Here is a 111,800-nt window from a genome sequence, read left to right as displayed (position 1 = left end):
CCCGCCGGCGGGGATCATCTGGTGCGGTCCGCCGTCCATCGAGGCGGGCAGGTGCATGCCGTGCCAGTGCAGGGTGGTCGCCTCGGGCAGCCCGTTGCGCACGTCCATCGCCATGAGGTCGCCGCGGCGGGCGCGCAGGGTGGGGGCGAGGTACGTTCCGTTCGCGCCCCACGTGGCGGTCTTCTTGCCGGGGAGCAGCTCGGTGCTGCCGGGGGCGAGTTCGAGCCGGTAGGTGCGGCGGCCGCCGGCGGGCTCGGGGTGGAGCAGCTCGGGGATCCGCAGCGGGGCCGAGAAGTCGAGGTCTCCGACGTTGCTGCGCCGGTGGTCCTGGTAGACCCACAGGAAGTTGCCGCCGTAGCCGGCCCCCGCGACCAGGGCCGCGCCTCCCAGGGTGAGGAAGAGCCGGCGGCGGACGGGTCGATGGGAAGGCTTCATGGTGCATCCTCGCAATTTGCCACTCGGTCTTCCCATGGTTCCGCCCCGCCCCTCGGGCGCGGCTCGTGGGCCGCTGGAGCGGGGCGGTCACCCCTGGTACGGGACGGGGCCGGCGGGCTGTCCGCCGACGGCGGGTCACCGGCCCGCCGGTCACCGGCCGGTGGGCTCCAGCCGGAACACCACCTCGGTCACGTCCATCGCGCCGGTGCGCCGGTAGGGCTTGAGCTTCTGGCGGTGCAGGGTGTGGCGCGCGCTGACCTCGAAGTCGCGGAACTCCTTCTCGGTCCTCCAGTCGGTGAAGACGAAGTAGAGGCCGATCGCCTCGTTCGACTTCACCAGCGTCTGGCCGACGTTGGCGGGCTCGGCGGCGATGGCCTCGCCGATGGTCAGCCAGACCTTCTCGAAGTCGGCGGCCATCTCCGGGAAGATCTCCATGCGGAGGATCACCCGGATCGGGGCCGCCTCCCGCCCCGGGTCGACCGGGGTCCTACTGACGGCGGCGGTTGCGGCGGCGGTGGCGGTGGCGGTGGCGGTGGTCATGAGCTCCCCTTGTCCGCGGGCGGCTGGTCCAGCCGGAGAACCCGCTTGATCATGCTGCGCAGCACGTTCCGGGTGAAGATCGGGGCTTCGGCGCAGCGCCAGGCGACGACCCCGTCGGGGCGCACCAGTACGGCTCCCTGGGCGGTGACCCCGTACAGCTCGGGCCAGCGGTCGTCGAGGTCGTCCAGGTCGACGCCCATGCCGTACAGCGCGAGCGGTGTTCCCAGTTCCGCCGCCACCGAGCGGCCGGCTTCCCGCCAGGGCCGGTTGTCCGGACCGGTGAGCAGCACCATCGACCGGCCGAAGAGGTCCAGGACGGAGATCTCCGAGCCGCCGTAGCGCAGCCGCAGGTGGGGGGCGCGGCAGCCGGGGCGGCCGTCGTTCTCCGCGGCCCACACCCCGAACCCCGGCAGGGTGCCCTCGTCCCAGGGCATCACCGCGGCGGAGCGGTAGCGGGCGGCGCGCCAGACCAGCGGGTCCTCGGCCAGTTCGGGCGAGACCGGCTCGGGTGACTGCTTGATGAGGCGGGCGCGGTCGCGGGAGCGCAGGACGGCCTGTTCGACCGTGGCGGCGCAGACCGGGCGGCGCTCCTCGTCGTACGTCTCCAGCAGGCCGGGCTCGGCCCAGCCGTTGAGTACGGCCGCGATCTTCCAGGCCAGGTTGTGCCCGTCCAGTACACCGGTGCCGGCGTCGAAGCCGCCGCTGGGCGGCATGACGTGGGCGGAGTCGCCCACGAGGAAGACCCGGCCGTCGGAGAACCGGCCCGCGGTCCTGGCCTCTCCCGGCCAGGGGCTGACCTGGAGGATGTCCGGGTCGAGGTGGCGCACTCCGGTCGCGGCCCGGATCAGCTCCGTGCAGCGCTCGGGGGTGAAGGACTCCAGCAGTTCCTTCTCCGGGTCGTACTTGACGTGCAGCAGCCAGTCCTCGGCGTTGTCGAGCGGCATGAGGGAGCCGTGCAGGAGCGGGTTGACCGTGTAACACATGATGAACTTGCGGCCGCGGGTCCCCTCGCTCAGGTCGGCGCCGAAGCGGATCGTGACGAAGTGGCCCATGGTGTGGCCCTCGAAGGGGATGCCGAGCCGGCTGCGCACCTGGCCGCCGGTTCCGCCCGCGTCGATCAGGTAGCAGGCCTTGACCTGCCGCTGCTCGCCGGTCTCCTGGTCGCGTACGAGTGCGGTGACCTCGTCGACGCCCGGGCCGCCCTGGTCGAAGGAGACGAGCTCGCTGCGCGTGCCCACGAGGAGGCCGAGGTGCTCCGCGCGGTCACGCAGGACGGACTCCAGCTCCCGCTCGTCGGCCAGGCACCAGCTGGTCGGCGACAGGGTGCCCGGCTCGGCGTGCACGTCGAGGAGGTACTTCTCGTCGATCGTGGTGAGGTCCCACCCGGTGAGGGTGTCCGAGAGGGCGATGCCGTTGTTCTCCTCGAGCGCCTTCACGGACGGCAGCTGCCGGATCCTCTGCTCCAGGCCCAGGGAGCGCAGCAGCTCCATGGCCCGCGGGTGGACGCCGAGGATGCGCGGCGGCCGAAGGCGCTCGCGCAGCCCTTCCAGCAGGAGGCAGTCCACCCCCTGCTCGGCGAGGAACAGGGCCGTCGCCAACCCTGCCAGCCCTCCGCCGGCCACCAGTACATCCGTGTTGCGGAGCGCACTTCGGCCAGTACTGCGCACTGCCCTCACATCCTTCCGATTGCTAAGACTGGTGCTCCACCAGCACGGCGGCGTCCTTGTCCCCGTCGCCCGCCGCCACGATCGAGGCGAACTGCTCGCGTACGAGGTCCAGTACGGGCATCCGGGTGCCGTACTCGGCGGCCGCCTCCAGGGCGATGCGGATGTCCTTCTCCATCAGCTCCGACCGGAAGAAGGCCGGCTCGTAGCTGCGCTTGAGCATCAGGTCGGCGCGGAAGCGCATGACCATGGAGCTGAATCCGCTCTGCGACACGACTCCGATGAGCTGGTCGCGGTCGAGTCCCGCAGAGGTGCCGTAGGCGACGGCCTCGGCGAGCGAGGCGACCTGGGCTCCCAGCAGCAGGTTGAGGATCAGCTTCATGGCGGCCGCGTTGCCGGGGGCGCCGACGTGGGTGACCTCGCTGCCGATCGCCTCCAGGACCGGGCGGGCGTCGTAGAGGTCCGCCGGGTCGCCGGAGACGTACACGCGCAGCTGGCCCTTGCGGGCCTGGAGCGGATTGCCGACGACACAGGCCTCGACGCGGCGCAGGCCCTTGGCCGCGAGGCGTGCGGCGGCTTCGCGGGCGTAGGCCGGCGAGACGGTCGAGGTGTCGACGACGACGGTGCCGGGGGCCAGTACGGGCACCACCCGGCCGAACAGGATCTCCTCGACCGCCTTCTCGTCGCTGAGGCTCAGCATGACGATGTCGTGGCCGGCGGCGGCGCGCTCGGGGGCGTCGGCGAGCTTGGCCCCCGCCTCGACGAGTCCGGCCGCCTTGGCGGCGGTCCGGTTGTAGACGGTCAGGGCGTACCCGGACTCCACCAGGCGCCCGGCCATGCCGCCGCCCATGTTGCCCAGGCCGATGAAAGCCAACTGTCGGTTGGTCATGGGAAGTTCTCTTTCGTTTCCGGGCCGGCTGCCGGTTCGGGAGTCCGGGGGGAGCGGCATCGAGGGGGGACCCAGGGGGTGCCTGGCCGTCAGTACGCCGCGTCGACCTCGTAGAGGGCGAAGGGCGCGCTCGTGCGGGTGTCGCGGAACGGTCGCAGCGGGGCGGTGTCCTCGCGGTGCTCCGCCCCCTCCTCCCAGACCTGGAAGGCCGCCATGGACTCCCAGCGGCTGACCACGACGAGCGCGGTCGGGTCGCCGGGGGACCTCAGCAGCTCGTTGCCGAGCATGCCGGGGACCCCCGAGAGCCGCTTGCTGACCAGGTGGTAGGCGTCCCGAACGGCGGCCAGCTGCTCCTCGTCGTAGGCCGCCTGGTAGACCAGGACCCGCACCTCACCGGGCATCGGCCGCCGCCTTGCCCTCGATGGTGGTGAGCACCTCCATGACGTGGAAGGAGCCGCCCTTGCGGAAGGGGTGCAGCGTCGCGCGGTGTTCGAGGTGCGCGGGGCTCTCCTCGAACTCGCGGAAGCGCGGCTCGTCCGTCCAGTCACTGATGATCACGAAGATCGTCTTGTCGCCGGCCGTGCGGGCGTCCTCGCGGGCGAGGGACTGGCCGAGGTTCGCCGGGTGGCCGGTGACGGCCTCGGTCCCCTCGTGCCAGGCCTTCTCGAAGTCGGCTTCCTTGCCCGGCTCGATCTCCATGCGGAGCATCACGCGGAAGGCCATCAGGAGATACCTCCGTCGACACCGATCGTGTTGCCGGTGACGTAGCGGGACAGGTCGCTGGCGAGCCACAGGATGGCGCCGGCCACCTCGTCGGGGGTGCCGAGCCGGCCCAGCGCGGTCTTCGCGCCGTACCGCTCCGACATCAGCTTCTGCTGCTCGGGCGGCATCGCGAAGAAGTTCTCGGTCTCGATGACGCCGAGCGCGACCACGTTGAAGCGGATGCCCTGCGGGCCGAACTCCTTGGCCAGCGAGCGGTTCAGGCCCACGAGCGCGGCCTTCGTGGTGGTGTAGTGCGCGCGCAGCGGGATGCCGGCGTCGACGGCCCGGGAGCCGATCGAGACGACCGAGGAGCCCTCGCCCAGCAGCGGCAGCGCGTGCTGGATGACCAGGTGGGCGCCGGTGATGTTGGTGGCGAGGATCCGGTTCCACTCGTCGAGCGGGAGGTCCTTGTACGGGATGTGGCTGATCGCGCCGGCGTTGTTGACCAGGAGGTCGAGGCGGCCGCCGGTCAGCTCGCCGACCTGCTGGAGCAGGCCCGCGATCTCCTCGGGTACGGAGAGGTCGGCGCGCAGGACGTGGTGGTTGCCGCCGATCTCCTTCAGCTCGCTCTCCAGGGAGGTGACGAACTCGCTTTCGCGCTGGTAGCAGGTGATGACGTCGACACCGGCCTGGGCGAGCGCCAGTACGACGCCGCGACCGACACCGCGGGTGCCGCCGGTGACCAGGGCCTTTTTGCCCCGGAGTTCGAGGTCCATGGGTGTTCCTCCGTGAAGTTGCGTATCGAGGGAAAGCGGTGGCGGCCGGGCGGCCGCTCAGAGCAGGAAGCCGAGTGCCGTGCAGTTGACGACGAGCGCCGCGATGGTCAGCCAGCTGCGCCGGCGGTTCCACGCGCCCCACACCTTGCGGGGGTCGCGCTCGGCGAAGTCGCTCGGGAGGTTGTCCGGGTCGAGGGTGCGCATCCACCGGTTGACCGGGACGTTCTTGATGACGGAGATGGCGGCCGTGACCAGGGCGAGCACCGCGGCCACGGCGAACAGGGTGCGGGCCCCGGCCACCGGCGCGCCGATCGCGAGCACCACGTCACACGCGATCGTGCCCAGCAGGCAGATGGGCATCGCCGGGTCGTAGCGCGTCCCGAAGAACGCGTGCGCGTTGACGTAGCGGTCGGCGGGCAGCGAGGCCAGGTACGGGAAGCCGCCGAGCTGCGTGCCGAAGAGGACTCCAGCGGCCAGCCCGTTGACCAGCAGGACCAGCGGAGCGATGAAGGTCAGCACCGCCGGCTCCTCAGCGGACGAGGGTGCGGGCCCGCGCCTCGACCCGTTCCTTGATGAGTTCCATCTGGATCTTGGTGTTGCGGTTCAGGTGCTCCGTCATGGCGTCGTCCGTGGCCGGGGCCCCGGGCTTCATGTGGAAGTCCTGGATCCAGCGCATCCGCACGCCGCCGGCGGGCTCCTGCGTGTACTCCCACTTGATGTTCATGTACTCGAACGGACCGGTCTCCACGCGCTGGGCCGAGACCGTGCGGGCGACAGGGTCACCGGTGCGGCGCGAGACCCAGCTCCAGACGTTGCCGTCCTCGTCGGGGTGCATGGTGAGGCGGAAGACGACGGTGTCGCCGTCCCTCTCGGTCACCTCGGCGCTGGCGTACTCGCTGAACAGGTCCGGCCAGTTCGGGACGTCGTTGGTGATGTCCCAGACGACGTCCATGGGGGCGTCGATGACGATGTGGTTGTCGGTGTGTCCAGCCACGGTTCCGTGCTCCTCTACGGTGTCGGCTCGGTTCGTGTCTTCAGCCGTGTCGTCGGCCTGTGGGGGGGGGAGGTGCGGCGGGGTCAGCGACCGAGGACGAGAGCGGAGGTGAAACCTCCGTGACCACGGGCGAGGACCAGCGCGTGGCGCAGGGCCTGCTCCCGGGGGGCTCCGGTGACCAGGTCGATGTCGTAGCCGGGTGCGAGCGCGCGGATGTGGGGGGTGTGGGGGATCACGCCCTCGCGCAGCGACAGCAGGGCGGTGGCGACGTCGAGCGGCGCGCCTCCGCCGTACAGCCGGCCGGTGAGCGTCTTCGGCGCGGTGACCGGGACGCCCCGGGGACCGAAGATCTCGGTGATGGTCCGCGCCTCGTCGAGGTCGTCCGCGGGGACGCCCGCGGCATCGGCGAAGACGACGTCGATGTCGGCCGGGGTGAGGCCGGCGTCGGCGATGGCGGCCCGTGCCGTACGGCGCAGCGCGCGCGGCCGTTCGGACTCGGGCGCCGGGTCGAAGCCCGAGGCGTAGCCGAGGACGCGTCCGTAGTTGCTCGCGCCGCGCTCCTCGGCGGCCTCGGCACTCTCCAGGACGAGGATCGCGCCGCCCTCTCCGGGCAGGTAGCCGCTGGCGTCGGTATCGAACGGCACGTAGGCGCGCTCGGGGTCGGCGACCCTGGAGAGCTTGCCGTTGGTCAGCTGCGCGGTCAGGGCGTACGGGCACAGCGAGGCGTCCGTACCGCCGGTGACGACGAGCCGGGAGCCCTTGCGGGTGAGGCGGCGTGCCTGGCCGATGGCGTCGAGTCCGCCGGCCTGCTCGCCGGCGAGCACTCCGCACGGTCCGCGCATCTTGTGCTTGATGGACACCTGGCCGGTGGTCGCCGCGTAGAACCAGGCGATCGACTGGTAGGCGCCGACCCAGCTCGGGTCGTTCTGGTAGAGCGCGGTCATCTCCTTCTGGCCGAACTCCGTTCCGCCGGAGGACGAGGAGGTGACGACGGCCATCTCGTACTCGGGGATGGCGCCGAGGTCGGCGCCCGAGTCCTCGAGCGCCGCCTCGCTGGCGGCCAGTGCGAGATGGGTCCAGTGGTCGGTCTGCGAGATGAGCCGGTTCGGCTTGACGGACTCCTGGGCACTGAAGCCCGGTACCTGTCCGGCGTACTGGACGGGGTAGCTGGAGGGGTCGAACCGGCCTATGCGTCCGATCCCCGATTTGCCGGCGAGCACCGAGGTCCAGTGGGCCTCGACGCCGACGCCGGTGGGGGCGAAGATGCCGAGTCCGGTGATCACCGGGGGGCGGTGGTCGGAGGAGGGGGCCATCATCAGCTCCTTCCGGCCGCGGCCGCGGCGGAACCGGGGCGCGCGAGCAGCATGGCCGTCTGGAAGCCGCCGAAGCCGCTGCCGACGCTGAGGACGACGTCCATGGAGTGGTCGCGGGCCGTGATCGGGACGTAGTCCAGATCGCAGAGCGGGTCCTTGGTCGTCAGGTTGGCGGTCGGCGGGACGACCTGCCGGTCGAGCGCCAGGGCGCTGGCGGCCACCTCGATCGAACCGATGGCGCCCAGCGAGTGGCCGACCATGGACTTGATGGAGCTGACCGGGATGTCGTAGGCGTGGTTGCCCAGGCTCCGCTTGAACGCGGCCGTCTCGTGGCGGTCGTTCTGCAGGGTGCCGGAGCCGTGCGCGTTGATGTAGCCCACGGCGGTCGGGTCGATCTTGGCTTGGTCCAGGGCGACGCCGATGGCCTCGGCCATCTCGCGCCCGTCGGGCTTGAGACCGGTCATGTGGTACGCGTTGCTGCGCCCGGCGAAGCCGACGATCTCGGCGTAGATGCGGGCGCCGCGGGCGATGGCCGCCTCGCGCTCCTCGATGACCATGACCGCGGAGCCCTCGGCGAGGACGAAGCCGTCGCGCGTCCCGTCGAAGGGGCGCGAGGCGTGCGCCGGGTCGTCGTTGTTGGCCGTGGTCGCCTTGATCGCGTCGAAACAGGCCGAGGTGATCGGCGAGATCGGCGCGTCGGTGGCGCCGGCGATGGCGACGTCCGCGGAGCCCTCCTCGATGAGCTGGACGGCGTGCCCGATGGAGTCCAGGCCCGAGGTGCAGCCGGTGGAGACCAGCGCGACCGGGCCCTCGGCCCCGACCTCCCAGGCGACCTCGGCCGCCAGGGTGGAGGGGATCATGTAGCCGTACAGGTGCGGGACGCCGTACTCGTGGTCGACGAGCCACTTGCGGCCGCTGTCGGAGAGGGTGACGTACTCCTCCTCCAGGCCCATCGTGCAGCCGACGGCCGAGCCGATGGAGACGGTGAGCCGCTCGGGGGGCAGCGCCGACAGCTCGATCCCGCTGTCCGCCACCGCCTCCCGGGCGGAGACGACGGCGAACTGCGCGGCGCGGTCCATCCGGCGGATCTGGCGCGGGGTCAGTCCCGCGAGGGCCGGGTCGAAGTCGACCTCGGCCGCGACCTGCGAGCGGAACGCGCCCGCGTCGAACAGGGAGATCCGCCGCGTCGCGGTACGCCCTTCGGACAGCGTCCCCCAGAACGCCTCACGGCCCACCCCGCCCGGCACGACCGTGCCGATGCCGGTGATGACGGCCCGTCGGGTCACTTCGCACCGCCGACATCGGGGTTGGCCTGCTCGGGGCGCTGTGCGACCTCGGTGTCGACGTGTCCGTACTCGGGGCTCGGCGCGAGCGGCGAGAGGTGGAAGGCGCAGCGGGCGGTGGCGTCGCCCACGTTGACCAGGCGGTGGCGCACGCCGATGGGGACCAGCAGCGAGTCGCCGGCGCCGAGGGTGACCTTCTGGCCGTCCAGCGTCATCTCGAGGGTGCCGTCGATGACGTGCAGGAACTCCTCGGAGTACGGGTGGTAGTGCTCGGTGATCCAGTCGGCCGGGTCGAGGGTCATGACCCCGCCGAATCCGGAGGTGCAGCCGACGGTCTTGGGGCTGAGGGTGACACGGATGTCACCGCCGCGCTTGGTGTTGGCCTCGACCTCGTCCGAGGTCACCTTCACAGTGCGAGAAATGGCGGTGGTCACTTGATCCGCCCTCCGTCCTTGGTCCAGATGTAGAAGGGCTCGGCCATCGCGTCCTTGGGCTCTTTCCAGTCCGGGTCGTAGGGTTCTACGCACTGGGCGAGCTTGGTGTTGATGTCGTCGTAGAGCGGGTGGCTCCGAGCGCGGTAGAGGTTTGCGTTGATGTCCTCGTCGGCCTCCACCAGGTGGAAGTACAGGCCGTGGAACTTGAAGAGCGTGCGGCGGCTGACGCCGATCAGGTGCGGCAGGTCGGACTCGTCCGACTCGCCGAAGATCTTCGCGATGTCATCGGTCTTGTCCGGCCGCAGCTTGGCGACGATCAGAGTGCGATGCACGGTGGTCCCTCCCGAGAAGTCGGTGCCTGCGGGACGGAAGGTCTCACCGCGATCTGGAGGAAGGCTTGATACCGCCTCCAGAACGGCTGCAGCGGCCCGCGGCGAGCACGGCGCGAGCGGGCCGCGAGCGCCGGCGGTTCCCCTGCATGCGGACCGACCACCACAGCGGAGGACTTCGCATGCCGTTCGCAGCGATCACGTACGACGTCAAGCCGGGCTTCGAGGCCGAGCTCACCGAGATCTTCGGCAGCTTCAAGCGGGTCAAGGGCAACCGGGTCACGGACGCGTCGGGGGCGGAGGCCGGCACGCTGCTCGCCACCGCCGTCTTCCTGCGCGACGACACCCTGGTGCGGGTCATCGAGTACACGGGCGACCTGGACGCCGTCGCGCGCCACATGGCCGTGCAGCCGGGCGTGCGCGACTTCGAGGAATCGATCAAGCCCTACCTCAGCAAGCCGCGCGAGACCGACACCCCGGAGGGTTTCGTGGCGACCTTCAAGCGCAGCCTGCTGACCACGGTCGTGCAGTTCTCCAGCCGGGACCTGCCGGCCGGCGTCTGAGCCCCGCACGCACGTCCCGCGCCTCGGTCGCTCTCAGATCGCCGCGACTCCCACCGCGGTGAACACCAGCGCCACCAGCGACAGGGCGGTGCGCAGGTGGTGGTACTTGCGCCAGAGCGGGCGGGGATCCTCCCAGTCGGCGGGGATGACCGCGGGATCGGTGATGGCCTTCACCCGGCGGTTGATCGGCACGTTGCACAGATGGGACACCCCGGAGACGCCCAGCAGCAGCACCGCAGAGGCCGCGAAGAGCGGCCGCCCGGTACCGCTGACGGTCACCGCCAGCACCGCGTTGACCAGCGTGCTGCTCAGTACGATGACGGGCATCGTGGGGTCCCAGTTCCGGCCCAGCAGCTTGTGCGCGTACACGTAGGTGCCCGTCTCCATCGCGAAGAGCGCCGGGAGGACGCTCAGCGCGACGGCGAACAGGACTCCCGCGGTGACGCCGCTGCCGAGCAGGGCCACGACACCCAGGATCTCGTTCATGACGACGGGGCCCCCACGGGGTGGGTGTCCACGCTCAGCTGCTGGACGCTGCGCATGATGGCGTTCCTGAAGTACTCCGCGAACCCCTCCGGCGTGGTGGTGTCGCGCTGCTCCGCGAGGTACGGGGCCAGCTTGTCCTCGAGGATGTGGACGCCCTTCTGCGCGGCCATGTGCCTGCCGACGGCGGCGAAGTCCCCTTCGTAGTGGATGACGCGCACGATGGCGTCGTCCTTGACGAAGACGCCGGTGCCGAGGAGCCGGCCCGCCGAGTCCCCGTTCTCCTTCGCGAACTCGGGGGTGTCGACCCGCTCGAAGGCGGCGAAGATCTCGGCGATCTCGTCCTCGAAGCCGGGCTTCACCTTGTACGTGATGGCTGCGTAGGGCATCAGATTCCTCCGTCTACTTCGATCGTGGTGCCGGTGACGTACGCGGCGGTGTCCCCGGCGAGGTAGAGCACCGCCCCGGCGACGTCCTCGGGTGTGCCGAGCCGCCCCAGGGCGGTCAGCGCGGTCAGTTTGGCCGCCAGCTGTGGCGGCAGGCCGGCGCCCGGTTCGGTCTCGGTGACCCCGGGCGCGACCAGGTTGACCCTGATCCCGCGCGGGCCGAGCTCCTTGGCGAGCGCGCGGGTGAAACCGACCAGCGCCGCCTTGGAGGTGCTGTAGTGCACTCCCATCGGGCGGCCCCGCAGGGCCACCGAGGCGCCGATGTTCACCACCGAGGCGCCGGGGGCCAGGGAGTCGAGGACCGACTGGGTGACCAGGTAGGCGGAGGTGGCGTTGTGGTCCAGGACCCGGTGCCACTCCTCTTCGGAGAGCTTGCCGAAGGGCACGTGCCCGTCGACCCCGAGGTTGTTGACCAGGACGTCGACGCCTCCGAGCCGCTCGGTCGCGGCCCCGGCCAGCAGCCGTGCGCCCTCCCGGGTGGTCAGATCCGCCTGGACCAGCTCGAACTCGGCTCCCAAGGCCTCCAGTTCGGCGCCCAGGGCCTTGGCCTGCTCGCCGTCGCTGCGGTAGCTGGCGACGATCCGGGCACCGGCCCGGGCGAAGGCGAGAGCCGTCGCCCGGCCGATGCCGCGGGTGGCGCCGGTGATGACGACCCGGCGGCCGGCGAACGCCTCCGTCACCGGACGGCCCCGGCGCGGGGAGCGGTGGCGATCAGCGCGAGCAGCAGGCGGGGGGTCTCCGCCTCCGCCACCGCGTCGTCGTTCAGCACGATCCCGTACGTGCGGTTGATCACGCTGGTGACCTGGAGCAGGGCCAGGGAGTCGTAGCCGAATTCGAGGAACGGCGTGTCCAGGGCTTGGTCGCCCTCGAAGGCCATGCCCTCCTCCGGCGCTCCGACGCACTCGAGCAGCAGCTCACCGAGCTCGGAAAGGGTTATGTCGCTCACGATGCTTCCTCTCAGGAGAATCAGTTGGCCCTTGCCAGCAGCGGGATTCCCGAGACGCCGGACAGCGCCGGGGTTCCCTCCAGGTCGAGCTGTGGCGAGGAGTCGAGAACCGCGCGGTGCAGGAACTCGATGCTGGGTGAGGGGTCGAGCCCCAGAGTCTGGTTGAGAGAGGCGCGCAGCTGCCGGTAGACCATCAGTGCGTCGCTGCGCCGCCCGGCCCGGTAGAGCGCGAGCATCAGCTGCTCGTGCAGGGCCTCGTGCATGGGGTGCCGGGCCACGAGCCCGGACAGTTCGCCGATGAGCTCATGGTGGCGGCCGAGCCTCAGGTCTGCCTCGATTCGGCGGTGAAGCACGCTCATGCGCGACTCGTCGAGCCGGGTGGCCTCGACCTCGAGCAGCACACCGCACTGGACGTCGGCCAGCGCGCGGCCGTGCCACAGGGACAGGGCCTGGCCGAAGTACGCGGAGGATCCGACCCAGTCGCCCTGGTCCAGGGCGCGGTGGCCGGCCGAGGACAGGGCGTCGAACTCCTGGGCGTCGATGAGGCCGCCCTGGGTGTCCAGCCGGTATCCGCCCGGTTCCGTGACGAGGACGCTCTTGGCGCCGCGGGGCAGTCCGGCGCCGGCGGGCTCGTCGGCCAGCGCCGCGCCTATGAGGTGGCGGATCTGGAGGATGTACGTCTGCAGGGTGGTCTGCACGCTGCGCGGGGGGCTCTCGCCCCAGACCTCCTCCACGAGCGAGGCGACCGAGACGACCTGGTCGGCCTGGAGGGCGAGCAGCGCGAACACCTTGCGCGGCTTGACGGCCGTCAGGTGAAGGGGAACACCGGACTGGGTGGCTCGAAAGGGCCCGAGCACGCTGATGTCCATGCCTAGAACAACTCCTTGTGGTTGGGGTGTCCGCCTCGCCGCCGCGGCGGCTCAGCTCGCCACCGGCGGGAGCGGCGAAACCGGACCGGACACCGGTACGGCGTTCAGCGTTTCCCCGACGAGCCGGGGCAGTTCGGCTCCGCGTACGAAGAAGTGGGCCCCGGGCAGGGTCCACAGCCGGAACCCCGCCGTCGTGCAGTGCCGCCAGGCGGCGACCTCGGCCTCGGCGACCATCCGGTCGTCGGCACCGGCGAAGGCCGTCAGGGGGCAGGGCAGCGGGAGGACCGGTGCGGACCGCAGACTGCGGGCGAGGCGCAGGTCGGACCGCAGGGTGTCCAAGGTCATGGCGAGCCAGCCGGGCCGTGCGAGCAGTTCGCGCGGCAGGCTGTCCTCGTCCCCGAGCGCCTTGAGGAGTTCCTCGTCCGGGGCGTCCGGGAGCAGGGCCCGGGCGCCGTCGAGCACGCCGGACGGCAGCTGGGGTGCGGGGCTGGCACCGGCCATCACCATCAGGGGCGGACGGCGCCCGGTGCGCACCAGGTGTTCCGCGAAGCGGTAGGCGACCATCGCTCCGAGGCTGTGGCCGTAGAAGGCGTACGGTGCGGGGCCGTCGAGGAGGTCCCCGAGGTCTTCGGTCAGTTCCCGGACCAGCTGGTCCCCGTCGGTGATCCGCGGTTCCCGCAGCCGCGATTCGCGGCCGGGCAGCCGTACGGGCAGGACGCTGACGCCCGGTCCGACGGAGCGCCGCCACCCGGCGAAGGTCATGGCGCCGGCGCCCGCGTGGTGGAAGCAGAACAGCCGGATTCCGGCCGGACCGGCCGGCGGACGTACCGCGAGATATCGATGCATCCGTGACTCCCCTTCCCCTCGATGACCGCTTGGTCGGCTGCGGGATCAGAGGGTCACCGCCCCACCTCGCCCGTGGCTCAATTCCAACTGGAGCGGGGGTCGTCGAGCACCGGCAGCAGGGGTAGCACGCCGCTGGATCCGTCCCTGGCGTCGAAGCCGGGATCGTAGAGCGCGGCACTGACCGTGTAGGACTCCACGGTCTGCCAGCTGTGGAAGGACCACTCCCATCCGGTGCCCGGCGTGCCGTCGGGCCGGAGCATCTGCACGCCCTGGTCCCTGGGTCCGAATCCGAACTCGGTGAACCGGAAGCGCAGTCCCTGGCCGATGGCCTTGCTGTACGCCTCCTTGAGCGTCCACAGCCGCACCAGTTCGCGGTTGCGCTGGTCTTCCGGGACCTGCTCCAGCGCTTCGAGCTCGTACGGGGTGCACACCTGGCGTTCGGTGCCGAGTCCGAGCATGCGGCGGTCCTCGGACTCGGTGTCCACGCCGATCCGGCCGTACCGGCTCAGGCCCACCACCAGCAGCCCCTCGGTATGGCTGAGGCTGATGTCCAGCTGGTCGATGCCGCGCAGGTGCGGGCGTCCGCCGATCTTGTAGGCCAGTTCGAGTTCGCTGGGCAGGGCGCCGAGCACCGCGCCGGCGGCGGACTTCAGCAGCAGTCGCGACGCGACGAACCGGGAGCGGTTCTGTGCGTGGGTCATCTGCTGCATCCGCCGGTGGTCGGGGCCGAGGTCGGCGGCGAGGGCCGGCGAGGCGAGGTCCGCCGGCAGCCAGTCGTCGACGGCCGCGTACACCACGCAGGTGCCGCGACGGGCCATCTCCCGGCGTACCGGATCCCAGGAGTGCGCCGGACCGCGGTGGCGCATCGGGCTCATGACCGAGGCTTCCGGTTCGCCCATCACGACACCGGGAGCCCTGCGAGGCGCTCCACGCGTTCGGCCAGCCGGCCGAAGGTCGCGGCGCCGGACAGTACGTCGGACAGGGGCAGCTCCCGCAGGGCGGGGTAGCGCGCTTCCAGTCGGCACTTGAGCTCGATCACCATCACCGAGTCAAGGCCCAGGTCGTCCTGGAGGTGGAGGTCGAGGACGGCCGGCCGCGGGGACGGCGGCCGGCCCAGGACCCGTTGGATGTCGTCCCACACCGCTGTGACCACTGCGGGATTGCTCATGTCGTCTCTCCGGAAGGTCGGGAGCGGGGCTGCTCAGCCGATGGCGGTCGAGTAGAGGTCGTAGCTGCGGGCGTCGTCGAAGCGGTGCAGCAGCTCGGCGAGCAGGTGCTCCTCGCCGAGCGGGAGGATCTTGGCCGCGGACTTGTCCAGCCGGCCCGCGATCCGGGTCACCGCCATCGCCGCCCAGGCGGGGTCGGCGAGGAAGCCGGAGCCGTCCTGCTGGTGGCGCCACACCCCCAGGCAGGCGGCGCCCGCGACGATCAGCGCGTACCGGTCGGCCATGGCGTACGCGCGCGGGCTCACGGGGTGTCCCCTGGGCTGTCCGGCCAGCTCCGCGCAGGAGGCCAGGAGCACGCGCAGCTGGTCGGTGAGCACGGCGGTCGACTCCGCGAGGGCCGCGCCGAGCTCGCCGCCCGCGTCGGCCGCGTACCGTGCGGAGCGCAGGAGCGAGGCGAGCAGCGAGTCGCCGGGGGCGGGGGGCAGGGGGCCCTCGTGCCGGTAGTCGGGCAGGTCCGCGTCGAACGGCCTGAAGAGCCGGGCGGGCGCCTCGTCGTCCGCGGACACGGCCACCTCCCCGAGCCGCAGCAGGTGGGCGACGATGACCGCCCGGCTGGAGGCGGTGCCCGCGCTGCCGAGGCCGATCATCGGCAGGTCGCGGGCCGTCTTCTGGAAGGTGCCGTAACTGCCGCTCCTGGCGTAGGACTCGGCTCCGAGCACGATGGAGAGGTCGTACACGGCCTCGTTGAGCACGGTCGGCAGCAGGTACTTGGCGACCGCGCCCAGCAGTCGGCTCTCGGCGGGCAACAGGTGCACCGAGCGGGTGGTGACGAGCGAGACGCAGTCGCTGACGAGCAGGTCGGTGAAGGCGTCCACGAGGGCGGTTCGCGTACGGGCGGTGTGCAGCGAGGCGCGGCTTCGGGAGCGGTGTGCGCGCGCGAAGGCCGTCGTCGTGCGCAGCGCGGTGTCCGCGCATCCCAGGGCCATGGACAGGCCGGTGCTGCGGGTCAGGGGGAAGGCCCGCTCGGCGAGCTGCGCGCCCGCGCCGGGCGCGCCGAGCAGCAGTTCGCGGTCCAGGCGGTGCCCGTCGAACTCCAGCCCTTGGACCACGCAGCCCCGGATGCCGACGGTCCTGCGGCGGGGCAGCAGGCCCAGGTTCGCGCCGCCGGGGCTGTCGGGGCCCGGCATGAGGAAGGCGCTGAGTCCGCCCCGGGCGGCGCCCGGGGTGTGGGCGAAGAGTACGAGCGACTGCGCCGACGCCGCGCTGTTGAGGGCCTCCTTGCGGCCGGACAGCAGGAATCCCCCGCCGTCCGGCCGCACGGTGAGCTGGTTGGCCAGGAAATCGTTGCCCTGCGGCGGCTCGGGGTACGCGCAGGCCATCCGGCCGCCGCCCAGCAGCAGTTCCGCCGTGTCGCGGCGCTGGTCCTGCGTCCCGTCGGCCCAGACGACCACGGAGGCCATGTACGACGTCAGCCCGTACCCCAGGCCGAGGGCCGCGTCGCGCCGGAACACGGCGCGCAGCACCCGGGACAGCGCGTCCAGCCGGTCGAGCCTGCCCCCGAGTTCCCGCGGTACGAACTCCGCGTTGAGTCCGAACCGGTCGAGCAGCCGTTCCGCGGCCGGCAGCAGCCGGCCGCGGTCGTCGGCGGCGAGGAACTGCTCGGCGCCCAGGGGGTTGCCGGGGTCTTCGATGTCCCCGAATTCGTGCTCGAGCCGCGCGATGCGTTCCTGGACGGCGGCCTCCGAGGAGTCCGCCCTGTTCGTCACCGTCGTCATGACTCTCTCCGTCCTCAACATGCGGCCCACAGGACTCTGCTTAACCGGCCCGGCTCAAGAGGCCCTCAAGGTCTCCAGGTCAGGGTGGATCCCGTCACCGCCACCGACCGGCGCCGGCTCCTGCCAGGGGGGTGGGGGAAGCGCCCCGCCCCGGATGTACTGGAGGCGGTACTGGTCGGCCGGGAGCCAGAGGGATCCGTAGGCCACCAGTGCGTTCCACACCGGCAGCAGCAGCCGCCGGACCACGATGTGGACGAAGGGGGGAGCGGGCGCTCTCGAAGCGGACATCGTCGCGTCCTTCCTCTTTTTTGAAGGGAGGGACCACGGTCGTCCGCGCGCCTCGGCGGGTCCTCAAGCAATCCTCGTGCGCACCCGCGCTCGAGCGGTACTCAAGCGGCCCGTGCTGACATGCACAGAGGTTCCGCACGTGGGGAACAGGAGGGGGTCCGGCCGATGTCCCAGGCAGAGCGCGGCCGACAGGTGACGCTCGTCGAGCGGCTGACCACGACCGGGGATCCCTCGTCTTTCGAACGTGCGCTCGTCGCCTACGCGCGCCACCGGGAGTCCGCCAAGGGATTCGAGGAACTCGTGACGGCCGCCTGTGCCGACCGCCCCGGCAGCTACCTCCACCTGGACCGGTGGAGTTCGCTGGACCGGCTGCTGCAGGTCGGTCACGAGGCCGGGGAATCGCTGAGCCGGCTGCGCGGCCTCGGCTCGGGAACGGACACCTCCTCGGAACTGATGGTCACCGTCGGCCGGATGACCGTCCGGAGCAAGGTCTCCGACGCCTCCCACATCGTGCTGGTCCACGCCCTCCTCGACGGCGATCCGAAGCGGTTCGAACTCGACTTCGGCGCCCTGGTCGGTCAGTGCGTGTCGGACAGCGGTTTCGGCGGGAGCGATCTGCTGCGCTCGGCCACCGATCCCCGTACGTACACGGGGCTGCTGTGGTGGCTGGATGCCGAGGCCTGCGCGCGCGTGCGGCGCGGCGTCGGCTATCCGGACCGGCTGGCGAAGCTGGGGGCGTCGGCGCAGATCCGGGAAGAGACGGCGCGGCTCCTGCCGATGGCGTGAGAGCGGGATCGACGCCCGCGCCCCGCACCTCGCGCACCCCGGCTCGAGCGGAAGTCGCCCGGCACTCGTTCCACACTCCCCCGGAGCTCCTGTAGGACTCCGTCCGCGCTCTCCCGGCGCTCATGCGGGCCTCCCCCGGGACGGGCGCCGCCGTACGAGCGCCGTGCGAGCGGGCCGGAGCAGCATCGGAGCATGGATGAGCCGACCGATGCGCAGCCTCGTTTCACCGTCCTTCGCGGGCAGCCCGACGCCGAGGAACTCGCGGCCCTGACGGCTGTTCTGTGCGCCTGCCTGCGGGCACCGGCGCCGGACGCGGACGGTGCGCGGGAGGACGCGGCGGCAGCCGCGCCCTGGGGCGGCCGGCGCCGCCACCGGCCGCGGGTCGGCTGGACGAGCCACACCTGACCTCGGACCCCACCGGGCGACCGGAGATACGGCCAGCGGGTCCCGGCGACGGTCGAGCGTCCTCAGCGAGGGTCGAGTGACCTTCGAGAGGGCGCACCTACGTTCCTGCTCCGGGCGGGAGCGCGGCACCGACGGCAAGAGTGTGCCCGCTGTGCCCACAAGACATTGCCAGGGGGACCCGGAAATGACCGACGACTACCGCAGTTTCACCGAACTGATGCTCGAAAGAGCCGGGCAGGCACCCGAGCGCGAGGCGCTCGTCCTGCCGCCGGACAGCGACGAGACCGGCCGTGCCGTATCGGTGTCCTACCGCTCGCTCGACGCCTCCGCGCGCGGGCTCGCCGGCTGGCTCCAGGAGCGCGGCGCCGCCGGTGAGCGGGTGATGCTGCTGCATGCCTCCCGCCACCAGTTCGCCGTGTCCTTCCTCGCCTGCCTGTACGCGGGCGCGATCGCCGTCCCCGTCCCGCCGACCGGTGGCCGCAGCCACCACGAGGAGCGGGTCGCCGGCATCCTGAAGGAGTCGGCTCCCTGTGCCGTCCTGACCGATGCCGCCCTCGCCCCCGGGATCTCCCGGATGCTGGCCGACGGGGGGCAGGGCCAGATCCCCTGCCTGGCCGCCGACGCCGTGCCGCGGCACGCCGAGTGGCAGCTTCCGGAGCTGGATCGCGACAGCGTGGCCTACCTCCAGTACACCTCCGGTTCCACCGGCAACCCGCGCGGCGTCGTCGTCACGCACGGCAATCTGCTCGCCAACCAGGAGGCGCTGGCACGGATGCTCGGCACCGGGCCGGGCGCCCGGGTCGGCGGCTGGCTGCCGCTCCACCACGACATGGGCCTCGTCGGCCAGTTGCTGCACCCGCTGTGGCTGGGCGGCACCTCGGTGATGATCACGCCCGAGGCCTTCGTCAAACGCCCCGTCCGCTGGCTGGAGGTCATCAGCCGGTACGGGATCGAAGTCAGCGGCGCGCCGGACTTCGCGTACGGCCTGTGCGCGCGGCGGGTCACCGACGAGCAGCTGGAGGGCGTCGACCTGTCCGGCTGGCGGATCGCCGTCTCGGGCGGGGAGCCCGTGAGCGCCGAGACCCGCCGGGCCTTCCTCGGCCGGTTCGCCTCCGCGGGGATGCGGCCCGGGGCGATGCGGGCCGCCTACGGCCTGGCCGAGGCGACCTTGCTCGTGGCGGGCGGACCCGCCGACGGCGAGCCCGTCACGGTGGACGCCGAGGGGCTGGAGCAGCGCCGGATGCGCGCTCCGCGCCCCGGCAAGCCCGTGCGCACGCTGACGTCCAGCGGTACGCCCGACAGCGCGACCGAGGTCCTGATCGTGGACCCGGACACGCTGGAGGTGCTCCCCGAGGGCCGGATCGGCGAGATATGGGTGTCGGGGCCGGGCGTCGCACAGGGCTACTGGCGCGACCGGGCGGCCACCGCCGAACGCTTCGACGTCTGCGCGGACGGCCTGCCCGGCCGGCTGCGGACGGGGGACTTCGGGGTCCTGCACGAGGGGAACCTCCACGTCACCGGTCGGCTGCGGGACATGATCGTGGTCGCCGGCCGCAACCTTTACCCCCAGGACCTCGAGCACACCGTGCAGCGGATCAGTGCCCTGTTCGGCACCGGCACGGCCTTCGCCGTACCCGGTGAGCGCGAACGGATCGTGCTGGTACAGGAGTTGCGCACGAACAAGCGCTACGCGCTCGACCTGGAAGCGATCGCCAAAGGCGTCCAGAACTGCCTCGCCGAAGAGTTCGACGTATCGGTGAGCGGGGTCCTGCTGGTACGGCCCGGCACGGTGCGGCGCACCACCAGCGGAAAGGTGGAGCGGACGGCGATGCGCCAGCTGTTCCTCAGCGGCCGGCTCCGGCCGCTGTACCAGCACCTCGACAACGAACTGACCGTACCGGCCGAGCCGTCGCGCTAGCGGCGGGCAGTGCGGCCATCGAGTTGGAAGGGAGCTGGACGTGAACGCGGATGCACCGGGCGGTCCGGACGAGCGGGTCTTCGCGGCCTGGCTGGCGGAGACTATCGGCGGATACGTAGGGCGGGAGGTGCCCGAGGACGAACCGATGTCCGAGTGGGGCCTCGACTCGATCGGCCTCCTCGGTCTGTACGGCGACATCGAGGCGCGGTTCGGCCCGCTCCTGGACCCGGCCGACATCTGGGCGTACCCGACGATCCGCGATCTGGCGCGCTTCCTGGCCATGCAGGAGGGCATGAGCCGGCGCTCCGGGGAGGTGCGTGCCGCGTTCGTCTTCACCGGGCAGGGCTCGCAGCATCCGCGGATGACCGCCAAGCTGTACGAGCACCTGTCGGGCTACCGCCACCACCTCGCGGCCGCCGACGCGGCGATCGCTCCGTACCTCGGCATGTCCGTGACCGAGCTGATCCTCTCCGGGGACCCGCGGGTGCACCAGACCGCGCTGACCCAGCCGGCGCTGTTCGCCGTCGAGTACGCGCTGGCGATGACCCTCCTGGAGGAGCTGGAGGTGCGCCCGGTCGCCGTGCTCGGGCACGGCATCGGGGAGGTCGCGGCCGCCGTGGTCTGCGGGGCGCTGACCCTGGAGGACGCCTCGCGGCTGATCTGCTTCCGCGGCATGTACATGCAGTACCTGCCCACGGGCGGCGGGATGATGGCGACCTGCGCGGACCTCTTCGAGGCGGCGGAGGCCACGGCCGACGAACCGGGCGTGACGATCGGGGCGTTCAACGCGGCCCGGGCCACGGTGCTCTCGGGTGAGATCGAGGGGCTGGAGCGGGTCCGGGACCGTCTCGCGTCGATCGGCATCTCCAGCGCCTTCCTCCAGGTGACGCACGCCTTCCACTCCCCGCTGATGGAGCCGGTCACCCCGCGCTTCGAGGAGGCCGCCCGCCACCTGGCCGGGGCGGCGCCCAAGGTGCCGTTCTACTCGACGGTGTACGGGCGGCGGATCGAGGAGCCGCTGGACGCCGCGTACTGGACTGCGCAGATCACCTCGCCGGTGCGCTTCGCCGACGCGGCGCGGCAGCTGCTCGCGCAGCAGGCCCCGAGCCATGTGGTGGAGATCGGGCCGAAGGCGGTGCTGATGCCCTTCGTCCGCCGGATGGCCGGCTCGCGGGGACCCGTCTGCCTGGCGGTGTGCCGCGGCCCCGAGACCAATGCGGTGGACCTGGCCGGTGTCCTGTCCGCGCTCAACGCGGGACCCCTGGCGCTGGGGTGAGTGCCCGGCCCTCAGGGGATCCAGCCGGCCTCCTCGGCGATCCGGATGGCGTCGATGCGGTTGCGCGCGTTGAGCTTGTCCACGATGGCCGTCAGGTAGTTGCGTACCGTGCCCTCGGTCAGGAAGAGCTGCTCGGCGATCTCACCGGCGTCGGCGCCGCGGGCCGCCAGCCGGAGCACCTGCGTCTCGCGGGGCGAGATCGGATTGTCCAGGGCCTCCCAGGCACTGAGTGCGAGATCGGGGTCGATCACCCGCTGCCCGTTGGCCACGGCCCGCACGGCCTGGGCGAGCCGGGCCGGCGGGGAGTCCTTGAGCAGGAATCCCGAGACGCGGGCGGCCATCGCGCGGCGCAGGGTGCCGGGCCTGCCCAGGCTGGTGAGGATCAGCGTGCGGCAGGCCGGGAGGCGTTCGCGCAGTTCGGCGGCGGCCGTCAGCCCGTCCGTCCCCGGCAGGTCTATGTCGATGATCGCCACGTCGGGGTTGGTATCGAGCGCCGACGGCACGATGAGGTCACCCCGGTCGACGGAGGCGACCACCTGAAAATCGGGCTCCAGTTCGAGCAGTGCGATGAGTGCGCCGCGGACCATGTGCACGTCCTCGGCGAGAAGCAGCGACAGCATTGGTTGTTCCCCCTTTCCCCACTTGCCGGTTCAGACGGCTCGTCTTCCCAGGACCCGGATGGCCGCGGTGCTCCCGCCCTCGTCGTTCGGGCACCCCGGCGGCTCGGCGGCGTCCGCCGGATCGGGTGCGACCGGTCTGAGCGGCGCCCGCGCCGTCAGACGGAAACGCCCCTGCGACTCGACGCCGGCGGTCAGCAGTCCGCCGATCGCCGTGAGCCGGGTGTCGAGGTTTCCCAGTCCGCTGCCGCGGTCGCCGGAGTCCGAGTGGCCGATGGCCTCCACGCCGTCGTTCTCCATCACCAGCTCCACCGTCTCCCCCTCGACCGTCGCCTTGATGGTGCAGGACTGCACCCTGCTGTGCCGGAGGATGTTGGTGACGCCCTCGCGCAGAGCGGTCGCCAGCACGGTGTCCACCAGCGGGTGCAGCCGTCCGCAGTCGATGTCCACGTCCGCCCGGACGTCGGCCGCGGCCATGACGTTGACCACCGACACCGCTTCGGCCGCCAGCGACATGTCGCGGTATCCGCTGGCCACCAGCCGTACGTCGGCGAGGGCCTGGCGCGACACCCCGAGAACGGAGGCTATTTCGTCGCGTGCCCGTTCGGGGTTGCTGACGATGATCCGCTGTATCAGCTCGCACTTCAGGGAAATGGCCGAAAGGCTGTAGCCGAGGAGGTCGTGGAGGTCCCGGGCGAATCTCAGCCGCTCTTGGGTGACGGCCATTCTGGCCATCTCGGCGCGGGCCTCGTGGACTTCGTGGACCAGATCGGTCAGCCGGGTGAGCCCGTAGACCACCAGTCCGGTCAGGCCGGTGGAGATGGCCAGGTAGGCGAGGTCCAGTACGGTTCCGCCGCCGTGGTGCACACCCCATCCCAGGACCAGGACCGAGATCAGCGCGAAGCTGGGCCAGGCGATGCGGGGCGGCGCGAGCAGCAGGACCGAGGCGCTCAGCGGTCCCGCCACGCTGCCCCAGGCCGTGTCCAGCCAGACCAGCGGGAAGAAGGTGAGGACGAACTGCACGGCCAGGGCGGCGCATTTGCGACCGGTGGACCAGCGGCGGGCTTGGGCCGAGGTGAGGACGAGCTGCACCGCGTACAGGACCAGGACGGCCCCTCCGCACACGAGGAGATCACGTGTCCGGCCCCGCAGCGCGTATTCGACATTGAGCAGGGTGACGATTCCGTACCCGGACAGGACGGTGACCACGATGCCCTGCGCGAGACGTGGTGCCAGGACGTCGGAAAGCCGCCCGCGTTTGTCCGGACTTAAACTTTCCGCTTGTTCCGTCCCCTGAGCTAGGTCGTTGTCCGCAGTCCGGAAACGGCCCGTCATATGCTCTCTCCTCAGTACGGAAATCGGGAGGGTCTGAGATCGCACTATATGCCGAGCGCGCCAGGCAGAGGGCGGGTAACGGACAGTCCTGATCTACAACGGCAGCGGGACCGAGTTGAGTTCGCGAAAGGCGAGAGCGACCTCCCGCTGACCGAGACTCGGCGGTACGTCGAAGAGGCGCCCGGGAGCGAACCTGGCGTAAAAGGGACGTAGTCCGGGCACCAGCGCCTTGACCACCGGAATGCCCACGTCCGGCCGCGTCTGGTCGAGGACGAGGAGCTCCATGCCGTGCGACTCCAGGAGCGTCCGAAGGTGGTGGACGTCGTCGAGGAGGTCCGCGCGCCGCCCGGCGTACGACCAGGACCCCGGCGTCCGCGCGGACTGCGCCGGATCGGGCAGCAGCTGCGGCTGGCCGGGCAGGAGCGAACCGGATCCTCCGCGTCCCGGCAGCATCTGCACCATCTCGGTGAGCGCCCTGCGCAGGGCCAGGCGCGGGTCGAAATGGGCTCCGAACCCGTAGACGAACTCCTCGGCCGGCCCCTCGCGGTGCCGGGAGACGACCGCCACGACCGGGATTCCGAGGTCGGAGGTGAGGTCCAGGGCCCAGACGCTGTGGCCGGCCCGCTCCAGCGCGGATCGCGTGGACGCCAGCCAGGGCTCGTCGAAGGAGTCGAGGTCGAGGCCGGGCAGGCGCAGCCGGTTGTACCACCACAGCGCCACGGCGTCCCGCTCGACGAGTTCGAGGACGCCCTGGACCACGGCGTCCTCGAGGCTGCCGCCCGCGGCGTTGCCGTTCGAGTCGGACCACAGGCCGTCCCGGGGGCCGCCGCCCGCGCCTGTGTCGAAGTACAGGGTGGAGGTGGGCAGCAGCCGGTGGGTGCCCGCGGTGAGTGACCACACCGGTGTCCAGTCGGTCTCGGCCGCGGGGTCGAAGGGGGCGCTCACCCGGTGGAAGGGCGACTGCCGGGCGTTCCAGCGCTCCCGGTCGGCGTACTGCCGCTCGTCGAACAGCTGGTAGGCGTTGGGGTGGAGGGCCTCGGCGCCCAGCCCCGTCAGCGAATCGCGGATGACCAGCTCGTCGCCCTGGCGGGCGGCGCTGTAACGTTCCGCCGCCTCGCACAGCGCGCTCGCCCGCGCCTCGGTGGCGGTCGCCCCCTTGCCTCCGCTGCGGGACCGCAGGACCTGGTGGACCCCGGCCAGCGAGTGCCCGCGCAGGGCGAGGTTGTGGCCGGAGTCGTAGGCGTGCAGTCCGTCGGGCAGTCCCGGCACCTGGCGGACGTTCGTCACGATGCCGGTGACCGGGCTGATCAGTTGGCGGTTCTCGATGAGGATCCCCTCGGCGGAGATCGCCCGGTCGTTGCTGCCGGAACCCTCCGCCTTCGGCCGGGACACCAGGGCCACCGGCTGCCGTGTCCGCTCGGCGACCAGCGAGGGGTCCCCGCAGTCGGGGCACTGCGGACGGCGCAGCACGGTGTGGTGGGTGGTGCTCAGGTTGAGGCTGTCCAGGACGCAGACCGCCCGCTGCTCCGGGTAGCGCAGTCCCGCGAGCCACTTCGACATCTCCAGCACCGCGCTGTGGAGCCCCAGGGACCGCACGGCGGAGAGGCTGGGAGCCGGCCGCGGCGCCGGTCCGTCCAGGCCCAGGGCGCGCTGTACGGGCAGTTCGCTGAAGCGGTGCTCGGAGAGCCGGTGGGCCAGGCAGGACCAGCAGGGCCCGTCGGTGCCGGGGGCGAAGAAGGGCCCGGTCCAGGGATCGGCGCCGAAGGGTCTGGCCAGCAGCCAGGATCTGCCCTGGCCGCGCAGGCGCGCGGCCACGGACCGCAGCTCGGGGTCCAGGTAGTCCGAGCAGACGACCAGGGCCAGCGGTACGCCGGTGCCCTCGTCCACCGCGTTGAGCCCGGAGGAGTTGCAGGCGGCGCGGGCCGCGGCGGCGTCGACCCCGCCGACCGCGATGACCGCGACCGGCGCCCTGCGGACCTCGGCCGTCGCCTCGTACCCGTCGAGGCCGGCCCGGTCCCAGTAGGCCTGGGCCAGGGCGGTGTCCTCGCCCGTCAGATCGGCGGAGTGGCGGTAGCCCACCAGGTTGGCCTGCGCGAGGCTCCGCAGTGCCCGCCCCACCTCGGCGACCGGCATGGTGCGCGAGGCGTCACGCAGTAACTCGGCCAGTGTGCGGCTGCCGTCGAGCAGCGGGACGAGGCTCTCTATCCCGCCGCCGCGCAGGACGGTCACACCCTGGTCGGACAGGACGAACGCGGCCTCGCCCGGGACCGCCTCGGCTCTGACGTGGCGCTTGAAGGCGACGAAGGGCTCCGCCGGGGGCCGCTGCATCGAGTTCACGCGGCCACCTGCGCGTCGAACAGGGCGCTGCTGCCGCACGTGGTGCAGCGCGTGCAGAAGTCCACCGCGCCGTCGACGTCGGCGCTCAGGTCGTCGATGGAGAGGGTCGCACCGCCCGCCCAGTCCACTGCGTGGGCTTCGAGTCCGAATTCCAGCAGGACCCCGGACGGGTCCCTGTCGAAACGCTGTCCGAGCTTCGGCTCGAGTCCGGTCCTGGCGGCGAGTTCCGCGAAACGGAAAAGGTCCTGGGCCACGTTCATGACTTCCCCCTGTGACGAACGAGATGCGCTGGCGTCTGTCTGGGTCGAGAGTCTGGGGCGGGACCTCATGGAACCGGCAGTGCACCGGTCACCGGCCACCTATGACATTTTCATGATTCGCCTCATGCGTGCCTCACTGGGCCGGGACGGCCCCCGGCTGCGAGTCTGCTGTACCTGACTCCAAGGGGTCGTCGCAGGGTTTGGCCGGCGGCCGTGGCCCGACAAGGGGGAGCACGCAAATGGAGATCAAAGTACTCGGGTCGCTCGCCGTCCACGAGCGCGGCGTCTCGGTGGTTCCGAGCGCCGCGAAACCCAGGCAGCTGCTCGCGCTGCTCGCCCTCCACGCCGAGCGGGTCGTCACCGTACCCACGCTGATGGAGGAGATCTGGGGCGAGGACATCCCCCGCAGCGCGGCCACCACACTGCAGACGTACATCCTCCAGCTGCGCCGGAAGATCAGCGCCGCGCTGGACGGGGACCCTCTGCTCGACGCCAAGGACGTCCTCGTGACGCAGTTCGGCGGCTACCTGCTCCAGGTGGCGCCGGGCCAGGTCGACGCCCACGAGTTCGAGAGACTCGCCGGCCACGGCCGGGCCGGCTACGACGTCGGCGACTACCGCGCCGCGTCCGATCTGCTCGGCCGCGCGCTCGCGCTGTGGCAGGGCCCCGCGCTCGTCGACGTACGGGCGGGGTCCGTGCTCGAACTCGAGGTGCTGCGGCTGAACGAGGAGCGCACCGCCGCCCTCGAGCGGCGCATCGAGGCCGACATCCGGCTCGGCCGCCATGCCGAGGTGATCCCGGAACTGCGGGTGCTCGCGGCCCGCCATCCGCTCCACGAGGGCTTCTGCGGACAGCTGATGCGCGCCCTGCACCGGGCGGGCGGCGGCTGGCGTGCTCTCGAGGCGTACCAGAGGCTGCGGGGGTCTTTGGTGCGCGAACTGGGGCTCGAACCGTCCGCGCCGCTCCAGCAGCTCCACCAGGCCGTGCTCTCGGGCGACCTGGACCGGCTCGACCCGGTCGTCGCCGCCATACCCCGGGTGCTCCAGCCCGCCGCGGCGGTCGACTAGGCCGTCTCTTCCGGCGGCCGGTCGAGCGAGGCTCCAGGGGGCGTGGCCACGGCTTTTGAGGGGTCGTTCCTAGCTTGGGCCGATGACGACCTTCGACGAACTGCTGACCACGCTCGCTCCCTCGCCGAGCCTGCACCGGTCCACCGCAGAACTCAACCGGCTGAAGGACGAGGTGAGCCGCGGTCCGGATCCCGAGGCGACGAAGCGGCAGCACGCCAAGGGCAAACTGACCCCCTACGAACGGCTCGACCTCCTCTTCGACGAGGGCACCTTCACGGAGCTCGAGCCGCTCCGCCGGCACCGGGCGACCGGATTCGGCCTCGAACACCGCAGGCCGCACGGCGACGGCGTCGTCATCGGCTGGGGCCTGGTGCACGGCAGCACGGTCTTCGCGTACGCCCATGACTTCCGGGTCTTCGGCGGCGCGCTCGGCGAGGCCCATGCCGCGAAGATCCACAAGGTGATGGACCTCGCCGAGCAGGCCGGTGCCCCGCTCGTCTCCCTGAACGACGGTGCGGGCGCCCGTATCCAGGAGGGCGTCTCGGCCCTGGCCGGATACGGCGGCATCTTCCGCCGCAACACCCGCGCCTCGGGCGTGATCCCGCAGATCAGCGTCATGCTCGGCCCGTGCGCGGGCGGCGCCGCGTACTCCCCGGCGCTCACGGACTTCGTGTTCATGGTCCGCGAGACCTCGCAGATGTTCATCACCGGCCCGGACGTGGTCCGCGCGGTGACCGGCGAGCAGATCACCCAGAACGGCCTCGGCGGAGCCGACGTGCACGCCTCCGTCTCCGGCGTCGCCGGATTCGCGTACGACACCGAGGAGGAGTGCCTGGAGGACGTCCGCTACCTGCTCTCGCTGCTCCCGCAGAACAACCGCGAACTCCCCCCGGTGGTCCGCGGCGACGACCCCGCCGACCGCCGTACCGACGCCCTCGCCGGTATCGTCCCGGCCGACCCGGGGCAGGCGTACGACATGCGCAAGGTGATCGAGGAGATCGTCGACGACGGCGAGTTCTTCGAGGTGCAGGAGGCCTGGGCGCAGAACGTCGTGTGCGCCTTCGCCCGGCTCGACGGACACGTGGTGGGCATCGTCGCCAACCAGCCGGCGGCCCTGGCCGGCGTCCTGGACATCCACGGCTCCGAGAAGGCCGCGCGGTTCGTCCAGACCTGCGACGCCTTCAACGTCCCGCTGCTCACGCTCGTGGACGTGCCCGGCTTCCTGCCGGGCGTCGACCAGGAGCACAACGGCATCATCCGGCACGGCGCCAAGCTGCTGTACGCGTACTGCAACGCGACCGTCCCGCGGATCTCCCTGGTCGTCCGCAAGGCCTACGGGGGCGCGTACATCGTCATGGACTCGCGGTCCATCGGCGCCGACCTGGCCTTCGCCTGGCCCATCAACGAGATCGCGGTCATGGGCGCGGAGGGCGCGGCGAACGTGGTCTTCCGCAAGGAGATCGCCTCCTCCAACGATCCCGAGGCGACTCGGGAACGTCTGGTCAAGCAGTACAAGGCCGAACTCATGCATCCGTACTACGCCGCCGAGCGCGGGCTCGTGGACGACGTCATCGATCCGGGTGAGACCCGGCAGGTCCTGATCCGCTCCCTGGCGATGCTGCGGGCCAAGCACGCATCGCTGCCGGAGCGCAAGCACGGCAACCAGCCGGTGTGAGCGCGCGGGCGCGGCGCGCGGGGTCGCGGTTCCGTCCGGGAGGGGGGACCGCGGCCCGCCGGACTTCGGATCTCGAATGACGTCGAAATGCCCGGGAAAAGGAATTCGGGTGTCGCGCCGGGGTGCCGGACCAAGGAAAGCCCATAAAGCCGGGCGTAGCGTTCCGGCGGCCCGGACCGGCAATTGCCAAAGGCCTTTGCGTGGCACGGGAGCGAGTTCCGGGTGCTCCCGTCCCGTGCGCGCGCAGGCCGCTCTGCCCGTTACTTCGGGTCGCGGTCGAACAACGACTTGGACCAGAAGTAGCCGAGCAGCGCCAGGCCCAGGCACCAGAGGACCGCGATCCACCCGTTGTTGCCGATCTCGGTGCCGAGCAGCAGCCCGCGCAAGGTCTCGATGGCCGGGGTGAACGGCTGGTACTCGGCGATCGGCTGGAACCAGCCGGGCATGGCGTCGATCGGGACGAAGGCACTGGAGATGAGCGGCAGGAAGATCAGCGGCAGCGCGTTGTTGCTCGCCGCTTCGGCGTTCGGGCTGACCATGCCCATCCCGACCGCGATCCAGGTGAGCGCCAGGGCGAACAGCACGAGCAGTCCGAACGCCGCCAGCCACTCCAGGGCGGTCGCGTTCGTGGAGCGGAAGCCGATGGCCACGCCGACGGCGCCGACGAGGCTCACGCTGATGACCGCCTGCAGCACACTGCCGACGACGTGTCCGATGAGCACCGAGCCGCGGTGGATCGCCATCGTGCGGAAGCGGGCGATGATGCCCTCGGTCATGTCGTTCGAGACGGATACGGCGGTGCCGATCGTGGTGCTGCCGATGGTCATCAGCAGGAGGCCCGGCACGAGGTAGGCGATGTACTCGGAGCGGTCGGCGCCGCCTCCGCCGATGCCGGCGCTCATCGTGTCGCCGAAGACGTAGACGAACAGCAGCAGCAGGACGATCGGCGTGAGCAGCAGGTTCAGGGTGAGGGACGGGTAGCGCCGCGCGTGCAGGAGGTTGCGGCGCAGCATCGTGCCGGAGTCACGCACGGCGAGGGAGAGCGAGCTCATCGGACAGCCTCCTCGGGCTGGTCGGTGCCGCCGGTCAGGGCGAAGAACACGTCGTCGAGGTCGGGGGTGTGCACGGTCAGCTCGTCGGCCTCGATGCGGGCCGAGTCCAGCCGGTCGAGGATGGAGCGCAGCTCGCGCTGGCTGCCGTCGCTGGGGATCTGCAGTGCCAGCCCCTCGTCGTCCCGGGCGGCCTCGCGCAGGGTGGCGGCGGCGTACCGGTAGGCGGACGGGTCGGAGAAGCGGAGCCGGACGTGGCCGCCGGGGATCAGCCGCTTCAGCTCCTCGGCGGTGCCCTCGGCTGCGATCCTGCCGTCGTTGAGCACGGCGATGCGGTCGGCGAGCTGGTCGGCCTCCTCCAGGTACTGCGTGGTCAGGAAGACGGTGACGCCGTCGGAGACGAGCCCGCGGATGATCTGCCACATGGTGTGGCGGGCCCGGGGGTCGAGGCCGGTGGTCGGTTCGTCGAGGAAGATGATCCGCGGGCCGCCGACCAGGGTCATGGCGATGTCGAGGCGGCGCTTCATACCGGCGGAGTAGGTGGAGGCGGGCTTCTTCGCGGCCTCCACCAGATCGAAGCGGTCGAGGAGTTCGGCGGCGACCCGCCGCCCCTCGCGCTTGGAGAGGTGGTGCAGGTCCGCCATGAGGAGCATGTTCTCCTCACCGGTGATCAGCCCGTCGACGGCGGAGAACTGCCCGGTGACGCCGATCGCGGCACGCACCCCGTCCGGTGACGCGGCGACGTCGTGTCCCGCGACCTGGGCCTGCCCGCCGTCGGCGGTGACGAGTGTGGAGAGGATCTTCACGACGGTGGTCTTGCCCGCGCCGTTCGGCCCGAGCAGCGCGAAGACCGAGCCGGCCGGGATGCGCAGGTCGATCCCGTCGAGGACGGTCTTGTCGCCGTACGACTTGCGCAGACCGATGGTGGAGACGGCGGCGGGCGAGGGGTGACCGTCACCGCGCCTGGATGTGGGCATGACAGAAGAAGGCATGGAACCCTCCGTTCGAAGGCTGGAGCGGCTGGTGGGGCGGGCGGATCGGCGGAGCCGGTACTCAGGGCTTGGCGCGGCGGACGTCGATGTTCCCGTACTTCGTGCGGGCGCGGATCTTGACGGAGTCCTCGGCCTCCTCCGGGCTCCCGGAGGCGGTGAGCGAGTTGCGCACCTGGCCGGAGACCGAGCTGACGTCGAGCCAGGCGGCCGTGCCCTCGCGGACGCCGACCTCGATGGCGCCGTAGGAGGTCTCCAGCTGTACGGTGCCGCGGGCCACCTCGCCCACCCGCAGGGTGCCGTGGGCCGTGGTGGCGGTGACCGAGTGCTCGGCGCGCCGGATCTCGATGTCACCGTTGGCGCCGTTCACCCGCAGCTCGCCGGTCGCGGCGCCGACGGTCGTGGTGCCGTGCGAGTTCTTCAGGACGGCGGGGCCGTCGACGAGGCCGACGCGCAGGCTGCCGGAGCTGGTGGTGATCTCGGCCGCTCCCTCGACCCGGTCCACGGTGATCGAGCCGTGCGAGGCGGTCAGCTTCAGCGGGCCGGTCGCATCGAGGCGGACGTCGCCGGACGAGGTCTTCACGCGGACCTCGCCCAGCCGGCCCTCGCCGAGCACCTGGGTCCAGGCGCCGGTCGTGTCGACGCGCGAGCCCGTGGGCAGGTCGACCGTCACGTCGACGATGCCGGGGCGGCCGAACGGATGGGACTTGGGGGTCCTGACGGTCAGTACGCCGCTCGCGTACGTGACCTCGGTCTGGTCGGCCGCCCGTACGTCCTTGTCGCGCTTCGGATCGCGGGGCCGCACCTCGACGACGGTGTCGAGGCGGTCGCCCGCGGTGAACTGGAGGGAACCGGCCTCCACGTGCGCGGTGACCGAGATGGGTTCGGAGGTGTCGAAAGAAGGCATGGCTGTCCCGTCCTCTTGGCTCTTCAGGGCGTCCCCGCTGGTGGGACGTGGTGGGGGTGAAGCGGTGGCGTTGCCGGTGGCGGCAGCGGAGTGCGGCTAGCGCACCCAGCCCGTGAAGCTCTGCCCGACGCTCTGGGCCTTCTCCGCCGTACGCGGCCGGGCGCCGCCGTCGACCGCGGCCGACACGGCGCGCACCAGCCACGCGTTGACCGACAGCCCCTCGCGGTTCGCGGCCTCCTCGGCCCGCGCCTTGAGGGGGGCCGGCAGCCGCAGGTTCACGCGGGCGGTGCCGCCCTCGTCGCCCTCGGCGGGCACGTGTGCCTGGAGCGATTCGGCGGGCGCGGGCGGCTCCGCGGGGGCGCCGCTGTCGGTGGAGGGCCGGGCCACCACGAACTCGGGGTCGAGCCCGCGCAACCGTACGTCGACCGAGCCCGGCGCGAGTTCGCGGGTGACCTCGTCCATCGCGGCGGAGAGCACGTTGAGCATGGTCAGGCGGGTCGCCGACTCCAGGGGAGCGGTGAGCCTCGCGGCCAGCTCGCGCGCTTCGTCTCCGCCGGCTGCGGCGGCCACCGCCAGTTCGCGGCGGAGGGTGTCGATGTAGGGGGTGAGGTCCATAGCGCCATCATGGCACCACAATGGCACCACGCGCAAGCATCAAAAGGGCAGCACGGCGTCGCGACTGCACAGGACTTCGCTGACCAGCGAAAACGTGGCGGCGACCGGCGGGGCGGAGGTGAGTTCATCCGCAGACGGGGGCTGAAGGGCGCCTTCCCGTACCGCTCTGGCGCCACGTGGTGCCATCCGGTGCCACGTGGCTCTACGCAGGGCCACGGCACCGGCCGGAGCAGGCGTGCATCAGGAAACGCGGGCGGTCCGACGGGCGTAGTGGCGGGCCGCCTTCGCGCGGTTGCCGCAGCCCGTGCTCGAACACCAGCGGCGGGTGCCGTTGCGGCTGGCGTCGTGGAAGCGCAGGCCGCAGGTGGGGTTGGCGCAGCTCTTGAGGCGTTCGGGGGCGGTGGTGAGCAGGCGGAGGTAGTCGGCGGCCGCGAGGTAGCCGAGCAGGCGGGCCGGGTCGGCGGCCTCCAGGCGCTCGACCGGGCCGGCCGGGGTGAGCAGGCGCCGGATCCGGCCCCCGTCGAGGAGCCGGTTGAAGGCGTCGAAGGCGAGCGTCTCGGGTCCGCGCCCGGCCGCGGACACGCCTCCGGCCGGGCCGGCACGTCCGGCCGGGACGCCTGCGCCGGTCCCGGCGACGCCCCCGGCCCGGGCGGCCGTAAGACCGCCCCCGCCGGCCACGCCGGCCAGGGCCGCGCGGGCCTCCCGGGCCGCCCCGAGGGTGGCCGGGTCGGCCCGTAGCTCGCCCCTGGCGTAGAGCGCGGCGGCCCGCGAGCCGCCCAGCCAGAGCGCGAGACCGGCCAGGGAGTCCAGCAGGTCGTAGCGCCCGTGGCGGTCGTGCCACAGGGTGTTGAGCAGGTCCAGGCTGAGCGGCTCGCCGGTCAGCGGGCGCGGATCGTGCATGCTCACCTCCGTCGTCCGGGTATCGCGGCCTCGGGTACGGACACGAAGGCGCAGGACGGGTACGAGCCCTCCGCCTGGTACAGCTCCACGGCCTGCGGGCCGGCGACGATTCCCGGCAGGATCAGCCGCCACAGCCGGGTCACGTGCCGGCGCAGCGGACCGCAGGAGCGGCGGCCGGGGCGCGACCCCTCCGCCCGAAGGGCCACGTCCATCCCGATCAGGGAGAAGACGACCTGGGCGGCGATCTCCCGGGGGTCGGCCGCGCCGTGCAGCGCGGCGGCCAGCTCGGCGCGCACGGGCTCGGTCCAGGAGCCGCCCGCGTCGGGGTAGTGCGGGAACTCCCGGGTCAGCCGGGCTCCCGCGCGGGCGACGGGGTCGTGGCCGAGCCGTCCGGCGACGACGTGCGTCATGTCGACGGCGGCCTGCAGCGGCCGGACACCGGCGCGCGGTACGGAGTCCAGTGCCGCGGCGGTGGTCTGCCGGGCCTCGCTGCGCACGGCCCGGACCAGGTCGTCCTTGGCCGGGAAGTGGTACATCAAGGCACCCTTGGTCACGCCTGCCGCGGTGCAGATGACGGCGAGCGAGGCCCCTTCGTAGCCGTACAGGTCGATGGCTTTGGCGGCGCCGTTGATCAGAGCCCGGCGCGTCCGCTCGGCTCTCTCCTGCTGCGCCATGGGCGCTCCTCGTGCGTAGGGGGTGGAGACACTGGCCGTCTCTTCGGGACCGGGCGGGCCCGCGGCACCGGACGCCGTGCACCTCCCGTGGAACGTGGGGGGAGAGGTGCGGCGTTCAGGGGGGACCCTCCCGGCGGAAGCCGGGAGGAGCCGCGGGCCGGCCCGGCCCGAAAGAGACGACCTCCTGCCGTCGACGTGGCAAGGCGCCACTTCGACGGCAGGACGTGCGGGTGGTGCGGCCGTCGACGGGCCCGCCGGCGGGCGCACCGTCCCGACGGTCAGGCCGCGCTGCCGGCGGGGACGGCGACCAGGCTGTCCTCGAAGCTCTTGCGGAGCTGGGCCCGGCGGAGCTTGCCGATGCCGGTCTTGGGGATCTCGGACCGGTCGACGGGCAGCAGGTGGCGGACGTCGACGCCGAGGCGCTCGCTGACGCGGCCGCGGATCTGCTCGCCCTGGTCCGCGGTGATGGTGCCGGTGCGCGGGCTGAAGAAGACCGCCAGCTCCTCGGCGCCGCCGGGCTCGGAGGTGACGAGGGAGGCGACGGTGTACGAGGGCTCGATGAAGTCGAGTTCCTCGACGGCTGCCTCGATCTCGTGGCCGTGGTAGGCGATGTCGCCGAGCTGGATGACGTCGTCGGTGCGGCCGGTGACGGTGAGGATGCCGTTCTCGACGTACGCCAGGTCGCCGGTCTTGAACCAGCCGTCCTCGGTGAAGGACTGCCTGTTCTGCACGGGGTTGTCGTAGTACCCGGAGGTGATCGTCGAACCGGTGACCTGGAGGCGGCCGGTGATGCCCCACGGCACGAGGTCGCCGTGCTCGTCGACGACGCGGATGCGCGTGCCGGGCTGGGGGCGGCCTACGGGCACGTAGCGGTCGTCGCCGGCGGCGGCCTCGGTGAACTGGCAGTCGGCCACGCCGGCGGTGGTCTCGGACATGCCCCAGCCGGGGAACATGGCCGTGGCGGGCAGCCCGTAGGGGGCCAGCAGGTCCAGGAAGCGGCGTACGACGCCGGAGCGGACGGCCTCGCCGCCGTTCATGATGTAGCGCAGCGGGCTGAGGTCCCAGCCCCGGCCCTCGAAGCGGTCGGCCTGGTCGTTGACGAGCACGAAGGCGAAGTTGGGCGCCCAGGTGGTGTCGGCCCGGTGGGTGGAGACGGTGTCGAGCCAGCGCAGCGGGTCTTCGAGCACCCACTGGATCTTGGCGTGGACCTGGGCGCAGCCGAGGAAGACGTCGCGGGCGTGGAACATGATCAGCCCGCCGATGTGGTCCAGCGGCATCCAGTTGAAGGTGCGGGTGTCCGCGTCGAGCTTGTTCACGCGGGCGGTGGCCGCGCTGCGCGTCAGGACGTTGCGGTGGGTGAGGGTGACGGCCTTGGGCACGCCGGTGCTGCCGGAGGTGAGCAGCAGGACGACGGGGTCGACGGCGGCGGGCTCGTGCCAGTCGAGGTCCGGCTCGTGGGCGGTGCGCAGGGCCGCTACGTCGCCCAGGTGGGCGGCGGACCAGCCGGCGTCGGCGGCGACGGCGGGCGCGATCTCCTGGCCGGTGCCGGTCAGGACGCGCGGGCGGCCGTAGCCGCTCCACACGCGCTCCAGCAGGCCGGGGCCGTTGACGGCGTCGGCGCTGACGGGCAGCGGCAGGTAGCCGCCGAGGACGCAGGCCCAGAAGGCGCCGAGGAGGTCGGTGTCGTTGTCCGACTGGAGGATGATCTTCTCGCCGACGGCGGCACCGGAGGCGCGCAGGCCGGCCAGGATCCGCGAGGCGTCGGCGAGCAGGTCGGCGTAGCTCTGGCGGACCTCGGTGCCGTCCGGGCGGATGTAGGTCACCCCGCGGCCGTCTTGCGCGCCGGCGGCGCGGACGAGGGCGGCGCCGAGGTGCGCGACGCCGGTTTCGGGGGCGGGCCCGCCGTCGAGCAGCGATATGCCGGTGCCGGTCATGCCTGGTTCTCCTCTTGCTGAGCGGTGTCGGTGGCGGTGTCGGTCGCGGTGGCCACGATGACGAGCGGGCCCCGGCCGTGGAAGGGTGCGGGCTCCTTGCGGAAACCGCCGTACTCGGCCGTGATGGTCAGTCCCGCCGCGGCCAGCAGTTCGCGCACCTCGGGCCCGGTCAGGACGGCCTGGTCGAAGAAGTTGTCGTACATGGCGACCGTGCCGTCCGCGGTGCGGACCAGCAGGGTCTCCTCGTTGCGCCAGTTCGCCGCGTGCGCGTTGATGGCCTGGCGGGCGAGGCGGGTGATGAGGACTCCGTCGGGGCCGCGGTGGTGGGCGACGGTGTGGGGCTGGAAGGAGTCGACGAAGTTCAGCATGTGGCCGAACTCCAGGACGACCTGTCCGCCGGGGTTGAGCAGTCCGCGCAGCGAGCGCAGGACGGCCGGGAGCTCGGCGCGCTCCAGGTAGTTGAGCGTCATGAAGAGGCTGTAGACGAGGTCGTAGCGCTCTTCGGTGCGGTACGTCTCGGCGCGGGCCTCCACGTAGGAGATGCCTTCGTCTCCGGCCTCGCGGGCGTACCGCAGGAACGCGGAGCTCTGGTCGACGCCGGTGCCGCGGTGGCCGCGCTCGCGCAGGGCGCGCAGGTTGGAGCCCGTGCCGCAGCCCACGTCGAGTACGGTGCCCGTCTCGGGGAGCAGGGACGCGAGGAACTCCGTCTCGGCGGCGAGGTTGCGGAAGTCCTTCCGCATGATCTCGTAGTACTCACCGGGGAATTCGAAGCTCGTGCCGGTCAAATCCGTCATCCTCCTCGGATGTCAGTGCTCGTCGGTCGTCGGGGGCCGTCGGGGCGACGGGCCCGTCGGTGCTCGTCAGGTGGCGACGGGCTCGCGCATGGTGCGGTAGCCGCGCGGCGTGAGGCCGTAGCGGTCGCGGAAGAGCCGGCTGAAGTGGGAGGCCTGGTAGAGGCCGGACCGTTCACCGATCACGCCGACGGGCAGGTGGTCGAGCCGTGGGTCGCGCAGCTCGTACCGGCAGCGGGCGAGGCGCTCGTCGCGGATCCAGCGGGCGGGGCTGGTCCCGTGGTCCTGGAAGATCCGCTGGAGGTAGCGCAGCGAGATGTTGTGGTGCTCGGCGACCGCCTGCGGGGTGAGGCCGGGGTCGGAGAGCCGTTCGCGGATGTACGACTGGATGCCCAGCATGAGGTCGTGGCGGGCGACCTCGTCCTCGGCGGCGACATGGCGCAGCCGGTCCGCGAGGACCGCGGCGGTCAGGCCGGCCACGGTGGCGCCGACCCGGTCGACGGCCGAGTGGATCTCCGTTCCGTGGTCGTGGAGTCCGGCCAGGAGCTGGGAGAGCAGGGCGCCGGCGCCCATCCGCCCGCACCAGCCGGTGGCGGTGAGCTTCGCGGTGTCGTCGGCCGACATCCCGAGGTGGCGGTGCGGCAGCAGGACCTCCACCAGGTGGAAGGGCCGGGGCAGCACCAGGCGGTAGGGGCGGCTGCTGTCGCAGCAGATGATCTGCGGGCCGCTCGCCTGGCCCCGGCGGCCGTCCTGGTGGACGTGGATCTCGCCGGCCAGCGCCCTGAACACCCGCAGGTTCTCGGAGGCGCCGGGGCGGATGTGGCGACCGGGGCGCAGGACCTCGTGGGGCTCCCCGGTGACGAGGGTGATGGTGACGTCGCCGAAGTCGCGGCGCACGACGGTGCCGTGGACCGACTCGTCGGGTCCGCGAAGGACCCGCGCCGCGCCGGGGCCGGGGCCGGACACGGCAACCGGTGGACTGCGGTCCGGCACGAATGCGCTCGGCCCGCGGAGGGGCAGCATGTCCATCGTTCTCCTCGCTCCGGGAAGCGTCATGCCATCGTGACAGGCAGGCCCATAAAAACATACCGGCATGCAGGTACTCGTACGCCATCAGAAGTTCGAATGCCCCTGGCCTCACCTCGGCTTTCGTGCGCAAACAGGCGATCTACAGGCGCATTTAGGCAACCACGTCCACCGGTCACGCAGTACAGTCGTCGATTAGGACTGGCCGGACAACGCGGCTTTACGTGCGGTCATGGATGTAGTTTCCGAAGAGGGGTATCACGTGACGATCAAGGTCGGCATCAACGGATTCGGCCGTATCGGCCGGAGCTTCTTCCGCGCCGCCCTTCAGCGGGGCACCGGCCTGGAGGTGGTCGCCGTCAACGACCTCACCGACGCCGCGACGCTGGCCCATCTGCTCAAGTACGACAGCACCCTCGGGCGTCTCGGCCACGACGTCCGCGCCGTGGAGGGCAACCTGGTCATCGACGGCCGCACCATACGCGTGACCGCCGAACGCGACCCGGCCAAGCTGCCGTGGGGCGAGCTGGAGGTGGACGTCGTCATCGAGTCCACCGGCGTCTTCACCGACGCCCACAAGGCCCGTGCCCACCTGGAGGCCGGCGCCCGCAAGGTCATCATCAGCGCGCCCTCGAAGAACGAGGACCTGACGATCGCCTTCGGCATCAACGACGACCTCTACGACCCGGCCGTGCACGACATCGTCTCCAACGCCTCGTGCACGACCAACTGCCTGGCCCCGCTGGCCAAGGTCCTCGACGACGCGCTCGGCATCGAGCACGGCCTCATGACCACGGTCCACGCCTACACCGCGGACCAGAACCTCCAGGACGGTCCGCACAGCGACCTTCGCCGCGCCCGCTCGGCGGCGACGAACACCGTGCCGACCACGACCGGCGCCGCCAAGGCGATCGGCCTGGTCCTGCCCCAGCTCAAGGGCAAGCTCGACGGGTACGCGCTGCGCGTGCCGATCCCGACGGGCTCCGCCACCGACCTCACCGTCCGCGTCGCGCGCGAGACGACCGTCGAAGAGGTCAACGAGATCTTCGCGAAGGCCGCCGAAGGCGCCCTCGCGGGCATCCTCACCTACACCGACGAGCCGATCGTCTCCAGCGACATCGTCACCGACCCCGCGTCCTGCATCTTCGACTCGGGCCTGACCAAGGTCATCGGCGGCGGCCGCCAGGTCAAGATCGTCGGCTGGTACGACAACGAGTGGGGCTTCTCCAACCGTGTCGTGGACACCGCCCTGCTGATCGGTGCCCGTGCCTGAACCGGTACCCGCGCCCGATTCGGTACTCGTGCCCGACCGGAGGTTTCCGTGGTGATCAAGACCCCTTATCACGAGGGTGAGCAGGCCGTTCAGAAGCAGGCCGGCGAAGGCGGTCCGGGCTGGGGCTCGCCCATGTTCGACGACGTGATCCAGCCCGGCTTCGACCAGTACCTGATGCGCCAGCGGATGCTCTTCCTGGGCGGCGCCGACGCGACGGGGGCCATGTGGTCCTCGCTGGTCACGGGCGACGCCGGATTCGCCCTGCCCACGGGCCGGCACACGATCACGCTGTCGTCCCTGCCCGTACCCGGCGACCCGCTCGCGGGGGCCTTCGACGAGACGGCCGACATCGGCCTGCTCGCGCTCGAACCGCACACGACGAGCCGGATCAGGATCAACGGCGTGGCCCGGCGCGAAGGGGAGCAACTGCACATCCGCACCGAGCAGGTGCTGGGCAACTGCCCCAAGTACCTGCAGGTGCGGGTGCCGGTCGCGGACGGGCCCGCCGGTACGCCCAAGGAGATCCGCAGCGGCGAGGCGCTCACCGCGGAGCAGGAGCAGTGGATCCGCGGCGCGGACACCTTCTTCATCGCCAGCCAGGCGGACGGTTACGGCGCGGACTCCTCGCACCGGGGCGGCGACCCCGGTTTCGTCTCCGTGGCGGGACCGCGCAAGCTCGTCTGGCCGGACTACTTCGGCAACTCCTTCTACATGACCCTGGGCAACCTGCAGCTCAACGAGAACTGCGGGCTGCTCTTCCTGGACTGGGAGTCCGGCAACACCCTCCAGCTGACGGGGAAGGCCCGGATCAACTGGGCCGAGGGGGACCGGGCCGCCGTGCCCGGCGCCCTGCGGATGTGCGAGTTCGACATCGAGCGTGTGGTGCAGATCGACGGGGCGACCCGGCTGCGCTGGGCGTTCGGCGGCCCCTCGCCCTACAACCCGCCGGCGGCGGCGCGGGGCTGACCCCCCAGCTCTCCGCGCCCGCCCCCGCCCTGTCCCCCGTTCCACCCCTCCCCGTTCCACCCCTCCCCCCGGGCACCGTCCGGTCGTGCCGCCACCCCCGTCGGCACGGCCGGACGGTGTTTTACACCGCCCAGGCCCCCGCCCTCGCCAAAGGAATCCCCGCGATGTCCGAACCGACATTCCCGCGCCTGCGCGCCGACGTCTCCACGCTCCCCAGCTACGTGCCGGGCCGGGCCGCGGCCGACGAGTTCGTCGACAAGCTCTCCTCCAACGAGAACCCGTACCCGCCGCTGCCGTCGGTCATCGGCGCGGTCGAGACCTGGCTGGGCCGGCTCAACCGCTACCCCGACCCCTCGTCGGCCGAGCTGACCGCCGAGCTGTCGGCCCGCCTGGGGGTGCCCGCCGGGCACCTGGTGCTGGGCACCGGATCCGTGGGCATCACCCAGCACCTGGTCGCCGCCGCCGCGGGCCCGGGCGACGAGGTCGTCTTCGCCTGGCGCTCCTTCGAGGCGTACCCGCTGCTGGTCTGGGCCGCCGGGGCGACCTCCGTACAGGTGCCGCTGCGCGACGAGACGCACGACCTGGACGCTCTCGCGGACGCCATCACCGACCGCACCCGCCTCGTCTTCGTCTGCAATCCGAACAACCCGACCGGCACCGCCGTGCGCCGCGCCGAGCTGGAGCGGTTCCTGGATCGGGTGCCGCCCGAGGTGCTGGTCGTCATCGACGAGGCGTACAGGGAGTTCGTCGAGGAGGAGGAGATCCCCGACGGGATCGAGCTCTACCGGGACCGGCCCAACGTGGCGGTGCTGCGCACCTTCTCCAAGGCCTACGGCCTGGCCGCGCTGCGCGTCGGCTACGCGGTGGCACACCCCAGGGTGACGGCCGCGCTGCGCGCCTGCTCCGTACCCCTCGGCGTGAGCGGCCCCGCCCAGGCGGCCGCACTGGCCTCGCTGCGCGCCACGGAAGAGCTGCGCGAACGCGTCGCCGACCTGGTGGCCGAGCGCGAGCGGGTCAGCGCCGCCCTGCGCGCGGAGGGCTACGAGGTCCCCGAGAGCCACGCCAACTTCGTCTGGCTGCGCCTGGGTTCCCGTACGTCCTACTTCGCGGACGCCTGCGAGGCGGCCGGCCTGATGGTCCGCCCCTTCGGCGACGAGGGCGTGCGCATCACGATCGGCTCCCCGGACGCGAACGACCGCCTCCTCAAAACGGCCGCCCACTGGGACCAGTGACCCGCTGGGGCGGCGCCCCGCCATGAGCCGTGGCGTTGCCGGCCGGCATGCGGGCGGCGGTACACACTGGTCCGGTGAGCAGCGCTGCTGAGGCGTCGGATCGACAGGGCCGCAGGCGTTTCGACGCGGTGCACCTGTGGAGCACTACGGTCACCGGTGCGGCCGCGCTGGGCATCGCCCTGTTCAACTTGGTGACCTTGCAGGCCGACCCGCAGACCGACGTGACGCTGCCCCATGTGCTGCGGGTCGCCCAGGGGGGCGAGGTGTGGCTCTACCTGCAGCCGACGTTGTCCACGCGGTACCGCACGGAGACCGTGGAGGTCATCGACGGCGCCCGTCTGGAGCTCCGCCGCACCGGGGCTCCCCCGGCAGAGCCCGTTCCGGCCTTCTACTGGGACGAGATCGGCTCGTTCGACTACAACTTCGACTCCAACGACCTCAACTACCGGCGCGTCGCCGACCCGGCCCCGCTGCTCGTCACCCAGGACAAGCCCCAACAGCCGCTGATGCTGTTCGTCGCCGAACGCTGGGCCTTCCGGCCCGGCCGGTACGAAGGGGAGCTCACCCTCCAACGGTCCGGTGACCGCGGCGACATCACACACCGCCTCTGCGTCCTCGTCACCGCCGAAGCGATGGACAAGTTCAAGGCCGGCGGTCAGCGGAAGCACTTCGACTTCCGCAACGACCGCCCCCGCCCGCCCGGCACGCCGCCCGACCCTTCCTGCTACGAGCACTGAGGGCGGCGCGGCGGGGGGCTGGTCACCTGGTACGTCGGCCGGCTTGGATGCCGAAACCCGTGCCCGGCTCAGCCACCGAAGGTGTGTCCAGTGCGGCCGGCACCCCGCATCCGGCGTAGGAGCGTTACTCCGCACCACAGACGGCATCAGCCACTGTGCTGCTTGCCTCCGGGCGCAACCCCACTCGGCCTGCCACCGCACAGCCCACCTGTACCGACGAAGCGAGCACCGGAGCGCAGCGCAGGGCGCAGCCGACCCGTGGAGTCCGCAGGTGCCCACCGGCATCAGTTGCTCTTATGGAAAAGAGGGCGGTTCCGAAATACCCACTCTGACCTGCGAGTTCGCCAATGCCGATGTGTCAGCGCTGACACATCGGCGAGTGAAAATGTGTCAGCGGACACCACCAACGGCACCATTTTCTCCCACCGAAGTGGGAGAAAATGCGAATGCCCTGGTCAGCCAGGTGCGAGCCTCCAGCGCGCCTGAGGCGCTGACCGAGAGGCTCGGAGACCCTCATCGCTGGTCAGGGAGCGGCCGGCGCGGGCCGGACCGGACCGGGATCTCAGCTGTTGACGACCCTCAGGCGTGCGGACGGCTGCTCCCGCTCCGCTTCCACCGTCGGTGTCAGCCGGAAGACCCTCACGGGGCCGACGCTGTCCACCTCTTCGAGCCAGCCGAGGGCCTCGAGTTCCTTGCGCGTCCGCGAGAAGACCGGGGCGCTCATGCCCGCCGTCTCGGCGAGGTCGGTGGCCTTGATCCAGACCGACCCGTCCGGCCGCTGGTCGGCGGCCGCGTACAGCATGACGACGATCCGCTGGTTCGGGTTCAGGACGCGTCCCGTGCGCTTGAGGACGTACAGCACGTCCTCGCTGCCGTGGACCTTCATGTCGCGTCTCCCTTCGTCGTCGTGCGTTGGCGGTCTCTCGGCTTCGGAATCCTCATCTCCGGGGGGTTCCAGTCGGAAACCGCCTCACGGTGTTCGAAGCCCGTTCCGATGAACGCGAGGTACGGGGTCGTTCGGTAGAACTTCGTACGGCCGATCCCACCGGACTCGACCAGCAGGCGAGCTCCCTTGAGGACCTTGATGGTCTTCGACAGGGCGTCCGGACTCATATTGAGTTCGGCCGCGACGGCCACACCAGTCATCTGGACGGGGCCCTGGCGCTCCTCCGTCGCGAACCAGTACCAGACCAGTACCCGGAACTCGCGGTCGCTCAGACCTGAGTCGGCTGAGGCGAGTTGGCGGCCTCGGCGAATCCCGACGTTGATGTGGGGTCCGTCGAAGGCGTACGGCGCACGGGGAACCTCTTCGATGTCGCCCGTGTCCGGATCGACGAGGGCGAGGACCTTGCTCCGTGCCGACTCCGCCATCTGCGAACCGCCCCCGTCCCTCAGCCACGAGCCCCGCGGCCCGCTCTCCGGGCCAGCGTACTTAGCAGAATGCACATTACCGCATAGCTAACTGAAGCCCTCCCCGAACTGGACATTCTTTGCTCATCGCTAATCAATCGAACCTGGGGCCCGGGGTGCTCAACGCGACGCAGATGTGCACATAGCTAACTGACCCGTTCCTAGGATCTACTCAACCCGATCCCAGGAACGGGTTACCCGTTCCCAGGAACGGGTTGCCCTCGGCGTTTCCGCAGGTCAAAAGCGTGCGGGGGCTGCGCCCTCTTAATACATGGAAAGGCCCTGCCCACCTGCCGGCCCCGACGGGCGGCTGCTCGCCCTGTCGCTCCGCTCCAGCGCTCCCAGGTGGGTCCACCGCTCTGACCTCGAGTCACGTTCACGGTGGTTGAGGCCCAGGCAAGCAGCAGCGTGGCTGATACCGGCCGGGGCTGAGCGAATTCGTGGGCGCCGGTGACCTCGGTGACGGGTTTCGTCTGGGCGCACCTTCTGTGGCCGGGGTCGTAACGGCTTCAAGGCGAGGTAATCCCTGTTCCCCACGCCTACCAACACAACTGCAGCAAGGGCGGACACCTTGCTCTCATGGGCGACTTGCACGACGTGCGGGCACCCGGGCGAGATCCGCGCGGGCCCCGAGTAGCGCAGGTCACGTGCCGTACGACGAAGACCGGCGCGGGCCGGCGGAAGGCGGAGCCGGCCGGATTCGAACCGGCGTCCTCGCGATTTTGGAGACCGCGCGCGTCGACCTCTGCGCTACGGCTCCGCCCCCTCCGCCATCATAGGGACGCGCGCCTAGACGACCGGTGGGCGGCCCAGGCGGGTCATGCGGGCCGCGGTCCGCCACCGCATCGGGCTGCGGGGGCCTGCGCTGGTGCGCACTCCCTCGGCGAAGCCGGCGAACCAGGCCCGCAACCCCGTCGCCGAGCGGGTGCGCGCGAGGGTCAGCAGCGTCCACACGCCGAGGTAGACGGGAACGAGGGGTGCGGGCAGGTGGCGCTTGGCCAGCCATACGCGGTTGCGGGCGGTCATCCGGAAGTAGACCGCGTGGCGGGCCGGGGACGTCTTGGGGTGCTGGAGCACGAGCGCCGGTTCGTAGAGGACGTCCCAGCCGGCGTCCAGGGCCCGCCACGCCAGGTCGGTCTCCTCGTGGGTGAAGAAGAACGCGTCCGGCCAGGCCCCGGTCTGTTCCAGCATCCGCATGGACAGGGCGTGGCCGCCGCCGAGGAACGTCGTCACAAGGCCCCGCTTCATCGGGTCCTTGGCCCCCAGCCGGGGAACGTGGCGGCGCTGGGTCTCCCCGTTCTCGTCGGCGATCCGGAAGCTGACGATGCCGAGCCGATCGGCGCCCGCGTACAGGTCGGCGATCCGGCGGATCACATCGGGGGCGACCAGGAGGCCGTCGTCGTCGAGGTCCAGGAGGACGTCGACGTCGCCGCACTCCCGCAGCTCGCGCCAGGCGACGTTGCGGCCCCCGGACACGCCCAGGTTCTCCTCCAGCTCGACCGCGGTCACGCCGTCCGGCAGGCCGGCGAGCGCGCAGCCGTTGCCGACCACCACGACGTGGGCCGCGGGCTCGTCCTGCCCGGCCACCGAATCCAGCAGGGCCCGCAGCTCGGGCATCCGGTCGCCCCTCGTCAGCACTGCCACGCCCACTCGCGGTCGTCCCACTGCCCCACCACTTCTTCCGGCGTCGGGTGAACGGCGAGCCTACCGCCGTCCACCCGCCTCGACTCAGCCGAACAGGCGGCCCAGTTCCTCGTGGAAGCCCGGGAAGGTCTTCGCCACGCATGCCGGGTCGTCGAGGGTGATGCCGGCCGCGCGCAGGCCCAGTACCGCGAAGGACATCGCGATGCGGTGGTCGCGGTGGCAGTCGACCGTTGCCGGCGCGGGGGCGCCCGGGTGGACGGTGATGCGGTCCGGGCCCTCCTCCACGCGGATGCCGAGCGCGCGCAGGTTGCCGGCGACGGCGGCGATGCGGTCGGACTCCTTCAGCCGGGCGTGCGCGATGCCGGTGATGGTGACGGGGGCGTCGGCGAGCGGGGCGATCGCGGCCATCGTCATGAAGGTGTCGGAGATGTCGCCCATGTCGACGGTGAAGCCGCCGCGCAGGACTCCGGTGCCCGTGACCTCGGTCCACTGCGCGGTCCGCGTCACCTGCGCTCCGGCGAGCCGCAGCACGTCCACGAACGCCGTGTCGCCCTGCAGGCTGTCGGTGGTGAGGCCGTGGACCCGTACGGTGCGGCCGGTGACGGCCGCCGCCGCGAAGAAGTACGAGGCGGTCGAGGCGTCCGGTTCGATGTCGAGGTCGGCGGGCGCGTACCCGCCGGGGTGGACGGTGACCGCGCCGTCCTCCTCCTCCACGCGCGCGCCGAAGTGCCGCATCAGGGCCAGGGTCATGTCCACGTACGGGCGGCTGACCAGGCGCGGCACGTCCACGGTGAGCGGCCCGCCCATGAGCGGGGCGGCCATCAGCAGACCGGAGAGGTACTGGCTGCTGAGCCCGGAATCCAGCTCGACGCGGCCGCCGGCGAGGCCGTTCGAGGTGAGGGTGAAGGGCAGTCCCGTACCGCTCGTCTTCGCCCCGAGGCGGGTGAGCGCCTCCAGCAGCGGCCCGAGCGGGCGGGCCCTGAGCTGCTCGGAGCCGTCGAAGTCGATGTCGCCGAACCCCGTGGCCGCGAAGGGCGGCAGGAAGCGGGCGGCGGTGCCGGCGTCCGCGCACCACACCCGGCCGGGGCCGGCCGGGCCGGTCCCGCGCCCGGTGACCTGCCAGACCTCGCCGGAGCCGTCGCCGTATCCGGAGCCGTCGCCGTATCCGTAGCCGGCGTCCCCGACGTCGCTCACGCTGGTGCCCAGGTCGGTCAGCGCGGCCCGGAAGGCCAGGGTGTCGTCGCTGACCAGCGGCGCGCTCAGCCGGCTGCGGCCGGGGGCGGCGGCCGCGAGCAGCAGCGCCCGGTTGGTGATGCTCTTGGAGCCCGGGATGCGGGCGTCGAGCACGGTGGCGGTCATCGGGCCGTGGACTTGCGGCGGGTGGCGCGCTCGAAGCTCGCGCGGGCGGCGGCGGCGACCTTGGGCGCGGTCAGGCCGTGCAGCTCGTACAGGGACTGGTACGGGGCGGAGGCGCCGAAGGAGTCGATGCCCAGGGAGGTGCCGGCCGCGCCGACGAGGGCGTACCAGCCGAGGCTGGAGCCTGCCTCGACGGAGACCCGGGCGTCGACCTCGTGGGGCAGCACCTCCTCGCGGTAGGACTCCTCCTGCGCCTGGAACCATTCCAGGCAGGGCATGGAGACCACGCGGGTGGCGAGGCCCTCGGCCTGCAGGATGCGGCGGGCGTCGAGTGCGATGGGCACTTCGCTGCCGGTGGCGATGAGGATGGCCTCGGGGCGGCCGCCGTCGGCCTCGGCCAGGACGTAGCCGCCGCGCGCGGCGCCCTCGGCGGGGGACAGCCCGCTCTCCTCGGTGCGTTCCAGTACGGGCAGGTTCTGCCGGGACAGGCACAGGCCCGCCGGGCGGTCGTCGTTCTCCAGGATGGTGCGCCAGGCGACGACGGTCTCGTTCGCGTCGGCGGGCCGGACCACGTCCAGGCCGGGGATGGCGCGCAGCGACCAGAGGTGCTCGATGGGCTGGTGGGTGGGGCCGTCCTCGCCGAGCCCGATGGAGTCGTGGGTCCAGACGTAGGTGACGGGCAGCTTCATCATGGCCGCGAGGCGGACGGCGGGTCGCATGTAGTCGGAGAAGACGAGGAAGGTGCCGCCGTAGGGGCGGGTCCCGCCGTGCAGGGCGATGCCGTTGAGGATGGCGCCCATGGCGTGCTCGCGGATGCCGAAGTGCAGGGTCCGGCCGTACTGGTGGCCGGAGTAGGCCTCGGTCGCCAGTTCCTCGGGGATGAAGGACGGTTCGCCCTTCATGGTGGTGAGGTTGGACTCGGCGAGGTCGGCGGAGCCGCCCCACAGTTCGGGCAGTACGGAGGCCAGCGCGTTCAGCACCTCGCCGGACGCCTTGCGGGTGGCCATCTGGCCGCCTGCGGGGAAGACCGGCAGGCTCTCCTGCCAGCCCTCGGGCAGCCGGCGCTCGCCGAGGCGGTCGAAGAGTTCCGCGCGCTCGGGGTTGAGGGCGCGCCAGTCGGCGAGGGTCTTGTCCCACTGGCGGTGCGCCTCGGCGCCCCGGTCGGCGACCCGGCGGGCGTGGCCCAGGACTTCGGCGGGGACCTGGAAGGACAGGGAGGGGTCGAGGCCCATCGCGGCCTTGGCGCCGGCGGCCTCCTCGGCGCCGAGGGCGGATCCGTGGATGCCTCCGGTGTTGCGCTTGCGGGGCGCGGGCCAGCCGATGATCGTGCGCAGCGATACGAGGGAGGGCCGGTCGGTGGTGTCGCGGGCGGTGGTGAGCGCCCGGTGCAGGGCCTCGATGTCCTCGTGGTATCCCCGGTCCCCGCCGCCGGCGGTCCAGTCGACTTCCTGGACGTGCCAGCCGTAGGCGCGGTAGCGGGCGAGGGTGTCCTCGGAGTGGGCGATCTGCCGGTCGTCCTCGATGGAGATGCGGTTCTCGTCGTAGAGGACGACGAGGTTGCCCAGGCGCTGGTGGCCGGCCAGGGAGCTGGCCTCGTGCGCGACGCCCTCCTCCAGGTCGCCCTCGGAGGCGACGGCCCAGACGGTGTGGTCGAAGGGGGAGGTGCCGGGGGCGGCCTCCGGGTCGAACAGGCCGCGCTCGCGGCGGGCGGCCATCGCCATGCCCACCGCGTTGGCGAGGCCCTGGCCGAGGGGGCCGGTGGTGGTCTCGACGCCCGGGGTGTGCCCGTACTCGGGGTGGGCGGGGGTCAGACTGCCCTCGGTGCGCAGGCCCTTGAGGTCGTCGAGGGTGAGCCCGTAGCCCGACAGGTAGAGCTGTGTGTACAGGGTCAGGCTGGCGTGGCCGCAGGACAGGACGAAGCGGTCGCGGCCGGCCCAGCGCGGGTCCTGGGGGTCGTGGCGCAGCAGCTGCTGGAAGAGCAGGTAGGCGGCGGGCGCGAGGCTCATGGCGGTGCCGGGGTGGCCGTGGCCGGCTGCTTCCACGGCGTCCACGGTCAGCGCGCGGGCGACCTCGACGGCCCGGCGGTCGGCGTCCTCCCAGAGCAGGGCGGGCGCCTGCGGGGCGGTGGCGACGGTCATGACGGGCCTTCCTGTTCGGCGGATTCGGCGAGTACGACGGGTCTTTCGGGCACGGGTCCGGCGTGTACGGCGCCTGCGTGTACGGCGCCTGCGTGTACGGCGCCTGCGTGTACGGCGCCTGCGTGTACGGGTCCCGCGGTGCGCGCGGTTGCCGCGCCCTCGCCGGCGTCGCGGCGGCCGGGGACGGCGTGGGCGTGGCCGACCGCGCGGGCGCGCCGCAGTGCGCGGGCGCGGGCGTACCGGACGGGTGCCCGCCTCACCGGCCGAGCCTCTCGTAGGCGGCCCGCAGGAGGGCCTCGTCCGGGGCGGTGAGCAGGGCGGGGCGGGCGATGGCGTCGAGGACGACCAGGCGCAGCCGGTTGCCGCGGGTCTTCTTGTCGATGCCCATCGCATCGCGCAGCGGCGCCCAGTCCCCGGTGTGGGCGGTGGGCAGGCCGGCTGCGCCGAGGAGGGCGCGGTGGCGCTGTACGTCGTCGGCGGACAGCCGGCCGTCGAGGCGGGCGAGTTCGGCGGCGAAGACCATGCCGGCGGCCACCGCGTGGCCGTGGCGGACGCGGTAGCCGGCGACCCGCTCGATGGCGTGGCCGAGGGTGTGGCCGTAGTTGAGGTGTTCGCGACGGCCGTCTTCCCTGAAGTCCTCGGTGACGACCTCCGCCTTGACGCGGATGGCGCGTTCCACGAGCTCGCGGGTGTGGAGGGCGCCGGCCGGGTCCTCCTCGACGAGCCGCAGGATCTCCGGGTCGGCGATGAAGCCGGCCTTGACGACCTCGGCGAGGCCGCTGACGTAGTCGGCGCGCGGCAGGGTGTCCAGCAGGTCCAGGTCGCACAGGACTCCGGCGGGCGGGTGGAAGGCGCCGACGAGGTTCTTGCCCTGGGGCAGGTTCACGGCGGTCTTCCCGCCGATGGCGGCGTCGACCATGCCGAGCAGGGTGGTCGGCACGAGGACCAGCCGTACGCCGCGCAGCCAGCCGGCGGCGGCGAATCCGGCGAGGTCGGTGGTGGCGCCGCCGCCGACGGCCACGACGGCGTCGGAGCGGGTGAACCCGGCGTCCGCCAGCGCCCGCCACAGGTTGACCACGACGGTGACGTCCTTGGCGGCCTCGCCCTCGGGTACTTCGAGGGAGACCACGATGCGTCCCTCGTCGGTGAGTTCCCGGGCGATCTTGCGGGCCGTCGGCAGCAGGGTGCGCGAGTGCACGACGGCCACCCGCAGCGGTTCGGCGCCCAGTACGCGGCCGGTCTCGCCGGTCAGGCCGCGGCCCACGACGGCTTCGTACGGCCGCTCGCCGCCGACCGGGATGCGGGTGCTGCCCGTCAGGGTCGGCGTATTCAGGGTCGGGGCGCTCACCGGACGGCCAGGTGCTCGAGGTAGCTGCGGTGGTTGCGGGAGGTCTCGGCCAGGGAGTCCCCGCCGAACTTCTCCAGCGCGGCGTGGGCGAGGACCAGTGCGGTCATGGCCTCGGCGACGACTGCCGCGGCGGGCACCGCGCAGACGTCGGAGCGCTGGTGGTGGGCGGCGGCCGGCTCGCCGGTGGCGACGTCGATGGTGGCCAGGGCGCGCGGCACGGTGGCGATGGGCTTCATGGCGGCGCGCACCCGCAGCGGCTCGCCGGTGGTCATGCCTCCCTCGACGCCGCCGGATCGGGCGGTGCGGCGGCGGATGCCGCCCTCCTCACCACGCTCGATCTCGTCGTGGGCGAGGGAGCCGGGGACGCGGGCGAGCCCGAAGCCGTCGCCGAATTCGACGCCCTTGATGGCCTGGATGCCCATGAGGGCGGCGGCCAGGCGGGAGTCGACGCGCCGGTCGCCGTGGACGTAGCTGCCCAGGCCCGGGGGCAGTCCGTAGGCGAGGACCTCGACGACCCCGCCGAGGGTGTCCCCGTCCTGGTGGGCCCGGTCGACCTCGGCGACCATCGCGGTGGAGGCCTCCGGGTCGAGGCAGCGCACCGGGTCGGCGTCGACGCGTTCGGTGTCGCCGGGGCCGGGCACCACGCCCTCGGGGGCGGCGGCCGCGCCCAGGGCGACGACGTGGCTGACGATGGTGATCCCGTACGCCTGCTGCAGGAAGGCGCGGGCGACCTCGCCGAGGGCGACGCGGGCGGCGGTCTCGCGGGCGCTGGCCCGTTCCAGCACCGGCCGGGCGTCGTCGAATCCGTACTTCTGCATGCCGGCGAGGTCGGCGTGGCCGGGCCGGGGGCGCGAGAGCGGGGCGTTGCGCGCCTGGCCGGCCAGGACTTCCGCGTCGACGCCGTCGGCGGCCATCACCGTCTGCCACTTGGGCCATTCGGTGTTGCCGATCTGGACGGAGACCGGGCCGCCCTGGGTGAGGCCGTGGCGGACGCCCCCGAGGAAGGTCACCTCGTCCCGCTCGAAGGCCATCCGGGCGCCCCGGCCGTGGCCGAGGCGGCGACGGGCCAGGGAGTCGGCGACCGCCTTGGTGGAGACCTCCACTCCGGCGGGCAGGCCTTCGAGGACGGCGGTGAGTGCGGGGCCGTGCGATTCGCCCGCGGTGAGCCATCGCAAAGTGCTCAAGGGTGATCCTCTGTCGTGGCGGCGCGGAACGCCGGCGTGGTGTGCGGTGGGCGGTGCCCGGCGCGTCCGGGCGCGGGTGGCGTCAGGCGTACCGGGCTGCGGACGCCCGGCCATGGCGGCCTGCGCGCTCAGACCCCGACGGCGACCGGAGGGGCCTCGATGGGACCCATGCGCTGGACCCGCCAGCCGGCGCTCATCAGGCGCTGGGCCATGCTCACGGCGGTGCCGCGGGAGACCATCAGCTCGACCAGGCCGCTCTCGCCTCCGGGCGAGTGGTCGATGGTCATGTCCTCGATGTTGACGTCGAGTTCGGCGGCGCTCGCGAGGAGCCGGGCCAGTTCGCCGGGCTGGTCCCCGATGAGTACCCGGACGGGGGCGCAGGTGGGCACCGGGTGTCCGTGCTTCCCCGGGATGCGGTCGCGGCCGCTGATGCCGCGGCCGAGGAGGTCGGCCAGGAGCGTCGTGCCCTGGGCGCGTTCGTCGGCGTCGTCGGTGGCGAGGCCCCGCAGGGCGGCCACGGTGACTTGGAGGTCCTCGGCGAGTTCGGTCAGCACGTCGGCGACCGCGGTCGCGTTGGACTCCAGGATGTCGCTCCACAGCCGGGGGTCTCCCCCGGCGATCCGGGTCACGTCGCGCAGCCCCTGGCCGGCGAGGCGGCAGGCGTCCTCCTGGACGTGCTGCAGGCGTGCGGCCATCAGCGAGGCCACGACGTGCGGAGTGTGCGAGACGCGGGCCACGGCCCGGTCGTGCGCGTCGCTGTCCATCACGACGGGCACCGCCCCGCACAGGGAGACCATCATCAGTGCCATGTTGAGCGCTTCTCGGCCGGTGTCGGCCGTGGGGGTCAGGACCCAGGAGCGGCCCTCGAAGAGGGTGGCGCAGGCGGCGAGCGGGCCGGAGCGCTCCCGGCCGGCCATGGGGTGTCCGCCGATGAAGGTGGCGGGGTCGGCGCCGGCGGCGATGACGCCGATCTCCGGTTCGGTCTTGACGCTGGCGACATCGGTGTAGGAGCGGGCGAGGCCCAGCTTCTGCTGGGCGGCGAGCACCGCGCCGACGTGGGCCGGCGGTACGGCCAGGATCGCCAGGTCGACGGTGTTCTTCGGGGGGCCGACGGTGCCGGCGCCGAGCGAGGCGGCGGTGCGGGCGGCCGAGTCGTTCTCGTCGATGAGGTGGACGGGGACCCCGCGAGCGGACAGGGCCAGCGCGATGGAGGTTCCGATGAGTCCCGTTCCCACCACTGCGGCGGAGCGGATCATCTCGGCTCCCCGGCCACGACGAGGTCTCTGCGCAGGGCCGCCGCGCCGCCCAGGTAGATGTGCTTGATGTCGGGCTTGGCCAGGTCCGTCTCGGCGTACGCGAGGATCCGGACGACGCGGGGCAGGGACCCGGCGATGTCCAGTTCCTGCGCACACATCAGCGGCACGTCGGTGACGCCCAGTTCGCGGGCGGCCACCGCCGGGAACTCGCTGACCAGGTCCGGGGTCGCCGTGAAGAGCACACTGACCAGGTCGTCCTGGTCGAGCCCGTTGGCGGCGAGCATCTCCTGGAACAGCGTCCGGACCCCGTCCAGCAGGTGGACCCGCTCGTCGACTTCCAGCTGGATGGCACCGCGCAGGGCACGCACGGACATGGTCTTCTCCCTTTGCTGAGGACGGTACGTCGATCGGTCGCGCGGGATCAGGCGGCGGCGGGTACGGCTTCGCGGCGGGCCGCGCCCGACGCCTCGCGGTCCCGGTACAGCTCGGCGACCTGGAAGGCCAGGTCGAGGGACTGCTTGCGGTTCAGGCGCGGGTCGCACGAGGACTCGTAGCGCTGCCCGAGGTCGGCGAGACGGACCTCGGCGCCGCCGCCGACGCACTCGGTGACGTCGTCGCCGGTCAGCTCGATGTGGATGCCGCCGGGGTGGGTGCCGAGCGCGCGGTGGACCTCGAAGAAGCCGGTGACCTCGTCGAGCACGTCGTCGAAGTGGCGGGTCTTGTGGCCGCTGGGCGCCTCGAAGGTGTTGCCGTGCATCGGGTCGCAGATCCACGCGGGGCGGGCGCCCTCGGCGGTGACCTTCGCGACCAGCTCGGGCAGGATCTCGCGGATGTTGCGGGCGCCCATGCGGGTGATGAAGGTGAGGCGGCCGGGCTCGCGGTGGGGGTCGAGCTTGTCGATGAGGGCGAGCGCCTCGTCGGCGGAAGTGGTGGGGCCGAGCTTGACGCCGATGGGGTTGCGCACCGTGGAGGCGAACTCGACGTGGGCGCCGTCCAGCTGGCGGGTGCGCTCACCGATCCAGATCATGTGGCCGGAGACGTCGTACAGCTCGCCGGTGCGGGCGTCGGTGCGGGTGAGCGCGGCCTCGTAGTCCAGGAGCAGCGCCTCGTGGCTGGCGAAGATCTCGGAGGAGTGGACCGCGGCCGGGTCGGCGCCGCAGGCGGCGAGGAAGGTGAGGGCGTCGTCGATGTCGCCGGCGAGGCGCTCGTAGCGCTCTCCGACCGGGGAGGCGGCGACGAAGTCGCGGTTCCACTCGTGGACCTGGCGCAGGTCGGCGTAACCGCCGGTGGTGAAGGCCCGGACGAGGTTCAAGGTGGCGGCGGAGGAGTGGTACATCCGCTTGAGCCGCTCGGGGTCGGGGGTGCGGGACTCGGCGGTGAAGGCGAGGCCGTTGACCGAGTCGCCCCGGTAGACGGGCAGTTCGATCCCGTCGCGGATCTCGGTGGGCTTGGAGCGCGGCTTGGAGTACTGCCCGGCGATCCGGCCGATCTTCACGACGGGCACGGAGCTCGCGTAGGTGAGGACGGCGGCCATCTGGAGCAGTGTGCGGACCTTGTCGCGGACCTGGTCGGAGCTGACGGCGTCGAAGGTCTCGGCGCAGTCGCCGCCCTGGAGGATGAAGGCCTCGCCCCGGGCGACGTCGGCGATCCGGTCGCGCAGGCGGTCGCACTCCCCGGCGAAGACCAGGGGCGGGTAGGAGGAGAGGTCGTCGAGCGCGGAGCGCAGGGCGACGGGGTCGGGGTAGGCCGGCTGCTGGGCGGCGGGCAGCAGCCGCCAGGAGTCGATGGCCGTGGCGTGCGTGGCGAGGGTCATGGTGGCTGTGCCTCGATCGGTTTCGGTGGAAAGGGAGGAGGTTGGGCCTGTCGCCGCCCGGGTGGTGGCCCGGGGTGCCGGGGGACCGCACGGCGTTTTCGGCCGTACGGTCCCCGGGCGGGCAATCCGTTTGCTCGAGCCTGTCTCGCCGGAGGCTTAGACCGGCTCGCGCACCTCGGCGGCCACGGGCGCCTGGACCTCGGTCTCCTGGCCGGCGGCCTGGTGACCCTTGGTGAGGCTGAAGAAGATGAGCCCGCCGACGCCGAGCACGGCGATGACGATGCCCATCGGGACGGCGCTGTCCTCGCCGGCGAGGCCGACGAGCGGGACGACAGCGGCGCCGATCAGGTGCTGGGACAGGCCCAGCAGGGCGGCGGCCGAGCCGGCCACGTCACCGTGGTCCTGCAGGGCCAGTGCGAAGGAGTTCGGCAGGACGAGCCCGACGCTGGAGACGACCAGGAAGAGCGCGACGAGCATCGGGGCCAGACCGGCGTCGGTGACGACGACGGCGAGCAGGGCGAGGCCGCCGACCGCGGAGACGGTCAGGCCGGTCGCGAGCAGGGCGCGCGGGCCGGTCTTGTGCACGATGCGGCCGCTGACCTGCGCGGCGATGACCAGGCCGAGGGCGTTGACCGCGAAGACGGCGCTGAAGCCCTGCGGGGACATCCCGTGGATGGACTGGAGCACGAAGGTCGAGCCCGAGATGTAGGCGAACATCGCGGCGAAGGCGAAGCCGCAGGCCAGGTTGTAGCCGACGAACACCCGGTCGGTGAGGAGCCGGCGGAAGATCGGGCCGGTGGCCTTGAGGCCGCCGCGCACGCGCCGTTCGGCGGGGTGCGTCTCCGGCAGGCCGCCCGCGACGCCGAAGAGCATCACGGCGCCGACGATGGCGAGGGCGATGAAGATGCCCTTCCAGGAGGTGAGCAGCATCAGCTGGCCGCCGAGGACGGGGGCCAGGATCGGCGCGATGCCGGTGATGAGCATCAGCATGGCGAAGAACCGGGCCGCGGCGGGCCCGGTGTGCCGGTCGCGCACGACGGCGGAGGCGATGACGATGCCGGTGGCACCGCCGAGGCCCTGGAGCGCGCGCAGCCCAACGAGGGTCCAGATGTTCGGGGCGAAGGCGCAGAGCAGCGCGGTGACGGCGAACAGCGCGAGTCCGGCGATGAGCGGGCGGCGGCGGCCGAGGGCGTCACTGACCGGGCCGGCGATGAGCTGGCCGATGCCGAGGCCCAGCAGGCAGGCCGTGAGGCTGAGCTGGGCCGCGGAGGCGCTCGTCGACAGGTCTTCGGCGATCTGCGGAAGGCCCGGCAGGTAGGCGTCGTTGGACAGCGGTCCGAGGGCGGTGAGCGCACCGAGGATGATGGCGAAGCGGGCGAGCCCGGCGCCCTTCGGTGTGGCGGGTGAAGTCATGGTCGGATCCCCTCCGGGGAACGCGGATCAGTAGGCGACGGTGATGCGGGACTGGATCGCGTCGCCGCGCTCCAGTACGTCCGCGAAGGCGACCGCGTAGTCCGCGATGCTGATGCGGCTCTGGCCTTCGGCGTCCACCACGAGCTGGTCACCGCCGACGCGGTAGCTGCCGGTGCGCTCGCCGGGCTCGATCTGGGCGGCCGGCGAGATGAACGTCCAGTCCAGGGCGTCGGCCTTGCGGTAGAGGCCCAGGGCCTCGCTCTGGGCGAGCGCGTTCTGCTTCCAGACGGCCGGGAAGTTCGGGTTGTCGATGACCTTGACGCCCGGGGCCACCTCGAGGCTGCCGGCGCCGCCGAGGACCACGACGCGGCGTACGCCGCTGCGGGTGAGGCCCTCGATGAGCGCGTTGGCCGCACCGACGATGATCTTGTGGTCGTCGTCGACGCCGAGCTTGGGACCGACGGCCGAGGCCACCGCGTCGTAGCCCCGCGCGGACAGTTCGGCCACGGTGTCGGCGCTGGTGGCGTCGCCGGCGACGACGTTCAGGCCGTCGTGGCTGTTGCCCGCGATCTCGCCGGTGCGGGTGACGCCGGTGACGGAGTGCCCACGGGAGAGCAGCTCACCGGCGATGGCGCTGCCGATGTGTCCGCTCGCTCCGAAAAGCAGGATGTTCATGGTGTGCCTCTTCTTCTTGGGTGTATCTCGCGGGGTGTTGTCGGGCTCGGGACGTCCGCGGGCTAGTCCTCTTCCAGGAAGTCGGGCTGCTCGCGGATGATCTCGTCCCAGAGCAGCTGGAAGCTGAACCAGCCCAGCTGCTCGTTGCCGAAGCCGTCCCCCGCGGCCACGGCCTGCTCATGGGTGAAGCTCTTGGGCGTGCCCGCCGCCCGGGCGAGCAGCTGCACCTGGGCGCAGCTGTCGTAGGTGAAGAACCAGTGCACGGCCTCGTCCAGCGATCCGCCGACGGTTATGAGGCCGTGGTGGCGCAGCAGGATCGCGCGGTTGTCGCCGAGCTTCTCCGCGATGTCCCGGCCGAGTTCGGCGGAGACCGAGGGGCCCTCGTACTCTTCGTAGAGGACCTGGCGGTTGTAGAAGGCGGCGGACTCCTGGTCGATGGGGTCCAGCAGGCGGCCCAGGGCGCCCAGCGCGCGGGAGTGCGCGGTGTGGCCGTGGGCGGCGGCCGTGGCACCCGGCTGCATCTCGTGGATCGCCGAGTGGATGACGAAGGCGCTCGGGTTGACCCGGTGCTTGCCCTCCACGACGTTGCCGGCGGAGTCGACGCAGATCAGGTCGGCTACGCGGACCAGGTTGAAGGAGACGCCGAAGGGGTTCACCCAGAACCGGTCGTCGTGCTCCGGGTCGCGGACCGAGATGTGGCCCGAGATGCCTTCACCGAAGCCGTACTTTCCGAACAGCCGCAGCGCGGCGGCGAGCCGCTGCTTGCGGTGGCGCCGGGTCTCCTCGTGGGTGGCGAAGACCGGCTCGCTGGGAATGGGCAGGCCGGTGTGGGTGTCTGCCAGGTAGGCGGGCCGGTCGGTCTCGGTGACGCTCATGCTCGGGGGTCCTCATCTCCGGATCGTTTTCCGGTAGCGGTACGGGTACGGGTGCGGGCGGTGGCCAGACCCTGAAGGGGCTAGACCGTGAGCAGGACCTCCTCGGATTCCCGGCTCGCTGCGGTGACCGTCTCGGCGTGCTGCAGGATCGCGCCGACGATGTCCTGGCTGCGGTCGACCAGCGAGGGGATGCCGAAGGTGAAGAAGAGCGAACCGGCGGCTATGTTGCCGAGCCCGTACAGGCGCGGGTCGGGCCTGCCGTTGGTCGTGAGCTGGCTGGTCGGCCGGGCTATGTGCAGGCCGCCGTGGGGGTGCCGGCTGGCGACCCGGCTGCGCATGAGCGAGGTGACCAGGGGCGCGGCGCTCGTGGGGATGCGCCCCTCGGAGGCGTTGACGGCGCTGACGACGCGGTCGGCCGTGAAGTTGTGGCCCTCGGCGGTGACGACGTCGAAGCCCGCCTCGGGGTTCGGGGTGATGTTCTGCAGTCCGGCGACGATGTCGAGCTTGCCCGCCTCGACGAGTTCGAGGAGGACTCCCGCGCTGCCCGGCGGCATGGGGCAGCACAGGCTCATGATCGTGCGGTAGTGGGCGCGCAGCAGCTGGACCTTGTCCTGCTCGCGCAGCATCGGCCAGACGTCGGGTCCGGTCTCGGGGACGGCGCGCTGCAGGATCCGCAGGCCCATGTGCGGGGAGTCGACCTCTTCGATCTGCCGGCGCAGCCGGTCGACCGGGTCCTCCAGGTCGACCCGGATGATCTCCGAGACCACCGCGTCGAGGTCGGCGCCGACGTCGCGGAACTCGGCCCGCATGATGGTGGCGATGTCCTCGAGGGTGATCTCGGGGTGGGTCGTGGCCAGCGCTTCCATCCGGTGCGGGGTGAAGTGCCGCAGCTCGAAGGGGACCGCCTTCTGCCGGACGCCGGGCAGGACGCCCCGGCGCGACATGAGGCTGATGCGGCCCTGGTGGCCCTGGGCGGCGAGGGACAGGATGATGTCGATGGCGGTCAGCCCGCTGCCGATGACGGCGACGTGGTCGTTCTCGCCGACGTCCGCGAGCTTGTTGACGATCGGGTACGGGTCGCCGACGAAGCCCTCGGTGCCGGCCAGTCCGTAGACGTCCTTGGGGCTGTCGCCGCCGACGCACAGGATGGCGTAGTCGAAGGCGCGGGCGCGGCCGTTGCCGGTGCGCAGCAGCACCCGGTTGGCGGCGCGGCTGGCGGAGGTGACTCCCTCGCCGACGAGGTCGACCCGCCATCCCTGGCGGCGCAGTTCACCGAGCGCGGCGTAGGCCGTCTGCTCCAGGTACTCGCCGTAGACGGTGCGGGGCGCGAAGCGGCTTCCGGACCACCGGTCGACTCCGGTGCGGACCCCTATGACCTTGTCCCGCGTCTCCAGCCAGTTCTCGAAGTGCTGGAGGTCGCCGGCGCGCACGGACATGTCGTCGGGTGTCGCATTGACCTTGAGGGTCTCGGTGTCCACCTGGTAGGCGCGGCCGCGCCACAAGTGCGGTGACGGTTCGAAGACCGTGAGGCTGCCTGGTTCGCTCTGTGTTCGGGACAACGCGTCGATCAAGCAGACTGCAGCCGCGCCTCCTCCGACGATACCGATCGAGAATCCACGGGACATGTGTCAGTCACCAATCAATTCGTGGAAGGCGCTGGGTCGTCGTGCGCCGGCCTTGCTGTCCGCGATCACGGGGCCCTTCCTCGCCTACTCCGGGGATTCAGTGGAGGCCGCCGGCCACCCCCGGTGCGGCGGGGGTGAAGCCGGTCAGCCGATGGGACTCGCTGCCACTCAGGCGGCGGAGTTCTTGAAGTTCTTCATCGAGACGGTGAAGTCACCGCGGTTGGCGCGGTAGTCGATGCAGTACTCCTGCGGGTACCAGCCACCGATCTGCCACTGCTGCGGCTGCTTGATGGGCCAGCAGCGGCTCGGGTTCACCCCGGCCTCGATGCCCTCGAACCAGGCCTTCGTGATCATCGGCTCGAGGAAGCTGATCTTGGCGTCGTAGGCGCCGTAGATGAAGGTCTGCGTGAAGGCGATGGAGCTCCACTCGGGCGAGTTCAGGTCGATCAGGTGGTTGCCCATGGCCGCCTCGGCCACGCCGTTGTCCTTGTAGTCCTGCGGCATGAACTGCGGGGCGAGCGGCTTGGTGGCCGTCGCGAAGTCGTCGCAGTTGATGGCCAGGCCGCACGGACCGCTGCGGATGGCGTCGCGCTCCGCCTTCGACTGCGTGTAGAAGTGGAAGTCGAAGTGCGGGGTGTCGTAGATGTGCTCGGGGCCGTGACCCATGGGGTTGAAGTTCACCAGGGCCCACTTGAGCGGCATGCCGGGCAGCGCGGTCAGCTGCGAGGGCAGGTCCAGCGGACGCTCGTGGCCGCCGACGCACTCGGTGTGCTGGTCGACCGTGCCGTCGGCGTTCATGTCGAAGCAGTGGTGGCCGTCCGTCATGGTGGTCGGCAGGCCGGTCAGCATGGACTTGGGGAAGACGATGCCGACGGTCTGCGGCTTGTTGCCCGTGACCTGCGCGTAGGTGCGCACCGTGCCGTTGCCCAGCGCGCTCGGGGTGCCGTACGACACGCACGGGCCCCGGTAGGAGGGCGTCTCGTCGAGCAGGACCTGCGACGCCCACTGCGCGACCTTGACGTTGCGCTCGCGGGTCGGGGCGTCCGCCGTCACCAGACAGACGCTCACCGAGCCCGTGGTGGCGGCAGCCGCCTCCGGGCCCGACCCCGAGGCCTGGGCCGGGATGGTCGGCCAGATCAGCAGGGTCAGACCGGATATCGCCAGCGCCGCTCCGAGGAGCGCCCGCCAGCTCAGGAACTTCTTCGCTCGCACGTCACACCTGTTCCAGTTCGAATCTGTGGAATCCGCCCTGAAGGAAGATCAGGGGGGTCTGGGTCTCACGGGCACCCATGGCGAGGACCTCACCGATGACCATCACGTGGTCACCCGCGACGACGTGGTCGCGCAGGGTGCACTCCATCCAGGCGGCCGCCTCGAACAGGAGCGTCCCGGTGGCCTCGCCCGGGGCGCCGGGCACCTCGGTCAGCGCCTGGTCGCGCTCGGGCCGCCGGCGCGCGAACGCGCGGGCGGTGGACTCGCCCTCGGCTCCGAGGATCGAGATTCCGACGACGCCGGTGCGCATCAGCTCGGCGAAGAACTCCGAGTCGTGGCGGAAGCTCAGGGACACCAGCGGCGGTTCCAGTGAGACGGAGGTGAGCGAGTTGACGGTGATCGCGTTGTGGGTGCGCACGCCGTCCTTGTCGGTGTACGTACTGACGACGCAGACCCCCGTGGCGAAGGAACGCATCACATCGCGCAGGTCGTGGTTCATGGCCGGGCCTCTCTGCTGGGCGCGGACGGGTGCGCGCGGAGCTTTCGCCGCGGCACCCGTCCGTACGCGCTCTGACGGGTCAGTTCTCCTGGGCCCAGCGGCCGCGGGTCCAGCCGTCGAGGTCGTAGTCGTCCATGGCCTTCTGGACGAGGGCGCCGTAGTTGTCGAGCAGACCGGCGCCGCGGGACCAGTTCAGGGTGTCGAGACGCACCTGGTCGGGGCCGCCGGCGTAGTTGAGCTCGTACAGCTCGTGACGGGCGCCGAACTCGGTGCCGATCGCGTCCCAGGCCAGCTTGAAGAGCTTGGTGCGCTCCTCGGCCGTGGCACCGGTGCCGCGGTAGTAGCGGTCGAGCAGCGGACGCAGTTCCGGGTTCTGCAGGTCCTTGCCGCTGGAGGGCGTCATCAGCAGCGCGCCCGCGAGGTGCTCCTCGAAGAAGCGGTGCGTGCGCTCCCAGCTGAGCGGGGCGAGCGCCCGGTAGCCGGCCGAGTAGTCCATGCGCGGCAGGACGGTACCGGCCGGGCCGGCCTCCGGGTCCAGGGCCATGGCGGTGGTGACGGCCCAGGTCTGGTGGCGCCAGGCCAGCAGCTCGCCGAGGCCGGCCTGGACGCCTCGGAAGCCGTCCGTGCCGTTGATGCGGGTGCCCTTGTCGAGGATGCCCGCCATGAACTCGAGCTTGACCGACATGCGGATCGCGCCCTGGAAGAAGCCGCGGGAGAGCAGGCCGGAGCGCGGGAAGTACTGGTGGATCTTCTCGGTGTCCCGGTAGATCAGGACGTTCTCCCACGGGATGAAGGCCTTGTCGAAGACCAGCACCGCGTCGTTCTCGTCGAACCGGCTGGAGAGCGGGTTGTCGAACGGGCTGGTGGCCTTGCCCTCGTAGGAGGTGCGGCAGACGACCTTCATGCCGGGGGTGTTCAGCGGGGCCATGAAGGCCAGCGCCATGTCCTCGGCCTTGCCGGCTTCCAGGTTGGCCAGGTGGATCTGGCCGACGAAGGCGACGTTGCTCAGCGCCGAGGCGGTGGCCATGAGCTTGGCGCCCTCGACGACGATGCCGTCCTCGCGCTCCTCGACGACCTTGAGGTAGACGTCGCGGATCTCGTGCGCCGGCTTGTTGCGGTCGACCGGCGGGTTGACGATCGCGTGGCTGATCGAGAGGCCCTGGCGGGCGTACTTCTCGTACCAGGCGCGGGCGTTGTCGCCGAAGGGCTCGTAGAAGTCGTGGGTGACGGCCAGGCCGGCCATGAACGACGCCTTGTAGTCGGGCGTGCGGTTCATGAAGCCGTAGCTCAGGCGGGCCCAGTGCTCGATGGCGTCGCGGGCCTTGATGAGGTCCTCGCCCGAGTGCGCCGGGGTGAAGAAGCGGTGGACGCGGTAACCCGTGTACCGGTCGACCGTCGTCATCAGGTCCTTGGTGTCCGGGTGGTGGAGCGCGTCGTAGAGGTGCGCGGTCGACCTCGCGGCGTTGGCGAACGCCGGGTGCGTCGTCACGTCCTTGACGAGCTCGCCGTCCACGAAGACCTGGCGACCGTCGCGCAGGCTCTCCAGGTAGGAGTCGCCCGTCATGAGGTCGTTCGGAGCCTCGTCGGCCGACTGATCCACTATCGGGACCTGACCCATTTTGGTGTCCTCTCCAGGGGTAATACACGCGACCGCTGCCGGACGCACAGTTCGATTGGTCCGAGCGTAAGCTCGGCTTCCCATCTGCTCTTGCGGGGCCGCGCACGAACAATTGCCCATCTACGCCAACTCTGGCGGCTTGAGGTGCTTGACTGCCCGTCAACGGGTAGGCGTGGGACGCGGGTTGTCATTTGCAAGAAGGCTTTGACAACTGTCGGAATATTGCGGAACAATGAATTCCGAATACCCGGAAAAAACTCTGGCCCGGCGTGCATCCAGGAAATTCGGATACACGGCCGGGCCCTACGAAAAAGAATGGCTAAACGTGTCCGGAGGCCGTCAGGCGGCCGGACGGGTGTGGCCGGCCGAGGCAGCGTCTATGCAGGCGGCTTCGGCGATCAGGATGATCTTCTCGGCGTGCGGAAGCAGTCGTATGCCCGCCTCGGTGAGCTGGACACGGCCGCCGGCGCGGTGGAACAGCGGCGCCCCGATGTAGTCCTCGAGGTTCTTGATGTGGGCGGTGACGCTGGGCTGCGAGTAGTGGAGGTTCCTAGCGGCGCGAGTGAAGCTCATCTCGGCGGCCACTTCGCGGAACGAGCGTAGCTGCTGGAACTGCACGGCAGAGGCTCCCTTCTGCGAGGCTCAAGCCCCGGAGCATGAAACATACCACGGTGCAGGTATAACTGCAGCACGCGGAGCCGCGGTTCCATCCTTTGGACACCTGCGGACATACCTGTGGCCATGCCCTCTGGGAGGACATGGCCACAGGTCAGCCGCCGCTTAGTGGTTGACAGCGGGTCTTGCGGAGTGGACTAGTCGGACATCTCCATCGGGGAGAGGAGGTCCCTTGCGATCTGCGGGAGCAGACGGTCGATCAGGACGCCCGTGCGCGCGGATCCGTCGGCCGCGCGCGGGATCACGTCCACGGCCACCGCGTGCGAGAGCACCCAGGGCATGCGCCGCTCGCAGGCGGCCAGCGCGGCCTGACGGCCGCCGGCCTCCTGGTCCTCTTCGAGGAGCGGCACGAAGGCCACGACCAGCGTCTCGCCCACCTCGGGCAGCTGCGTGCGCATGACGGCGATGTCCTGGACGCACGGCAGGTCGAGGAGTTCGAGTTCGAGTGCGAAGAAGGCCGTCTCGAAGTCCTCCACCAGCACCTCGTCGTACGGCTGGTCGTCGAAGGAGGGCAGGTTCACGCGGACATCTCCTGTTGCATCGACTGCTCAAGCTGCAGGTTCAAGGTGATGATGGGCAGCACCGCGTCGAGCAGGTCCCCGGTGCGGATGCGGCCCGTCGGGCTGTAGGGGATGGTGTCGACCGCGATGACGTGCGCGGGCAGCGACGGGACCCGGCGGGCGCAGGCCGCGCTGAGCGCCTCGTAGCCGGTGGCCTCGCGGCCGACCGCGACCGCGATGAACGCCACCACGATCGCGTCCCCCAGCACCGCGTCGCTGACCCTCATGACGGCGGTGTCGCGCAGGCAGGGCAGGTTGAGGAGGTCCGACTCCAGGCGGAACAGCTCGGTGTCGACCGCCGAGTCGCGGACCACCACGGGCACTTCGGTGACGCGCCCGGTGACCAGCAGCCGGCCGGTCTCGTCGAGGTGGCCGGCCTCGTCGGTGACCAGGAAGCGCTCCTCGCCCCAGCCGAGGTCCAGGCTCGCCGTGTGCGTCTCGCCGTCCAGGTAGCCGTCCATCACCTGGTGGCCGGCGAAGGCGAGCCGCCCGGTCTCGCCCTGCTCCACCGGCTGCCCGTCCTCGCCGAGTACGGCGACGGTGGTGCCGAGCGTGGCGTGGCCCGACCGCGGCGGCGAGACCAGCAGTTCCTCGGGGCCCATGACGGCGGTCAGCCCGGTCTCCGGACTGCCGAGCGCGGTGTGGAGCACCGGGCCGAGCCGCTCCCAGGCCGTGTTGACGGTCCATCGGCCCAGGTGGGCGCCCGGGGTGAGCAGGAAGCGCAGGTGGCGGGTGCGCGGCGAGGGCTCGGCGTCCTCCGGCAGCCCGAGCACGCCGTGCAGGGCCGACGGGGTGATCACACCGGTGCTCACGCGCTCGGCGACGAGCAGCGTGCTCAGCGTCTCGGGGCCGGCGCCGTCCGCGAGGACGACGGTGGCGCCGATGCCGAGCATCGTGCGGGTCAGCGCGAGGGCGGTGGACTCGGTCGGCGGGGCGGAGGCCAGGTGGACGTCGTCCCGGTTGAGGCCGAACTCGTCGACGAGGTCGACGAGGTGGCGGCCCTCGGAGGGGGTCCGGCGTACGGCGATCCGGGACGGGCCGTCGCTGCGCGCACTGACCGCGAAGGACTCGTACGGCCGGGGCGCGGGCAGGGAGCGCAGCGCTTCGGCCGAGGTCAGGAGGTCGAAGTTGAGCGCCTGGTGCCGGCCCGGGGCGGCCGGCGCGCCGGGGGCGGAGACTCCGTCCAGCAGGACGTGCACGGCCTGCGGGCCGCTCGGCCAGACCAGCTGGTCGAGGGTGGCGCGGTGTTCCGACGTCACGAAGACGACGGCGGGCTCCAGCCAGGTGAGCACCTGGCCCAGGTCCTCCGCGCCGCTCTGCGGGTCGAGCCCGGTGCAGGAGACTCCGAGCGTCGCGCAGGCGCTCATCGCGACGGTGAGCTGCCAGCTGTTGCCGGCGAGGAAGACCGCCCGGACCGCGCCCTCGGCGGGCAGGTGCTCGGTGAGTCCGGCCGCGGTGCGCTCCACGGTCTCCGCGAACTGGCCCCAGGTCAGCCGCACCTGGCCGTCGACCAAGGCATCCCGCGTCACGCCGCCCGCCGCGTGCCGGCGGATGTCATCGAGCTTGATCATGTGGGTCTCCGTGGTCGGTCAAGAGCCTCGTGTGTGGCTCGGGGCCTCGCTCATGGAAACAAACCTGCATGAAGGTACGCAACCATCATCGGAAGTTCTGATGCGGATGCCCCGAACGCCGCATCAGGTGCGAAAACACCTCCGCCGGGCGTCGAAGACGCCCGGCGGAGGGAAGCGCGTTTCCGCAGGAGGTACTAGGCCTGGACCCCGGCAGGCTCCGCGAGTTCGGCCTCGGCCCGCTCCCGCAGGCATTTCTCCAGGTCGGCGACGACCCGGTCGGCCCGGCCGGGGGCCATGTCCAGCTCGGCCAGCACGGTCGGCAGCGCGATGATCGGCATGATGTGCTTGAGCAGGACGGACACCCGTACCTCCAGGTCCTCCCAGTCGGACATCACTTCCGAGAGCACCTGGCATCCGGTGAAGGCGCCGACGAAGAGGTTGGCGACCGCGTCCAGGTCGACGTGCGCGTGGAGTTCACCGCACTCCCGGGCCCGGCCCAACGCGAAACGGTTGTGGTCGATCCAGTCCTGGTAGGGCCGCAGGCGGTCCGCGTGATGACTGCCCCTCTCCAGGGAGAGCCGCAGACTGCCCTGCACGATCGGGTCACTGCGGATCTGGACCGCGAAGAGCATGCCCTTGTCGATCAGCTCCTGGAGCCGGGTGCTCCGCGGCACGAGCGGGAAGCCGAGCGTGTCGATCTGGCTGGCCAGCACGGCCTGGGCGAGCTCTTCCTTGCCCTTGAAGTAGTAGTAGAAGGCGCCCTTGGTGAGCCCGAGCCGCTGGTAGACGTCCGCGATCGTGGCCCCGTTGAAGCCCTTTTCCGCGAACACGGCGCCGGCGGCCTCGACGATGAGTTGCCGGGTTCGCCGGGAATGCTCCTTCTGGGACACCCTCGCTCCTTCCATGTTCCTGGCGGCCAAGTTTCCACCTCCTCGGAGGTACCGAGCATGTCACCGAAAACAGCCGTTGCAAATTATACCAGGCAGCACGTATCTTGCGGCGACCGGGACATACCATCGCTGGCTCGAATCTGCCTTGAGCCCGGAGGGGGAGTTCATGTTAATCACGTCATATCTGGACACAGACACCCAAAGACAGCCAGCCGGGGTCGCAGAAACAAGGCCTTCAGCCGTACCGAACTGGCTTGTGCACCGTCCCGCAACCTCAGAAGTGTTCTTGTCGAGCTGGGAACGCACCGGAACCGACCGTTTCAAGGTGACCCTGCGCTGGCCGGAAAACCATCCGTTCCATACCGCGCTGCACGGTTTCCGCTCTCCCACCCTGATAGCGGAGGCCATCCGCCAGGCGGGAATCCTGATATCGCACGCCGAGTTCGGCGTCCCGCTCGGCCATCACTTCCTGATGTCCGACCTCAACTACACGATCGAGCCCGAGCTCCTGGACGCGGCCGACGAGTCACCGGTGTACATCGACGTCACGTGCTCGGCCATCCGGCGCCGCGGGACCCGCTTCGCCGGCATGACCTGCCACATGGCGCTGGTCCGGGACGGCCGGGTCATCGCGACCGGCGACGGCAGCCTGACGTGCACTTCCCCCGCGGCGTACCGCCGGATGCGGGGCGCCTACGCGGACGCCCGCCCCCTGCTGCCCGTGCCGGAACCGGTGCACCCCGCCCTCGTCCGGCGGACCGAGCCGAGTGACGTCCTGCTGGCGCCCACCCGGGATCCCCGGTGCTGGACCCTGCGGGCACACACCACCAACACGACGCTGTTCTCGCGACCCAACGACCACATACCGGGGATGGTCCTGATGGAGGCCACCCACCAGGCCGCCTTCGCCGTCGCGGGCAGTACCCGGCTCTACCCCACCTCGCTCCGCCTGGCCTTCGACCGCTACGCGGAGTTCAACTCGCCCTGTCTGATCCAGGCGCAGCCGGTGACCCGGGCGAAGGACAACACCCTCTCCCTGAGCGTCACCGGCCACCAGAGCGGGCGGCGGGTCTTCCTCGCCCTGCTCGAAGGCATTCCCGTTTCCGCCTGATCTCCGCCCTTTCCAGCAATGAGGAAGGGGTGTCCGACGATCCACGAGGCGAGACGTCCGAGAGTGAAGTGGCGGGAAGGCCATCACCGTGCCAGCCTGTGACGTCGCTCGATTCCACACCAGAAGAAGCTGTAGGGGGGGATACTCCTGTGAGCAGGCAGTGCCCGTTCGTCATCGATCCGCTCGGCCAGGACATTCACGGAGAAATCAAGGAAATACGCTCCCGTGGCCGCGCCGTGAGGATCGTGCTCCCCGGTGGAGTGGAGGCGTGGTCGGTCACTGACTACGCGCTCGTGAAACGCCTGCTCACCGATCCCCGGGTGTCGAAGGACGCCTACCGGCACTGGCCGGCGTGGATCAACGGAGAAGTGACCGAGGAGTGGCCGCTGGCCATTTGGGTCTCGGTGCAGAACATGGTCACCGCGTACGGCGAGGAGCACGCCCGCCTGCGCAAGCCCGTGGCAGGGGAGTTCACCATGCGTCGCGTGGCGGCCCTGCGTCCGCGGGTCGAGGAGATGGCGGCCGGCCTGTTGGACCGCCTGGAACAGGCTCCGGCGGGCCGGCCAGTGGACCTGCGCAAGGAATTCGCCCACGTACTGCCGCACGCCGTCGTATGCGAGCTTTTCGGAATTCCGCATTCCACACGCGATCCGCTCCAGCGGATCATCGACGGTTTCTTCGCCACCTCGATCACCGCCGAGGACGCGGTGGCGAACGGCATCGCCATGTACGAAACCATGAACGAGGTCGTGGCGTACAAGAGGGAGAACCCCGCCGACGACCTGACCTCGGGACTCGTCGCCGCCCGCGACTCGGGCTCGGCGGAAATGAGCGAGAAGGAACTGCTCGACAATCTCATCCTCCTCTTCACCGCCGGATACGAGACGACGGTGAACCTCATCGACAACGCGGTCGCCTCGCTCCTCACGCACCCCGAACAGCTCGCGCTCGTGCGGGCCGGGAAGGCTTCGTGGGAGGACGTGATCGACGAGTCCCTCCGCGTGGACCCGCCCGGTGCGCACAGCATCCTGCGCTACGCCGTCGAGACCATCGAGATCGACGACGACGTGCGGATCCCGCAGGGCGACCCGATCGTCATCTGCTTCGCCGGCTCGGGCCGCGACCCCCTCCACCACGGCGACGACGCGGACCTCTTCGACATCGGCCGCGCCACCCGCGCCGATCACGTGTCGTTCGGGTACGGGGCCCACCACTGCCTCGGTGTGAACCTGGCGCGCATGGAGGTCGCCATCGCGCTGTCGGCCCTCTTCGACCGGTTCCCCGATCTCGCCCTGGCCGTACCGGCCGGGGAACTGCGACCCAAGTTCTCGTTCGTCTCGAACGGCCACCGCACGCTTCCCGTGCTCCTGGGCCTGCCCAGGGCATCGGTTTCCGGCCAATAATGCCCGGGCGACCGCTTCGGGCAGACGACACCGGACCGCACCACACGAAAGACTCCGTCATGAAGGAACAGACCGGCCTCCTCGTAGGCAAGCGCGCCCTGATCACCGGTGCGAGCAGCGGCATCGGGGCCGCCGCCGCCCGGGTGTTCTGCGAGAACGGGGCGTCGGTGCTCATCACCGCCCGGCGCGAGGAGGAACTGGCCGCGCTCGCCCGCGAACTGACGGACCAGGGCTTCACCGCGGCCTACGCCGTCGCCGACGTGTCCGACGCCGAGGAGGTCGAGCGGGCGGTGGCCCGGACGGTGGAGCTCTTCGGCGGTCTGGACATCGCTTTCAACAACGCCGGGCTGGGTACCGTGCCGGAGCCGCTGCACCTCACGCCGGACGCGGACTTCGAAGCCGTCATGGCCACCAATGTGCGCGGCACGTGGAACTGCATGAAGCACGAGATCGCCGCGATGCTTCCGGGCGGCGGGGCGATCGTGAACAACAGCAGCGTCGCGGGGCTGGTCGGCACCCCGGCGGGCGCACCGTACATCGCGTCGAAGCACGCGGTCATCGGCCTGACGAAGGCCGCCGCCGCGTATTGCGCCCAGGGCATCCGGGTCAACGCCATCGCCCCCGGCACCACGCGCAGCGAGATGATGGGCCAGTGGTTCGACCTGAACCCGGGCCTGGAGGAGCACTTGCACACCATGGCCCCGCTGCCGCGCACGGCGGACCCGCGGGAGATCGCGTACGCGGCCGCGTGGCTCCTCAGCGACCAGGCGTCCTTCGTCGTCGGCGCGACCGTCCCGGTGGACGGAGGCTGGACCGCCCGCTGAACTGCCGCGCTCAGCGGGCCGAACCGAACTCGACACCGACCCTGCAGGGCACGAGCGCCGGCCGGTCGGGCCCGCCCGAGAAGAGCGCGCGGGCGTGCTCCGGATCGAGGGTGAACTCGATCCGGTCGCACTCGCGCGGTCGGTCGGGCGGACCGACGACGAGGTGGAAGGCGACCGCCCCGGCGCCGTCGCGCGAGGTGGTCACCACCGCGTCGACGACGCCGGATATGTCGTGGGAGAGCAGGGCCTCGATCTGCCGGACGTGTGCGGTGGTCATGACGGTCATGGCGGGGATCCTCCTGGTGGGTCAGCCGAGTGACGGGGCCTGGTCGAGCAGCGGGCCCGCGATGAGCGTGCGGACCTTCTGGGCGGAGCCGTGGTACGCGGTGCGATCAGGTCGTAGGCGGCCATCGCGAGGTCGAAGGACGGGCACTCCAGGTCCACGATCTCGGCGCCCGGTTCCTCCAGCGGTTCCACGGGCTCCTCGAACCTCAAGATCACGCCATTTTGGTCGACCTCGCCGGCGAACTGCTTGACGACACCCACCCGCGTGCCCTCGACCGACCCGGACCGTTCCCGCCTCGACGACCAGCGGCACGGGGACGTCGGCCGAGGTGGCGTCGAGCGGGTCGTGGCCGGCGACCGCCTCGTGCTCACGAGGCCTCCGCCGCCTCCGCGCAGGCCAGTTCGTCGGCCAGCAGCCGCCACAGACCCGCGTAGCCCTGGACGAGCTGGGCCATCGGTTCCTTGCAGTGCGTCGGCAGGCTCGCCGCGATCTTCTCCCGGTCCTGGGCGACCAGCGCGCAGGCGCCGAGCATCCGCAGCACGTCGCGCCCGGACTCGCTCAGCCGCAGGGACGGGTCCCGGCGCAGCGATTCGAAGATGCGCAGCAGCCGGTCGGGGGCGGGCTGGGGTTCGGCGACGGGCCGGCGCGGGGCGGAGCCGCGCCGGGCGGCGAGCGAGATCGGGTCGGCCGCCGATGCGGAAGCCGATGGAGGAGTCGTGGAGGAAGAAGGGGAGGAAGGGCCTCGGCGGTCGACGGGCGCGGTGTCGCCGCGCCGCGCCGGTGCGGGATCCTCCCCGCGCCGGATCCGGTCGCGTACGTCGGCCACGGTCGCGGGGGACAGTCCGGCCTCGGCGGCGATCCGGCGCAGCGAGGCACCGGGGTTGCTGCGCAGGAGTTCGCCGGCCAGTTCGCGGGCGCCGGAGGGATCGAGGGGGCGGGCCCGGCCGTCGCGGCCGACGCGGTGGCCGGTCTCGGCCGCGGCGGTGCCCTTGCGCAGCTGGGAGACCTTCCGGGCGGAGAGTCCGGTGACGGCCGCGACCGCGCGGTCCGACCAGCGGGGGCGGGAGGCGAAGACGCGTCCCGCGGCGGCGGTCCGGTCGGCGGTGGTCAGAGGCCGCCCGTGGGTGACGTTCGCCGCGACCGCCAGGAGCTCGGCTTCGCCCCGGTCGCCGTCGAAGTACCGTACGCGGATGCGGGTTTCGCCGCGGAGCGCTGCGGCGCGGAGCCGGTGGGCGCCGTCGATCACGGACATGGTCGGCCGGTGGACCAGGATGGGCGGCAGTTCGCCGTCGGCTTCCGCGAGGGTCTTCGCGTACTCCCCGTCCTCGCCGCCCGTGCGGGGCGAGAATCCAGCCGTGATCCGGTCCGTTTCCACGCTTTCCACGGGCTGGTCGAGATATCCCCGGTCGCGGAATCTGATCAGGTGGTCGGCGCTTTCTGCGTCCATCGTCTTCCCCTCGGTGAGCGGGCGCGGATGAGGGGGTGTGGTCACTGCCAGCCGAGGTCGTCCAGCCCGGTCTGACCGGGTGCGTTCTGTGCGGTGGCGGCGGGCGGGCTGCTGACGGCGGTGGTGTCGGCGTGAGCGGCGGCCGCTCCGAAGGCGGTGCAGGCGGCGAGTATTCCGGCGAGGAGCGTGCCCCGGACGATTCTGCGGGAGTTTTCGAAAGACATGTGGTTTCCGCCTTTGCAGCCGTCCTGTGTTTCGCTGACAGGCAGGAGTCTGCTGCCGGCGCGAGCGGCGGGGATAGGGGGGCCGGGACGGGCAATCCGGCCTTGGCCTACACAGTCCAGCCCCACTCGAGGACGTGCCTGTATGTCAGACCGTGCTCCACGGGTCGCTTCCGGGCAGCAGCGGCACCTCGGCCCGCTCCAGCTGCCACTCCCCCAGCACGGAGTGGGCCGAAGCGGCGTACAGCCACAGCCGCCGGGCGGCCGCCTCCGCCGCGGCCAGCGACGGAGCCCGTACGTACAGCCCGACCACGGGGGCCGCTTCGGGGTCCGGGTGGACGCTGACGTGGATCAGCCCGTCGCGCCCCTGCGCGCAGCGGGAGATGGCCGCCGCCGTCGGCGCGGGCAGCCGGGCGCCGGAGCGCGGGGGCCGCAAGTGGACGTGAACGAGATACATGGGAGGGGGTCCGGCTCCGTCGTGGAAGGGGTTTTCCGAAATCGGGGGTCAGGAAAATGCCGTAGGAAACGCGGTCCGGGAGATTGCGGATGCTGTCTTGCCGAGGGTGCGTTCGACCCGTACCGTCAGGGCAATTACGCAGCCCAGTGCCCCCAACAGCGCCTGGAACCCCCATGGGATCCGGGCTCTGAACCGGAGTTGCCATCGATGCTTGATCTCCTCGGCCTCGACGCAGTCGCCGAATCCGTCTACCGCGGAATTCTCGCCAAACCCCGGGACATCGCGGATCTGAGCCGTCAGCTCGACCTGTCGCCCGACGCCGTCCGCTCCGCTCTGGACCGGCTCAGCGAGATGGCGCTCGTGCGCGCCTCCACCGAGGACGGCGCGCAGCTGCACGCGGTCAGCCCGCACGTCGGCATGGAGATCCTGCTCGCCCGCCAGCAGGCGGACCTCGCCAGCCGCCAGCAGCGGCTGGAGGCGAGCCGCGCGGCGGCCGCGCAGCTCATCCTGGAGTACGACGGCCGCGGCGCCGGCAGCGCCGTCGACCCGGGGGTGCGCTACCTCGACGGCCTCGACTCCATCCGCGACCACCTCGCCAACCTGCGCGGCCAAGTCACCCAGGAGCTCCTGACCTTCGCGCCGGGCGGCCCCCAGACCGCGGAGAACATGCACGCCTCCAGACCGCTCAACCAGCAGTTGCTGGAGCGCGGCGTGCAGATGCGCACGGTCTACCTCGACTCCATCCGGGGCTGTCCGCACACGATGGAGTACGCGCGGTGGCTCGTCGAGCAGGGCTCTCAGGTCCGTACCGTCCCCTCGCTGCCCAACCGGATGATCATCTACGACCGCACGTCGGCGATCATCGCGGCGGACACGGGCAACACCGCGGCCGGCGCGGTCGAGGTGACTTCCCAGGGCATGGTGGCCACCTTGTACACGCTCTTCGAGAGCGTCTGGCAGGCCGGAGAGTGCCTCGACACCCAGGCCAGGCCGGACCCCGGCGAGCTCACCCGCCAGCAGGCCGAGGCGCTGAAGCTGCTCGCGCAGGGCTGCACGGACGAGACCATCGCCCACCGCCTGGGCGTGTCGTCGCGGACCGCCCGGCGCATCGCCTCCGGGCTGATGGCCTACCTCGGCGCCCAGAGCCGCTTCCAGGCGGGGGTCCACGCGGTGCAGCGCGGTTACCTGCCGACCGATCCCGAATAGCCCGGGGGCGCCGCGGCCGGCCCGGTGGCTCACGCCGCGGCCAGCACCCGGGGTGCGCCCAGCAGGTCCAGCGCCTCTTCGGCGGTGTCGGCGCTCCGGATCAGACGGCGCTCCGCGGCGGTCAGGAACCCCTCGGACACCAGGTGGTCGAGCATCGCGAGCATCGGGTCGTAAAAGCCGGCGTGGTTGACCACCACGATCGGCTTCTCCATCAGGGAGAGCTGGTTCCACGTGGCCACCTCCATCAGCTCGTCCAGCGTCCCGATGCCGCCCGGCAGTACGGCGAAGCCGTTGGACAGCCGGTACATGAGCGCCTTGCGCTCGTGCATGGACCGTACGACGAAGATCGCGCCGCGCGCACGGTCGGCCCGCTCCCGCTCGTGCAGGGCGCGCGGCACGACGCCGGTCACCGCCCCTCCCCCGCTCAGCACCCCGTCCGCGACGGCGCCCATGACACCGACCCCGCCGGCGCCGTAGACCAGGTCCAGGCCGCGCCCGGCGAGCGCCCGGCCGAAGCCGTGCGCGAAGTCCACGTGGTCCTGACGGACCCCGGGCCTGGCACCGCAGAACACCGCGATGCGTTCGCTCTTCCTGACCAGCGTTTCCATGACTCCTCAACTCCCGGTGGTATTGAGCTCGTTGGAAGGCCTCGACTGCGTCCGCTCCTGCGCCCGCGTCCGTGCCTGCGGGCTGATGCCGATGGTGCGCAGCGCCGTACGGAAGAGCACGCGGGCCCCGGCGACGAGGTCCTCGGGGGCGGTGTCCTCCTCGGGCACGTGGCTGATGCCGCCCAGGCTCGGCACGAAGATCATGCCGATGGGCGCGATGTCCGCGACCATCTGCGCGTCGTGTCCGGCGCCGCTGGGCAGCACCTCGTGCGCCAGGCCCAGTTCGTCCGCGCTCCGCTCGATCGCGGCGCGCAGCACCTCGCTCGTGGAGACCGGGTCGGAGCGGGTCTCGGCGACCACCTCGATCTCGGTGCCCGTGCTCGCCGCGATCGCCTCCAGCATCCGTCGCAGGCTCTCCTCGGCGGCCGCGGCCTTCCACACGTCCGTGTCCCGCAGGTCCACGGTCATCCGTACCGATCCGGCGATCGTGTTGGGGGTGTTCGGGTGGGGGTCGATCCGGCCCACCGTCGCCACCCGGCACAGCCCGCGCTCGCCGGCGATGTGCTCGGCGGCCAGCACCACCCGGGCCGCCGCGGCCATGGCGTCGCGCCTGCCCTTCATCGGGCTGGTCCCGGAGTGGCCGGCGGCGCCGCGCACCTCCAGGGTCAGCACCGTGCGGCCGGTGATCGCGTCGACGACGCCGATCCGGCGCCCGCTGCGCTCCAGCACCGGCCCCTGCTCCACGTGCAGTTCGAGGTAGGCCGCGACCGATCCGTGCGGCCAGCAGGCGCTGCCCAGCGCGTCGAGGTCGCCACCGGCCAGCCGCAGCTCCTCGCGCAGTCGGCGCCCCTGGTGGTCGCGGGGCTCGCGCGGCAGCCCGGCGAGGCGTCCGGCGATCGCCATGGAACCCCAGAAGGGCTGCGGGAAGAGCGCGCCCTCCTCGTTGGCGAAGGCCACGGCGACGGGCTCGTAGGGGGATTCGATCCCGCACTCCTCGAAGGTCTGCAGGACCTCCAGGGCGGCGAGGACCCCGTACGCGCCGTCGAGGCGGCCCGCGTTGACGACGGTGTCGAGGTGCGAGCCCATCATCAGGGCCTGGCGCCCCTCGCCGTAGGGGGTGTGGCGCGGTCGGATGACGATGTTGCCCGCCGCGTCCACGGACGGTACGAGGCCCGCGTCGCGCGCCTCGTCCATCAGGTACGCGCGCGCCTCGCGGTCGGCCGCGCCGAAGCCCTCGCGGGTGATCCCGCCCGTCTCCGGGTCGAGGCCGATGCGTCCGAGCCGGGCGATGCGCCGCAGCAGCCGGTCCCCGTCGATGTCGGCGCGCAGGCCGCCGGCCCGCTGGGCGAGCGTGCTGGTCATGACAGTGTCCTTCCGGTCCGTTCGGAGGTCTTCGAGTACGGCCAGGTCGACGACGCCGCTCACAGGTGCCGCCCCCACCACTCCAGTACCGCCGCGAAGCGGGCGAGGCGGTGGCTGGGGAGCCCGGAGCGGGACATGTCGTGCCCCTCGCCGGGGAAGAGGAGCATCTCGGCGGGGACTCCGCGCATGCGCAGCTCGGTGAACAGTCGCTGTGCCTGCTCCGGCGGGCAGTGCCGGTCCTCCTCGGACTGGATGATCAGCATCGGGGTGGTCATCCGGTCCACGTACGTCAGCGGGGACTGGCGCGCCCAGCCGTCGCGGTCCGCCCCGTACAGCGCGACCGCGAGGTCGACGCCGTCGTCGCTGGTGGCCGCGTAGCTGTCGATGGCGTACAGGCCGCGCTCGCCGATCATGGCCTTGAAGCGGTCGCCGTGGTGGGCGTTGAACCAGGCCGCCATGTAGCCGCCGAAGGAGCCGCCCATCACCCCGACGCGCCCGGCGTCCAGTTCGGGCAGGGTCAGCGCCGCGTCCAGCAGGGCGAGGAGGTCGACGGCCGACTTGCCCGGCAGGTCGCCCTGTACGTGGGTCCCGTGCTCGGCGCCGTATCCGGAGGTGCCGCGCGGGTTGCCGAGGACGACCGCGTAGCCGGCGCTCGCGTAGACCTGCGCCTCGTCGAAGGCGGCCGGCCCGTTGAGGGTGTAGCCCCACTGGGTGAAGGGGCCGCCCTTCACCTGGAAGACCACCGGGTGCGGTCCGGGGCCCTCGGGGCGCACCACCCAGCCCTGCAGTTCGTACCCGTCGGGCGCCGTCGCGGTGAACTCCCGCATCGGGAGCAGGTCGGCGCGCTCGGTCAGTTCGCGTCCGTAGGAGGTCAGCGTCCGCTCCGTGCCGCCGCTGAGCACCAGCAGGTCTCCGGCGCTCGTGGCACTGGTCACCACGGCGGCGATGACGGGACCCGCCGGGGTCTCGGCGACCGCGTAGCCGTTGACCTGGCGCGGGCCGGTGATGACGGGTACGGGCTCGGAGCCGTCGTAGGGGACGAGGACCAGGTTGACCTCGCCGCGCCGGTCGCCCGCGAAGTACACGCCGTCGGCGGCCGGGCGGATCATCTGGCTGGCGAAGCTGAGGTGGTGGGCGCCGCCGGTGAGGCGGCGCGGGGCGCCGGAGCCGTCGGCGGCCGGCGTCAGGACGCCGGGGGCGCTGACCGGAACCGTCCACAGGCCGTAGGTGGAGGTCGCGCAGGAGTGGTTGAACTTGTCCAGCTCGGAGCCTACGAAGACCACGGACGCGCCGTCGGCGGCGAAGCGCGGGGTGAACAGGTACATCCCGCCGTGCGTCAGGGGACGCAGGCCGCTGCCGTCGGGGGCCGCCGCCCAGATGTCGTTGCGGGAGTCGTCGCCCGCCTCCTCGTGCCGGGCACAGACGAAGACCAGTTGGTCGCCCGCCGGGCTCCACGCCAGGTCCATGTGGTCGTACGGGCCTTCCGTGACCTGGACCGCGGGCGCAACCGGGTCGAACGGGTCCGTGACGAAGACCTGGCGGGGCCGGTCGGCGGTGTAGCCGAAACCGTCCATCTGGTAGAGCAGCGTGGTGATCCGGCGCGGCGCCTCCGCCTCGGCCGGGCCCTGGTAGCGGCCCGCTTCGGGGATCCGGCTGGTGTAGGCGATCCGCGTGGAGTCGGGGCTCCAGACGGGCTGGCCCGCGCCCATCGGGTGGTCGGTGACCGGGAAGGCCTCGCCGGCGCCGTCCATCGGGAGGAGGTGGATCTGCGCCCGGCCGTGCGCTCCCGGGCGCTGGAAGGCGAGGAAGCGGCCGTCGGGCGAGAAGGCCGGGCAGCCGTCGTAGGGGCCCTGGGTGAGCCGGCGCGGCGCGCTCGCCCCGCTGGTGTCGGCGATCAGCAGCTCGGTGCTGTAGTCGTCCGCCTCCAGGACGGGGCGGGTGACCTCGAAGACGACGTGGCGGCCGTCGGGCGAGAGGGCGGGCGGCCCGAGCACGGGCAGCAGCTCGATGTCAGCAGGAAGCATGGCGTGGCCTCACAGAGTCACAGGAGGAAGAAGCGGGAAGCGGGGTCGAGGAAGAGCGCGTCGCCGGGCCGCACGTCGAACGCCTCGTAGAAGGCGTCCAGGTGGCCGAGGACCCCGTTGCACCGGAACTCGGCGGGCGGGTGCGGGTGCCGGGGCGAGGCGAGCCGCTCGGCGAGGCGGGCGGGCGTGGTCTTGGCCCGCCACATCGTGGCCCAGTGCAGGAGGAACGACCTGGTTCGGGCCGCGTCGAGCGGGCTCCCGTGCGCGTCGGCGCGGCCCGCGGGTGCCCGGCCCTCGCGCGCGGCCCTCGCATAGGCGTCGAGCGCGACCGTGACCCCGGCGATGTCGGCCATGTTCTCGCCGACCGTGCGCGTGCCGCTGACCCGCCGTCCGGGCAGGGCGGCCGGTTCGTAGCCGTCGTACTGCGCGATGAGCAGCGCGGTCCGCCGGGTGAATTCGGCGCGGTCCGCCGGCGCCCACCAGTCGCGCAGCCGCCCCTGTCCGTCGTAGCGCGAGCCCCGGCTGTCGAAGGCGTGCGACATCTCGTGGCCGATGATCGAGCCGAGCACGGCGAAGTTGCGGGCCGGATCGCCCGCCGGGTCGAAGACCGGCGGCTGGAGCAGCCCGGCGGGGACGACGACCTGGTTGAGCCCGTGCCGGTAGTACGCGGTCACCTGGTGCGGGTGGATCTTCCACTCGGAGCGGTCGACGGGGCCGCCGAGACGGGCGAGTTCCCCGGCGATGTGCCGGGCCCGCCCGCGCTTGACGTTGCCGGCCAGGTCGGCCGGGTCGAAGGGTTCGCGGTCCGAACCGGCGCCGCTCGCGCTCCCGCGCGGGGAGCCGATCTCGAACACCATCGCGTCGAGTTTGGCCAGGGCCGCCGCCCGGGTCGGCTCCGACATCCAGTCGGCCCGCTCCAGGCGCCGCCGGTAGGCGTCCGTCAGCTCCGCGGCCAGCTCGCGTACGGCCGCCACGGTGCCCGGGGCCAGGTGCTCGGCGACGTACCGCTCGCCCACCGCGTCGCCGGCGAAGGTCTCGACGAAGGAGACGGCCCGGATGCGGCGCGGCCTCGGCTCGGTGAACCCGTTGAGCAGTTGCCCGTAGAACGCGAAGTTGTCGGCGAAGACCTGGCGCGGCCCGAAGGGCACCATCTCGTGCACGTACCGCCAGCACACCCACCGCTTGAGCTCGTCCAGCGAGTGGCCGCTCCACCACGCGTCCAGCGCGTCGGGGAAACCGGCCTGGCGCATCCGCACGGTCGCCCCGCGCGGTACGTCGCCCAGCGCGGCCAGCCACGCCCCCCACGGGAACCCGTCCGCCCGGTCGGCCAGTGCGGCCGCGGTCAGCGACAGCGGACGCAGCGGCGCGCCCGGCCGGGCCGGGGTGTGCCGGGCGGCGAGCGCCGTCTCCACGGCCAGGACGGAGGCGGCCGAGCGGGCGGGTTCCGGGAGTCCCGCGTGCGCCCACATCACCGCGAGGTGGCCGAGGTAGCGCCCGCGCAGTTCCCCGTCGTCCCCGTCGTCCGCGTAGGCCGCGGCCGGCAGGCCGAGCCCGGCCTGGGAGAGGACCAGGACGTACCCGTCGGCGTCGGCGGTGTCCACGGCGACCGTGAAGTCCACCGGGCCGCCGATGCCCTGGGCCTGCAACCGGCCCAGGACGGCGGCCAGTTCGGCCGGGGTGGCCGCTGCGCGGACCGTGTCGAGGTCGGCGGCGAAGGCGCCGGCCGCGCCGAGCTCCTCGATGCGGTCCTCGTCCATGAAGCTCGCGTACAGGTCGGCGATACGGCGGCCGGCCGGGTCGGCGCCGGCCCCGGCACCGGCGGCGGCGCGGAGGATCACGGCCTCCGCGTCGGCTTCCGCCCGGTCGGAAAGGAGGGTCAGGGTGGTGGCCTCGGCCCGGTGGGCGGGCAGGACGTGGCGGTCCGTCCAGTGCCCGTTCACGAACCGGTAGAAGTCGTCCTGGGGCCTTGCGGAGAGGTCGAGTTCCACGTCGTCCGGGAGGGCGGGGGCGCCCGCGGCCGGTTCCGAGACCACCGTCATCAGACGGCCTCCGCCTTGACGTCCGCCTCGGCGGCCCGGTCGGCGTCCAGCCGCTCGGCGTCGGCCCGGTCGGCGTCGGCCCGGTCGGCGTCGGCCCGGTCGGCGTCGGCCGACTTCAGGACCCGGCCGCTGAAGAGCGCCAGCGCGATCAGGCAGAACACCCCGGCGGCGAGGAACCCGTAGCGCGGTGCCATCAGGCTCATCACCGCGCCGCCGGCCACGTAGCCGATGGCGGGTCCGGTGTTGGAGACGGCGCCCAGCGCGGCAAAGGCGCGGCCGCGGTGGGTGTCGGGGACCCGGACGTTGAGCAGGATGTGCGTCACGGTGGCCTGGGCGCCGTTGCCGATGCCGCCGAGGACGTAGAAGGGGACGATCCACCAGACGCCCGGGGCGAGGCCGGTGCCGAGGATGGCCACGGCGATGCACAGGAACGTGCCGATCAGGACGGTCTCGTACCGCAGGTTCTTCGCGCGGCGCACGAGCATCCCGCCGGGGATCAGCCCGAGCATCCAGGCCGACATGATCAGGCCGAAGGTCTCCTCGGAGGCGCCGAAGTCCTCGCGGACGTAGAAGACGATGAGGACGTTGATGATGCTCGCGGCCGCCATCACGGCGCCGCTGAGGATGAGCACCGCCGTCAGGAAGCGGTCGGACGTCACCTTGTACGGGGCCTTCGCCGGCTCGCCGCCGTCCCCGGTGGCCGCCTTCGCGGCCCCGCGGTCCGCGTGCAGCCGGGTCTTGATGAGCAGGCCGCCGACGACGACCGCCGCGAAGCTCAGCGCGTCGATCAGCAGCGGAACGGAGATCCCGAAGCGTCCGATGAGGATGCCGGCGACGCCGGGGGCGGCGACCATGCCCGCCATGGCGGTGGTCTGCGAGATCGACGAGGCGCGCGGCACGTTGTCCTTGCCGACGATCGCGCTGGGCAGCGCGCCGAACACCGGGTGGGTGAAGGCGAGTCCGGAGGACAGCAGCGCGGAGAGCCCGATGAGGACGGCCGGGGAGGTCCAGATGGTCATGGCCACGCAGATCAGGGCCTGCAGGGCGCCGACGACCACGATGAGGTTGCGGCTGTCGAAGCGGTCGGCGAACCGGCCGGTCAGCGGCGACAGCAGGACGGGCGGGACGGTCGCGGACAGCAGCAGCGCCATGACGGCGTAGGAGCCGGCGCCCTGTGCCTGGAGCTGGAGGGCGATGGCCGTCTCGGCGGCGATGTCGCCCGCGAAGGACAGGCCGCGCATCCCGGCGAGGATGTACACCTCGCGCCAGGCCCGCCGGGAGGGGGGCGGGGAGGCCTCGGTGGTGGCCGGAGTTCGGGTGTCGATGGCCATCTCGTGGCTCACTTCCCCTGGTCGTCGGTGTGGTGGGCGGGGTGCGGGGTGCTGTGCGGTGTGCTCGTCGGGATGCTCTGCGGGCCGCCGTTCACGTCCGCTACGGGGAACACGGCGTGCTCGGCGGCTTCGAGGACGCCGATCCGGGCCAGCCCGCGGGCCGCGCTCAGCGAGCGGGCCGGGTCCACCCCGGGGAAGAACTCGGATGTGGCGACCGGGCGCCCTCCGTCGAGCTCGCGCAGCGACCGGGCGACGGCGTCGGGAACGGCGAGGCGGTGCCCGCCCACCCGGATCCCGGTCTTCGTCCCGTCGCTGTCCCCGATCTCCACGGGGGCGGCGCTGCGCCGCACCAGCGAGTCGGTGGTCAGCGCGTCGACGGCGTGCAGCCGCGCGAACTCCCGGGTGCGGCCGGCGCCGGACCGCTCGCGGCCCACCCGCGCGAGGCGCTTGGCCTCCGAGACGGGCTCCAGGTGGGCGAGCCGGTCCCGGAGGAGTTCGATCTGCCGGCTCAGCCCGGCGACGGCCGCGGCTTGCGCGCCCGCGCCCCCTCCCTCACCGTCCGCGAGGTACGGGAACGCGTGGAACTCCTCGTCCTCGACCACCGCGGCGACGGCGTCCTTCAGCAGGTCGCGCCAGCGCCTCGGTTCGATCCCGACGGACAGGTGCAGCGACAGCCCGCTCTTCGCGGCGGCCGCGTGCGGGGTGCCGTGCGGCACGTACAGGACGTCGCCGGGGGCCAGCGTCACCTCGATGACCGGCTCGCCGAGCTCCTCGGCCGTGTACGAGCCCTCGTCGCCCCGGCGGACCTCCGGGGTGGCCCACACGCGCCAGGTCTTGGTGCCGTCGACCTGGACGACGTACACGTCGATCGAGTCGTGGTGCGGCGAGAAGCCGTCGTTGCGCGCGGGCGTGACGAAAAGGACCACCTCGCCCTCGCAGGCGAAGGTGTCGGTGAAGGGCGCGAGCAGCCGGCGGGCCGAGGGCAGCACGTGGTGCAGGGAGTTCCAGGTGACCGTGCCGCCCGAGCGGAACAGCTCGTACACCTTCTCCGGACTGACGGCCTCGGCGAGCGCGGCGCCGCGCGCCACGGTGCGCGTGTAGGCGCCGCTGGGCACGCCTTTGCCGCCCTTGGTCACCCGGAGGTAGGAGGGCGGAGTCGTCTCCAGGGCCAGTACGTCGTCGAGCTGCCGCACGGAGGGGAGGCCGTCGAGCCGGCCCGCCAGTGCCCCTTTGCGCAGCAGCGGCTTCTTGTTGAAATGCTCGGCGAGGAACACGTCCCGGTCGCCGACGAAATCCTCGAAGGAGTACGTCTCCACCGTCTCTTGCCTCCAGTCGTGCACGGGGACGCCCGTCGCGGACCACCGGGGGGATGGTCCGGTGGTCCGCGACGGGTCAGGTCCGGTACCGGCAGCTCGTCAGCCGGCCGCGGCCAGTTCGAACACACCCAGGCGGGTGAGCCCTTGCGCGGCCTTCGTCGAACGGAGCGCGTCCACTCCGGGGAAGATGAGGGACGCCGCGATCGACGCGTCCGGGCCGAGCGCGGCCAGGGTTTCGGCGATCGGTGTGGGTACCGCGATCTTGTGACCGTTGACGGTCATCTGGGTCCGGCCGTTGTCGCTGACGCCGAATTCCAGGGGCGCGCTGCCGCGCCGCAGACGGGCGTCCGGACCGAGCTCGTCCATGTCCGCGATGGACTGGAAGGTACGGCCCTCGGAGCTTCCCTCCATGTGCCGGCCGAGGTCCGCGAGGCGGTCCAGCTCGGCCACGGCGGCCTCGCTGTCGGCGGCCACCGTCTGCAGCCGCGCGGCGAGCGCGGCGATCTTCTCGGTGAAGCCGGACTCCGCCTCGGACGAGCGCAGTTCCCCGATGTAGGGGTACGCGTTGAACTCGTCGGCGGCGATGAGCTCCTCGACGGTCTGGCGCAGCAGGTCCTTCCACATGCGCGGGCGCATCATGACGGACAGGTGCAGCGACGCCTTGCCCTCGGCGGCCGCGGCGTGCGGGGTTCCGTAAGGGAGGTAGAGGACGTCACCCGGCTGCAGCGAGACCTCGATGTCCGGCTCCCCCAGTCCTTCGAGGGTGTACTGGGCGTTGTCCCCGAGGCGCTCGGCCGGCGGGTTCCACAGCTTCCAGTGCTTGGTGCCCTCGAGCTGGACGATGAAGAGGTCGACCGGGTCGTGGTGGGGCGGGTACCCCTTCTTGCCGGTGGGCGTCAGGAACGCCACCGAGTCGGTGCGCACCGCCATGCGCTCGCTGATGACGCGGGTGAAGTCGCGCAGTTCCGGGACGATGTGGTTGAGCGAGCACCAGGTGACGGTCGCGCCGGCCCGGAACAGCTCGTAGATCTTCTCGGGATCGACGACGTCGGTGATGGTCTGGCCCTGGACGACCACGTTGCGGGTGTACCCCTGCTCGGGGACGCCGTTGCCCTTGAGGTTGACCTTGATGTAGGGCGGCCGGACGACCTCCAGGTTGACCAGCTGGTCCAGCTTCCGGTGCGAGAGGATGTCGCGCGGGTCTCCCGGCACGGCGCTCTTCCGCAGCATGGGCTTCTTGTTGAAGTACTCGGTGAAGAAGACCTGCTCGTCCCCCACCAGATCCGCGAATGCGTAGTCCGCCATGCCAAGCTCCTCGAAAACGATCGGGCCGCGGTGAGGGGCGGCGCCTTCCGGCGCCGCCCTCCGCCACAGCGCTACTTCAAGAACAATTACTGAATGTTCTTGTAGTAGGAGGTGGCGAGCAGCTCCTCGGCCGTCTCGATGAACTCGATGTCGTCGAAGTCGACGTTCTCCATGAGATTCACTTCCCTTCGATTCTTCTCACTCACCGACCGGGTTCTCCCGGCCGCTGAAATGAGAATGCCCGCACCCGGGAAAGGGGTCAACGGCGTTCAACTGCACGGCAACGCGGTTGAACGGCCGGGCAAAAGGAGGCGGCCCCGACCTGTGGTCGGGGCCGCTCAAGGTACGGCGGGGGCGGCAGGCCGGCGCAGCCGGCCCGGCCCCTCAAGCGTTCGGCTCGGTCAGCTCACGGGCGTAGTTGGCGAGCGAGCGGTTGTAGCGCGGAAGGTGCTTGGCGAGCGCGACGAGTGCGAGCGACAGCGCCTCGCGCTCCCGCCCGGTGTCGGCCAGAGCCAGCGCGAGGAACCCGGTCACGGCGTCGTCGAGCAGGTCGTTCCCAGCGGCTCGTTCCTCCTCCAGCAGGGCCGCGCTCTCGGCTGCCCGGCCCAGGTTCCGGATCGAACTGGCCATCTGGATGACGGCCCGCCGCCGTCGTACTCCGCTCAGCCCGGCGGCGAGCGCCTCGCGGTAGAGCGGGGCGGCGAGGTCGCTGTGACCGGTCGAGTCGTACGCGCAGGCACGCTCGAACGGCCCCCGCGCGTCCCCGTCCGGCAACTCCCCTACGAGGACTTCCACCGCGGCGAGGAAATCCTCTTCCTTGTGTTCGTCCAGTTGTTCCCAGAGTGCACCCATGCGCTCTTCCCACACCGTTTCGGATCCATCCGCCACAGCCATCCCCATCTCCCAACAAAAAGTTATCCGGACATCGCGAAGGGGCGGCGTCCGAATCGACGCCGCCCTTCACGCAGGCATTACTGCAAGAACAATTACTGAATGTTCTTGTAGTACGAGGTCGCGAGGAGCTCCTCGGCGGTCTCGATGAACTCGATGTCGTCGAAGTCGACGTTCTCCATGAGATTCACTTCCCATCTGCCTGGTCATTCTCGCCGGGGTTTTCCCCGGCGATGGCAGAAGAATGCCCGGGTATCCCGGCCCGGGTCAACGTGTTCAACCGCCATCGCGCAGCGGTTGAACACTGCCGCCCAACTCGCCTATGCCGTACGCCAGTTGAGAGCCCTGCGGGGAAGCCGTCCTGTCGGCGCCGATAAAATCGACTGCATGCAGATATCCGGTGTGCCCAAGGTGATCGTCCTGACGGGAGCCACCGGTTTCATCGGCTCCGCCGCGCTGGAAGCCCTGGCCCGCCGTCCCGGCGTCCGCGTACGCGCCCTCGCGCGCACCCCGGGCGAGGACCGTGACGGCGTGGAGTGGGTGCGCGCGGACCTGACCGACCCCGGCTCGCTGTGGGGGGTCTGCGAAGGCGCGGCCGCGCTGGTGCACCTGGCCTCGTACATCGGACGGGACGAGGAGCGGTGCCACGCGGTCAACGTCGCCGGAAGCGCGGCCCTGTCGGCGGAGGCCGCGCGGGCGGGTGTGGAGCGCGTCGTCCACCTCTCGACCGCCGCGGTCTACGGGAACCGGCCGCACCGGGGCATCGAGGTCGACGGGGTCGTCCCGGATCCCGCTTCCGCCGCGAGCCGCACCCGGCTGGCGGCGGAGGCCCCGGTCCTGGCGGCCGGCGGGGTCGTCCTGCGGCCGGGCCTGGTCCTCGGCGCCGGTGACCGCTGGGTGGTCCCGGCCCTGGCCGAGCTGGTCACCCGGATACCCGCCCGCTGGGACGGCGGCCGCGCGCTGCTGTCGGTGGTCGACGTCAGGGAACTGGCCCGCCTGATCGACGCCCTGGCGACGACCACGGATCCCGTCCCCGCCGGAATCCACCACGCGAGCCACCCCGTCCCGGTGCGGATCGGCGACCTGATGGCAGCACTGGCCGACCACGGCATCGTGCCCGCGGTGGAAGAGGACTGGCCGTGGGACCGCTGCGTCACCGCCCTCCACGCCCACCCGGGCCGGGTGACGGAACGCCAGTTCCGCTTACTGGCCCGCGACTACCACCAACAAAGCACCCCCATCTGGCACTTGACCACCATCCCCGCCACCCGATCCCCCCTCTCCTTCCTCCCCCCCTCGGCCCCCTGGTACCGCACCCACCTCACCACCCGCTAACCCAAGCCCCCACGGGGCCCGGGGCACAGCCCTAAGGAGCAGTCGGGTGCGCAGCCCCAACGGGGGGCCCGGGGGCGCAGCCCCAACGGGGGCCCGGGGGCGCAGCCCCAACGGGGGCCCGGGGGCGCAGCCCCAACGGGGGCCCGGGGGCGCAACCCCAACGGGGGCCCGGGGGCGCAACCCCGAAGGGCCCGGGGGCGCAACCCCGAAGGGCCCGGGGGCGCAACCCCGAAGGGGCCGGGGGCACAGCCCCAACGGGGGCCCTGGGCACAGCCCCAACGGGGCCCGGGGCGCAGCCCCGGTTTCGGGAAGGGGCGGGGTGGGGGGAGAGCCCCGCAGGGAGAAGCCCGCGGCCCCGCCCCCGCAGCCTCGTACCGGAGCGGAACCGAACCCGCAGGTCCCGACGTCGTCGTAGCGTGCCGGCACACCACCCCTGGCAGCTGCCGCGAACGGATCAGGGACGACCCATGACGCAGACGGACACCGGCACACCTCCCGGCCCCCCGAAAACCCCCCGGTTCCGCAGCCCCCGCCGCCGAGCCCAACCTCACCCGCCCCGCCCGCTCCCCAGGATCCCCCGGCTACCCACCCTCGCCCTCCTCCTCTCCCTCCTCTTCTCCCTCCTCCTCGCCTGCCCCTTCCTCGTCCCCAACACCGTCGGCCACCTCGGCAGCCTGCTGGAGACCTTCCTCCCCTGGCTCGGCCTCGCCGTCCCCCTCCCCCTCCTCCTCCCCCTCCTCCTCGGTCACCGCCGCGGCCACCGCCCCACCGCCCGACGCCGTCCCACCCCACCCCGCTCCGCCATCGCCGCCCTCACCCTCCTGCTCCCGACCCTCGCCTGGCTCGCCCAGTTCGGCGGCCTGCTCCTCCCCACCACCACGAACTCCGCCCCCACCCCCACCACCGTCACCGCCACCCAGCACAACATCAGCGACGAGAACCCAGACCCAGCCGGAACCGCCCACGCCCTCACCGCATCCCACGCCGACCTCATCGCCCTGGAGGAGCTGACGCCCTCCGCCCTCCCCGCCGTCACCACCGCCCTCACCCCCGACTACCCCCACCACGCCACCCACGGCACGGTCGGCCTGTGGTCGAAGTACCCGCTCTCCGACATCCGCCCGGTCGACATCCGCCCGACCGACCTCCGCCCAACCGACCTCCGCCCGCCCGGCCCCGGCACAGCCGACCCCGGCCCATCCACCGCCGACTGGAACCGCGCCCTGCGCGCGACCGCCGCCACCCCGCTCGGCCCCGTCGCCGTCTACGTCGCCCACCTGCCCTCCCTGCGCCTGGGCGCGACCGGCTTCGGCTCCGCCCGCCGCGACGAGAGCGCCGCTCTCCTCGGCTCCCTACTCGCCGCGGAGCCCGCGGACCGCGTCATCCTGCTCGGTGACCTCAACAGCACCACCGACGACCGCGGCCTGGCCCCGGTCCTGGCGGCGCGGATGAACACCCCTTCCTCCGGCGGCTTCGCGTTCAGCTGGCCCGCGTCCTTCCCCCTGGCCCGGATCGACCAGATCCTGGCCCGCTCGGGGACCGTCACCCACATCCGCACGCTCCCCGCCACGCGCAGCGATCATCTGCCCGTCTCCGCTGTCATACGCTTCGGTTAGCCTGCGCCCATGACCGCATTCGTACTGGTGGCAGGCGCGTGGCTCGGTTCGTCGGCCTGGGACGAGGTGGCCGGCCGGCTCCGCGCCGCCGGACACGACGCCCATCCGCTGACCCTGTCGGGCCTCGGTGAGAAGCGGGTGCCCGATGCGGAGCCGCCGGGCCAGCAGACGCACGTCGAGGACATCGTCGCCGCCGTCGACGAGCTCGCTCTGCGCGAGGTCGTCCTGGTCGGCCACAGCTACTCCGGCATCCCGGCCGGCCAAGCCGCCGAGCGGATCGGCGCCCGGCTGAAGCGGTTGGTCCTCGTCGACGCCAACGTCCCGGCCGACGGTGAGTCGTTCGTCTCCGGCTGGCCCGACGGCCGGGCGATGGTGGAGGCCGCGATCGCCGCGAACGGCGGCTCGTGGCCGCCGCTGGAGGCCGCCGACTGCGCGGGCCAGGGCCTCACCGCCGAGCAGACAGCCCGGCTCGTCGCCGCCGCGACCCCGCATCCGGGTGCCACCCTCACCGAACCGGCCGTACTGGCCCGCCCGCTCGACGAACTCCCCGCGACGTACGTCAAGTGCCTGCTGGACGGCGCCGATCCGAGCCCCGCCGTGGCGAAGCTGCTGGCCGGCGGTCCGGACTGGCACCTGACCACCCTGGACACGGGCCACTGGCCGATGTTCTCCGCCCCGTCCGACCTGACCCGCGTCCTGCTCGACGCGGCCGCCACCCCCCGAGCGGCCGCCACCGGGCAACGCCGTTGACGACGGCCGCCGCCTCGGGGTTTGCTGGGCCCGTGTCTGATCTTCGTATGGAACGCGTGCACGGCGACGCCGCCGGCGCCACCACGGGGTCCGTCCTGTCCGACTGGCGCTCCGTGCACAACCTGATCATCCCGACGCACGAGCTGTCGCTCACCGACGTACGGGAGCGTTCCGGGCGCAACGTCCTGCACGTGGCCTACCTCGGCGACACCCTCGTCGGCTGCACGACGGTCCGCCCCCCGGCCGAAGGCTCCGCACCCGCCACCGGCACCGTCATCGCACGGATCCTGCCCGCGCACCGCGGCCGCGGTTTCGGCCGCGAGTTGTACGCGTACGGGCTCGCGCACGCTCGGGAGCTCGGGGCCGAGGTGATCGAGACCGTCGTGCTCGCCTCCAACCCCGAAGGCCTGAACTTCGCCCACGAGAACGGCTTCGTCGAGTTCGACCGCTACGTCCTGCCCGGAGACACCGTGCCCTACGTCGAACTGCGCCTGGTGTGACCGGCCACTGAGTCCGCCTCGAACCCGACGTCCGCTCCTTCGACGCCGCCCGTTTCACGCCGTACGTCGACTGCTGCCGCGCCGCCGGCATCGACCTGACGACCTCGCCGAGCTCGGCGACGGCCACGGGAGCGCCGGGCCCTGTACGAGCTGAACAAGGAGTGCTCGGCCGACATCCCCGAGCGCGGCGCGCCTTCCACTTCTACGAGGAGTACGGAGACCGGCTCCGTGACCGTGGGCACCGGCGGCTGGGGCTACTTCTCCCACCTCGGCTGACCGGCAGTCCCGGGCGGACCCGTCCGCCCGGGCCCGCGGGACCGGTCGCCTCCCGGCCGGGGACTACACCCGGGAAGCGTTGCTGCGCCGCATGCGGGAGACCGCGACCCCGGCCAGGCAGATCGCGCCGCCCAGCAGGGTCAGCCCGGCCGGGACCTCGTCGAGGGTGATCCAGGCGATGAGCACCACGACGGCGGGCACCGCGTAGGTCGTCGCGCCCATCTTCCCCGCGGTAGTGCGCGCCAGCGCGTACGACCAGGTGGTGAAGGCCAGCGCGGTCGGGAAGAGCCCCAGGTAGAGCATGTTGAGGACGGCGGCGGTCGGCGCCTGCGGAAGCTGGTCGGCGAGCTGCCAGGCGAAGGGCAGGGTGACGGCCGTGCCGATGAAGCAGCCGTACGTCGTCACCTGGAGCGGCGTCGCGTACTGCAGCGCCGGCTTCTGCGAGACCACTCCCGCCCCGTAGGTGAGCGCGGCGACCAGGCAGAGCAGCACCCCGCCCAGCGAGGCGGATCCGCCGTGGGAGGTGGACAGCCCGACGACGACGGCTCCGACGAAGGAGACGGCCATGCCCGCTAGCAGCATCGACGGGAACCCCTCCTTCAGCAGCCAGCCGCTGAGCAGGGCGATCACGATCGGGCCGATGTTGACCACCATGGCCGCGGTACCGGCGTCCACGAGCTGCTCGCCCCAGTTCAGCGTCACCATGTACAGCCCGAACCACAGCACTCCCGAGCCCATGATCCCGGGCCATGCCTGCCTCGGCGGCGGCGGTACCCGCTTGACGAGCAGTACCAGCCCGAGCGTGACCGAGGCCGTCAACAGCCGTCCGAACGCGAGTGCCCCGGGCCCGAAGTGAGCGGCCGCCGACCGGATGGAAACGAACGCGGAGGCCCACAGCAGGACGGTCACCCCGGCCGCTATCAGCGCACGTCGGTCGGTTCTCTTTTCGTCAGCCGCATTGTCCATGCGCGCAAGCTACCGGCCCGACCAGCCGGCGGCCCACCGTGCAGCCCCCACGGCGGGAACGGTCAGCCGCCCGTCAGCCGTCCGTGAACAGCAGCTTCTTCTGCGGCTTGCCCATCGCGTTGCGCGGAATCGCCGCCACGAACCGCACCTCGCGCGGCCTCTTGTGCACCGACAGATGCGCGGCGACGAAGTCGGTGAGCTCCGTCCCCGTGACCCCTTCGGCCACCACGAAGGCCACGATCCGCTGCCCCAGATCCGGGTCGGGCAGCCCGACCACCGCCGCCTCGATCACCCCGGGGTGATCGAGCAGCGCGTTCTCGATCTCGCCCGCACCGATGCGGTAGCCCCCCGACTTGATCATGTCGATGGAGGCCCGGCCCACGATCCGGTGGACGCCGTCGGCGTCGACGGCCGCGATGTCCCCCGTGCGGAACCACCCGTCCTCCGTGTACGCCGCGGCCGTCGCCTCGGGACGGCCCAGGTAGCCCGAGAACAACGTCGGCCCGGTGAGCTGGAGTTCGCCGATCTCCGCGCCGGCCTCGGCCACGATGCGCGTACGGACGCCGGGGAGCGGGGTGCCGACCGTACCGGGCCGGACCTCGCCGCCCGCGCGCCCGCTGACGGTGATCAGCGTCTCGGTCATCCCGTACCGCTCCACGGGCCGCAGCCCGGTCAGCCGCTCCAGATCCCGGAAGACGGGCGCGGGCAGGGCGGCGCTCCCGGAGACGAGGAGCCGTGCACCGCCGAGCGCGGCGGCGGCCTGCGGTGCTCCGGCGATGCGGGACCACACGGTCGGCACTCCGAAGTAGAGGCTTCCCCCGGCCTGCGCGTACGCCTCGGGCGTGGGCCGGCCGGTGTGCACGAGACGGCTGCCGGTGCGCAGGGCGCCGAAGACCCCGAGCACGAGACCGTGCACGTGGAACAGCGGCAGCCCGTGTACGAGGGTGTCCTCGGCGCTCCACTGCCAGGCCTCGGCGAGGGCGTCGAGGTCGGCGGCGACGGCCTCTGCGGTGAGGACGACGCCCTTGGGCGGCCCGGTCGTACCGGAGGTGTACAGGATCAGCGCCGCCCCACCGGAACCGGACTCCGGTCCACCCGCCCAGCCCGACCGATCGGAGCGCCGGTCGAAGTCCACGTCGAGGAGCACCGCTCCGGAGTCCCGCAGGATGTGCTCGCGCTCAGCCGGCCCGGCGTCGGGAGGCAACGGTACGAAGGGAACCCCGGCGAGCAGCCCTCCGACGGCGGCGGCGACGGTCTCCAGGGAGGCGGTCGCCGTCACCGCGAAGGCGGGGGCTCCGGCGACATCGGCCGCCACCGCGCGGGCCGCCCCGAGCAGGTCCTCATAGGAAGCGGCCCGCCCGGCCACCCGCACCGCGTCGCCCCGATCCCCGTACACCCCGGTAAGCGCGCTCAGCACTGGCTGTCCCCCCTGCGGAGTACGGAAATACCCAATCCCCCCAGGCTACGACCCGACGCGGGAGCCTGAACCCCAACCCGCCCACCCCACCCGATCCAGCCCGCCGAACCCATCCAGCCCGCCGGCACCCATCCAGCCCCGCCGGCGTTTGAGGCGCGGGGCCCGGGGCGGAGCCCCAGAAAGCCGGGGCGCAGCCCAGCCCCACCGGCCCACCCCAGCCCCGCCGACGCCCCATCCAGCCCCGCCGGCGCTTGAGGCGCGGGGGCCCGGGGCGGAGCCCCATGAAAGCCCGGGCGCAGCCCAGCCCCCACCCGCCCACCCGCGGAGCGACCCGCAGGGCTACCTCAAATCAGATCAGCCCCTGCGCCAGCATCGCGTCCGCCACCCGCTCGAACCCGGCGATGTTCGCGCCGACCACATAGTCCCCGGCGGAGCCGTACCGCTCGGCGGTCTCGTAGGACACCGCGTGGATGTCCCGCATGATCCCCGCCAGCTCCGCCTCGACCCGCTCCGCGCTCCACGCCACGCGTCCCGCGTTCTGCGCCATCTCCAGCGCGCTGACCGCGACACCGCCGGCGTTCGCCGCCTTGCCCGGCCCGAAGGCGACCCCGGCCGCCTGCAGCAGGTGCACCGCCTCCGGCGTGGTCGGCATGTTCGCGCCCTCCGACACCGCCTTGACCCCGTTCGCGATCAGCGACCGCGCGTCGGCTGCGGTCAATTCGTTCTGCGTCGCCGACGGGAAGGCCACCTCGGCGGCGACGTCCCACACCCGCCCGCCCGGCACGAACCGCGCCGACGAACCGCGCCGCTGTGCGTACTCGCTCACGCGCCCGCGCTCGACCTCCTTGATCTGCTTCAGCAGGGCGAGGTCGATGCCCTTGTCGTCGACGACGTAGCCCTGGGAGTCGGACGCGGTCAGCGGGTTCGCGCCGAGCTGCTGGAGCTTCTCGATCGTGTACAGCGCGACGTTGCCCGAGCCGGAGACGACCGCCGTCTGGCCGTCGAGGGACAGCCCCTTGACGGCCAGCATCTCGGCGGCGAACAGCACGCTGCCGTAGCCGGTGGCCTGCGGGCGGATCAGCGAACCGCCCCAGCCCTGGCCCTTGCCGGTCAAGACGCCGGCCTCCCAGCGGTTGGTGATGCGCCGGTACTGGCCGAAGAGGTAGCCGATCTCGCGGCCGCCGACGCCGATGTCGCCCGCCGGAACGTCCGTGTGCTCGCCGATGTGGCGGTGCAGTTCGGTCATGAACGACTGGCAGAAGCGCATGACCTCGGCGTCCGACCGCCCGCGCGGGTCGAAGTCGCTGCCGCCCTTGCCGCCGCCGATGCCGAGCCCTGTCAGCGCGTTCTTGAAGATCTGCTCGAAGCCGAGGAACTTCACCACGCCGATGTCCACGGACGGGTGGAAGCGCAGGCCGCCCTTGTACGGGCCGAGCGCGCTGTTGAACTCGACGCGGTAGCCGCGGTTGACGTGGACCCGACCGTGGTCGTCCTGCCACGGCACGCGGAAGATGATCTGCCGCTCCGGCTCGGTGAGCCGCTCCAGCAGGGCGACACCGGGCTCCGCGTACTCGGGGCGCGCCGCGAACACGGGAGCCAGGGTGTCCAGCACCTCCCGTACCGCCTGGTGGAATTCGGGCTGGGCGGGGTTCCGGCGCTCGATGTCGGCGCGCAGCGCGTCCAACCGGCCCTGCGGGTCCTTAGCGTCCTTCACGGTCTGCTCCTCCTGGTTTTCGATGCCGGGACCGGCTCCGAGTTGCGGCTCGGCACTCCGGAGCAGACTTTCGCATGGCGGAAATCGTCGGCCGGTCGGCCCCAGCCGGAGGGTACCGTGCCCGCCGAGTCTGCCCATGAGTCGTTTCGGCCCGCTCGACAGGGCCTCGATCCCGCCCCCGAGACGGCCACGGCCATGGCAGGCCCATCATCCCGACCACGAAGAACGACGACGCCGACCCCCCTTCCACCACCCCAGAAGCGACCGCGCCCGTGGACACGACCACGGAGAAGGGCATAGACAAGGACCATGGACACCGCACGGTTCGCCGCCCTGGTCGCCGCGACGCTCACGACGGGCCTGATGGCCGGGCTGTTCTTCGCCTTCGACGTCTCGGTGATGCCGGCCCTGAAGCGTTCCGACGACCGGACCCTCATCGCGGTGATGCAGCGCGTGAACACCTCCATCATCAATGGCTGGTTCATGCTGGCGTTCCTCGGCGCGCTCCTGTTCACCGCCCTGGCGCTGGCCCTGCACCTGCCCGCCGGCGCGCACGCCGCGGTGCCCCCGCTGTCCGGGGCCCTGTTCGCCTACGTACTCGCCCTCGCGGTCACCGGCCGGGTGAACATCCCGCTCAACAACGCCCTGGAGGCGGCCGGACCCGCCGAGCGCATCGCCGACCCGGCCGCCGTACGCCGGGCGTTCGAATCGAAGTGGGTGCCCGCCAACCGCTGGCGCACCGCGCTGTGCACGGCAGCCCTGGGCTGCCAGGCCTGGGCCCTCTGGGCGTCGGCGGCACACACCCTCTGAGCGACCCTCCTCTGAGCGACCCTCCGCTGAGCGGCCCTCCTCTGAGCGGCCCTCCTCTGAGCGGCCCTCCTCTGAGCGACCCTCCTCTGAGCGACCCTCCGCTGAGCGACCCTCAACGAGCGGACGCCCCAAGCCTCCCGGCCCGCCGCCCGTACAGGACGAGCGCACGCGCCAAGGCGGTCAGCGCCGCCGTGCAGAGCAGCGTCCGTACGATGTTCGCCGTCTCCCAGGTGCCCTTGAACTTGTCGACGACCGAGAAGTCGGTGAGCTGCGCGGCGTCACCCGCGTCGGCGAGCTCGTTGTTGAGCGGGATGTTGACCGCGAAGGTGACGACGAGGACGACCAGGTACGCCGCCCCGGCCAGGGCGGTCCACAGCGCGACCTCCCGTCGCCCGGCCCGCGCCTCGACGAACGCCGCGGCGAAGACCGCGAGCAGCGCGACGACGAAGACCGTCCCGAAGAGGGGGTTGCCGTCGATGACGGCGTTGAAGTTCTGCATCGCGGTGACGTAGGTACGGTCGTCGGCCTTCGCGAGCCCCGGCATCACCGAGACGTCGAAGGCGAAGAACAGCCCTGCCATCAGGCCGACCAGTACGGTCGACAGTACGAGCAGGACGCTGGAGAGTCTGCTGCCGGTGGTTCCCATGTGTGCCCCCGTCCGATACGAAAATGAACGCGGAAGGCCCGTCCCGCCCCCCGACGGCTGCTGATCGTTCCACCACCGCCGCCATCCGGCCAGAGCTCCGCAAAACGGCACCGTCGTCCGTCTGGTCCTCCCGGTCGTCGCGGTCGAGGCGGTAGCCGCAGAACTCCGCGACGCGCCGCCTCCCACACCTACTCACGAGACGGTCGCCGTACTGGATCTGACCGGCCCATTTTTGTCAGTGCGGTCCGGTAATTCTTCTGACAGGTTTACGTACCTGATGATCAGCAAAGTCCCAGGGGGGACCCCTATGAAGCCCACAACACAGTCACGCCCGGGTACGGGACCGCGCTCCCGGACCCGGCTGCGCTTCCTGCCCGCGGCAACGGCCGCCGCACTGGCGCTCGCCACCGGCCTGCTCTCCGCCCCTGCCGCCTCCGCGGCCACCGCGGACCCCGCGACCCCGAAGGTCTCGGCGCCCCGCACCGGACCCACGCCCGGCTTCTACAGCGAGGACCGTTACTCCGCCTGTGACACCGACCTGAGCGGCTCCGGCCCGGGGTGGGTCGGCAACAACGACCTCACGTTCACCGTGACCGGCCGGTCTCCGGCGGGCAAGCCGCTGACGCCGACGTTCCAGCTCTGGGACACCACGTACGGAGGCAAGCGCACCGACTACCCGGGCGGCGCCTTCGCCCTCTCCGACTACCAGGCCTACATCGGCAAGGACAAGCTGACGGACGGCAAGCAGTACGGTTGGCGCGCCCGCGTCACCGACTCCAAGCTGACCAGTGCGTACACGCCATGGTGCTACTTCCGCGTGGACCAGACCCAGCCGACCGCCGGCATCACGTCCACCGACTTCCCCTCCTCCGACAGCGGCATCACGCCGACCAAGTTCCCGGGCGAGGAGGGCACTCTCACCCTGACCGGCGCCGACACCGGCTCCGGTGTGGCGTGCGCCCGCTGGGGCACGAGCGGGACCCCGTCCGTGGGGTGGAAGTGCTCCGACGAGGCGACCGACTCGCACATCGTGCGTCTGACGGACGGCTCCGCGGACATCAAGTTCCGTCCGCCGACCTGGGGTTCCACCAACCTCTACGTCGAGATGATGGACGACGCGGGCAACATCTCCCAACCTGTCCGATACTCCTTCTACGTGCCTTCCGACCCCAAGGCCAGGGGGGTCTTCGGCGACATCGACCATGACCGCAAGCCGGACGTACTGCTCCCCGACGCGGTCGGCAACCTGCGCAAGCCCGGCGCGGACCCCAACGGCCCCGCCAACGCGCGCAACGTGTCGGCCCCCGGCGGCACCAACACCTGGGCGACCATCCAGTACACCCACCGCGGCGGCTTCGGCCCGCGCATCGTCGACGATCTCTTCGCGCACGCACCCGGCGGCTCGTACGCCTACGTCTTCCGCAACAACGAAGGCGGCGACTTCGCCAGCCAGGGCGCAATGGCGCTCAGCAAGCCCACCACCTGCCTGGACCCGGCAGCCGGCGCGATCTCCTGCGCCGACCACGGATTCGGCACGGATTGGACACAAGTCACCGCGATCGCGGCGGTCGGATCCCCCACGGGCGACACCAACCTCGAAAGCGGCGCACTGCCGGCGACCTCGCTGCTCTTCGTCGAACACGGCCGTCTCTGGCTCGCCGGCCGGGGCATGGCGGGCAACATCTCGGACAGCGCCACGCTGATCTCCCCGAACGACACCCGCTGGGCGGGCTACGACCTGCTGACCCCGGGCCGCGCCCAGGGCACGGACATCCCGACCCTGTGGGCCCGTTCCAAGGCGGACGGCACGATCCGTGCCTTCTCCCTCGGCTCGCCGGCCGCCTTCGCGAACCCGGCAGCCGGCCCGGTCCTGGCCACCCTCACCACGCAAACCGCCCCCCGCGTCGGCTCGGACGGCGACCTCACGGGCGACGGCCTCCCCGACCTCTGGTCGGTCTCCGCCACGGGCGTCTTCACCATCCACGCCGCCAAGGGCACGGCCACCCCGTATCCGACGGTGACGGGCTTCGCCGTCCCTACTCCCTGAGCCCCTACGAAGCGGACGCCACTCCCGCCCTGAACTCCCGCGGGCTGATGCCCCGTACCCGCTTGAAGGCCGTCGACAGCGCGAAAGCCGAGCTGTAGCCCACTTGGTGGGCGGCCGAGGCGAGCGTGGTCGACGGGTCGCGCAGCAGGTCCGCCGCAAGGGCCAGGCGCCAGCCCGTGAGGTAGGACATCGGGGGCTCGCCGACCAGTTCGGTGAAGCGGCGGGCCAAAGCGGCCCGGGAGACACCGACCTTGTGGGCCAGCGACTCCACCGTCCAGCCGTGGGCGGGGTTCTCGTGCAGCAGTCGCAGCGCCGGCCCGGTCACCGGGTCGTTCTCGGCGCCGCCGCGCTCCGCGAGCCAGCCGCGGACGACACCGACGAGCAGCAGGTCCAGCAGCCTGCCCAGGACGACTTCCTGGGCAGGCTCCGTACGGGAGATCTCCCCGCCGAGCAGCGTGACCAGCGCGGGGTCGACCGGCCCGACCAGCACCGGCGGCAGCGCCTCGAGCAGGCGGCCGCCGATCTCGCCCGGGTTCTGGTAGGTACCGCTCAGCAGCACGACCGAGCCGGCGGCCTCACCCCACGTCCGCACCCCGAGGGCCATGGAATCGGACACGTCCTGCCCGTCGTCCACCCTGCTGCACCGCTGGTCCGGTCCCACCAGGATCTGCGGGGTCGTGTCCCGGGCGTCGGCGACGGTGTACGGATCCGGTCCCCGTACGAGGGCCGCCTCGCCCGGCGCGACGAGCACCGGCTCGCCCCCGTCCGGGAGCAGCCACGCCGACCCGTTCACCGTCGTCATCACCGACAGCGGGGCCCGGTCCTCGATCCGGACCGCCCAGGGCGGGGTGAACACGGACTTGACGAAGAAGGCCGACCTGGCCTTGGGTCCTTGGAGGAGAGCCGTCAGCGTGTCCATCGGCCCATTCTCCCCGAGGGCTTCCCGCTCCCTCCACTCCTGCCACCCGTTCCCGCCCGTCTCGCGGTCCCTACGCGTCCCAGACGCCACGCGCCGCCGCCTCCCGCGCGAAGTCCGAGAAGTCCCGGGGCTTGCGGCCCAGCACCTCCTCGACCCCGCCCACCACCTGCGCGTTGCGCCCGTCCAGGATCAGCGCGAACAGGTCCGCGAAGTCCTCCGGCAGTCCGTTCTCGCGCAGCACCGCCCGGTAGGCCCCGTTCGATACCGGGACGTACGAGATCTCGCGCCCCGTGGCCTTCGACAGCTCGGCGGCGACGTCGGCGAAGCTGAGCAGCCGCGGGCCGGAGAGCTCGTACGTGCGGCCGATGTGGCGGTCGTCGGTCAGCGCGGCCACCACCACGTCGGCGATGTCGTCGGCGTCGATGAACGGTTCGACGGCGTCGGCCGTCGGCAAGGCGATCTCGCCGGCCAGCACGGGCTCCAGGAAGAAGCTCTCGTCGAAGTTCTGGTTGAACCAGGCCGAGCGCACGACCGTCCAGTCGGCCCCGGACGCCTTCAGCGCGTCCTCGCTCCGCTCCGCCGCCTCCTCGCCGCGCCCCGACAGCAGCACCAGCCGGCGCGCACCCGCCGCCACCGCCGCCCGGGCGAAGGCGCCGATCTGCTCGACGGCGCCCGGGAAGGAGAGGTCGGGGTAGTACGTGACGTACACCCGGTCCACGCCCTCCAGGGCGGGTCCCCAACTCTCGGGCTCGTTCCAGTCGAAGGCCCGCTCGGCGCTGCGCGATCCGACACGCACCGGCCGCCCCAGGGCGGTGAGCTTCTCGGCCACGCGCCGCCCCGTCTTGCCCGTACCGCCGATGACCAGCGTCCTGGGGCCGTTCCCCGTGTCCTGCGCCTGGCTGTCCTGCGACTCGTTGTTCCGCGTCTTCGTCATGGTGCCAGTCAACGCTTCTCGTGCTGGACGGAACATCGCCGGGAAGCTCAATCACATACGCCTGCGTCTACGGCTTGGCGGCGAGGGTGTGTGCCACGAGCGCGTTGGCGTGCCCGTGCCCCAGGCCGTGCTCGCTCTTGAGCCAGGCGACGAGTTCCATGTGCTTGGTCAGCGGCGAGGAGCGGATGAGCTCCTGCCATTGCGCGATCGGACGCCCGTGCTTCTTCTCGATGGAAGGGAAGTAGCTGGCGGGGCCCTTCACCGGCTCGGTCATGGCGGTCTGCTTCCTCTCGGTACGAGCACAGGGACCAACCGCCCCGCGCCTCACAAGGGGTAGACACCCTCCGGACCGAAAACTCATCGGTCACCCCACAGAAATGTCGGATGATCTTCTAATGCTGTGGACCGAACGCACCGTCACCCGAGCCGGCGTCCGCCTGACCTGCCGCGATTGGAACTCCGACCGCTCCCGCCCCGGCGCTGGTCCCGACTCCGGCCCCGCCTCCTCCGCCACCCCCGTCGTCCTCCTCCACGGCCTCGCGGGCCACGCCGGCGAATGGGACGCCGCCGCCGCGCACCTCGCCCGGCACCACCGCGTGGTCGCGGTGGACCAGCGCGGTCACGGCGGCAGCGAGCGCCGCCCCGCGGACGTCTCCCGAGCCGCCTACGTGGCGGACGTGTCGGCCGTCTGCGAACAGCTCGGCCTCCACCGCCCGGTGCTGGTGGGCCAGTCGCTCGGCGGCCACACCGCGATGCTCACCGCGGCCGCCCACCCGGACCTCGTACGGGGCCTCGTGCTGGTCGAGGCCGGCGCGGCCGCCGCCGACCCGGGCACCGCCGAGGAGATCGGCGGCTGGCTGGACTCCTGGCCGCTCCCCTTCCCCTCGCCGGCCGCGGCGCGGAGGTTCCTCACCGGGGTGGGCCTCAACGGCGAAGCGTGGGCGGCCGGCCTGGAACAGCGCGCGGACGGCTGGTACCCGCGGTTCGAGCGCTCGGTGATGGTCGCGGCCATCTCCGAGAACAGCACCCGCGATTGGTGGCCCGAGTGGCGCCGGGTGCGCTGCCCTGCGCTGCTCGTCATCGGGGAGAACGGCATCGTCCCGCCCGCGGAATCCATCCGGATGCTCGACTCCGCCGGCCCGTCCACGAGGATGACGGCGGTCTCGGTCCCGGCCTCAGGCCACGACGTCCACCTCGACCGGCCGGACGTCCTGCACACCCTTCTTTCGAACTTCATCGCAACGCTCCCCTGAACCCCTGAACCCCTGAACCCCTAAGCCCCTGAGCCCCTGAGCCCCTGAGCCCCGAGGGGGCCCCGAGCCCTCATTCCTCAGCCGAGCACCGACCTGCACCCGCAAGTGAACGCGAGGTCGAGCCATATGATCACATTGCGGCATGACCACGACGAAGACCCTCTACCTGCTCTGCTCCGCCGCCCCGCCCGTCTTCGACGTGGCCCACGTCATCGAGAACGCCCAGTCCCGCGGCTGGGACGTCTGCCTCGGCCTCACCCCCACCGCCGCCCACTGGCTGTCCGGCAACCTCGACGGCCTCGCCGCGCTCACCGGGCACCAAGTCCGCTGGCAGTACAAGCTTCCCGGGGAGCCCGACGTATGGCCGACGGCCGACGCGCTGCTCGTCGCCCCGGCCACCTTCAACTCCGTCAACGCCTGGGCCCTCGGCCTGACCGACCGCTTCGTCATCGGCATCGCCGCCGAAGCCATCGGCAAGGGCACCCCCGTCGTCACCATGCCCTGCACGAACGCCGCCCTCGCCGCCCACCCGCAATTCGACCAGTCCCTGGCCGTCCTGCGCGGCGCCGGCGTCCGCGTCCTCTTCGGCGAGGACGGATTCACCCCCGGTCCGGCCGGCCCGGACACCCCCGAGCACTTCCCCTGGACGGTGGCCCTCGACGCCGTGGACCGCGCCGCGGCGGCCACGGCCCAGTAGGGGGCGGACGGGCGGGCCCGCGACCAACCCGCGAAGGCCGCCCGGGCCGGACGCACGACGGCCTACTCCCCCGTGGTGCCGTCGATCACCTCGCGCAGCAGGTCCGCGTGCCCGTTGTGCCGGGCGTACTCCTCGATCATGTGGGTCAGGATGTAGTGCAGGGAGTAGCTCTGGCCGTCGTAGGACCCGGTCACGTCCAGGGACTCGGCGCCGTCCACGATCGCCCGCGATCGCTCGCAGGTTTCCTCCCAGACCTTGAACGACCCGGCGACGTCCGCGTCGTCGACGTGGAACTCGGTCCACTCCCCCGCCTCGTTCTTCGGGAAGTAGCCGCGTACGTCCTCGCCGCCCACGATGTTGCGGAACCAGCCCCGCTCGACCTCCGCGAGATGCCTGACCAGCCCGAGCAGGCTCAGCCCCGACGGGGCCACCGCCCTGCGCCGCAGCTGCTCGTCCGTCAGCCCCGCGCACTTCATCATCAGGGTGTCGCGCTGCCACTGCAGGACGCTGGTCAGGGTGGCGCGCTCGTCGCCCACCAGTACGGGCCGGGTCCGCTGTTCGTCGATCATCGGGTGATCATCACAGCCGTACGACCGCCCCCGCACGCCATCTCGCATCCCGGACCTCACAAGGAGCGGAAGAACGCCCTGACGTCCCCCACCAGCACCTCCGGCACCTCCATCGCGGGAAAGTGCCCGCCCTTGTCGTACGAGGTCCAGCGCACGATGCGGTCGGTGCGCGCGGCGACGTGCCGCAGCGGCACGAAGTTGTCCCGCGGGAAGTCGGCGAGCGCGGTCGGGGTGCTCGACACCTCCGGCGGCAGGCCCTGATAGTCGGCGTGCGCGCGCTCGTAGTAGATGCGGGCCGCGGAGCCGGCCGTCCCGGTCAGCCAGTACAGCATCACGTTGGTCAGCATCTGGTCCCGATCGACGGGGCTGCGGGGGTCCGCCCACTCCGTGAACTTCTCCCCGATCCAGGCCAGCAGCCCGACCGGCGAATCGTTCAACCCGTACGTGAGCGTCTGCGGCCGGGTCGCCTGGATGTCCGCGTAGCCCTGCCGCTCGCGCGCCCAGACCCGGTACCGCTCCCACGAGGCGAGCGTGCGCTCCCGCTCGGCCGGGCTCAGCGCGGCCAGTTCCTCCTCCCGCGGCTCGGCGGTCGCCCCGCCGCCCGGGAGCAGGTTCAGGTGCACGCCGAGCACGTTCTCCGGCCGGATCCGCCCCAGCTCCCGCGAGACGGCGGCGCCCCAGTCGCCGCCCTGGACCCCGTACGACTCGTAACCGAGCCCCTCCATCAGGACTCCGAAGGCGCGTGCGACCCGCTTGAACTCCCACCCGCGCTCAGTGGTCGGCCCGGACAGGGCGAAGCCCGGGATGTGGGGCAACACCAGGTGGAAGGCGTCGGACGGATCCCCGCCGTGTGCCCGCGGATCGGTCAGGGGGCCGGCGACCTCCAGGAACTCCACGAAGGAGCCGGGCCAGCCGTGCGTCATCAGCAGCGGTGTCGCGTCCGGCTCGGGCGAGCGCAGGTGCGCGAAGTGCACCCGGGCCCCGTCGATGACCGTGGTGTACTGCGGCCACTCGTTCAACCGTGCCTCGGCGGCCCGCCAGTCGTAGTCCGTACGCCAGTACCGCGCCAACTCGCGCAGCTCCGCCAGCGGCATCCCGTACGCACGCCCCGCCCCCGGCAACTCGTCGGGCCACCGGGCCCGGTCCAGCCGCCAGGCCAGATCGTCCAGCTCCCGCTGCGCCACGTCGAGCCGGAACGGCTCCCACTGCCCGGAACCGCTCGCACCGATCACGCCCCCGCCCCCGTCCCCCAGATCGTGTGGTCGTCGAATCCCGACCCGGCGGCCGCCCGGGCTCCCGCGGCCACCTCTTCCAGCACCCGCCGGCCACGGTCCTCGGCCATGTCGAGCCGGCTGAGCATCGCCGGCGTCGCAATGCCCGGCAGGGCGTGCTGGTAGAGGGTTGCCACCCGGCGCTCGATGTCGCCGCGGTCGCTGAAGGTCTGCGAATAGAGCTGCACTCCCGTCCAACACGCGGACAGGATCCAGGCCGTTTCGGCGGGATCCACGTGCGGCAGCAGTTCGCCCTGCCCCTTCGCCACGGTCAGCAGCCTCCGCAGGATCTCGATCCACCCCGGGACCGCGCCGCCGCGGATCTCGAACGTCTCCGGTCCGAGCGAGAGTCTGGCACCCGCGCTGATCATCGGTTCGTGTCTTATCCGGTACGCCGACACCATCGCGACGTCGACCACTTCCTGAAGCTTGCTCTCGCGGGGCGGCACCAGGAACTTGTCGTACTGCGCGTCGAGCACGCCCTGGGCCAGCTCCAGCTTCGAGGTGAAGTGGAAGTACAGAGCGCCCTTGGTCACCCCCGCGTGCGCGAGTATCTCCGCGATGGTGGCTGCCTCGTAGCCGCGCTCGGCGAAGACCACCGCCGCGGCTTCCAAGATTGCCCGCCGCGTACGGACCGCACGTTCCTGCCGCACCACGAACGTCTCCGATCTCCAAGGGGTTCCACCGGCGGCTGCGCACACATGATCCACCGGCCTGGCAAACCAAACCTGAAGGTCCGTAAGTTACCAAGTGGATTCCGGCAGTTGTCGAGCGAGTCTGCCACCCGACGTTCCAATTCTGAACCCGCTCACGCTTCCGTTTCGTCCTGGATCCCCGCAACTCACAACGGCATGACCCACTGCGGCCGGAAGCCGACAATCCGCCACAAAAAACCGTCTGGATGGTTTCTTGTCAGGCGTATCCCACACCCCATCCACCCCACATGCCCCGCCCCCGACTACGAGCTACCCGTGCCCTCAGAGGCGATGCCCCACCGGCGTCCGATCGAGCACCGGCCCCCCGGCCCCGCCCCAACCACCCACCCCGGCCCCGACCCGCCCTCCAGCCCGGACCCCGGAGGCCCGTCAACCCCGGACCCGGCCCGACCCGTCAGCCCCGGCTGCCGCCCCCAACCCGTCAACCCCGGACCCCGTCCGACCCCCCACCCCGGAGACGGCCAGAGTGCTCAACCCCAGCCCCAGCCCCACCAGCACGTCCCGGTTCACCCGCGCCGAGCCCAGCCCCACCGCCACGGCACGAGCTCTCACTGACGAATCCGATCCCGCGAGCGCACGAGCGACAGCTGCCCGACCCGGCGCCGCGCAGCAGATCACCGCCCCGCCCCCGCCGCCGCCGCGGCACAGTCTCCGGCCTCCACCCGGGACCCTCATCGTTGACGGCGTTAACGCCGTTAACGCCCTACACCCCGACCGCTCGCCTGGCCCGCTCAGCGCCCCGACAGAAGCACCACCGCGTCGATCGATACGCCGGCCAAGCCCCTCGGCGTCGGCGACGGGCTTGGAGTGCAACCCCCAGAGCAGCCGCACGGCCGCACCCACTGCTCGTCCGCGTCCGTCATCGGTTGCCCGGCATTAACGGCGTTAACGGTCCCGGGGAGCACCGGGCATTAACGGCGTTAACGGTGTCCCGGGGACCAGGGGCATTAACGGCGTTAACGGTGCCCCGGGACCAGAAGCATTAACGCCGTTAACGTCGCCCAGGCGGCAGACGACAGACGGCACACGCCGTTAACGCCGTTAACGGCAGCTCCCCATCCTCACCACCCCAAAGCCCACCCGACCGCCGCTCCCCCCAGACCCGCTCAGACCCATCAGCCCGACCCGCCCCACCGGCCCCCGCGTTAACGCCGTTAATGCTCCAGCGCCCCAAAAAGTACTGGTCGACTGGTTTTTTTAACCAGCATCTGTCTAGATTGGGCCGCAGGAGCCCGACTTGACCCACCCGGTGGTTCCGCCGGAGTACCGCGACCGCGACCCCAGGGGGGAACCCACATGGCGAGGGCCAGGCAGGAACGGGCAGAGATCACTCGGCACGCGATCCTCGACGGCGCGGCCATCGCCTTCGGCGAGAAGGGGTTCCACGGCACCAGCCTGACCGATGTCGTCGGGCACGCCGGTGTCACCAAGGGCGCCCTGTACTTCCACTTCCCCTCCAAGGAAGCCATCGCCCACACCCTGATGGACGAGCAGTTCCAGGTGTCCGAGCACGTCCCCGCCATCGAGGAACCGGGCCTCCAGACCGCCATCGACCTGAGCCACCAGATGGCGTTCGGCCTCCGGACCAATGTCCGCATCCGCGCCGCCATCCGTCTGGTCATCGAGTTCGGTTCCTTCACCGACCCGGACCCGACCCCGTACAACACCTGGATCGACACCTGCCAGGCCTGCCTGACACCGGCCCAGGAACGCGGCGACGTCCTGGCGTCGCTCGACGTGCGCGATCTGGCGACCATGCTCGTCGGCTCGTTCACCGGCATCCAGGTGACCTCCCACGTGCGCACCGGCCGCGAGGACCTGCACACCCGGGTCATCGACCTGTGGAACTTCCTTCTCCCGGGGATCGCGCCCGCACACCGGATCCCCCACTTCGACCCGGCCGGCTCGCCCGAGTGCCGGGCCGAGCTCGGTCTGCCGACCCCCGACTCCCCGCACGTCACGGTCGGCTGACGGCGTTCCAGGGCGGCCTCGCACACGCCGTGGTGAACCACGGGGGTGCTCGCTACGGCGTGTGCGAGGCCGCCCTGTCGCGTACCCGGACGACAGCCACGACAGCCGGGCCGGCGCTCACAGGCCGACACCGCCCCGATCCCGGCTCGATCCCACCTCGATCCAGCCCTGTTCCGGCCCGATCCGGACACTTCCACACCACTTCGTTAGCAAAACTCAAGCGTGGCGCCCACAGACACCCAAGAACGTTAGTAAAGTCCCTCTCATGACTTCGCCCTCGTCACCGAACGACCGAGAGAAGGTCGTCTCCAAACTCCCCCCGTGGCTGCGCCAGGAACTGAAGATCCGCACCGCGCAACTGCGTGTGGACATCCAGGACGCCGTTCACCAGGGCATCGCCCACTGGAGCGCGCTCGCCTCGGCCCCCTCCCCCGTCGACACCTCCGGCGCCGAGTCCTTCTCCACCTGGCTGCCCGCCGGCCAGTGGGAGTCGTTCCGCGCCGACTCCAAGGACCGGGGCGTATCCCTCATCCAGGGGCTCGCCCAAGCCGTCCGCCTCTGGCTGGAGATGAACCCGGCCCCCACGGTCAAGCGGCCCTCCGTCGTCCGCCGCATCGTGGTGTGCAACCAGAAGGGCGGCGTCGGCAAGACCGCCATCACCGCCGGCACCGCCGAGGCCCTCGCCGAGGACCCCGCGAGCCTGCACCCGGTCCGCGTCGCCCGCCAGCTGGCCCGGCTCTCGGCCGTCGAGGACGGCGAAGGCCCCGGCGCGGATCCCGGGACGGATTCCGGTCCGCCCGTCGACCTGGAGGACCTGCCCGGCCTCGGCATGCGCGTCCTGCTGATCGACTTCGACCCCCAGGGCCACCTCACCAAGCAGCTCGGCCAACAGCCCCTGCCCATCGGCGGCGACAGCCTCACCTGCCACATGGCGGGCGAGGCCAAGGGGCCCCTCTCCGACCTGATCGTCCCCATCCCCGACGACCGCTTCGGCGACCGGCTGCACATCCTGCCCGCCTGCACGGACGCCTTCCTCCTCGACGTCCGCCTCTCCACCGTCCGCGCCCGTGAGGCCGCGCTCGAACGCGCACTGGCGCCCGTCGAGGCCGACTACGACGTCATCCTCATCGACTGCCCGCCCAGCCTCGGCCTCAGCATGGACGCGGCCATCTACTACGGGAGGCGCCGCGACACCGAACAGCCGGGCGCCTCGGGCGCGCTGATCGTCGTACAGGCCGAGGACTCGTCCGCTGACGCCTACGACCTGCTCACCTCCCAGATCAACGATCTGCGCGACGATCTCAGCCTCGACATCGACTACCTCGGGCTCGTCGTCAACCTCTACGACGGCCGGCGCGGCTACATCGCGACCTCTTCCCTGCAGGCCTGGATGGACATAAAGGATCCGCGTGTGGTGGCCATTGTCCCCGACCTCAAGGAACAGCGGGAAGCGGTACGCGTGAAGCAGCCGCTGTTCGTCTACGCACCCAAGGGCGACCAGGCGATCGCCCTGCGCGCCCTCGCAAGGGAGATCTCATGAGCAAGGCCGACAAACTCGGAGTCTCGACGTCGTTCGCGCGCGCCCAGCCGGTCGGCGTCAGCTCCCGCCGCGCGGCCATCGCGGAGGCGACCGGCGCCCCCACCTCCGGGGTGGTCCCGCCGTCCGAGGTCCCCATCGAGGCCCTCGCGCACAATCCGTTCAACCTCCGCGAGGACCTCACCGAGATCGACGAACTGGCCCAGTCCCTGAGCGTCCGGGGCCAACTCCAACCGCTGGCGGTCGCCACCCGCATGGCGTTCATGGAAGCCCACCCCGGCCACACCGACGGCCTGGGCCGTGCCCCGTACGTCGTCATCGACGGCAACCGGCGCCTGGCGGCAGCCCAGCGGGCCGGCCTGCGGACCATGCACATCCACGTCAACGACTCCCTCGCCACCTCGGCGGCGGACATCCTCGAGTCGGCGCTCATCGCCAACGTCCACCGCGTCGACGTGGCCCCCATGGACCAGGCCCGTGCGCTCCAGGAGCTCGTCGAGGTCCACGGCAGCCAGGCCCAGGTCGCCAAGCGGCTCGGCAAGACGCCGGCCTGGGTCTCCCAGCGCCTGACCCTCCTCAACCTCACCCCGGAACTCCAGGACAAGGTGGAGACGGGCGAACTGAAGGTGGAACCGGCCCGCCGCATCGGCCGCCTCCCCCACGAGGACCAGGCGACCGCGGCGGAGGAAGCCGTTAACGCCGTTAACCCCCCGCGCCAGCGCACGCGCCCCGCGGCCACCACAGCCGCGGCCCCCGCGGCCTCCCTCCGCGCCGACCCGGAGGAATCCGGCACCGCACAGACCCCGGCGCCCCGCCGGATCACGATCGTGGCGGAGTCCCCCGGCACCATCGCGGACGCCCTCACCGCGCACCTCACCCCGGACGACCTGAAGGCGGTCACGGAACTGCTCCTGACCCGCATCTGACACGACGGGGGCGCTGACGCCGTTAACGCCCCCCGTGTGTTTCATGTGCGTTCCATGGTGCGGTTCGCATAAGCTGCGGCTGGAGGTTCCCATGCCCAACGCGCACGACGACAACGAACAGACCACGCTCTTCGCCGCGGTCGACGCACTACTGGAGGAGGCCGCGGCTCAGGACGCCCTCCCGCACCCGGACGAGCGCAAGCGCCTCCGTGAAGCCGCGGGCCTGAGCCAGGACCAGATCGCCCAGGCCCTGTCCGTCCGCCGCGAAACGGTCACCTCCTGGGAAACGGGCCGCACCGCCCCCCGCCCCCCCAAGCGCGCGGCGTACGCCCGCCTCCTCAACGGCCTCGCGGAACTGCACCCCGTTAACGCCGTTAACGGCGTTAACGCCATTGCCCCCACCAGCGCCCCCGCGCCCCAGGCACAAATCAAGGCCCCCGCGCTCCCCGGCCCCGGCGCCGAAGCCACGGCCCCCGTTAACGGCGTTAACGCCGTTAACGCCGAACCCCGCGCCGAACGAGCCGAGTCCCCGGCCACAGCCCCCGACCCCGGGGTCGGGCCAGAGGGCCGGTCTCGCGAAGACACGGCAAGGGACTCGGCAGCCCCGCAGACCCCCACCCCGGCGCCGACCGTCTCCACCCCCGCGCCGACCGCACCCCCGAAGTCGATCATTAACGGCGTTAACGCCGTTAACGCCTCCGCCTCCGCCACGCGCCCGCCCGCCACCCGCTCCGCAGCCCGCCCCACCACCCCCCTCGCGGGCAACGGCCCCCTCGCCGTCCTGGACGGCGCCGGCAAGGCCCACGCCGCCGGCGGACTCGTCCTCGACCCTCCCGCCGCCGGCCTCCCCGCCCTCATCAGCTGGGCCCTCGGCCCCGACGCCGACCTCCGCTCCCCCCGCCTCCACCGCAACGGCAAGGACGGCGACCCGCTCCTCGTCCTCACCTCCGCCGCCACCGAGGCCCTCGGCCTCCCCCTCGTCCTCGAAGACCGCCGCGGCCTGCGCCTCCCCGACGACCACCCCGTCATCAAGCAGCTCACCAAGGCGAAGTGGCAGCTGACCCGCCGCGGCTTCGGCCCCTGGCCGCGCATCTACCGCCCGGCCACCCCGACCACCGGCCGTCAGTGCGTCCAGCTCGCGATCCTCCCCTGGGGTGCCCTGGACCCCCGCGCCTGGGGCGAGGACACCTCCGAGCTCCCCGCCCCGGAACTCGCCGAACTGCTCACCTCCTACGCCACCCGCGTCCTCACCCCGCGCGGCTCCACTGCCGTCTCGGGCCTCGAACTCATGACGGCGCTACGCCCCCCGACGCGTGCCGCCCGCGACGAGGCGTCGGGCACCTGGGTATCGGCCCCGGTCCCCGGCTCCCTCACCCGCCCCGTCGACCCCGCTCCCCCGGAGGCCCCCGACGAGCACCCGGTCGTCGCGGCCCTCTACCCCCGTTCCCACCAACGCACCCCGGACCAGGTCCTCGACGAGGAGGCGTACGACTGGATCCGCGATCCGCAGCTCCTCACCGACGCCGAGTGCACCCGTACGCACGCCGTCGGCATCGACGTGAACATGGCCTTCGCCGCCGCCGCCAACCGCCTCGTCGTCGGCATCGGCCCGGCGGTCCACACCCCGCGCCCCCGCTTCGACCCGAAGCTGCCCGGCTGCTGGCTGGCGGACCTTTCCACCTCCGACCCCTCTTCGTCCGCGCTCGACCCCCGCCTCCCGAGCCCGTTCACCCCGCACGGCCGTCCGCCCACCGGCCCCGCCTGGTACGCCACTCCCACACTGGCCTACGCCCAAGAGCTCGGCCTCCCCGTCCAGCCCACCGAGGCCTGGCTGCGCCCGGAGCACGGCCCGTACCTCGACGCCTGGTACACCCGCCTGCGCGACGCCTACATGGCGACCATGGCGGAGCTCGGCGTCCACCCGGCCCTCACCGACGCCGAATTCCTCACGGCGATGGCCGAGTACAAGGAAGACAGGAACCACAACCCGGCACCGGCCGCGGTCCTCTCCGCGATCAAATCCACCGTCAAGGGCGGCATCGGAAAGCTCCGCGAACGCCCGCAGGGCGCCGGCTACCGCCCCGGCGAAAGCTGGCCGGCCCTCGAACGCCCCACTTGGCGCCCCGACATCCGCGCCGCCGTCATCTCCACGGCCCGCGTCAACATGCACCGCAAGATGCGCAAGCTCGCGACGGAAGCCGGCGAGTACCCCATCGCCGTCCTCTCCGACTGCGCGGTCTACCTGTCCGGCGGCCCCAGTCCGCTCGACTTCCTCCCCCGCACCGCCGAGGGCAAGCCGCTGCCCGGAGGGTTCCGCCTCGGCGTCAGCCCCGGCATGGTCAAGCACGAGGGCACACAGCCCCTCCTGTGGGCCGTGCAGATGCTCGACGAACGCCACAACCCCGCCCGCCACATCAAGGGCCACGACGCCGCGGCCGACGGAGAGTAAGAGCCACCCATGCCCGAGATCAGCGACAGCCTCGACCGCGCCGACGAACAGAACTTCACCCGCCCCATCCCCAAGTCCGCGGGCGCCCAGATCCGCTACCTGGTCAAGCAGCTCAAGTCCACCAAGGCCGTGGCGGACCTCCTCGCCATCTCCCGACGCACCGTCGAGCGGTACGTGAAGGACCAGATCAAGCAGCCCAAGCCGGCGCTCTCCGCCCGCCTGGAGCGCGAGGTACGCCGCCGCTGGCAGCCGCTGGTACGCAAGCGGGCCCGGGCCAAGGCCGCGCGGCAGACCGGCCTGGTCATCGAGACCCGCGCCCGCTTCGGCTTCAGCGCCGCCCCCGGCACCACCGACGACGGCCGGATGCGCCGCATCACCCAGCACCTCCCCCCGGAGTACGCCTCCCGCCTCTTCGCCGCCCAGGAGGCCGGCGCCGGCGAGACCCAGCTGCGCCACATCGCCGCCGAGGGCCTCCAGGAGATCTACTTCAAGGACCACGGCGCCCGCGCCCAGGGCCTCCTCGTCGAGTTCACCGACATCGACTACGTCGAGCTCAACTTCTAGGGGGGAAGACGGGCATCTGACAACCCGTCAGGCAGTACCGCTCGCGCAGTCCACCAGACCAAGCAGGTCGCGTTCGTAAACGGTGACACAGGCTCCTCAAGCGACGTCAACGGCACCCACCATGCCGAGTTGTTCACCATCGCAGACCCCCACATCACAAACATCTCCGTCGTCACGGCCCAGCCATCGGGGCGACGACATCGAGCTCGGACCCGCCCGCGGTGCCGCACCTACACCGACCCTCGCACCAAAACCCCTCCACGCCCCTCAGGGCCCCCAAAAACCACGAAGGGCCCCGGGATACCCCCGAGGCCCTCACAAGCCCCTGAGCACCCCTCAGAAGCCCTTGAAACAGCACGTCGTCACCCCACCGCGTGCAGAGCCCTACGCCGCTTCGACTCCGCCGCCTTCTTCGCGACGGCCTGGGCCGCCCTCTTCTTGCGCTGCTCGGCCAGCTGGTCCTGATAGGCCGCCACCGCCCGGTGGTAGCTGGCCACATAGCCCCGCGCGTCCAGCCGCTCGTCCGCGTCCATCTCGTTCACGGCCGCGACCGCATCCTCGAAGGAGGTGTAACCGGCCAGCATCGGGTTGATCTGGTAGACCCCGTTGCGGATCTTCCGGACCAACTTCGCCAGCTCCAGGCTCCGCAGCGCCGCGTTCACGCTCGGCCGGCTCAGGTCCAGCATCCCGCCGACCGTCGCCTGGTCGATGAGGATCCGCCCGCCCGGCTCACTGAGCGAACGCAGCTTCAGCAGTACGCGGTAGGCCGCCGGCGGAAGGTCGAGGTCCGAGAGAAGCCCATCGGCGTTGACCGCAGCGAATCGCAAGGTGCTCACTGAGCCGTCCCTTCTCCCGTGCGCTTCGTCCGGCTCACCCGACGCGCAGCGCGCTCTCTTGCCCGTTCGGCCCGCAGTTCCGCGATGGCCTGCCTCATGTGGTCCAGCGAAGGGAAGCGCACCAGGTCCGGCAGGCTCGTATCGCTACGAATCTGCGAAATGGTGCCGTGCTGCTCCACCTTCACGAACTCACCCGTCATCTCGGTACCCGGGATGAACTCCGCCACCCGGTAACTGTAGGGCGGGTTGAACTGATACACACCCCGCCGCACCTTGAAGACGATCCCATGAGACATCACCGTGTGCAGAGCTTCCGACGTCTTCGTCCGGCTGACATCCAGGATGGTAGCCATCTCCTCCTGCGTGAGCGGAATCCGCCCCCCCGCTCGCTGACAGGCGATGAGCAGCAGGATCAGCCTCAGAGGCAGCGCTTCCCGGAAGTACTGGGCGATCACGAGGAAGAACTCGAGGCTGTCCATCGAGAACGCGTTCGGCTGATTTTCGGTCCCGTAGAACTCCAACGGCTTGCGCTCGCCGTCCAGAGTCAGCTTTCGCGTCGGGTACCGCTTGGCGAGGCTGTCCAGATCCTTGACCGGAGCAAGCGGCTGACTCCACGCAGAGATCGCGTCGTCCACCGGCAGATCGGGACGCGGAGTCCCTACCGGATTGCCCCGGCGGCGCTGTGGCTCTGATGACACGAGGCTGCTCTCCACTCCGTTGATCTGCGGAGATCAGTATGTCAACAAGGGTGACACAAGTGTCACGCTCGTTGACGTTCGGCGTGTCTTGTGTCCCCTCACAGGTGACATATCTCAGCCATACACTCCGCGCCCTCCTCGCCGAACCCCTCCGACCAACCCCGCCCACCCCACCGCCAGTTCGCCGACACATCTCCGCTAAAACGTCAGCCGCCCCGACGTTTTAGCGCGTTTTACGTCAGCGTCACTGACGTTTTATCGTCGTTGTGTCCCCCTAGGAGCGACACAACCACCGAGATATGTCCCTCCTGAGGGGACATATCTTTTCCCCCGCACCCCCTCTGACCTGCGACGACGCATCTCCGTACCTTCTATAGGCCGGTGGTCGCCTCGCTGCGCGCGCTGAACGCCGTCTTCAAGGCCTTCCGCACACATCCTCCGACCCCCCAACCAACGTCCCCAGAACCCCTTTGCCCCACCCCTGAACCCCTTCCCTCCGAGCCAACACCCCGCAGAATCTGACTGATTCCCGTCTCTATCCACATCCCATTTTGAATCACCCCCTTTCCCCCACCATTAACGCCGTTAACACCCCCACCCACCCCCAACCCCCGATCCGTTAAAACCACACCCAAACCCCCAGGTCACAAAGGTCCCAGTAACTAAATGACCCCTCAACCAATCACAAGTCACGTTTCACCACAGCGAACGAACCCTCCAGACCTCCCACCCCTCTCAAACCCACCCCCAACCAAGTTGGCTGGTTCAGACCCAACCCAAATCACCCCCACCCCACCCCTCAAACAACCCTCACAACTCCCCTCCCTTCACTCAGGAGTGCAGCCCTCTGCGCTGCCTCTACAGCCCTTCCGACTTGAGACCGCGCTCAGCTCGGGTCTCCTCCGCGCACAGCGCGGAGGAAGGTGGTCCGTAGCGAAGCGGAGGACAACTCCGCTTCAACTCAGATGCAGTCCGTAGCAAAGCGGAAGACCCCGGCCCGAAGGGCCGGCACAGGAGCGCGAAGCGCTCCCCCCGAGCGAAGCGAGGGGGCCTTCCTCTGCTCGTAGCGCAGTTCATCTCCGTAGCGAAGCGGAGGAGACCTCCCCGAAGGGGCAGCACTAGAGCGCGTAGCGCGGAGGTTGTCCCGTAGCGCAGCGTGGAGGTTGTCCGTAGCGAAGCGAAGGACCCCGGCCCGAAGGGCCGGCATAGGAGCGCGGAGCGCTCCCTCCGAGCGAAGCGAGGAGGTTCTCTCCTCCGCGCGCAGCGCGGAGGCTGTCTCT

General features: G+C 71.5%; 109 protein-coding genes, 1 tRNA gene and 1 pseudogene (1 of these 111 running past the window's edge). 28 read left to right on the top strand and 83 right to left on the bottom strand.

Features of this window, described 5'->3' with window-relative positions:
* The 13 genes from ACFWBY_RS33055 to ACFWBY_RS32995 all read right to left on the bottom strand — a co-directional run.
* Window positions 1-435 carry the start of a multicopper oxidase family protein gene (locus ACFWBY_RS33055; RefSeq protein ID WP_385341759.1) on the bottom strand. It extends 1,122 nt beyond the left edge of the window, so only the first 435 of its 1,557 coding nucleotides appear in the window; it begins with the start codon at window positions 433-435; the stop codon falls past the left edge of the window.
* A gap of 150 nt (window positions 436-585) precedes the next feature.
* Window positions 586-975, bottom strand: a complete 390-nt coding sequence (locus ACFWBY_RS33050) for an antibiotic biosynthesis monooxygenase family protein (RefSeq protein ID WP_385341761.1) — start codon at window positions 973-975, stop codon at window positions 586-588.
* A complete protein-coding gene (locus ACFWBY_RS33045; protein WP_385341764.1) occupies window positions 972-2,642 on the bottom strand; it encodes an FAD-dependent monooxygenase in 1,671 nt (556 codons plus the stop codon). The genes ACFWBY_RS33050 and ACFWBY_RS33045 overlap by 4 nt, the downstream gene beginning before the upstream one ends.
* A gap of 22 nt (window positions 2,643-2,664) precedes the next feature.
* Window positions 2,665-3,528 carry an NAD(P)-dependent oxidoreductase gene (locus tag ACFWBY_RS33040; RefSeq protein WP_385341767.1) on the bottom strand — a complete coding sequence of 288 codons (864 nt, stop codon included), beginning with the start codon at window positions 3,526-3,528 and terminating at the stop codon, window positions 2,665-2,667.
* 89 nt (window positions 3,529-3,617) lie between these two features.
* Window positions 3,618-3,929, bottom strand: coding sequence for an antibiotic biosynthesis monooxygenase family protein (locus ACFWBY_RS33035; RefSeq protein WP_385341770.1), 312 nt, complete (start codon window positions 3,927-3,929; stop codon window positions 3,618-3,620).
* A complete protein-coding gene (locus tag ACFWBY_RS33030) occupies window positions 3,919-4,251 on the bottom strand; it encodes an antibiotic biosynthesis monooxygenase family protein (RefSeq protein WP_385341773.1) in 333 nt (110 codons plus the stop codon). Before ACFWBY_RS33030 ends, ACFWBY_RS33035 begins: the two co-directional genes overlap by 11 nt.
* Window positions 4,251-5,006, bottom strand: a complete 756-nt coding sequence (locus ACFWBY_RS33025) for an SDR family NAD(P)-dependent oxidoreductase (RefSeq protein ID WP_385341776.1) — start codon at window positions 5,004-5,006, stop codon at window positions 4,251-4,253. The genes ACFWBY_RS33030 and ACFWBY_RS33025 overlap by 1 nt, the downstream gene beginning before the upstream one ends.
* 57 nt (window positions 5,007-5,063) lie before the next feature.
* On the bottom strand, window positions 5,064-5,525 hold the full coding sequence (locus ACFWBY_RS33020; RefSeq protein WP_214948885.1) for an anthrone oxygenase family protein: 462 nt from the start codon (window positions 5,523-5,525) through the stop codon (window positions 5,064-5,066).
* 10 nt (window positions 5,526-5,535) lie between these two features.
* The gene (locus tag ACFWBY_RS33015) at window positions 5,536-6,000 is read right to left on the bottom strand and encodes an SRPBCC family protein (protein WP_385341779.1); all 465 of its coding nucleotides are present in this window, start codon (window positions 5,998-6,000) and stop codon (window positions 5,536-5,538) included.
* An 83-nt stretch (window positions 6,001-6,083) separates the two neighbouring features.
* Window positions 6,084-7,316, bottom strand: coding sequence for a ketosynthase chain-length factor (locus ACFWBY_RS33010; RefSeq protein WP_385341782.1), 1,233 nt, complete (start codon window positions 7,314-7,316; stop codon window positions 6,084-6,086).
* Window positions 7,316-8,599, bottom strand: a complete 1,284-nt coding sequence (locus ACFWBY_RS33005) for a beta-ketoacyl-[acyl-carrier-protein] synthase family protein (protein ID WP_385341785.1) — start codon at window positions 8,597-8,599, stop codon at window positions 7,316-7,318. Before ACFWBY_RS33005 ends, ACFWBY_RS33010 begins: the two co-directional genes overlap by 1 nt.
* Window positions 8,596-9,030 carry a cupin domain-containing protein gene (locus ACFWBY_RS33000; RefSeq protein ID WP_214948890.1) on the bottom strand — a complete coding sequence of 145 codons (435 nt, stop codon included), beginning with the start codon at window positions 9,028-9,030 and terminating at the stop codon, window positions 8,596-8,598. The genes ACFWBY_RS33005 and ACFWBY_RS33000 overlap by 4 nt, the downstream gene beginning before the upstream one ends.
* Complete coding sequence (locus ACFWBY_RS32995; RefSeq protein ID WP_214948891.1) at window positions 9,027-9,362, bottom strand: TcmI family type II polyketide cyclase; 336 nt, start codon at window positions 9,360-9,362, stop codon at window positions 9,027-9,029. Before ACFWBY_RS32995 ends, ACFWBY_RS33000 begins: the two co-directional genes overlap by 4 nt.
* Window positions 9,363-9,541: 179 nt before the next feature.
* Between ACFWBY_RS32995 and ACFWBY_RS32990 the strand changes: the two genes are divergently transcribed.
* Window positions 9,542-9,922, top strand: coding sequence for a SchA/CurD-like domain-containing protein (locus tag ACFWBY_RS32990; protein ID WP_214948892.1), 381 nt, complete (start codon window positions 9,542-9,544; stop codon window positions 9,920-9,922).
* Window positions 9,923-9,955: 33 nt separating this feature from the next.
* Here the strand turns inward: ACFWBY_RS32990 and ACFWBY_RS32985 are convergent, their stop codons facing one another.
* The 10 genes from ACFWBY_RS32985 to ACFWBY_RS32940 all read right to left on the bottom strand — a co-directional run bounded on the left by ACFWBY_RS32985 (window position 9,956) and on the right by ACFWBY_RS32940 (window position 16,741).
* A complete protein-coding gene (locus ACFWBY_RS32985) occupies window positions 9,956-10,408 on the bottom strand; it encodes a DUF1772 domain-containing protein (protein WP_385341788.1) in 453 nt (150 codons plus the stop codon).
* The gene (locus tag ACFWBY_RS32980) at window positions 10,405-10,794 is read right to left on the bottom strand and encodes a SchA/CurD-like domain-containing protein (RefSeq protein ID WP_385341789.1); all 390 of its coding nucleotides are present in this window, start codon (window positions 10,792-10,794) and stop codon (window positions 10,405-10,407) included. Before ACFWBY_RS32980 ends, ACFWBY_RS32985 begins: the two co-directional genes overlap by 4 nt.
* Complete coding sequence (locus ACFWBY_RS32975) at window positions 10,794-11,531, bottom strand: SDR family NAD(P)-dependent oxidoreductase (RefSeq protein WP_385341791.1); 738 nt, start codon at window positions 11,529-11,531, stop codon at window positions 10,794-10,796. Before ACFWBY_RS32975 ends, ACFWBY_RS32980 begins: the two co-directional genes overlap by 1 nt.
* A complete protein-coding gene (locus ACFWBY_RS32970) occupies window positions 11,528-11,797 on the bottom strand; it encodes an acyl carrier protein (protein ID WP_385341793.1) in 270 nt (89 codons plus the stop codon). Before ACFWBY_RS32970 ends, ACFWBY_RS32975 begins: the two co-directional genes overlap by 4 nt.
* Window positions 11,798-11,817: 20 nt before the next feature.
* Entirely contained in the window at window positions 11,818-12,666 is an 849-nt protein-coding gene (locus tag ACFWBY_RS32965) for a BTAD domain-containing putative transcriptional regulator (protein WP_385341795.1), read from the bottom strand.
* A gap of 51 nt (window positions 12,667-12,717) precedes the next feature.
* Window positions 12,718-13,512 (bottom strand): thioesterase II family protein, encoded by a 795-nt coding sequence (locus ACFWBY_RS32960; RefSeq protein ID WP_385341797.1) that lies wholly within the window; start codon window positions 13,510-13,512, stop codon window positions 12,718-12,720.
* 77 nt (window positions 13,513-13,589) lie between these two features.
* Complete coding sequence (locus tag ACFWBY_RS32955; protein WP_385341799.1) at window positions 13,590-14,411, bottom strand: 4'-phosphopantetheinyl transferase family protein; 822 nt, start codon at window positions 14,409-14,411, stop codon at window positions 13,590-13,592.
* Window positions 14,411-14,680: an acyl carrier protein gene (locus tag ACFWBY_RS32950; RefSeq protein WP_385341800.1), complete on the bottom strand. Its 270-nt coding sequence runs from the start codon at window positions 14,678-14,680 to the stop codon at window positions 14,411-14,413. Before ACFWBY_RS32950 ends, ACFWBY_RS32955 begins: the two co-directional genes overlap by 1 nt.
* Before the next feature lie 33 nt (window positions 14,681-14,713).
* Window positions 14,714-16,453 carry an acyl-CoA dehydrogenase gene (locus ACFWBY_RS32945; RefSeq protein WP_385341801.1) on the bottom strand — a complete coding sequence of 580 codons (1,740 nt, stop codon included), beginning with the start codon at window positions 16,451-16,453 and terminating at the stop codon, window positions 14,714-14,716.
* Window positions 16,454-16,507: 54 nt separating this feature from the next.
* Window positions 16,508-16,741 (bottom strand): hypothetical protein, encoded by a 234-nt coding sequence (locus ACFWBY_RS32940; protein WP_385341803.1) that lies wholly within the window; start codon window positions 16,739-16,741, stop codon window positions 16,508-16,510.
* A gap of 165 nt (window positions 16,742-16,906) precedes the next feature.
* Here ACFWBY_RS32940 and ACFWBY_RS32935 point away from each other — a divergent pair, with 165 nt between their 5' ends.
* The 4 genes from ACFWBY_RS32935 to ACFWBY_RS32920 all read left to right on the top strand — a co-directional run bounded on the left by ACFWBY_RS32935 (window position 16,907) and on the right by ACFWBY_RS32920 (window position 21,126).
* A complete protein-coding gene (locus ACFWBY_RS32935) occupies window positions 16,907-17,527 on the top strand; it encodes a hypothetical protein (RefSeq protein WP_385341805.1) in 621 nt (206 codons plus the stop codon).
* 192 nt (window positions 17,528-17,719) lie between these two features.
* On the top strand, window positions 17,720-17,932 hold the full coding sequence (locus ACFWBY_RS32930) for an acyl-CoA carboxylase subunit epsilon (protein ID WP_385341807.1): 213 nt from the start codon (window positions 17,720-17,722) through the stop codon (window positions 17,930-17,932).
* 184 nt (window positions 17,933-18,116) lie between these two features.
* Entirely contained in the window at window positions 18,117-19,850 is a 1,734-nt protein-coding gene (locus ACFWBY_RS32925) for a fatty acyl-AMP ligase (protein WP_385341808.1), read from the top strand.
* Window positions 19,851-19,890: 40 nt separating this feature from the next.
* Window positions 19,891-21,126, top strand: a complete 1,236-nt coding sequence (locus ACFWBY_RS32920) for an acyltransferase domain-containing protein (protein WP_385341810.1) — start codon at window positions 19,891-19,893, stop codon at window positions 21,124-21,126.
* An 11-nt stretch (window positions 21,127-21,137) separates the two neighbouring features.
* On the opposite strand, the gene ACFWBY_RS32915 is transcribed toward ACFWBY_RS32920, so the two are convergent.
* The 4 genes from ACFWBY_RS32915 to ACFWBY_RS32900 form a co-directional block, all read right to left on the bottom strand.
* Window positions 21,138-21,746 carry a DNA-binding response regulator gene (locus ACFWBY_RS32915; protein ID WP_385341812.1) on the bottom strand — a complete coding sequence of 203 codons (609 nt, stop codon included), beginning with the start codon at window positions 21,744-21,746 and terminating at the stop codon, window positions 21,138-21,140.
* A gap of 30 nt (window positions 21,747-21,776) precedes the next feature.
* Window positions 21,777-22,952, bottom strand: a complete 1,176-nt coding sequence (locus ACFWBY_RS32910) for a sensor histidine kinase (RefSeq protein WP_385341813.1) — start codon at window positions 22,950-22,952, stop codon at window positions 21,777-21,779.
* Between the two features lie 219 nt (window positions 22,953-23,171).
* On the bottom strand, window positions 23,172-25,406 hold the full coding sequence (locus ACFWBY_RS32905) for a TOMM precursor leader peptide-binding protein (protein WP_385341823.1): 2,235 nt from the start codon (window positions 25,404-25,406) through the stop codon (window positions 23,172-23,174).
* 5 nt (window positions 25,407-25,411) lie between these two features.
* Window positions 25,412-25,675, bottom strand: coding sequence for a hypothetical protein (locus ACFWBY_RS32900; protein WP_385341815.1), 264 nt, complete (start codon window positions 25,673-25,675; stop codon window positions 25,412-25,414).
* A 239-nt stretch (window positions 25,676-25,914) separates the two neighbouring features.
* On the opposite strand from ACFWBY_RS32900, the gene ACFWBY_RS32895 reads away from it, so the two are divergent.
* Complete coding sequence (locus tag ACFWBY_RS32895) at window positions 25,915-26,742, top strand: BTAD domain-containing putative transcriptional regulator (RefSeq protein WP_385341817.1); 828 nt, start codon at window positions 25,915-25,917, stop codon at window positions 26,740-26,742.
* 82 nt (window positions 26,743-26,824) lie between these two features.
* Window positions 26,825-28,417 carry an acyl-CoA carboxylase subunit beta gene (locus ACFWBY_RS32890; RefSeq protein ID WP_385341819.1) on the top strand — a complete coding sequence of 531 codons (1,593 nt, stop codon included), beginning with the start codon at window positions 26,825-26,827 and terminating at the stop codon, window positions 28,415-28,417.
* A 260-nt stretch (window positions 28,418-28,677) separates the two neighbouring features.
* Here the strand turns inward: ACFWBY_RS32890 and ACFWBY_RS32885 are convergent, their stop codons facing one another.
* The 9 genes from ACFWBY_RS32885 to ACFWBY_RS32845 all read right to left on the bottom strand — a co-directional run bounded on the left by ACFWBY_RS32885 (window position 28,678) and on the right by ACFWBY_RS32845 (window position 37,242).
* Window positions 28,678-29,469, bottom strand: coding sequence for an ABC transporter permease (locus ACFWBY_RS32885; protein ID WP_385341821.1), 792 nt, complete (start codon window positions 29,467-29,469; stop codon window positions 28,678-28,680).
* Window positions 29,466-30,443 carry an ATP-binding cassette domain-containing protein gene (locus ACFWBY_RS32880; protein WP_385409739.1) on the bottom strand — a complete coding sequence of 326 codons (978 nt, stop codon included), beginning with the start codon at window positions 30,441-30,443 and terminating at the stop codon, window positions 29,466-29,468. The genes ACFWBY_RS32885 and ACFWBY_RS32880 overlap by 4 nt, the downstream gene beginning before the upstream one ends.
* Before the next feature lie 76 nt (window positions 30,444-30,519).
* The gene (locus ACFWBY_RS32875; protein ID WP_385336492.1) at window positions 30,520-31,362 is read right to left on the bottom strand and encodes a DUF4097 domain-containing protein; all 843 of its coding nucleotides are present in this window, start codon (window positions 31,360-31,362) and stop codon (window positions 30,520-30,522) included.
* Between the two features lie 96 nt (window positions 31,363-31,458).
* Window positions 31,459-31,977, bottom strand: coding sequence for a hypothetical protein (locus ACFWBY_RS32870; protein WP_385336494.1), 519 nt, complete (start codon window positions 31,975-31,977; stop codon window positions 31,459-31,461).
* Between the two features lie 240 nt (window positions 31,978-32,217).
* Window positions 32,218-32,877 (bottom strand): CGNR zinc finger domain-containing protein, encoded by a 660-nt coding sequence (locus ACFWBY_RS32865; RefSeq protein WP_385336496.1) that lies wholly within the window; start codon window positions 32,875-32,877, stop codon window positions 32,218-32,220.
* 2 nt (window positions 32,878-32,879) lie between these two features.
* Window positions 32,880-33,551 carry a TetR family transcriptional regulator gene (locus ACFWBY_RS32860; protein ID WP_385336498.1) on the bottom strand — a complete coding sequence of 224 codons (672 nt, stop codon included), beginning with the start codon at window positions 33,549-33,551 and terminating at the stop codon, window positions 32,880-32,882.
* A 278-nt stretch (window positions 33,552-33,829) separates the two neighbouring features.
* Window positions 33,830-35,485: an AMP-binding protein gene (locus ACFWBY_RS32855; RefSeq protein ID WP_385336500.1), complete on the bottom strand. Its 1,656-nt coding sequence runs from the start codon at window positions 35,483-35,485 to the stop codon at window positions 33,830-33,832.
* Complete coding sequence (locus ACFWBY_RS32850) at window positions 35,482-36,279, bottom strand: class I SAM-dependent methyltransferase (protein WP_385409738.1); 798 nt, start codon at window positions 36,277-36,279, stop codon at window positions 35,482-35,484. Before ACFWBY_RS32850 ends, ACFWBY_RS32855 begins: the two co-directional genes overlap by 4 nt.
* Before the next feature lie 66 nt (window positions 36,280-36,345).
* Complete coding sequence (locus tag ACFWBY_RS32845) at window positions 36,346-37,242, bottom strand: helix-turn-helix domain-containing protein (RefSeq protein ID WP_385409737.1); 897 nt, start codon at window positions 37,240-37,242, stop codon at window positions 36,346-36,348.
* A 322-nt stretch (window positions 37,243-37,564) separates the two neighbouring features.
* Here ACFWBY_RS32845 and gap point away from each other — a divergent pair, with 322 nt between their 5' ends.
* From gap to ACFWBY_RS32825, 4 genes are all read left to right on the top strand, one after another.
* Entirely contained in the window at window positions 37,565-38,575 is a 1,011-nt protein-coding gene (gene gap, locus ACFWBY_RS32840) for a type I glyceraldehyde-3-phosphate dehydrogenase (protein WP_385336506.1), read from the top strand.
* A gap of 51 nt (window positions 38,576-38,626) precedes the next feature.
* A complete protein-coding gene (locus tag ACFWBY_RS32835; RefSeq protein WP_385336508.1) occupies window positions 38,627-39,541 on the top strand; it encodes a pyridoxamine 5'-phosphate oxidase family protein in 915 nt (304 codons plus the stop codon).
* Between the two features lie 164 nt (window positions 39,542-39,705).
* Entirely contained in the window at window positions 39,706-40,773 is a 1,068-nt protein-coding gene (gene hisC, locus ACFWBY_RS32830) for a histidinol-phosphate transaminase (protein ID WP_385336510.1), read from the top strand.
* A gap of 74 nt (window positions 40,774-40,847) precedes the next feature.
* Complete coding sequence (locus ACFWBY_RS32825) at window positions 40,848-41,510, top strand: hypothetical protein (RefSeq protein WP_385336512.1); 663 nt, start codon at window positions 40,848-40,850, stop codon at window positions 41,508-41,510.
* A 562-nt stretch (window positions 41,511-42,072) separates the two neighbouring features.
* Here the strand turns inward: ACFWBY_RS32825 and ACFWBY_RS32820 are convergent.
* The 22 genes from ACFWBY_RS32820 to ACFWBY_RS32715 all read right to left on the bottom strand — a co-directional run bounded on the left by ACFWBY_RS32820 (window position 42,073) and on the right by ACFWBY_RS32715 (window position 65,272).
* Window positions 42,073-42,396, bottom strand: a complete 324-nt coding sequence (locus tag ACFWBY_RS32820; RefSeq protein WP_385336514.1) for a replication initiation protein, RepL2 — start codon at window positions 42,394-42,396, stop codon at window positions 42,073-42,075.
* Window positions 42,393-42,881 (bottom strand): winged helix-turn-helix domain-containing protein, encoded by a 489-nt coding sequence (locus ACFWBY_RS32815; protein ID WP_385336516.1) that lies wholly within the window; start codon window positions 42,879-42,881, stop codon window positions 42,393-42,395. Before ACFWBY_RS32815 ends, ACFWBY_RS32820 begins: the two co-directional genes overlap by 4 nt.
* 724 nt (window positions 42,882-43,605) lie before the next feature.
* Window positions 43,606-43,680: transfer RNA gene (locus tag ACFWBY_RS32810), tRNA-Trp, on the bottom strand.
* A gap of 29 nt (window positions 43,681-43,709) precedes the next feature.
* Window positions 43,710-44,537, bottom strand: a complete 828-nt coding sequence (locus ACFWBY_RS32805; RefSeq protein WP_385336518.1) for a glycosyltransferase family 2 protein — start codon at window positions 44,535-44,537, stop codon at window positions 43,710-43,712.
* 111 nt (window positions 44,538-44,648) lie between these two features.
* Window positions 44,649-45,923: a 3-phosphoshikimate 1-carboxyvinyltransferase gene (gene aroA / locus ACFWBY_RS32800; RefSeq protein WP_385336520.1), complete on the bottom strand. Its 1,275-nt coding sequence runs from the start codon at window positions 45,921-45,923 to the stop codon at window positions 44,649-44,651.
* Window positions 45,920-48,058, bottom strand: coding sequence for a transketolase (tkt, locus tag ACFWBY_RS32795; RefSeq protein ID WP_385336522.1), 2,139 nt, complete (start codon window positions 48,056-48,058; stop codon window positions 45,920-45,922). Before tkt ends, aroA begins: the two co-directional genes overlap by 4 nt.
* 256 nt (window positions 48,059-48,314) lie before the next feature.
* Window positions 48,315-49,406 carry a 3-dehydroquinate synthase gene (aroB, locus tag ACFWBY_RS32790; protein WP_385336524.1) on the bottom strand — a complete coding sequence of 364 codons (1,092 nt, stop codon included), beginning with the start codon at window positions 49,404-49,406 and terminating at the stop codon, window positions 48,315-48,317.
* Window positions 49,403-50,590 (bottom strand): chorismate synthase, encoded by a 1,188-nt coding sequence (gene aroC, locus ACFWBY_RS32785; RefSeq protein ID WP_385336526.1) that lies wholly within the window; start codon window positions 50,588-50,590, stop codon window positions 49,403-49,405. Before aroC ends, aroB begins: the two co-directional genes overlap by 4 nt.
* A 128-nt stretch (window positions 50,591-50,718) precedes the next feature.
* Complete coding sequence (locus ACFWBY_RS32780; protein ID WP_385336657.1) at window positions 50,719-51,843, bottom strand: prephenate dehydrogenase; 1,125 nt, start codon at window positions 51,841-51,843, stop codon at window positions 50,719-50,721.
* Window positions 51,843-52,220 carry a chorismate mutase gene (gene aroH / locus ACFWBY_RS32775; protein ID WP_385336528.1) on the bottom strand — a complete coding sequence of 126 codons (378 nt, stop codon included), beginning with the start codon at window positions 52,218-52,220 and terminating at the stop codon, window positions 51,843-51,845. Before aroH ends, ACFWBY_RS32780 begins: the two co-directional genes overlap by 1 nt.
* A 47-nt stretch (window positions 52,221-52,267) precedes the next feature.
* On the bottom strand, window positions 52,268-53,659 hold the full coding sequence (locus ACFWBY_RS32770) for a class II 3-deoxy-7-phosphoheptulonate synthase (protein ID WP_385336530.1): 1,392 nt from the start codon (window positions 53,657-53,659) through the stop codon (window positions 52,268-52,270).
* Window positions 53,660-53,815: 156 nt separating this feature from the next.
* Complete coding sequence (locus ACFWBY_RS32765) at window positions 53,816-55,072, bottom strand: multidrug effflux MFS transporter (protein WP_385336532.1); 1,257 nt, start codon at window positions 55,070-55,072, stop codon at window positions 53,816-53,818.
* Between the two features lie 27 nt (window positions 55,073-55,099).
* Window positions 55,100-55,747, bottom strand: a complete 648-nt coding sequence (locus ACFWBY_RS32760; RefSeq protein WP_385336535.1) for an NAD(P)-dependent oxidoreductase — start codon at window positions 55,745-55,747, stop codon at window positions 55,100-55,102.
* Window positions 55,748-55,809: 62 nt separating this feature from the next.
* Window positions 55,810-56,622 (bottom strand): class II aldolase/adducin family protein, encoded by an 813-nt coding sequence (locus tag ACFWBY_RS32755; protein ID WP_385336538.1) that lies wholly within the window; start codon window positions 56,620-56,622, stop codon window positions 55,810-55,812.
* 80 nt (window positions 56,623-56,702) lie between these two features.
* Entirely contained in the window at window positions 56,703-58,247 is a 1,545-nt protein-coding gene (locus ACFWBY_RS32750) for an FAD/NAD(P)-binding protein (protein WP_385336540.1), read from the bottom strand.
* A gap of 168 nt (window positions 58,248-58,415) precedes the next feature.
* Window positions 58,416-59,459, bottom strand: coding sequence for a hypothetical protein (locus tag ACFWBY_RS32745; protein WP_385336542.1), 1,044 nt, complete (start codon window positions 59,457-59,459; stop codon window positions 58,416-58,418).
* A 1-nt stretch (window position 59,460) separates the two neighbouring features.
* Window positions 59,461-59,958: a flavin reductase family protein gene (locus tag ACFWBY_RS32740; protein ID WP_214948968.1), complete on the bottom strand. Its 498-nt coding sequence runs from the start codon at window positions 59,956-59,958 to the stop codon at window positions 59,461-59,463.
* A 79-nt stretch (window positions 59,959-60,037) separates the two neighbouring features.
* Entirely contained in the window at window positions 60,038-61,576 is a 1,539-nt protein-coding gene (locus ACFWBY_RS32735) for a 4-hydroxyphenylacetate 3-hydroxylase family protein (RefSeq protein WP_385336544.1), read from the bottom strand.
* Window positions 61,577-61,915: 339 nt separating this feature from the next.
* Window positions 61,916-62,194: a LysR family transcriptional regulator gene (locus tag ACFWBY_RS32730; RefSeq protein WP_385336547.1), complete on the bottom strand. Its 279-nt coding sequence runs from the start codon at window positions 62,192-62,194 to the stop codon at window positions 61,916-61,918.
* Window positions 62,195-62,388: 194 nt separating this feature from the next.
* The gene (locus ACFWBY_RS32725) at window positions 62,389-62,772 is read right to left on the bottom strand and encodes a hypothetical protein (RefSeq protein WP_214948975.1); all 384 of its coding nucleotides are present in this window, start codon (window positions 62,770-62,772) and stop codon (window positions 62,389-62,391) included.
* Complete coding sequence (locus ACFWBY_RS32720; protein ID WP_385336549.1) at window positions 62,769-64,382, bottom strand: class I adenylate-forming enzyme family protein; 1,614 nt, start codon at window positions 64,380-64,382, stop codon at window positions 62,769-62,771. Before ACFWBY_RS32720 ends, ACFWBY_RS32725 begins: the two co-directional genes overlap by 4 nt.
* 194 nt (window positions 64,383-64,576) lie before the next feature.
* Window positions 64,577-65,272 (bottom strand): ScbR family autoregulator-binding transcription factor, encoded by a 696-nt coding sequence (locus ACFWBY_RS32715; RefSeq protein ID WP_385336552.1) that lies wholly within the window; start codon window positions 65,270-65,272, stop codon window positions 64,577-64,579.
* Here ACFWBY_RS32715 and ACFWBY_RS32710 point away from each other — a divergent pair.
* The 3 genes from ACFWBY_RS32710 (at window position 65,232) to ACFWBY_RS32700 (ending at window position 68,610) form a co-directional block, all read left to right on the top strand.
* Window positions 65,232-66,383: a ScbA/BarX family gamma-butyrolactone biosynthesis protein gene (locus ACFWBY_RS32710; RefSeq protein ID WP_385409736.1), complete on the top strand. Its 1,152-nt coding sequence runs from the start codon at window positions 65,232-65,234 to the stop codon at window positions 66,381-66,383. The genes ACFWBY_RS32715 and ACFWBY_RS32710 overlap by 41 nt on opposite strands.
* A 293-nt stretch (window positions 66,384-66,676) precedes the next feature.
* A complete protein-coding gene (locus ACFWBY_RS32705; RefSeq protein ID WP_385409735.1) occupies window positions 66,677-67,786 on the top strand; it encodes a cytochrome P450 in 1,110 nt (369 codons plus the stop codon).
* Between the two features lie 59 nt (window positions 67,787-67,845).
* Window positions 67,846-68,610 carry an SDR family NAD(P)-dependent oxidoreductase gene (locus tag ACFWBY_RS32700; protein WP_385336562.1) on the top strand — a complete coding sequence of 255 codons (765 nt, stop codon included), beginning with the start codon at window positions 67,846-67,848 and terminating at the stop codon, window positions 68,608-68,610.
* A 10-nt stretch (window positions 68,611-68,620) separates the two neighbouring features.
* On the opposite strand, the gene ACFWBY_RS32695 is transcribed toward ACFWBY_RS32700, so the two are convergent.
* The 5 genes and pseudogenes from ACFWBY_RS32695 to ACFWBY_RS32675 form a co-directional block, all read right to left on the bottom strand.
* Complete coding sequence (locus tag ACFWBY_RS32695) at window positions 68,621-68,896, bottom strand: hypothetical protein (protein ID WP_385336565.1); 276 nt, start codon at window positions 68,894-68,896, stop codon at window positions 68,621-68,623.
* 98 nt (window positions 68,897-68,994) lie between these two features.
* Window positions 68,995-69,262 (bottom strand): annotated as a pseudogene (locus tag ACFWBY_RS32690) (amidase family protein); the annotation flags it as partial.
* Between the two features lies 1 nt (window position 69,263).
* Window positions 69,264-70,343: a ParB N-terminal domain-containing protein gene (locus ACFWBY_RS32685; RefSeq protein WP_385336568.1), complete on the bottom strand. Its 1,080-nt coding sequence runs from the start codon at window positions 70,341-70,343 to the stop codon at window positions 69,264-69,266.
* Between the two features lie 41 nt (window positions 70,344-70,384).
* Window positions 70,385-70,567: a hypothetical protein gene (locus ACFWBY_RS32680; protein ID WP_385336571.1), complete on the bottom strand. Its 183-nt coding sequence runs from the start codon at window positions 70,565-70,567 to the stop codon at window positions 70,385-70,387.
* A 145-nt stretch (window positions 70,568-70,712) separates the two neighbouring features.
* Window positions 70,713-71,021 carry a hypothetical protein gene (locus ACFWBY_RS32675; protein WP_385336573.1) on the bottom strand — a complete coding sequence of 103 codons (309 nt, stop codon included), beginning with the start codon at window positions 71,019-71,021 and terminating at the stop codon, window positions 70,713-70,715.
* A gap of 207 nt (window positions 71,022-71,228) precedes the next feature.
* On the opposite strand from ACFWBY_RS32675, the gene ACFWBY_RS32670 reads away from it, so the two are divergent.
* Complete coding sequence (locus ACFWBY_RS32670) at window positions 71,229-72,227, top strand: LuxR C-terminal-related transcriptional regulator (RefSeq protein ID WP_385336576.1); 999 nt, start codon at window positions 71,229-71,231, stop codon at window positions 72,225-72,227.
* 29 nt (window positions 72,228-72,256) lie between these two features.
* Here ACFWBY_RS32670 and ACFWBY_RS32665 read toward each other — a convergent pair whose 3' ends face one another.
* The 8 genes from ACFWBY_RS32665 to ACFWBY_RS32630 form a co-directional block, all read right to left on the bottom strand.
* Window positions 72,257-72,835: a TIGR00730 family Rossman fold protein gene (locus ACFWBY_RS32665; protein ID WP_385336578.1), complete on the bottom strand. Its 579-nt coding sequence runs from the start codon at window positions 72,833-72,835 to the stop codon at window positions 72,257-72,259.
* A 6-nt stretch (window positions 72,836-72,841) separates the two neighbouring features.
* Window positions 72,842-74,197, bottom strand: a complete 1,356-nt coding sequence (locus tag ACFWBY_RS32660; RefSeq protein ID WP_385336581.1) for a Zn-dependent hydrolase — start codon at window positions 74,195-74,197, stop codon at window positions 72,842-72,844.
* 59 nt (window positions 74,198-74,256) lie between these two features.
* Window positions 74,257-76,221: a prolyl oligopeptidase family serine peptidase gene (locus ACFWBY_RS32655; RefSeq protein ID WP_385336583.1), complete on the bottom strand. Its 1,965-nt coding sequence runs from the start codon at window positions 76,219-76,221 to the stop codon at window positions 74,257-74,259.
* A 17-nt stretch (window positions 76,222-76,238) separates the two neighbouring features.
* Window positions 76,239-78,260, bottom strand: coding sequence for a M13-type metalloendopeptidase (locus ACFWBY_RS32650; RefSeq protein ID WP_385336586.1), 2,022 nt, complete (start codon window positions 78,258-78,260; stop codon window positions 76,239-76,241).
* Window positions 78,260-79,603, bottom strand: a complete 1,344-nt coding sequence (locus ACFWBY_RS32645) for an MFS transporter (RefSeq protein ID WP_385336588.1) — start codon at window positions 79,601-79,603, stop codon at window positions 78,260-78,262. The genes ACFWBY_RS32650 and ACFWBY_RS32645 overlap by 1 nt, the downstream gene beginning before the upstream one ends.
* Window positions 79,600-80,907, bottom strand: a complete 1,308-nt coding sequence (locus tag ACFWBY_RS32640; protein WP_385336591.1) for a cupin domain-containing protein — start codon at window positions 80,905-80,907, stop codon at window positions 79,600-79,602. The genes ACFWBY_RS32645 and ACFWBY_RS32640 overlap by 4 nt, the downstream gene beginning before the upstream one ends.
* Window positions 80,908-81,006: 99 nt before the next feature.
* Window positions 81,007-82,212 (bottom strand): cupin domain-containing protein, encoded by a 1,206-nt coding sequence (locus ACFWBY_RS32635; RefSeq protein ID WP_385336593.1) that lies wholly within the window; start codon window positions 82,210-82,212, stop codon window positions 81,007-81,009.
* Window positions 82,213-82,596: 384 nt separating this feature from the next.
* Entirely contained in the window at window positions 82,597-83,064 is a 468-nt protein-coding gene (locus tag ACFWBY_RS32630; RefSeq protein ID WP_385336596.1) for a tetratricopeptide repeat protein, read from the bottom strand.
* Window positions 83,065-83,490: 426 nt separating this feature from the next.
* Between ACFWBY_RS32630 and ACFWBY_RS32625 the strand changes: the two genes are divergently transcribed.
* From ACFWBY_RS32625 to ACFWBY_RS32610, 4 genes are all read left to right on the top strand, one after another.
* Window positions 83,491-84,438, top strand: a complete 948-nt coding sequence (locus tag ACFWBY_RS32625; RefSeq protein WP_385336599.1) for an NAD-dependent epimerase/dehydratase family protein — start codon at window positions 83,491-83,493, stop codon at window positions 84,436-84,438.
* A gap of 467 nt (window positions 84,439-84,905) precedes the next feature.
* The gene (locus ACFWBY_RS32620) at window positions 84,906-86,054 is read left to right on the top strand and encodes an endonuclease/exonuclease/phosphatase family protein (RefSeq protein WP_385336602.1); all 1,149 of its coding nucleotides are present in this window, start codon (window positions 84,906-84,908) and stop codon (window positions 86,052-86,054) included.
* Between the two features lie 9 nt (window positions 86,055-86,063).
* Window positions 86,064-86,804, top strand: coding sequence for an alpha/beta fold hydrolase (locus ACFWBY_RS32615; RefSeq protein ID WP_385336605.1), 741 nt, complete (start codon window positions 86,064-86,066; stop codon window positions 86,802-86,804).
* A 47-nt stretch (window positions 86,805-86,851) separates the two neighbouring features.
* Window positions 86,852-87,304: a GNAT family N-acetyltransferase gene (locus ACFWBY_RS32610; RefSeq protein ID WP_385336660.1), complete on the top strand. Its 453-nt coding sequence runs from the start codon at window positions 86,852-86,854 to the stop codon at window positions 87,302-87,304.
* A gap of 339 nt (window positions 87,305-87,643) precedes the next feature.
* Here the strand turns inward: ACFWBY_RS32610 and ACFWBY_RS32605 are convergent, their stop codons facing one another.
* The 3 genes from ACFWBY_RS32605 to gdhA form a co-directional block, all read right to left on the bottom strand.
* A complete protein-coding gene (locus ACFWBY_RS32605) occupies window positions 87,644-88,546 on the bottom strand; it encodes a DMT family transporter (RefSeq protein WP_385336608.1) in 903 nt (300 codons plus the stop codon).
* Window positions 88,547-88,619: 73 nt separating this feature from the next.
* Complete coding sequence (locus ACFWBY_RS32600; RefSeq protein ID WP_385336611.1) at window positions 88,620-89,963, bottom strand: AMP-binding protein; 1,344 nt, start codon at window positions 89,961-89,963, stop codon at window positions 88,620-88,622.
* A 349-nt stretch (window positions 89,964-90,312) separates the two neighbouring features.
* Complete coding sequence (gdhA, locus tag ACFWBY_RS32595; protein ID WP_385336614.1) at window positions 90,313-91,677, bottom strand: NADP-specific glutamate dehydrogenase; 1,365 nt, start codon at window positions 91,675-91,677, stop codon at window positions 90,313-90,315.
* A 309-nt stretch (window positions 91,678-91,986) separates the two neighbouring features.
* Here gdhA and ACFWBY_RS32590 point away from each other — a divergent pair, with 309 nt between their 5' ends.
* Window positions 91,987-92,487, top strand: coding sequence for a DUF1772 domain-containing protein (locus tag ACFWBY_RS32590; protein ID WP_385336616.1), 501 nt, complete (start codon window positions 91,987-91,989; stop codon window positions 92,485-92,487).
* 112 nt (window positions 92,488-92,599) lie between these two features.
* Here ACFWBY_RS32590 and ACFWBY_RS32585 read toward each other — a convergent pair whose 3' ends face one another.
* On the bottom strand, window positions 92,600-93,133 hold the full coding sequence (locus tag ACFWBY_RS32585) for an anthrone oxygenase family protein (RefSeq protein WP_385336619.1): 534 nt from the start codon (window positions 93,131-93,133) through the stop codon (window positions 92,600-92,602).
* A gap of 307 nt (window positions 93,134-93,440) precedes the next feature.
* Between ACFWBY_RS32585 and ACFWBY_RS32580 the strand changes: the two genes are divergently transcribed.
* Window positions 93,441-95,180, top strand: a complete 1,740-nt coding sequence (locus ACFWBY_RS32580; protein ID WP_385336622.1) for a hypothetical protein — start codon at window positions 93,441-93,443, stop codon at window positions 95,178-95,180.
* 4 nt (window positions 95,181-95,184) lie between these two features.
* Here ACFWBY_RS32580 and ACFWBY_RS32575 read toward each other — a convergent pair whose 3' ends face one another.
* The 3 genes from ACFWBY_RS32575 to ACFWBY_RS32565 form a co-directional block, all read right to left on the bottom strand.
* Entirely contained in the window at window positions 95,185-96,099 is a 915-nt protein-coding gene (locus ACFWBY_RS32575) for an AraC family transcriptional regulator (RefSeq protein WP_385336624.1), read from the bottom strand.
* 70 nt (window positions 96,100-96,169) lie between these two features.
* Window positions 96,170-97,033 (bottom strand): NAD(P)H-binding protein, encoded by an 864-nt coding sequence (locus tag ACFWBY_RS32570; protein WP_385336627.1) that lies wholly within the window; start codon window positions 97,031-97,033, stop codon window positions 96,170-96,172.
* A 67-nt stretch (window positions 97,034-97,100) separates the two neighbouring features.
* A complete protein-coding gene (locus ACFWBY_RS32565; RefSeq protein WP_385336628.1) occupies window positions 97,101-97,307 on the bottom strand; it encodes a DUF4287 domain-containing protein in 207 nt (68 codons plus the stop codon).
* 121 nt (window positions 97,308-97,428) lie between these two features.
* On the opposite strand from ACFWBY_RS32565, the gene ACFWBY_RS32560 reads away from it, so the two are divergent.
* Both ACFWBY_RS32560 and ACFWBY_RS32555 read left to right on the top strand, forming a co-directional pair.
* A complete protein-coding gene (locus tag ACFWBY_RS32560) occupies window positions 97,429-98,286 on the top strand; it encodes an alpha/beta fold hydrolase (protein ID WP_385336631.1) in 858 nt (285 codons plus the stop codon).
* A 142-nt stretch (window positions 98,287-98,428) separates the two neighbouring features.
* Window positions 98,429-98,983: a flavoprotein gene (locus tag ACFWBY_RS32555; RefSeq protein WP_385336634.1), complete on the top strand. Its 555-nt coding sequence runs from the start codon at window positions 98,429-98,431 to the stop codon at window positions 98,981-98,983.
* Between the two features lie 62 nt (window positions 98,984-99,045).
* Here the strand turns inward: ACFWBY_RS32555 and ACFWBY_RS32550 are convergent, their stop codons facing one another.
* The 3 genes from ACFWBY_RS32550 to ACFWBY_RS32540 are packed head-to-tail and all read right to left on the bottom strand — an operon-like array spanning window position 99,046 to window position 101,479.
* Complete coding sequence (locus tag ACFWBY_RS32550; RefSeq protein WP_385336636.1) at window positions 99,046-99,552, bottom strand: DinB family protein; 507 nt, start codon at window positions 99,550-99,552, stop codon at window positions 99,046-99,048.
* 56 nt (window positions 99,553-99,608) lie between these two features.
* Window positions 99,609-100,781, bottom strand: coding sequence for an epoxide hydrolase family protein (locus ACFWBY_RS32545; protein WP_385336662.1), 1,173 nt, complete (start codon window positions 100,779-100,781; stop codon window positions 99,609-99,611).
* Window positions 100,781-101,479, bottom strand: coding sequence for a ScbR family autoregulator-binding transcription factor (locus tag ACFWBY_RS32540; RefSeq protein ID WP_385336638.1), 699 nt, complete (start codon window positions 101,477-101,479; stop codon window positions 100,781-100,783). Before ACFWBY_RS32540 ends, ACFWBY_RS32545 begins: the two co-directional genes overlap by 1 nt.
* A gap of 1,356 nt (window positions 101,480-102,835) precedes the next feature.
* On the opposite strand from ACFWBY_RS32540, the gene ACFWBY_RS32535 reads away from it, so the two are divergent.
* The 5 genes from ACFWBY_RS32535 to tpg all read left to right on the top strand — a co-directional run bounded on the left by ACFWBY_RS32535 (window position 102,836) and on the right by tpg (window position 108,986).
* Window positions 102,836-103,510 (top strand): ScbR family autoregulator-binding transcription factor, encoded by a 675-nt coding sequence (locus ACFWBY_RS32535; RefSeq protein WP_385336641.1) that lies wholly within the window; start codon window positions 102,836-102,838, stop codon window positions 103,508-103,510.
* A 265-nt stretch (window positions 103,511-103,775) separates the two neighbouring features.
* Window positions 103,776-105,050, top strand: coding sequence for an AAA family ATPase (locus ACFWBY_RS32530; protein ID WP_385336644.1), 1,275 nt, complete (start codon window positions 103,776-103,778; stop codon window positions 105,048-105,050).
* Window positions 105,047-105,973: a ParB/RepB/Spo0J family partition protein gene (locus tag ACFWBY_RS32525; RefSeq protein WP_385336647.1), complete on the top strand. Its 927-nt coding sequence runs from the start codon at window positions 105,047-105,049 to the stop codon at window positions 105,971-105,973. The genes ACFWBY_RS32530 and ACFWBY_RS32525 overlap by 4 nt, the downstream gene beginning before the upstream one ends.
* 91 nt (window positions 105,974-106,064) lie before the next feature.
* The gene (gene tap, locus ACFWBY_RS32520; protein ID WP_385336650.1) at window positions 106,065-108,422 is read left to right on the top strand and encodes a telomere-associated protein Tap; all 2,358 of its coding nucleotides are present in this window, start codon (window positions 106,065-106,067) and stop codon (window positions 108,420-108,422) included.
* A gap of 9 nt (window positions 108,423-108,431) precedes the next feature.
* The gene (tpg, locus tag ACFWBY_RS32515; protein ID WP_385336653.1) at window positions 108,432-108,986 is read left to right on the top strand and encodes a telomere-protecting terminal protein Tpg; all 555 of its coding nucleotides are present in this window, start codon (window positions 108,432-108,434) and stop codon (window positions 108,984-108,986) included.
* 362 nt (window positions 108,987-109,348) lie between these two features.
* On the opposite strand, the gene ACFWBY_RS32510 is transcribed toward tpg, so the two are convergent.
* Together ACFWBY_RS32510 and ACFWBY_RS32505 are read right to left on the bottom strand one after the other, a co-directional pair.
* A complete protein-coding gene (locus ACFWBY_RS32510; RefSeq protein WP_112453053.1) occupies window positions 109,349-109,822 on the bottom strand; it encodes a MarR family transcriptional regulator in 474 nt (157 codons plus the stop codon).
* Window positions 109,819-110,457 carry a hypothetical protein gene (locus ACFWBY_RS32505; protein ID WP_239516702.1) on the bottom strand — a complete coding sequence of 213 codons (639 nt, stop codon included), beginning with the start codon at window positions 110,455-110,457 and terminating at the stop codon, window positions 109,819-109,821. Before ACFWBY_RS32505 ends, ACFWBY_RS32510 begins: the two co-directional genes overlap by 4 nt.
* Between the last annotated feature and the right edge of the window lie 1,343 nt (window positions 110,458-111,800).

This window comes from Streptomyces sp. NPDC060049 (genome assembly GCF_042736715.1).
Lineage (GTDB): Bacteria > Actinomycetota > Actinomycetes > Streptomycetales > Streptomycetaceae > Streptomyces.
Note: the sequence above shows the minus strand (reverse complement) of the source record. Positions and strands in the feature narration are given on the sequence as shown.

Coding starts and splice junctions, on each gene's coding strand:
- ACFWBY_RS32590 (WP_385336616.1), top strand. CDS start 91,987: ATGGACACCGCACGGTTCGCCGCCCTGGTCGCCGCGACGCTCACGACG.
- ACFWBY_RS32695 (WP_385336565.1), bottom strand. CDS start 68,896: ATGACCGTCATGACCACCGCACACGTCCGGCAGATCGAGGCCCTGCTC.
- ACFWBY_RS32925 (WP_385341808.1), top strand. CDS start 18,117: ATGACCGACGACTACCGCAGTTTCACCGAACTGATGCTCGAAAGAGCC.
- ACFWBY_RS32905 (WP_385341823.1), bottom strand. CDS start 25,406: ATGCAGCGGCCCCCGGCGGAGCCCTTCGTCGCCTTCAAGCGCCACGTC.
- ACFWBY_RS32865 (WP_385336496.1), bottom strand. CDS start 32,877: ATGCACGATCCGCGCCCGCTGACCGGCGAGCCGCTCAGCCTGGACCTG.
- ACFWBY_RS32940 (WP_385341803.1), bottom strand. CDS start 16,741: ATGTCCGCTTCGAGAGCGCCCGCTCCCCCCTTCGTCCACATCGTGGTC.
- ACFWBY_RS33025 (WP_385341776.1), bottom strand. CDS start 5,006: ATGGACCTCGAACTCCGGGGCAAAAAGGCCCTGGTCACCGGCGGCACC.
- ACFWBY_RS32660 (WP_385336581.1), bottom strand. CDS start 74,197: ATGACCAGCACGCTCGCCCAGCGGGCCGGCGGCCTGCGCGCCGACATC.
- ACFWBY_RS32620 (WP_385336602.1), top strand. CDS start 84,906: ATGACGCAGACGGACACCGGCACACCTCCCGGCCCCCCGAAAACCCCC.
- ACFWBY_RS32580 (WP_385336622.1), top strand. CDS start 93,441: ATGAAGCCCACAACACAGTCACGCCCGGGTACGGGACCGCGCTCCCGG.
- ACFWBY_RS32605 (WP_385336608.1), bottom strand. CDS start 88,546: ATGGACAATGCGGCTGACGAAAAGAGAACCGACCGACGTGCGCTGATA.
- ACFWBY_RS32525 (WP_385336647.1), top strand. CDS start 105,047: ATGAGCAAGGCCGACAAACTCGGAGTCTCGACGTCGTTCGCGCGCGCC.
- ACFWBY_RS32765 (WP_385336532.1), bottom strand. CDS start 55,072: ATGACTTCACCCGCCACACCGAAGGGCGCCGGGCTCGCCCGCTTCGCC.
- ACFWBY_RS32735 (WP_385336544.1), bottom strand. CDS start 61,576: ATGGGTCAGGTCCCGATAGTGGATCAGTCGGCCGACGAGGCTCCGAAC.
- ACFWBY_RS32655 (WP_385336583.1), bottom strand. CDS start 76,221: ATGCTTCCTGCTGACATCGAGCTGCTGCCCGTGCTCGGGCCGCCCGCC.
- ACFWBY_RS32675 (WP_385336573.1), bottom strand. CDS start 71,021: ATGTATCTCGTTCACGTCCACTTGCGGCCCCCGCGCTCCGGCGCCCGG.
- ACFWBY_RS32740 (WP_214948968.1), bottom strand. CDS start 59,958: ATGAACCACGACCTGCGCGATGTGATGCGTTCCTTCGCCACGGGGGTC.
- ACFWBY_RS33030 (WP_385341773.1), bottom strand. CDS start 4,251: ATGGCCTTCCGCGTGATGCTCCGCATGGAGATCGAGCCGGGCAAGGAA.
- ACFWBY_RS32880 (WP_385409739.1), bottom strand. CDS start 30,443: ATGCCCACATCCAGGCGCGGTGACGGTCACCCCTCGCCCGCCGCCGTC.
- ACFWBY_RS32885 (WP_385341821.1), bottom strand. CDS start 29,469: ATGAGCTCGCTCTCCCTCGCCGTGCGTGACTCCGGCACGATGCTGCGC.
- ACFWBY_RS32760 (WP_385336535.1), bottom strand. CDS start 55,747: ATGAACATCCTGCTTTTCGGAGCGAGCGGACACATCGGCAGCGCCATC.
- ACFWBY_RS32965 (WP_385341795.1), bottom strand. CDS start 12,666: ATGGACATCAGCGTGCTCGGGCCCTTTCGAGCCACCCAGTCCGGTGTT.
- ACFWBY_RS32755 (WP_385336538.1), bottom strand. CDS start 56,622: ATGAGCGTCACCGAGACCGACCGGCCCGCCTACCTGGCAGACACCCAC.
- ACFWBY_RS32535 (WP_385336641.1), top strand. CDS start 102,836: ATGGCGAGGGCCAGGCAGGAACGGGCAGAGATCACTCGGCACGCGATC.
- ACFWBY_RS32860 (WP_385336498.1), bottom strand. CDS start 33,551: ATGGCGCAGCAGGAGAGAGCCGAGCGGACGCGCCGGGCTCTGATCAAC.
- ACFWBY_RS32985 (WP_385341788.1), bottom strand. CDS start 10,408: ATGAACGAGATCCTGGGTGTCGTGGCCCTGCTCGGCAGCGGCGTCACC.
- ACFWBY_RS32530 (WP_385336644.1), top strand. CDS start 103,776: ATGACTTCGCCCTCGTCACCGAACGACCGAGAGAAGGTCGTCTCCAAA.
- aroH (WP_385336528.1), bottom strand. CDS start 52,220: ATGTCCGTGCGTGCCCTGCGCGGTGCCATCCAGCTGGAAGTCGACGAG.
- ACFWBY_RS32875 (WP_385336492.1), bottom strand. CDS start 31,362: ATGCCTTCTTTCGACACCTCCGAACCCATCTCGGTCACCGCGCACGTG.
- ACFWBY_RS32955 (WP_385341799.1), bottom strand. CDS start 14,411: ATGGGCGAACCGGAAGCCTCGGTCATGAGCCCGATGCGCCACCGCGGT.
- ACFWBY_RS33010 (WP_385341782.1), bottom strand. CDS start 7,316: ATGATGGCCCCCTCCTCCGACCACCGCCCCCCGGTGATCACCGGACTC.
- ACFWBY_RS33040 (WP_385341767.1), bottom strand. CDS start 3,528: ATGACCAACCGACAGTTGGCTTTCATCGGCCTGGGCAACATGGGCGGC.
- ACFWBY_RS32625 (WP_385336599.1), top strand. CDS start 83,491: ATGCAGATATCCGGTGTGCCCAAGGTGATCGTCCTGACGGGAGCCACC.
- ACFWBY_RS32560 (WP_385336631.1), top strand. CDS start 97,429: ATGCTGTGGACCGAACGCACCGTCACCCGAGCCGGCGTCCGCCTGACC.
- ACFWBY_RS32770 (WP_385336530.1), bottom strand. CDS start 53,659: ATGACCCTCGCCACGCACGCCACGGCCATCGACTCCTGGCGGCTGCTG.
- ACFWBY_RS32750 (WP_385336540.1), bottom strand. CDS start 58,247: ATGTCCCGTGGATTCTCGATCGGTATCGTCGGAGGAGGCGCGGCTGCA.
- ACFWBY_RS32650 (WP_385336586.1), bottom strand. CDS start 78,260: ATGACGGTGGTCTCGGAACCGGCCGCGGGCGCCCCCGCCCTCCCGGAC.
- ACFWBY_RS32630 (WP_385336596.1), bottom strand. CDS start 83,064: ATGGGTGCACTCTGGGAACAACTGGACGAACACAAGGAAGAGGATTTC.
- ACFWBY_RS32820 (WP_385336514.1), bottom strand. CDS start 42,396: ATGAAGGTCCACGGCAGCGAGGACGTGCTGTACGTCCTCAAGCGCACG.
- ACFWBY_RS32570 (WP_385336627.1), bottom strand. CDS start 97,033: ATGACGAAGACGCGGAACAACGAGTCGCAGGACAGCCAGGCGCAGGAC.
- ACFWBY_RS32555 (WP_385336634.1), top strand. CDS start 98,429: ATGACCACGACGAAGACCCTCTACCTGCTCTGCTCCGCCGCCCCGCCC.
- ACFWBY_RS32700 (WP_385336562.1), top strand. CDS start 67,846: ATGAAGGAACAGACCGGCCTCCTCGTAGGCAAGCGCGCCCTGATCACC.
- ACFWBY_RS32615 (WP_385336605.1), top strand. CDS start 86,064: ATGACCGCATTCGTACTGGTGGCAGGCGCGTGGCTCGGTTCGTCGGCC.
- ACFWBY_RS32930 (WP_385341807.1), top strand. CDS start 17,720: ATGGATGAGCCGACCGATGCGCAGCCTCGTTTCACCGTCCTTCGCGGG.
- ACFWBY_RS32710 (WP_385409736.1), top strand. CDS start 65,232: ATGAGTTGCCGGGTTCGCCGGGAATGCTCCTTCTGGGACACCCTCGCT.
- ACFWBY_RS32585 (WP_385336619.1), bottom strand. CDS start 93,133: ATGGGAACCACCGGCAGCAGACTCTCCAGCGTCCTGCTCGTACTGTCG.
- tpg (WP_385336653.1), top strand. CDS start 108,432: ATGCCCGAGATCAGCGACAGCCTCGACCGCGCCGACGAACAGAACTTC.
- ACFWBY_RS32935 (WP_385341805.1), top strand. CDS start 16,907: ATGTCCCAGGCAGAGCGCGGCCGACAGGTGACGCTCGTCGAGCGGCTG.
- ACFWBY_RS32665 (WP_385336578.1), bottom strand. CDS start 72,835: ATGGAAACGCTGGTCAGGAAGAGCGAACGCATCGCGGTGTTCTGCGGT.
- ACFWBY_RS32895 (WP_385341817.1), top strand. CDS start 25,915: ATGGAGATCAAAGTACTCGGGTCGCTCGCCGTCCACGAGCGCGGCGTC.
- ACFWBY_RS32945 (WP_385341801.1), bottom strand. CDS start 16,453: ATGACGACGGTGACGAACAGGGCGGACTCCTCGGAGGCCGCCGTCCAG.
- ACFWBY_RS32680 (WP_385336571.1), bottom strand. CDS start 70,567: ATGTCTTTCGAAAACTCCCGCAGAATCGTCCGGGGCACGCTCCTCGCC.
- ACFWBY_RS32550 (WP_385336636.1), bottom strand. CDS start 99,552: ATGATCGACGAACAGCGGACCCGGCCCGTACTGGTGGGCGACGAGCGC.
- aroA (WP_385336520.1), bottom strand. CDS start 45,923: ATGACCGCCACCGTGCTCGACGCCCGCATCCCGGGCTCCAAGAGCATC.
- ACFWBY_RS32950 (WP_385341800.1), bottom strand. CDS start 14,680: ATGAGCAATCCCGCAGTGGTCACAGCGGTGTGGGACGACATCCAACGG.
- ACFWBY_RS32720 (WP_385336549.1), bottom strand. CDS start 64,382: ATGATCAAGCTCGATGACATCCGCCGGCACGCGGCGGGCGGCGTGACG.
- ACFWBY_RS32575 (WP_385336624.1), bottom strand. CDS start 96,099: ATGGACACGCTGACGGCTCTCCTCCAAGGACCCAAGGCCAGGTCGGCC.
- ACFWBY_RS32610 (WP_385336660.1), top strand. CDS start 86,852: ATGGAACGCGTGCACGGCGACGCCGCCGGCGCCACCACGGGGTCCGTC.
- ACFWBY_RS32850 (WP_385409738.1), bottom strand. CDS start 36,279: ATGACGGATTTGACCGGCACGAGCTTCGAATTCCCCGGTGAGTACTAC.
- ACFWBY_RS32685 (WP_385336568.1), bottom strand. CDS start 70,343: ATGGACGCAGAAAGCGCCGACCACCTGATCAGATTCCGCGACCGGGGA.
- ACFWBY_RS32635 (WP_385336593.1), bottom strand. CDS start 82,212: ATGGCGGACTACGCATTCGCGGATCTGGTGGGGGACGAGCAGGTCTTC.
- tkt (WP_385336522.1), bottom strand. CDS start 48,058: ATGACCGTCGCCACCGCCCCGCAGGCGCCCGCCCTGCTCTGGGAGGAC.
- ACFWBY_RS32855 (WP_385336500.1), bottom strand. CDS start 35,485: ATGACCGGCACCGGCATATCGCTGCTCGACGGCGGGCCCGCCCCCGAA.
- ACFWBY_RS32565 (WP_385336628.1), bottom strand. CDS start 97,307: ATGACCGAGCCGGTGAAGGGCCCCGCCAGCTACTTCCCTTCCATCGAG.
- ACFWBY_RS32670 (WP_385336576.1), top strand. CDS start 71,229: ATGCTTGATCTCCTCGGCCTCGACGCAGTCGCCGAATCCGTCTACCGC.
- ACFWBY_RS32990 (WP_214948892.1), top strand. CDS start 9,542: ATGCCGTTCGCAGCGATCACGTACGACGTCAAGCCGGGCTTCGAGGCC.
- ACFWBY_RS33035 (WP_385341770.1), bottom strand. CDS start 3,929: ATGCCCGGTGAGGTGCGGGTCCTGGTCTACCAGGCGGCCTACGACGAG.
- ACFWBY_RS32815 (WP_385336516.1), bottom strand. CDS start 42,881: ATGGCGGAGTCGGCACGGAGCAAGGTCCTCGCCCTCGTCGATCCGGAC.
- ACFWBY_RS33050 (WP_385341761.1), bottom strand. CDS start 975: ATGACCACCGCCACCGCCACCGCCACCGCCGCCGCAACCGCCGCCGTC.
- ACFWBY_RS32960 (WP_385341797.1), bottom strand. CDS start 13,512: ATGCATCGATATCTCGCGGTACGTCCGCCGGCCGGTCCGGCCGGAATC.
- ACFWBY_RS32890 (WP_385341819.1), top strand. CDS start 26,825: ATGACGACCTTCGACGAACTGCTGACCACGCTCGCTCCCTCGCCGAGC.
- ACFWBY_RS32870 (WP_385336494.1), bottom strand. CDS start 31,977: ATGGACCTCACCCCCTACATCGACACCCTCCGCCGCGAACTGGCGGTG.
- ACFWBY_RS32900 (WP_385341815.1), bottom strand. CDS start 25,675: ATGAACGTGGCCCAGGACCTTTTCCGTTTCGCGGAACTCGCCGCCAGG.
- hisC (WP_385336510.1), top strand. CDS start 39,706: ATGTCCGAACCGACATTCCCGCGCCTGCGCGCCGACGTCTCCACGCTC.
- ACFWBY_RS32915 (WP_385341812.1), bottom strand. CDS start 21,746: ATGCTGTCGCTGCTTCTCGCCGAGGACGTGCACATGGTCCGCGGCGCA.
- tap (WP_385336650.1), top strand. CDS start 106,065: ATGCCCAACGCGCACGACGACAACGAACAGACCACGCTCTTCGCCGCG.
- ACFWBY_RS32980 (WP_385341789.1), bottom strand. CDS start 10,794: ATGCCCTACGCAGCCATCACGTACAAGGTGAAGCCCGGCTTCGAGGAC.
- ACFWBY_RS32805 (WP_385336518.1), bottom strand. CDS start 44,537: ATGCCCGAGCTGCGGGCCCTGCTGGATTCGGTGGCCGGGCAGGACGAG.